108 protein-coding genes, 2 tRNA genes and 4 pseudogenes (2 of these 114 running past the window's edge) are annotated in these 113804 nt (G+C 61.1%); 58 read left to right on the forward strand and 56 right to left on the reverse strand.

The features are described from left to right. The 4 genes from D3D01_RS10405 to D3D01_RS10420 all read left to right on the forward strand — a co-directional run. Nucleotides 1-9: the 3' portion of an RNase P subunit p30 family protein gene (locus D3D01_RS10405; RefSeq protein WP_121512148.1), read on the forward strand. 711 nt of this gene lie to the left of the window's left edge; only the last 9 of its 720 coding nucleotides appear in the window; its start codon lies off the left edge, out of view; the stop codon is at nt 7-9. Nucleotides 10-78: 69 nt separating this feature from the next. Then, nucleotides 79-564 (forward strand): Rpp14/Pop5 family protein, encoded by a 486-nt coding sequence (locus D3D01_RS10410; RefSeq protein WP_101350263.1) that lies wholly within the window; start codon nt 79-81, stop codon nt 562-564. 2 nt (nt 565-566) lie between these two features. Next, nucleotides 567-1337 (forward strand): archaeal proteasome endopeptidase complex subunit alpha, encoded by a 771-nt coding sequence (gene psmA / locus D3D01_RS10415; protein ID WP_101350262.1) that lies wholly within the window; start codon nt 567-569, stop codon nt 1335-1337. Nucleotides 1338-1424: 87 nt separating this feature from the next. After that, the gene (locus tag D3D01_RS10420) at nt 1425-2150 is read left to right on the forward strand and encodes a ribosome assembly factor SBDS (RefSeq protein WP_101350261.1); all 726 of its coding nucleotides are present in this window, start codon (nt 1425-1427) and stop codon (nt 2148-2150) included. A gap of 15 nt (nt 2151-2165) precedes the next feature. On the opposite strand, the gene D3D01_RS10425 is transcribed toward D3D01_RS10420, so the two are convergent. Then, nucleotides 2166-2513, reverse strand: a complete 348-nt coding sequence (locus tag D3D01_RS10425) for an FUN14 domain-containing protein (protein WP_004960824.1) — start codon at nt 2511-2513, stop codon at nt 2166-2168. Between the two features lie 199 nt (nt 2514-2712). Between D3D01_RS10425 and katG the strand changes: the two genes are divergently transcribed. After that, nucleotides 2713-4908: a catalase/peroxidase HPI gene (gene katG, locus D3D01_RS10430; RefSeq protein ID WP_101350260.1), complete on the forward strand. Its 2196-nt coding sequence runs from the start codon at nt 2713-2715 to the stop codon at nt 4906-4908. A 174-nt stretch (nt 4909-5082) separates the two neighbouring features. Beyond that, nucleotides 5083-6393 (forward strand): GTPase HflX, encoded by a 1311-nt coding sequence (gene hflX / locus D3D01_RS10435; protein WP_121512149.1) that lies wholly within the window; start codon nt 5083-5085, stop codon nt 6391-6393. A gap of 9 nt (nt 6394-6402) precedes the next feature. Here hflX and D3D01_RS10440 read toward each other — a convergent pair whose 3' ends face one another. Genes D3D01_RS10440 through D3D01_RS10450 form a run of 3 tightly spaced genes read right to left on the reverse strand, consistent with a single transcriptional unit; the run spans nt 6403 to nt 9123 of the window. Further along, complete coding sequence (locus D3D01_RS10440) at nt 6403-7845, reverse strand: NAD(P)H-hydrate dehydratase (protein ID WP_101350258.1); 1443 nt, start codon at nt 7843-7845, stop codon at nt 6403-6405. A 40-nt stretch (nt 7846-7885) separates the two neighbouring features. After that, nucleotides 7886-8161 carry an acylphosphatase gene (locus tag D3D01_RS10445; RefSeq protein WP_121512150.1) on the reverse strand — a complete coding sequence of 92 codons (276 nt, stop codon included), beginning with the start codon at nt 8159-8161 and terminating at the stop codon, nt 7886-7888. Nucleotides 8162-8214: 53 nt separating this feature from the next. Continuing rightward, nucleotides 8215-9123, reverse strand: a complete 909-nt coding sequence (locus tag D3D01_RS10450) for a DNA-3-methyladenine glycosylase (RefSeq protein WP_101350256.1) — start codon at nt 9121-9123, stop codon at nt 8215-8217. A 249-nt stretch (nt 9124-9372) separates the two neighbouring features. Between D3D01_RS10450 and D3D01_RS10455 the strand changes: the two genes are divergently transcribed. Next, nucleotides 9373-9846 carry a DUF555 domain-containing protein gene (locus D3D01_RS10455; protein ID WP_101350255.1) on the forward strand — a complete coding sequence of 158 codons (474 nt, stop codon included), beginning with the start codon at nt 9373-9375 and terminating at the stop codon, nt 9844-9846. Between the two features lie 131 nt (nt 9847-9977). On the opposite strand, the gene D3D01_RS10460 is transcribed toward D3D01_RS10455, so the two are convergent. Beyond that, a complete protein-coding gene (locus tag D3D01_RS10460) occupies nt 9978-10214 on the reverse strand; it encodes a UPF0058 family protein (protein WP_004592453.1) in 237 nt (78 codons plus the stop codon). Between the two features lie 274 nt (nt 10215-10488). Here D3D01_RS10460 and D3D01_RS10465 point away from each other — a divergent pair, with 274 nt between their 5' ends. The 9 genes from D3D01_RS10465 to D3D01_RS10505 all read left to right on the forward strand — a co-directional run bounded on the left by D3D01_RS10465 (nt 10489) and on the right by D3D01_RS10505 (nt 20254). Next, the gene (locus D3D01_RS10465) at nt 10489-11322 is read left to right on the forward strand and encodes a VOC family protein (protein ID WP_121512151.1); all 834 of its coding nucleotides are present in this window, start codon (nt 10489-10491) and stop codon (nt 11320-11322) included. A gap of 166 nt (nt 11323-11488) precedes the next feature. Beyond that, a complete protein-coding gene (locus D3D01_RS10470) occupies nt 11489-12127 on the forward strand; it encodes an alpha/beta hydrolase (RefSeq protein WP_121512152.1) in 639 nt (212 codons plus the stop codon). 108 nt (nt 12128-12235) lie between these two features. Beyond that, nucleotides 12236-13351: a DUF3179 domain-containing protein gene (locus D3D01_RS10475; protein WP_199725387.1), complete on the forward strand. Its 1116-nt coding sequence runs from the start codon at nt 12236-12238 to the stop codon at nt 13349-13351. Then, entirely contained in the window at nt 13341-13943 is a 603-nt protein-coding gene (locus tag D3D01_RS10480; protein ID WP_121512153.1) for a hypothetical protein, read from the forward strand. The genes D3D01_RS10475 and D3D01_RS10480 overlap by 11 nt, the downstream gene beginning before the upstream one ends. Before the next feature lie 132 nt (nt 13944-14075). Next, the gene (locus tag D3D01_RS10485) at nt 14076-15260 is read left to right on the forward strand and encodes a VWA domain-containing protein (protein ID WP_101350251.1); all 1185 of its coding nucleotides are present in this window, start codon (nt 14076-14078) and stop codon (nt 15258-15260) included. A gap of 56 nt (nt 15261-15316) precedes the next feature. Then, nucleotides 15317-16555, forward strand: a complete 1239-nt coding sequence (locus tag D3D01_RS10490; RefSeq protein WP_121512154.1) for an FHA domain-containing serine/threonine-protein kinase — start codon at nt 15317-15319, stop codon at nt 16553-16555. Further along, nucleotides 16552-17760: a PP2C family serine/threonine-protein phosphatase gene (locus D3D01_RS10495; protein WP_101350249.1), complete on the forward strand. Its 1209-nt coding sequence runs from the start codon at nt 16552-16554 to the stop codon at nt 17758-17760. The genes D3D01_RS10490 and D3D01_RS10495 overlap by 4 nt, the downstream gene beginning before the upstream one ends. Before the next feature lie 60 nt (nt 17761-17820). After that, nucleotides 17821-18951, forward strand: a complete 1131-nt coding sequence (locus tag D3D01_RS10500) for a zinc ribbon domain-containing protein (RefSeq protein ID WP_101350248.1) — start codon at nt 17821-17823, stop codon at nt 18949-18951. A 40-nt stretch (nt 18952-18991) separates the two neighbouring features. Beyond that, nucleotides 18992-20254: a zinc ribbon domain-containing protein gene (locus D3D01_RS10505; protein ID WP_121512155.1), complete on the forward strand. Its 1263-nt coding sequence runs from the start codon at nt 18992-18994 to the stop codon at nt 20252-20254. A gap of 5 nt (nt 20255-20259) precedes the next feature. Here the strand turns inward: D3D01_RS10505 and D3D01_RS10510 are convergent, their stop codons facing one another. The 4 genes from D3D01_RS10510 to D3D01_RS10525 are packed head-to-tail and all read right to left on the reverse strand — an operon-like array spanning nt 20260 to nt 24326. Beyond that, nucleotides 20260-20808 carry a hypothetical protein gene (locus D3D01_RS10510; protein WP_121512156.1) on the reverse strand — a complete coding sequence of 183 codons (549 nt, stop codon included), beginning with the start codon at nt 20806-20808 and terminating at the stop codon, nt 20260-20262. A 23-nt stretch (nt 20809-20831) separates the two neighbouring features. Continuing rightward, nucleotides 20832-22520 (reverse strand): b(o/a)3-type cytochrome-c oxidase subunit 1, encoded by a 1689-nt coding sequence (locus D3D01_RS10515; protein WP_121512157.1) that lies wholly within the window; start codon nt 22518-22520, stop codon nt 20832-20834. After that, nucleotides 22520-23089, reverse strand: coding sequence for a cytochrome c oxidase subunit II (locus D3D01_RS10520; RefSeq protein ID WP_121512158.1), 570 nt, complete (start codon nt 23087-23089; stop codon nt 22520-22522). Before D3D01_RS10520 ends, D3D01_RS10515 begins: the two co-directional genes overlap by 1 nt. 4 nt (nt 23090-23093) lie before the next feature. Beyond that, nucleotides 23094-24326, reverse strand: coding sequence for a halocyanin domain-containing protein (locus tag D3D01_RS10525; RefSeq protein WP_121512159.1), 1233 nt, complete (start codon nt 24324-24326; stop codon nt 23094-23096). Between the two features lie 167 nt (nt 24327-24493). Between D3D01_RS10525 and D3D01_RS24070 the strand changes: the two genes are divergently transcribed. From D3D01_RS24070 to D3D01_RS10545, 5 genes are all read left to right on the forward strand, one after another. Next, nucleotides 24494-24670, forward strand: coding sequence for a hypothetical protein (locus D3D01_RS24070; protein ID WP_198560171.1), 177 nt, complete (start codon nt 24494-24496; stop codon nt 24668-24670). A gap of 1 nt (nt 24671) precedes the next feature. Beyond that, a complete protein-coding gene (locus D3D01_RS10530) occupies nt 24672-25445 on the forward strand; it encodes a sulfite exporter TauE/SafE family protein (RefSeq protein ID WP_121512160.1) in 774 nt (257 codons plus the stop codon). Then, nucleotides 25442-27823: a cation-translocating P-type ATPase gene (locus tag D3D01_RS10535; RefSeq protein WP_121512161.1), complete on the forward strand. Its 2382-nt coding sequence runs from the start codon at nt 25442-25444 to the stop codon at nt 27821-27823. The genes D3D01_RS10530 and D3D01_RS10535 overlap by 4 nt, the downstream gene beginning before the upstream one ends. A gap of 653 nt (nt 27824-28476) precedes the next feature. After that, the gene (locus tag D3D01_RS10540; protein ID WP_121512307.1) at nt 28477-28770 is read left to right on the forward strand and encodes a hypothetical protein; all 294 of its coding nucleotides are present in this window, start codon (nt 28477-28479) and stop codon (nt 28768-28770) included. 274 nt (nt 28771-29044) lie between these two features. Continuing rightward, nucleotides 29045-29500 (forward strand): SRPBCC family protein, encoded by a 456-nt coding sequence (locus D3D01_RS10545; RefSeq protein ID WP_121512162.1) that lies wholly within the window; start codon nt 29045-29047, stop codon nt 29498-29500. A gap of 2 nt (nt 29501-29502) precedes the next feature. Here D3D01_RS10545 and D3D01_RS10550 read toward each other — a convergent pair. Further along, a pseudogene (locus tag D3D01_RS10550) lies at nt 29503-31056 on the reverse strand (DNA mismatch repair protein); the annotation flags it as partial. A gap of 117 nt (nt 31057-31173) precedes the next feature. Between D3D01_RS10550 and D3D01_RS10555 the strand changes: the two are divergent. From D3D01_RS10555 to D3D01_RS10570, 5 genes are all read left to right on the forward strand, one after another. After that, the gene (locus D3D01_RS10555) at nt 31174-31704 is read left to right on the forward strand and encodes a hypothetical protein (protein WP_121512163.1); all 531 of its coding nucleotides are present in this window, start codon (nt 31174-31176) and stop codon (nt 31702-31704) included. Then, entirely contained in the window at nt 31705-32676 is a 972-nt protein-coding gene (locus D3D01_RS10560; protein ID WP_121512164.1) for a tyrosine-type recombinase/integrase, read from the forward strand. A gap of 465 nt (nt 32677-33141) precedes the next feature. After that, nucleotides 33142-33309 carry a hypothetical protein gene (locus tag D3D01_RS23685; protein WP_158600452.1) on the forward strand — a complete coding sequence of 56 codons (168 nt, stop codon included), beginning with the start codon at nt 33142-33144 and terminating at the stop codon, nt 33307-33309. A gap of 257 nt (nt 33310-33566) precedes the next feature. Beyond that, entirely contained in the window at nt 33567-33830 is a 264-nt protein-coding gene (locus tag D3D01_RS10565; protein ID WP_121512165.1) for a hypothetical protein, read from the forward strand. Continuing rightward, entirely contained in the window at nt 33827-34507 is a 681-nt protein-coding gene (locus D3D01_RS10570; protein ID WP_121512166.1) for a hypothetical protein, read from the forward strand. The genes D3D01_RS10565 and D3D01_RS10570 overlap by 4 nt, the downstream gene beginning before the upstream one ends. 1197 nt (nt 34508-35704) lie before the next feature. Here D3D01_RS10570 and D3D01_RS10575 read toward each other — a convergent pair. Together D3D01_RS10575 and D3D01_RS10580 are read right to left on the reverse strand one after the other, a co-directional pair. Next, a pseudogene (locus D3D01_RS10575) lies at nt 35705-35920 on the reverse strand (DNA mismatch repair protein); the annotation flags it as partial. Nucleotides 35921-35955: 35 nt separating this feature from the next. Beyond that, entirely contained in the window at nt 35956-36561 is a 606-nt protein-coding gene (locus D3D01_RS10580) for a zinc ribbon domain-containing protein (protein WP_101350238.1), read from the reverse strand. A 201-nt stretch (nt 36562-36762) separates the two neighbouring features. Here D3D01_RS10580 and D3D01_RS10585 point away from each other — a divergent pair, with 201 nt between their 5' ends. Both D3D01_RS10585 and D3D01_RS10590 read left to right on the forward strand, forming a co-directional pair. After that, complete coding sequence (locus D3D01_RS10585; RefSeq protein WP_121512167.1) at nt 36763-37899, forward strand: PAS domain-containing protein; 1137 nt, start codon at nt 36763-36765, stop codon at nt 37897-37899. A gap of 156 nt (nt 37900-38055) precedes the next feature. Continuing rightward, the gene (locus D3D01_RS10590) at nt 38056-38793 is read left to right on the forward strand and encodes a sporulation protein (RefSeq protein ID WP_121512168.1); all 738 of its coding nucleotides are present in this window, start codon (nt 38056-38058) and stop codon (nt 38791-38793) included. Nucleotides 38794-38814: 21 nt separating this feature from the next. Here D3D01_RS10590 and D3D01_RS10595 read toward each other — a convergent pair whose 3' ends face one another. After that, the gene (locus D3D01_RS10595) at nt 38815-41649 is read right to left on the reverse strand and encodes a DEAD/DEAH box helicase (RefSeq protein WP_121512169.1); all 2835 of its coding nucleotides are present in this window, start codon (nt 41647-41649) and stop codon (nt 38815-38817) included. A gap of 177 nt (nt 41650-41826) precedes the next feature. Between D3D01_RS10595 and D3D01_RS10600 the strand changes: the two genes are divergently transcribed. Continuing rightward, on the forward strand, nt 41827-42675 hold the full coding sequence (locus D3D01_RS10600) for a class 1 fructose-bisphosphatase (protein WP_121512170.1): 849 nt from the start codon (nt 41827-41829) through the stop codon (nt 42673-42675). Between the two features lie 19 nt (nt 42676-42694). Here the strand turns inward: D3D01_RS10600 and D3D01_RS10605 are convergent, their stop codons facing one another. The 3 genes from D3D01_RS10605 to D3D01_RS10615 all read right to left on the reverse strand — a co-directional run bounded on the left by D3D01_RS10605 (nt 42695) and on the right by D3D01_RS10615 (nt 46516). Continuing rightward, nucleotides 42695-43444, reverse strand: a complete 750-nt coding sequence (locus tag D3D01_RS10605; protein WP_121512171.1) for a metallophosphoesterase — start codon at nt 43442-43444, stop codon at nt 42695-42697. An 85-nt stretch (nt 43445-43529) separates the two neighbouring features. Continuing rightward, nucleotides 43530-45239 (reverse strand): hypothetical protein, encoded by a 1710-nt coding sequence (locus tag D3D01_RS10610; RefSeq protein WP_121512172.1) that lies wholly within the window; start codon nt 45237-45239, stop codon nt 43530-43532. Beyond that, nucleotides 45236-46516 carry a Single-stranded DNA binding protein gene (locus D3D01_RS10615; protein ID WP_121512173.1) on the reverse strand — a complete coding sequence of 427 codons (1281 nt, stop codon included), beginning with the start codon at nt 46514-46516 and terminating at the stop codon, nt 45236-45238. The genes D3D01_RS10610 and D3D01_RS10615 overlap by 4 nt, the downstream gene beginning before the upstream one ends. Nucleotides 46517-46759: 243 nt before the next feature. Between D3D01_RS10615 and D3D01_RS10620 the strand changes: the two genes are divergently transcribed. Both D3D01_RS10620 and D3D01_RS10625 read left to right on the forward strand, forming a co-directional pair. After that, nucleotides 46760-47218, forward strand: a complete 459-nt coding sequence (locus tag D3D01_RS10620) for a hypothetical protein (protein WP_121512174.1) — start codon at nt 46760-46762, stop codon at nt 47216-47218. 44 nt (nt 47219-47262) lie between these two features. Further along, nucleotides 47263-47922 (forward strand): 2,5-diamino-6-(ribosylamino)-4(3H)-pyrimidinone 5'-phosphate reductase, encoded by a 660-nt coding sequence (locus tag D3D01_RS10625; RefSeq protein ID WP_121512175.1) that lies wholly within the window; start codon nt 47263-47265, stop codon nt 47920-47922. Nucleotides 47923-47940: 18 nt separating this feature from the next. On the opposite strand, the gene D3D01_RS10630 is transcribed toward D3D01_RS10625, so the two are convergent. Next, nucleotides 47941-48228: a hypothetical protein gene (locus D3D01_RS10630; protein WP_101350228.1), complete on the reverse strand. Its 288-nt coding sequence runs from the start codon at nt 48226-48228 to the stop codon at nt 47941-47943. Between the two features lie 65 nt (nt 48229-48293). Then, nucleotides 48294-49343: an NAD(P)/FAD-dependent oxidoreductase gene (locus tag D3D01_RS10635; RefSeq protein ID WP_101350227.1), complete on the reverse strand. Its 1050-nt coding sequence runs from the start codon at nt 49341-49343 to the stop codon at nt 48294-48296. A gap of 101 nt (nt 49344-49444) precedes the next feature. On the opposite strand from D3D01_RS10635, the gene D3D01_RS10640 reads away from it, so the two are divergent. The 6 genes from D3D01_RS10640 (at nt 49445) to D3D01_RS10665 (ending at nt 52860) form a co-directional block, all read left to right on the forward strand. Continuing rightward, nucleotides 49445-49729 carry a DUF357 domain-containing protein gene (locus tag D3D01_RS10640; protein ID WP_101350226.1) on the forward strand — a complete coding sequence of 95 codons (285 nt, stop codon included), beginning with the start codon at nt 49445-49447 and terminating at the stop codon, nt 49727-49729. 76 nt (nt 49730-49805) lie between these two features. Continuing rightward, a complete protein-coding gene (locus tag D3D01_RS10645) occupies nt 49806-50327 on the forward strand; it encodes a fasciclin domain-containing protein (RefSeq protein WP_121512176.1) in 522 nt (173 codons plus the stop codon). A 200-nt stretch (nt 50328-50527) separates the two neighbouring features. After that, a complete protein-coding gene (locus D3D01_RS10650) occupies nt 50528-50803 on the forward strand; it encodes a winged helix-turn-helix domain-containing protein (RefSeq protein ID WP_121512177.1) in 276 nt (91 codons plus the stop codon). Nucleotides 50804-50858: 55 nt separating this feature from the next. Continuing rightward, nucleotides 50859-51161: a hypothetical protein gene (locus D3D01_RS10655; RefSeq protein WP_101350224.1), complete on the forward strand. Its 303-nt coding sequence runs from the start codon at nt 50859-50861 to the stop codon at nt 51159-51161. Between the two features lie 477 nt (nt 51162-51638). Next, complete coding sequence (locus tag D3D01_RS10660) at nt 51639-52607, forward strand: transcription initiation factor IIB family protein (RefSeq protein ID WP_101350223.1); 969 nt, start codon at nt 51639-51641, stop codon at nt 52605-52607. 73 nt (nt 52608-52680) lie between these two features. Next, a complete protein-coding gene (locus D3D01_RS10665; RefSeq protein WP_004515550.1) occupies nt 52681-52860 on the forward strand; it encodes a hypothetical protein in 180 nt (59 codons plus the stop codon). On the opposite strand, the gene D3D01_RS10670 is transcribed toward D3D01_RS10665, so the two are convergent. The 5 genes from D3D01_RS10670 to D3D01_RS10685 all read right to left on the reverse strand — a co-directional run bounded on the left by D3D01_RS10670 (nt 52861) and on the right by D3D01_RS10685 (nt 55770). Further along, nucleotides 52861-53265, reverse strand: a complete 405-nt coding sequence (locus D3D01_RS10670) for a translation initiation factor IF-2 subunit beta (protein WP_101350222.1) — start codon at nt 53263-53265, stop codon at nt 52861-52863. A 52-nt stretch (nt 53266-53317) separates the two neighbouring features. Beyond that, complete coding sequence (locus tag D3D01_RS23690) at nt 53318-53491, reverse strand: hypothetical protein (protein ID WP_158600454.1); 174 nt, start codon at nt 53489-53491, stop codon at nt 53318-53320. A gap of 198 nt (nt 53492-53689) precedes the next feature. Next, complete coding sequence (thyX, locus tag D3D01_RS10675; RefSeq protein WP_101350221.1) at nt 53690-54433, reverse strand: FAD-dependent thymidylate synthase; 744 nt, start codon at nt 54431-54433, stop codon at nt 53690-53692. Nucleotides 54434-54515: 82 nt separating this feature from the next. Then, nucleotides 54516-55175, reverse strand: a complete 660-nt coding sequence (locus tag D3D01_RS10680) for an ATPase domain-containing protein (protein ID WP_121512308.1) — start codon at nt 55173-55175, stop codon at nt 54516-54518. Between the two features lie 10 nt (nt 55176-55185). After that, on the reverse strand, nt 55186-55770 hold the full coding sequence (locus tag D3D01_RS10685; RefSeq protein WP_121512178.1) for a response regulator transcription factor: 585 nt from the start codon (nt 55768-55770) through the stop codon (nt 55186-55188). 122 nt (nt 55771-55892) lie between these two features. Between D3D01_RS10685 and D3D01_RS10690 the strand changes: the two genes are divergently transcribed. After that, the gene (locus D3D01_RS10690) at nt 55893-56468 is read left to right on the forward strand and encodes an MBL fold metallo-hydrolase (RefSeq protein WP_101350219.1); all 576 of its coding nucleotides are present in this window, start codon (nt 55893-55895) and stop codon (nt 56466-56468) included. Between the two features lie 23 nt (nt 56469-56491). Here D3D01_RS10690 and D3D01_RS10695 read toward each other — a convergent pair whose 3' ends face one another. Both D3D01_RS10695 and D3D01_RS10700 read right to left on the reverse strand, forming a co-directional pair. Further along, nucleotides 56492-57316: an ATPase gene (locus tag D3D01_RS10695; RefSeq protein ID WP_101350218.1), complete on the reverse strand. Its 825-nt coding sequence runs from the start codon at nt 57314-57316 to the stop codon at nt 56492-56494. Continuing rightward, nucleotides 57313-57582 carry a DUF5827 family protein gene (locus D3D01_RS10700; RefSeq protein ID WP_121512179.1) on the reverse strand — a complete coding sequence of 90 codons (270 nt, stop codon included), beginning with the start codon at nt 57580-57582 and terminating at the stop codon, nt 57313-57315. The genes D3D01_RS10695 and D3D01_RS10700 overlap by 4 nt, the downstream gene beginning before the upstream one ends. An 80-nt stretch (nt 57583-57662) precedes the next feature. On the opposite strand from D3D01_RS10700, the gene D3D01_RS10705 reads away from it, so the two are divergent. From D3D01_RS10705 to D3D01_RS10715, 3 genes are all read left to right on the forward strand, one after another. After that, nucleotides 57663-59366: a histidine kinase N-terminal 7TM domain-containing protein gene (locus tag D3D01_RS10705; protein ID WP_121512180.1), complete on the forward strand. Its 1704-nt coding sequence runs from the start codon at nt 57663-57665 to the stop codon at nt 59364-59366. A gap of 41 nt (nt 59367-59407) precedes the next feature. Next, nucleotides 59408-61537 carry a glycoside hydrolase family 3 protein gene (locus D3D01_RS10710; protein ID WP_121512309.1) on the forward strand — a complete coding sequence of 710 codons (2130 nt, stop codon included), beginning with the start codon at nt 59408-59410 and terminating at the stop codon, nt 61535-61537. A 110-nt stretch (nt 61538-61647) separates the two neighbouring features. Beyond that, nucleotides 61648-62037: a thioredoxin family protein gene (locus D3D01_RS10715; protein ID WP_121512181.1), complete on the forward strand. Its 390-nt coding sequence runs from the start codon at nt 61648-61650 to the stop codon at nt 62035-62037. Nucleotides 62038-62040: 3 nt separating this feature from the next. Here the strand turns inward: D3D01_RS10715 and D3D01_RS10720 are convergent, their stop codons facing one another. Further along, nucleotides 62041-64194 carry a thioredoxin domain-containing protein gene (locus tag D3D01_RS10720; protein WP_121512182.1) on the reverse strand — a complete coding sequence of 718 codons (2154 nt, stop codon included), beginning with the start codon at nt 64192-64194 and terminating at the stop codon, nt 62041-62043. Between the two features lie 54 nt (nt 64195-64248). Then, nucleotides 64249-64470, reverse strand: a complete 222-nt coding sequence (locus tag D3D01_RS10725) for a hypothetical protein (RefSeq protein ID WP_121512183.1) — start codon at nt 64468-64470, stop codon at nt 64249-64251. A 191-nt stretch (nt 64471-64661) separates the two neighbouring features. Here D3D01_RS10725 and purD point away from each other — a divergent pair, with 191 nt between their 5' ends. Genes purD through D3D01_RS10740 form a run of 3 tightly spaced genes read left to right on the forward strand, consistent with a single transcriptional unit; the run spans nt 64662 to nt 68138 of the window. Next, nucleotides 64662-66014 (forward strand): phosphoribosylamine--glycine ligase, encoded by a 1353-nt coding sequence (gene purD, locus D3D01_RS10730; protein ID WP_121512184.1) that lies wholly within the window; start codon nt 64662-64664, stop codon nt 66012-66014. Between the two features lie 58 nt (nt 66015-66072). After that, entirely contained in the window at nt 66073-67569 is a 1497-nt protein-coding gene (locus D3D01_RS10735; RefSeq protein ID WP_121512185.1) for a TrkH family potassium uptake protein, read from the forward strand. 20 nt (nt 67570-67589) lie between these two features. Then, on the forward strand, nt 67590-68138 hold the full coding sequence (locus tag D3D01_RS10740) for a DapH/DapD/GlmU-related protein (protein ID WP_198560242.1): 549 nt from the start codon (nt 67590-67592) through the stop codon (nt 68136-68138). An 8-nt stretch (nt 68139-68146) separates the two neighbouring features. Here the strand turns inward: D3D01_RS10740 and D3D01_RS10745 are convergent, their stop codons facing one another. The 4 genes from D3D01_RS10745 to D3D01_RS10760 form a co-directional block, all read right to left on the reverse strand. Further along, nucleotides 68147-68941 carry a mechanosensitive ion channel domain-containing protein gene (locus tag D3D01_RS10745; RefSeq protein ID WP_101350210.1) on the reverse strand — a complete coding sequence of 265 codons (795 nt, stop codon included), beginning with the start codon at nt 68939-68941 and terminating at the stop codon, nt 68147-68149. Between the two features lie 2 nt (nt 68942-68943). Continuing rightward, a complete protein-coding gene (gene dacZ / locus D3D01_RS10750; protein ID WP_121512186.1) occupies nt 68944-69753 on the reverse strand; it encodes a diadenylate cyclase DacZ in 810 nt (269 codons plus the stop codon). Between the two features lie 72 nt (nt 69754-69825). Continuing rightward, on the reverse strand, nt 69826-71145 hold the full coding sequence (locus tag D3D01_RS10755) for a cobyrinic acid a,c-diamide synthase (protein ID WP_121512187.1): 1320 nt from the start codon (nt 71143-71145) through the stop codon (nt 69826-69828). A gap of 2 nt (nt 71146-71147) precedes the next feature. Continuing rightward, the gene (locus D3D01_RS10760) at nt 71148-72188 is read right to left on the reverse strand and encodes a nicotinate-nucleotide--dimethylbenzimidazole phosphoribosyltransferase (RefSeq protein ID WP_121512188.1); all 1041 of its coding nucleotides are present in this window, start codon (nt 72186-72188) and stop codon (nt 71148-71150) included. A gap of 86 nt (nt 72189-72274) precedes the next feature. Here D3D01_RS10760 and D3D01_RS10765 point away from each other — a divergent pair, with 86 nt between their 5' ends. Beyond that, nucleotides 72275-72499 (forward strand): hypothetical protein, encoded by a 225-nt coding sequence (locus D3D01_RS10765; protein WP_121512189.1) that lies wholly within the window; start codon nt 72275-72277, stop codon nt 72497-72499. 363 nt (nt 72500-72862) lie between these two features. On the opposite strand, the gene D3D01_RS10770 is transcribed toward D3D01_RS10765, so the two are convergent. Next, nucleotides 72863-72964, reverse strand: a tRNA-OTHER gene (locus D3D01_RS10770). 208 nt (nt 72965-73172) lie between these two features. On the opposite strand from D3D01_RS10770, the gene D3D01_RS10775 reads away from it, so the two are divergent. Further along, complete coding sequence (locus D3D01_RS10775) at nt 73173-73493, forward strand: cupin domain-containing protein (RefSeq protein ID WP_199725388.1); 321 nt, start codon at nt 73173-73175, stop codon at nt 73491-73493. Between the two features lie 39 nt (nt 73494-73532). On the opposite strand, the gene D3D01_RS10780 is transcribed toward D3D01_RS10775, so the two are convergent. Further along, a complete protein-coding gene (locus D3D01_RS10780; protein ID WP_101350206.1) occupies nt 73533-75359 on the reverse strand; it encodes an FAD-binding protein in 1827 nt (608 codons plus the stop codon). 248 nt (nt 75360-75607) lie between these two features. Here D3D01_RS10780 and D3D01_RS10785 point away from each other — a divergent pair, with 248 nt between their 5' ends. Further along, a complete protein-coding gene (locus tag D3D01_RS10785) occupies nt 75608-76957 on the forward strand; it encodes a PAS domain-containing sensor histidine kinase (RefSeq protein WP_101350205.1) in 1350 nt (449 codons plus the stop codon). A 156-nt stretch (nt 76958-77113) separates the two neighbouring features. Here D3D01_RS10785 and D3D01_RS10790 read toward each other — a convergent pair whose 3' ends face one another. The 4 genes from D3D01_RS10790 to D3D01_RS10805 all read right to left on the reverse strand — a co-directional run bounded on the left by D3D01_RS10790 (nt 77114) and on the right by D3D01_RS10805 (nt 79911). Then, entirely contained in the window at nt 77114-78001 is an 888-nt protein-coding gene (locus D3D01_RS10790; protein ID WP_101350204.1) for a succinate dehydrogenase/fumarate reductase iron-sulfur subunit, read from the reverse strand. Nucleotides 78002-78004: 3 nt separating this feature from the next. Beyond that, nucleotides 78005-78370: a succinate dehydrogenase hydrophobic membrane anchor subunit gene (locus D3D01_RS10795; protein ID WP_053969170.1), complete on the reverse strand. Its 366-nt coding sequence runs from the start codon at nt 78368-78370 to the stop codon at nt 78005-78007. Next, entirely contained in the window at nt 78370-78789 is a 420-nt protein-coding gene (gene sdhC, locus D3D01_RS10800; RefSeq protein ID WP_053969169.1) for a succinate dehydrogenase, cytochrome b556 subunit, read from the reverse strand. The genes D3D01_RS10795 and sdhC overlap by 1 nt, the downstream gene beginning before the upstream one ends. Before the next feature lie 99 nt (nt 78790-78888). Continuing rightward, on the reverse strand, nt 78889-79911 hold the full coding sequence (locus tag D3D01_RS10805; protein ID WP_121512191.1) for a succinylglutamate desuccinylase/aspartoacylase family protein: 1023 nt from the start codon (nt 79909-79911) through the stop codon (nt 78889-78891). A gap of 112 nt (nt 79912-80023) precedes the next feature. Between D3D01_RS10805 and D3D01_RS10810 the strand changes: the two genes are divergently transcribed. Then, entirely contained in the window at nt 80024-81376 is a 1353-nt protein-coding gene (locus D3D01_RS10810) for a RimK family alpha-L-glutamate ligase (RefSeq protein ID WP_121512192.1), read from the forward strand. Between the two features lie 26 nt (nt 81377-81402). Here the strand turns inward: D3D01_RS10810 and D3D01_RS10815 are convergent. Then, nucleotides 81403-81636: pseudogene (locus D3D01_RS10815) on the reverse strand (DNA-3-methyladenine glycosylase 2 family protein); the annotation flags it as partial. A 2439-nt stretch (nt 81637-84075) separates the two neighbouring features. On the opposite strand from D3D01_RS10815, the gene D3D01_RS23420 reads away from it, so the two are divergent. Beyond that, a complete protein-coding gene (locus D3D01_RS23420) occupies nt 84076-84375 on the forward strand; it encodes a hypothetical protein (RefSeq protein WP_147439903.1) in 300 nt (99 codons plus the stop codon). After that, nucleotides 84372-84689, forward strand: coding sequence for a hypothetical protein (locus D3D01_RS10820; RefSeq protein ID WP_121512193.1), 318 nt, complete (start codon nt 84372-84374; stop codon nt 84687-84689). The genes D3D01_RS23420 and D3D01_RS10820 overlap by 4 nt, the downstream gene beginning before the upstream one ends. A 202-nt stretch (nt 84690-84891) precedes the next feature. Here D3D01_RS10820 and D3D01_RS10830 read toward each other — a convergent pair whose 3' ends face one another. From D3D01_RS10830 to D3D01_RS10855, 5 genes and pseudogenes are all read right to left on the reverse strand, one after another. After that, complete coding sequence (locus D3D01_RS10830) at nt 84892-85806, reverse strand: tyrosine-type recombinase/integrase (protein ID WP_158600456.1); 915 nt, start codon at nt 85804-85806, stop codon at nt 84892-84894. Further along, nucleotides 85806-86243 (reverse strand): hypothetical protein, encoded by a 438-nt coding sequence (locus D3D01_RS10835; RefSeq protein ID WP_121512196.1) that lies wholly within the window; start codon nt 86241-86243, stop codon nt 85806-85808. Before D3D01_RS10835 ends, D3D01_RS10830 begins: the two co-directional genes overlap by 1 nt. 58 nt (nt 86244-86301) lie before the next feature. After that, nucleotides 86302-86706, reverse strand: a pseudogene (locus D3D01_RS10840) (DNA-3-methyladenine glycosylase family protein); the annotation flags it as partial. Between the two features lie 45 nt (nt 86707-86751). Next, on the reverse strand, nt 86752-87309 hold the full coding sequence (gene cysE / locus D3D01_RS10845; protein WP_121512198.1) for a serine O-acetyltransferase: 558 nt from the start codon (nt 87307-87309) through the stop codon (nt 86752-86754). A 223-nt stretch (nt 87310-87532) separates the two neighbouring features. Beyond that, a complete protein-coding gene (locus tag D3D01_RS10855; protein ID WP_101350199.1) occupies nt 87533-88690 on the reverse strand; it encodes an acyl-CoA dehydrogenase family protein in 1158 nt (385 codons plus the stop codon). A gap of 113 nt (nt 88691-88803) precedes the next feature. Between D3D01_RS10855 and D3D01_RS10860 the strand changes: the two genes are divergently transcribed. Beyond that, complete coding sequence (locus tag D3D01_RS10860) at nt 88804-90768, forward strand: 3-hydroxyacyl-CoA dehydrogenase/enoyl-CoA hydratase family protein (RefSeq protein WP_121512200.1); 1965 nt, start codon at nt 88804-88806, stop codon at nt 90766-90768. A gap of 30 nt (nt 90769-90798) precedes the next feature. On the opposite strand, the gene D3D01_RS10865 is transcribed toward D3D01_RS10860, so the two are convergent. Then, nucleotides 90799-91464 (reverse strand): DUF502 domain-containing protein, encoded by a 666-nt coding sequence (locus D3D01_RS10865; protein WP_121512201.1) that lies wholly within the window; start codon nt 91462-91464, stop codon nt 90799-90801. A 139-nt stretch (nt 91465-91603) separates the two neighbouring features. Between D3D01_RS10865 and D3D01_RS10870 the strand changes: the two genes are divergently transcribed. From D3D01_RS10870 to D3D01_RS10880, 3 genes are all read left to right on the forward strand, one after another. Next, nucleotides 91604-91678, forward strand: a tRNA-Glu gene (locus D3D01_RS10870). 100 nt (nt 91679-91778) lie between these two features. After that, complete coding sequence (glmU, locus tag D3D01_RS10875; protein WP_121512202.1) at nt 91779-92960, forward strand: bifunctional sugar-1-phosphate nucleotidylyltransferase/acetyltransferase; 1182 nt, start codon at nt 91779-91781, stop codon at nt 92958-92960. A gap of 139 nt (nt 92961-93099) precedes the next feature. Further along, nucleotides 93100-93279, forward strand: coding sequence for a hypothetical protein (locus tag D3D01_RS10880; RefSeq protein WP_101350194.1), 180 nt, complete (start codon nt 93100-93102; stop codon nt 93277-93279). 106 nt (nt 93280-93385) lie between these two features. On the opposite strand, the gene D3D01_RS10885 is transcribed toward D3D01_RS10880, so the two are convergent. After that, complete coding sequence (locus D3D01_RS10885) at nt 93386-93595, reverse strand: hypothetical protein (RefSeq protein ID WP_064288162.1); 210 nt, start codon at nt 93593-93595, stop codon at nt 93386-93388. 165 nt (nt 93596-93760) lie between these two features. On the opposite strand from D3D01_RS10885, the gene D3D01_RS10890 reads away from it, so the two are divergent. Continuing rightward, the gene (locus D3D01_RS10890; protein ID WP_121512203.1) at nt 93761-95743 is read left to right on the forward strand and encodes a long-chain fatty acid--CoA ligase; all 1983 of its coding nucleotides are present in this window, start codon (nt 93761-93763) and stop codon (nt 95741-95743) included. A 23-nt stretch (nt 95744-95766) separates the two neighbouring features. Here the strand turns inward: D3D01_RS10890 and D3D01_RS10895 are convergent, their stop codons facing one another. The 7 genes from D3D01_RS10895 to D3D01_RS10925 form a co-directional block, all read right to left on the reverse strand. Continuing rightward, nucleotides 95767-96159, reverse strand: coding sequence for a secondary thiamine-phosphate synthase enzyme YjbQ (locus D3D01_RS10895; protein ID WP_121512204.1), 393 nt, complete (start codon nt 96157-96159; stop codon nt 95767-95769). A 58-nt stretch (nt 96160-96217) separates the two neighbouring features. Then, nucleotides 96218-97543: a cytochrome P450 gene (locus D3D01_RS10900; RefSeq protein WP_121512205.1), complete on the reverse strand. Its 1326-nt coding sequence runs from the start codon at nt 97541-97543 to the stop codon at nt 96218-96220. Between the two features lie 94 nt (nt 97544-97637). Further along, nucleotides 97638-98024: a CBS domain-containing protein gene (locus D3D01_RS10905; RefSeq protein WP_121512206.1), complete on the reverse strand. Its 387-nt coding sequence runs from the start codon at nt 98022-98024 to the stop codon at nt 97638-97640. 109 nt (nt 98025-98133) lie between these two features. Further along, nucleotides 98134-100173: a SpoVR family protein gene (locus D3D01_RS10910; protein ID WP_121512207.1), complete on the reverse strand. Its 2040-nt coding sequence runs from the start codon at nt 100171-100173 to the stop codon at nt 98134-98136. Further along, the gene (locus tag D3D01_RS10915; RefSeq protein WP_101350190.1) at nt 100170-101486 is read right to left on the reverse strand and encodes a YeaH/YhbH family protein; all 1317 of its coding nucleotides are present in this window, start codon (nt 101484-101486) and stop codon (nt 100170-100172) included. Before D3D01_RS10915 ends, D3D01_RS10910 begins: the two co-directional genes overlap by 4 nt. Beyond that, entirely contained in the window at nt 101477-103759 is a 2283-nt protein-coding gene (locus D3D01_RS10920; RefSeq protein WP_121512208.1) for a PrkA family serine protein kinase, read from the reverse strand. Before D3D01_RS10920 ends, D3D01_RS10915 begins: the two co-directional genes overlap by 10 nt. Then, entirely contained in the window at nt 103759-105831 is a 2073-nt protein-coding gene (locus D3D01_RS10925; RefSeq protein WP_121512209.1) for a PrkA family serine protein kinase, read from the reverse strand. The genes D3D01_RS10920 and D3D01_RS10925 overlap by 1 nt, the downstream gene beginning before the upstream one ends. Before the next feature lie 610 nt (nt 105832-106441). Between D3D01_RS10925 and D3D01_RS10930 the strand changes: the two genes are divergently transcribed. Then, nucleotides 106442-106819 carry a DUF5820 family protein gene (locus D3D01_RS10930; protein ID WP_121512210.1) on the forward strand — a complete coding sequence of 126 codons (378 nt, stop codon included), beginning with the start codon at nt 106442-106444 and terminating at the stop codon, nt 106817-106819. Nucleotides 106820-106851: 32 nt separating this feature from the next. Next, nucleotides 106852-107304, forward strand: a complete 453-nt coding sequence (locus D3D01_RS10935) for a UPF0179 family protein (RefSeq protein ID WP_121512211.1) — start codon at nt 106852-106854, stop codon at nt 107302-107304. A gap of 79 nt (nt 107305-107383) precedes the next feature. On the opposite strand, the gene D3D01_RS10940 is transcribed toward D3D01_RS10935, so the two are convergent. Further along, nucleotides 107384-108895, reverse strand: a complete 1512-nt coding sequence (locus D3D01_RS10940; protein ID WP_121512212.1) for a flippase — start codon at nt 108893-108895, stop codon at nt 107384-107386. Nucleotides 108896-109154: 259 nt separating this feature from the next. Between D3D01_RS10940 and D3D01_RS10945 the strand changes: the two genes are divergently transcribed. Then, complete coding sequence (locus D3D01_RS10945; protein ID WP_121512213.1) at nt 109155-110282, forward strand: glycosyltransferase family 4 protein; 1128 nt, start codon at nt 109155-109157, stop codon at nt 110280-110282. Between the two features lie 83 nt (nt 110283-110365). Here the strand turns inward: D3D01_RS10945 and D3D01_RS10950 are convergent, their stop codons facing one another. The 3 genes from D3D01_RS10950 to D3D01_RS10960 all read right to left on the reverse strand — a co-directional run. Continuing rightward, nucleotides 110366-111943: a hypothetical protein gene (locus tag D3D01_RS10950; protein WP_121512214.1), complete on the reverse strand. Its 1578-nt coding sequence runs from the start codon at nt 111941-111943 to the stop codon at nt 110366-110368. Nucleotides 111944-112085: 142 nt separating this feature from the next. Continuing rightward, nucleotides 112086-113159 (reverse strand): glycosyltransferase family 1 protein, encoded by a 1074-nt coding sequence (locus tag D3D01_RS10955; protein WP_121512215.1) that lies wholly within the window; start codon nt 113157-113159, stop codon nt 112086-112088. A 4-nt stretch (nt 113160-113163) separates the two neighbouring features. After that, nucleotides 113164-113804: the 3' portion of a sulfatase gene (locus D3D01_RS10960; protein ID WP_121512310.1), read on the reverse strand. Its footprint extends 625 nt past the window's final position; the window shows 641 of its 1266 coding nt (coding positions 626-1266); its start codon lies beyond the right edge, outside the window; its stop codon occupies nt 113164-113166.

The following is a 113804-nucleotide window of genomic DNA, read 5'->3' on the forward strand; positions in this document are numbered from 1 at the left end:
GAGCAGTAGCTCTGCTACCGCCACCCTGACTGGTCAGCACACCGCACCGCTCATTGTGCTTCGTTCCAACGCTTGTGTATGAAACACCTCCCGAAACACCTCCGGCCCCGGTGGCGGTATCTCGCCGTTGCCATCGAGACCTGGCCGGATGCCGCCTTGGACCGCCGGGCGTTCCAGCGCGAGGTGTGGTACGCCGCCCAGAACCTGCTGGGCGACACCGGCAGCGCCGAGACGGATATGACCGTTCTCCAGTTCCACGACTACGACGGCACGGCCGAGGCCATCGTCCGGACCAGACGCGGCCAGACGGACCCGGCACGGGCCGCACTGACCTGCCTGAACACCGTCGACGACCACGAGGTTCGGGTCCGCATCCGGGGGATTAGCGGCACCGTCCGCGCCTGTGAAGAAAAGTATATACGCGGGCCGCCGGAAGCCACTGAACAGAGACACGTCGTGTTCGAGAACGCAGACCGGAGCGCTACCGTTCGGCCGCCACGCTACGACGTCGAAACGGCCTCCGATGGCGCGTTCGTCGGCGCGACAGCACTCGATTTCCGATAACTATGCAGGGACAAAACCAACAGCAGGCCTACGACCGCGGGATTACTATCTTCTCCCCGGACGGACGCCTCTACCAGGTCGAGTACGCCCGCGAAGCGGTCAAACGCGGCACAGCAAGCATCGGCGTCAGAACGAGCGACGGCGTCGTTCTCGCCGTGGACAAGCGCATCCGGTCGCCGCTGATGGAGCGCTCCTCGGTCGAGAAAATCCACAAGGCCGACGACCATATCGGCATCGCCTCGGCCGGCCACGTCGCCGACGCCCGACAGCTCATCGACTTCGCCCGCCGACAGGCGCAGGTGAACCAGCTGCGCTACGGCGAGCCGGTCGGCGTCGAAACCCTCACCAAGGAAATCACCGACTACATCCAGCAGTACACGCAGGTCGGCGGCGCGCGCCCGTTCGGTGTCGCGCTCATCATCGGCGGCATCGTCAACGGCGAGCCCCGCCTGTTCGAGACCGACCCCTCCGGCACGCCCTACGAGTGGAAGGCCCTCGCCGTCGGGGCCGACCGCGGCGACATCCGGGACTACCTCGAAGAGCACTACGACGAAGGGATGGACCTCGATGAGGGCGTCGACCTCGCACTGGCCGCGCTCGCGTCGGTCAATGACGACGAACTCACGCCGGAAGGCATCGGCGTCGCCACGGTCGACGTCGAAACGGAGACGTTCGGCCAGCTGACCGACGAGGAGAAGGAGACCCATCTTGCGGAGGCCGACTTGCTCGACACTGGCGACGACGAGGACGACGAAGACACCGAAGAAGAGTAACGCTTCCGACAGCCTTCGGGGCGGCTCGGCTCTTTTCTGTCCGACCACGCAGTAAGGCCTTTAAGTGGTCCACTGCTACCGATGGGTATGATATCGCTTGACGAGGCGGTGACGGCGCGCCTCGAATCCCACGGCCAGCGGTTCGAGGTACTGGTGGAACCGGACGCTGCGCTAGCGATAAAACGCGATGACTTCGACGGTGACCTCGAAGACGTTATCGCCGCGGAGGACGTGTTCGAGGACGCCTCTCGGGGTGACCGACCGCCCGAGAACATGCTCGAAGAGGTGTTCGACACCACGGACCCGATGGCCATCATCCCCGAGGTCATCAAGCGAGGGGAGATTCAGATCACGGCCGACCAGCGCCGCGAGATGCAGGAGCAAAAGCACAAACAGCTCATCCAGCGCATCACGCGCAACGCGGTCAACCCCCAGATGGACGACGCGCCACACCCGCCGGAACGCATCGAGTCGGCCCTCGAAGAGACCGACTTCAGGGTCGACCCGATGGAGCCCGTCGAGGCACAGGTTGACGACGCCCTCGATGCACTCCGGCCGGTCATTCCGATCCGGTTCGACGAGGTCACCGTCGCGGTGCAGGTCCCCGCAGACTACGCCGGGAGCGCACAGGCACAGATCCGGCAGTTCGGCGACCTCGAACGCGAGGAGTGGCAGTCAGACGGCTCGTGGGTCGGCGTGCTGACGTTCCCGGCCGGTCTCCAGAACGACTTCTACGACGTGGTAAACGAACACACAAGCGGCGAGGCGGAGACCCGAATCATCAAAGACGAAGACGACATCAGTACGCGCTAACGCCGCGGCGTCGCGTTACCCTTTCTTGAAGCCGACGAGAAAGCCGGCCGTGAAACCAGCGCTGACCGGCAGGGCCGAGAGCAGCGACGTGACCCAAGACGGCGGTTGTGTCGCTGCCGCGTTCCCGGCAGTCCCAGTCGCGTTCTGTGCGGCTCCGCCTATCGCGTTCCAGTTCACTTCGAGGATTCCGCGTGTCTCGAGGAACTTGAACAGCGCCAGTTCGATGCCGACGATGACGGCAATGAGCTTTGCGACCTTCTTGGCAGCGAACCCGATGATTCCGCCGATAAGGCCGCCGCCACCGAATTCGAGGCCCATCTGCTGGAGGCCCAACCCGTCTAGTTGGAGTACGAACTCACCCATACCGCGTACCTGACCGTCTGCTTTTAAATCCTTTGTGCTCGCCTCTGTCTCTGCTTATATCCGAGTGTGTCAGAAAGAAATAGTTTTTCTGCTGCCTGGGTTACCCGAAGAATTCAGGGAATTATTTTCGACACGGTACTATTTCTTTACTCATATCCAAAGATTTGTATCCGAGGGACGAATCCTTCTTACTGTTAAGATGGCAGAAACACCGAATTCCGATATGAGCGGTGCCGCAGGCGGACGTTCGAAGCGACCGAAATCTAACCAGGATTGGTGGCCAAACAAGCTCAATCTGGAGATCCTCGACCAGAACGCTCGGGATGTCGGCCCGATGGAAGACGACTTTGATTACGCCGAGGAGTTCCAGAAGCTCGACCTCGAAGCGGTGAAGTCGGATCTCGAAGAGCTGATGACCTCCTCACAGGACTGGTGGCCGGCCGACTACGGTCACTACGGCCCGCTGTTCATCCGGATGGCCTGGCACAGCGCGGGGACGTACCGGACTGCCGACGGTCGCGGCGGCGCGGCTGGCGGTCGACAGCGCTTCGCGCCCATCAACAGCTGGCCGGATAATGCGAACCTCGACAAGGCACGGCGGCTGCTCCTCCCAATCAAGCAAAAATACGGCAAAAAGATCTCGTGGGCTGACCTGATGATTCTCGCAGGGAACGTCGCCATCGAATCGATGGGATTCAAGACGTTCGGCTACGCTGGCGGCCGCGAAGACGCCTTCGAGGAGGACAAGGCTGTCAACTGGGGGCCAGAAGACGAGATGGAAACCCAGGAGCGCTTCGACGAGCCCGGTGAAATCGAGGAAGGGCTCGGCGCATCCGTGATGGGCCTCATCTACGTGAATCCGGAAGGGCCAAACGGTAACCCGGACCCGGAAGCGTCGGCGAAGAACATCCGCCAGACGTTCGACCGGATGGCGATGAACGACAAGGAGACAGCCGCACTCATCGCCGGTGGACACACGTTCGGCAAAGTCCACGGTGCTGACGATCCCGAAGAGAATCTCGGTCCCGAACCCGAAGCAGCCCCCATCGAGCAACAGGGTCTTGGCTGGCAAAACGAGAACGGGAACAGCAAGGGCGGCGAGATGATCACGAGCGGTATCGAAGGGCCGTGGACCCAGTCGCCGACCGAGTGGGATATGGGATACATCAACAACCTGCTCGACTACGAGTGGGAGCCGGAGAAGGGCCCCGGCGGCGCGTGGCAGTGGGCTCCGAAGAGCGAGGAGCTGAAAAACAGCGTCCCGGACGCCCACGACCCGGACGAGAAGCAGACGCCGATGATGCTCACGACGGACATCGCCCTGAAGCGAGATCCGGATTACCGGGAGATCATGGAAACCTTCCAGGAAAACCCGATGGAGTTCGGGATGAACTTCGCGAAGGCCTGGTACAAGCTTACCCACCGCGACATGGGCCCGCCCGAGCGGTTCCTCGGACCGGAGGTTCCGGACGAGGAGATGATCTGGCAGGACCCACTCCCGGACGCCGACTACGACCTCATCGGTGACGAAGAGGTCGCCGAGCTCAAAGCAGAAATCCTCGACTCGGACCTCTCTATCTCCCAGCTCGTCAAGACCGCGTGGGCATCGGCGTCGACCTACCGCGACAGCGACAAGCGCGGCGGGGCCAACGGCGCGCGAATCCGCCTCGAACCCCAGAAGAACTGGGAAGTCAACGAGCCCGAACAGTTGGAGACGGTCCTCACCACGCTCGAAGGCATCCAAGAGGAATTCAACGGCGCTCGGGACGACGACACGCGTGTCTCGCTGGCCGACCTCATCGTGCTGGGCGGTAATGCAGCCGTCGAACAGGCGGCAGCCGACGCCGGCTACAACGTCGAGGTTCCGTTCGAACCCGGGCGAGTGGATGCCGGGCCGGAACACACCGATGCCGCCTCCTTCGACGCTCTCAAACCGACGGTCGACGGGGCTCGAAACTACATCCAGGACGACATCACGCGACCGGCCGAAGAAGTGATGGTCGACAACGCGGACCTGCTGAACCTCACGGCGTCGGAACTGACGGCTCTGATCGGCGGGATGCGCTCCATCGGTGCGAACCACGGGGACACCGACCTCGGCGTCCTCACCAACGAGCCGGGGACGCTGACCAACGACTTCTTCGTGAACCTGCTCGACATGGGCACGGAGTGGGAGCCGGCAGCGGACTCCGAACATGTCTACAAGGGTCTCGACCGCGACACTGGCGAGGTCAAGTGGGAAGCTACACGCATTGACCTCATCTTCGGCTCGAATGACCGACTGCGAGCCATCTCGGAAGTTTACGGCTCTGCCGACGCGGAGGAGAAGCTCGTCCATGACTTCGTGGACACGTGGAGCAAGGTCATGAAGCTCGACCGCTTCGACCTCGAATAGGCCAGCGCAACGCCACTGCCGTGGTGGCTATCGCGAGCCGGGGGCTCCCATCTCAGCTACCGGTCGCTATTCACCCACGGAATCTGCCGTGTTACTGCCGAACTGCCGGCTCACTGGATGTTGCCGTGAACCGCCCGGGGGGTTAAATAATCGGACACCGTATCTTCACGACGAGTGACGGCGACACACACCACCGAACGAGCGGTCATCGCGAAACGCGTCGACAGTGGTACCGCTGATACGACGGAAATCCGGGACCTTGCCCGGGCGGCCGGGTACGATGTCGTCGGCGAGGTCACACAGACCAGAACGGAGGACCCGGCGTACCACCTCGGCGAGGGGAAAGTAACGCGGCTGAGCAACGTAGTCGCCCGCGAAGGGGCTGCCGTCGTCATCTTCGACAACCAGCTCGGGCCGTACCAGACATACAATATCGGGAACGAACTCCCCGAGCGGGTGCGTGTCATCGACCGCTTCCGGCTTATTCTCGAAATCTTCGGCCAGCGGGCCCAGACGCGGAAAGCACAGCTGCAGGTCGAACTCGCGGAGCTTCGGTACGAACTTCCGCGTGCCGAGGCCAAGGCCAGCCTCGCCAAACGCGACGAGCGTCCGGGATTTATGGGTCTCGGCGAGTACGACGAGTCCCGCGAAGAGGACATCAAAAAGCAGATCGCCAACATCCGGGATGAACTGGAATCCATCGAGGAGACCGAGCGACATCGCCGGGAACAGCGTCGGGAGTCCGGCTTCGACCTCGTCGCGCTGGCCGGCTACACCAATGCCGGGAAGTCGACGCTCCTGCGCCGCCTTGCCGACGACCTCGATGTCGACGAAAACGACGACCTCCACCCCGACCTCGACACGACGGCCGAGAGCGAAGACCGGCTGTTCACAACGCTCGGGACGACCACTCGCCGCGCCGAGGTCGGGAAGCGCGAGGTGCTGGTCACCGACACGGTGGGGTTCATTCAGGACCTCCCGCACTGGCTCGTCGAGTCGTTCAAGTCGACGCTGGGGTCGGTGTACCACGCTGACCTCGTCTTGCTTGTCGTCGACGTCTCGGAGTCTGTCGAGGAAATCCGGGAGAAACTGGTGACGAGCCACGATACGCTGTACGAGCGCAACGAGGCTCCCATCGTCACGGTCCTCAACAAGACCGACACGGTCGACGACGAAGAGGTCCGCCGCAAGAAGGACGCCCTTTCCTCGCTGGCCCCGAACCCCGTCGCCGTCAGCGCCAAACAGGGGCTCAACATCGATGACCTGGCCGAGCGCATCGACCACGAACTGCCGGACTACGAGCGCGAGCGGCTCGTGCTTCCGATGACCGATGATACGATGACCCTCGTCTCGTGGATTCACGACCACGCCAGCGTCGAGACAGTCGATTACGGCGACCAGGTGGTCATCGAGTTCGAGGCGCGGCCGGCGATCATCGAGCAATCGCGGGCAAAAGCGGGGGAACTGGTCGGTGCGTCGGCCTGACTGCGGACGCTACGCTTCTGCTTCTTGCTGCCACAGTACGCTCGGTATCTCGTCTAGCAGGTCCGTTGCGACCAGCCCGTAGCCACGGTCGTCGACGACCCGGTCACCGACGCTGCCGACAGTGTAGGCAGCGATAGCGGCCGCATCAAGTGGGTCCTGACCGCAGGCGAGTGCGCCCGTCACACCCGCAAGCACGTCGCCGGTTCCGCCGACCGTCATCCCCGGATTGCCCGTCCGGCCGACGCGGGTCCGCTCGCCGTTGGAGACGATGTCGTACGGACCTTTGACCAGCAGCGTGTGTCCGATTTCCGCTGCGAAAGACTCCACGAGGTCTGCCCGTTCCCGCCAGTCCTCGGCTGTTTCACCCCCCATCCCGAGAAGTTCGCCCTGGTGGGGCGTGCAGATGAGTTCTGCGTCCGTCTCGACGTCCGGGACCACTGACAGCGCGTCGGCGTCGACGACGGCCGTTCCCTCGAACCCGGACAGCAGGTCCGCGACAGCATCCAGCGTCGCGTCGGTGTCTCCGAGCCCTGGCCCGAGAATCAGCGTGTCGTGGTCCGCCGCCAGCTCAGCAAGGCGGTCGACGTGCGGCGGCGCGAGGTGGTCCCCGTCGAACGGCCGCACGATGAGGTTCTCGCTGTAGGACTGGATTTCGCGCGCGACGACAGCGGGGCAGGCGACCCGGACGAGGTCGGCCCCGCCTCTGAGCGCGGCCTGTGCGCTGAGTGCCGGTGCACCGGTGTACGGGCCGCCGCCGACGACCAGCACCTCGCCGTTGTCGCCCTTGTGGCTCGCGGGGTCCCGTTCGAGGCGAGAGAGGTCGCCCCGCTCGACGAACAGCTCCGCCGCCTCTGGGATGCCGATGTCGGCGACGGTGACCGGCACGTCGAGGGCGGGGAGGCCCGGCTTGGTGTCGTGGAACGTGACGACGTGGTCGGGGTCGACGGCGTTGTCGGCCAGCCGTCCCGTCTCGGCGTCGAGGCCGGACGGCACATCCACCGAAAGAACGGTCGCGTCGCTCTCGTTCATTGCCTCGGCGGCCGTCGCCGCTGGCTCCCGGAGATCACCGGCGATACCTGTGCCAAGCATCGCGTCGATGACGATGTCGGGAGTGCCGAGGTTCAGTGCCGAGGAATCCCTGACCGTCTCTGTCGGATACTCGGCGTGCTGGAGGGCATCCCAGTTCTCCCTGGCAATCGTCGTCGAGATAGCACCCGGTCGGCCCAACAGGAGGACTCGGAGGTCGTAGTCGTCGAGAAAGCGGGCGGCGACGAGCGCGTCTCCACCGTTGTTTCCCCGTCCAGCGACGATGACGACCTGTTCGCCGGGGTCAGCGATGGTACGGATCGCCTGCGCGACGGCGTGACCGGACGACTCCATCAGCTGCTTGCGCGGGACGCCGAGCGCGGCGGCATTCTCATCAACGACACCCATTTCGGAGCCGGTGAGCATACCCGCGGGTTCGCCCGCCAGCGAAGTAACTCTACGGGACTTACCACTTGACCTCGAAGCCCTCGATGCCCTCGGGGTCCCCGTACTCGACTTCGACGTCGGTGACGTTCGCGCGTTCGCTCCCTTCGTGACAGAACTCGACCATCGCTTCCACGTCAGCTTCGGGGCCTTCGAACACCGCTTCGACGCGCCCATCGTCGAGGTTTCGGACCCACCCGTCGACGCCCCGGTCCTGTGCGCGTTCCCGCGTGGTCGCTCTGTAATAGACACCCTGAACACGACCGGAGACGAACACATGTGCTCGCGTTCGAGCCATGGCAGAGAGTTTGCCGGCGGACTCCGTTATACTGTCGCCTTCCGCTACGCGTCTCACTCCTCGTTACTGCCCGTTCGGAGGTAATGGAACAGGTACGTCTGCGTGTAACCGGCGTACTCCCCACCCAGTGCGGCCCGGATTGCTCGCGACGTGTCAGCGTAGTTCCCCCGCTCACACTCCGGGTAATACTCCTCGATGGTCGTCCGAATCCAAGTGTCTAATGGGACTGCTTCGAGGTAATCAAGCGAGAACAGCAACACGCAGTCCGCGACCTTGTCACCGACGCCGACAAAGCGGGTAAGCGACTCTCTGGCGTCCTCGTAGCTTAGTCCGACGGCTTCTTCGGGATGGGCTTCGCCAGTGGCGACCATCTCCGCGGTGCGCTGGACGTACGGCGCGCGATAGCCCAGTCCGAGGTCCCGGAGCCGCTCCTCTGTTGTCTCTGCCAGCGCGGACGGCGTCGGATAGGCGTTGTACGTCCGCCCGCCGAACTCGATTTCCTCGCCGAACGCGTCGCGGAGCGCCTGCTGCATACTGTGAATCCTCGCCACGCGCATCTGGGCCGAGCAGATGAACGAGATGAGGGCGCCAAACGGGGGGTCCTGAACGAGTCGCATCCCCCAGAACGTCTCATAGGCTGACTGGACCACGTCGTCGTCCGGTGCCGTCGCCCGAATCGCGTCGAGGTCGTCGTCAAGTCGAAGGAGTCGCCTGAGCGCCGTCTCAGCGTCGACTGTCGATTCCCATTCGAGCACCCCGTCTCGCTGCCGGACGCGGATGACCGCTGGTGACCCGTCTCGCTGGATTGTCGTCCAGTACCACGCGCCGCCGCCGGTTGCCCCGTCGCGCTGGTACATTTCGCCATCCTCTCGGTTCCAGAGGTAAGACTGTCCGCTCTCGACAGTTGCCTGCAAATCGATACCGCCGGCAAGCGACCCGACATCGATGACGCCCTGCTCCATTGTCCGAGTATATGGCCCCGGAGGTAATGGCGTTACGAGTTCTGTCCGCGCTGTGTTGGCACACACTCGCAACTCGGAAACCGCGGGTTGCTCGCATATCCCTGCGTTTCGTCGTCGTGATGTTTTGGAGCAGCCGTCTGTGTACCGCTTGATCGTCCGTTCCGTCTTGCTGACTCCTGATATCCGTGGCGTGTGGTACTCTCTGGGTCAGGGCTAACCTTCATTATATTGGGAAACAAACATACTACCATGAATTGCCGAGTTGTTGTCGAGGCCGCAGTCCCAGTGTACGACGTGGCATCTGCGGATGAGGCAGTTCGCATCGCCATCTCGAAGACGGGCGAGATGTTGAATCCTGACCTCAACTACGTCGAAATCAACATGGGAGACCGGCACTGTCCGCACTGCGGTGAGACACTGGAACCTGCCTTTCTCGCAGCCGACGAGAGTCTCGTCGCACTCGAACTGGAGATGACTGTATTCAACGTCGAACGGGACGAACACGCCGCCCGGATCGCCCGCAAGGAGATCGGGCAGCGACTGGAGAACATCCCGCTCGACGTGCTGGAAATCGAGGAGATTCCAGAGGAGTCCGACGAGACGACTGAAGACGAGTCCTCGTCCGCGGAACCGGCAGCCGAATCCGGCGACCTGCCATCGGACCAGTCCGGAGACGAATCGGACGACGTGTTACCCGAGTTCGAGGAATTAATCGACGAGTAAGTCTGGCGCCCGAGCAGCGGAGTGCGCGACACTCTCGGCGTATTGTAACTCAAGCATATCTCTGATAGCGGTTATACAGTCACTAGCCGCAGTGCTCGTCGGGTAAATTGCGTAGAAGCTACGGAGAACCGTTAGTCCGCGGCGGCAGAAACAGGCTCTTTGGTTTCGTCAGCCATCTCGGAGGCAATACCGTCAGCAATCGCAAAGACAGCGGCCTTGTGGTCCGTTTTCGACTTGTGAATCGATGTCGGCTTGACGCCAAGTTCCTCGTATTCATCGTGGTCTACTTCTGTCCCGGATTCGGCTTCGTAGTGGTTCTGTACCTGTGCAAGCAGGCCGTGAAGGTGGATGAGCTCCTGCTTTTTCATAGTCAACCCAAGGTAACAACTCGAAGGTTATAGTACTACTCTGATGAAGGTTAACACACGGCTGTGCTAGTACTACGTAATAGTTTATGCATAATTCTTGCCACGGAGTATATTCTAGATATTTTGCTCTAAATTTTACCATTTCTAAAATCTCATGGAGGATTGGTAGCAAAATACACACTACTGTTGACGGACCGAGCCAGCCAGCTCAAACGTGTTGCAGGTGCCGACGACCGGCACCCAGAATTATGGACCGGCTACGCCTATTTTCAACATGGATAAAGCGACCCTTCCCTCGGACACCAAGATTGGTCGGGTGGCCCTGACTGTTGCTGAGTTATCACCGACTGTCGAGTTCTACCGTGCTGTTGTCGGCCTCAACGTTATAGACGCAGACGCCGACCGCGCGATACTCGGTGCGGGCGGACAGGCGCTCTTGATTCTAAATCACCGTCCAGACGCACCAGTGAGAGAGGATTCAGCGACCGGGCTGTATCACGTCGCGTTTCGCGTCCCATCGCGAGCGGCGCTGGGTGACGCACTCCAGCGTATCAACTCGGAGTGGACACTCGACGGCGCATCGGATCACGGTGTCAGCGAGGCGCTGTATCTGTCGGACCCGGCCGGGAACGGCGTCGAAATCTATCGGGACTTTCCGCGGGCGTCGTGGGAGGAGACACCGTCGGGTCACGTCGAAATGGTAACCGACCCCCTCGATACGCAGTCAGTCGCGGCCGCTGCGACCGGCGAACAGTCGATGCCCGCCGACTCCGATATCGGACACGTGCATCTGGAAGTCTCGTCAGTGGAGACGGCCCGGGCGTTCTACGCTGATGCACTCGGACTCCGCGTCAGGGCCACATACGACGGCGCGGTGTTCTTGGCGGCCGGTGACTACCATCATCATATCGGGACCAACGTCTGGAAACGGCGATCCAAGCCCCACGCCGGGCAGGGGCTGGCATGGTTCGAAATTCGGCTCCCCGACGAAGCGACCCTTGATGCGACACAGAAGCGCCTGCGTCAGTCCGACTACGCTGTCTCCGAAACCGGTACTGGCCTCACAGTACGCGACGGCGACGACATCGAACTCCGCCTGCGAACCTGAATACGGGACAGTTAGGCCGACTGACCGATGTGCCAAGTCAAGTGTCTCCGGGCGCTATCTGGAGTATGCACTCGACACTGTGGCCGACTTGGAACGCCGGGCGACCGAGAACAGAAACTGACTGGACGGGCGTGACAGGACGCGGCCGACGGCCGGGAAGAGAGCGATGACCGGCCCTCATCAGGGGCAGCAGCTCGTGACCGCGGGCACCGCGCTGTCGCAGGCGAGTGCAGCGGCGGTGCTGGTCCACGGTCGGGGTGCGACGGCTCGAAGCATCGTCCAGATGGGGGCGGAGTTCCAGCAGGACGGACTGGCTCTCCTTGCGCCACAGGCCGCGCGAAACACCTGGTATCCCAATTCGTTTCTTTCGCCGGTTGAGCAGAACGAACCCGGTCGGACCTCGGGACTGCAGGCTATCGAGGACGCCGTCACGGAGGCCGAGGAAGCCGGGATTCCGACCGAGCACGTGCTCGTGCTGGGCTTCTCTCAAGGAGCCTGTCTCGCGAGCGAGTTCGTTGCTCGTAACCCACAACGCTACGGCGGCCTTGTGGCCCTCAGTGGCGGTCTCATCGGCGAGTCTATCGACGAGCGTGAGTACGAGGGCGACCTTGAGGAGACGCCGGTGTTTCTGGGCTGTAGCAATGTTGACCCGCACATCCCCGAAGAGTGCGTTCACGTCACGGCCTCGGTCTTCGAGCAACTCAACGGCGACGTGGAGGAACGCATCTACGAGGGAATGGGTCACGGCGTGAACGAGGACGAGCTGGCGTACGTTTCGTCGCTGGTCGATACCCTCGTCAGTTAGGCGGCCCGACCGCTGGACCGTTCACCGAAATCTCTTGCATAAGTGGCTGAGCAGGGAGTTACCGGTCCCTCACCGCGAGACTTAGTGGTTGGGAAATGCATATATGATATGGAAATTTCCCGCCGACGGTTTCTCGCTACGGTTGGAGCCGGCGTGACACTCGGTAGCGCAGGCTGCGTTGGGAGTGACGGTTCTACTGCTGGACCCGACTCGGCACCCGGGTCTGGTACTGGAACCGGCGCGGCGTCGACGGCAACCGATCAGAACGACAGACCAGAACCACCGACAGCGGACAGCCGCCTGCATCTGGACTTCGAAATCGGGACACTCGAAGAGAACATCGTCAGCGGCGGTGTTCGTAAAGACGGTATTCCGGCCATCGACGACCCGACGTTCGCCGACACGCCCCCGGACGGACTGGCTGCGGACGACCCGGTATTCGGTCTGGTCCGGGATGGGGAGGCGAAAGCCTATCCGCAGTATATTCTTGTCCACCACGAAATCGTGAACGACACCATTGCCGGCGACGCCGTCGCTGTGACGTACTGCCCGCTGACGGGCACCGCACAGGGGTTCGAACGTGGCCCGGTGGAGTTCGGTGTCTCCGGGCGACTGGTAAACTCAAATCTGACGATGTACGACCGGGGCACGGATAGCTGGTGGCCACAGATGCTGGCAACAGCGATTACAGGCCCGCTAACTGGCGAGTCACTGCAGGAGTTCCGGGTCACTTGGACGACGTGGGATCGCTGGTCTAGAACCTACCCGGAGACGCGAATCCTCACCGAAGACACCGGTTTCCAGCGGCGCTACGGCGTTGACCCGTACGGCCAGTACAACGAGAAGCGCGGCTACTATTCGAGCACGCGGACGCTGTTCGAGCCGCTACACGACGACAGCCGCGCACATCCGAAGGCTGTCGTCATCGGAACCCGGACCGAAACAGGGGCGCTCGCATTCGACAAGGAAACACTGCTGCGCGAGCGGGTGCTGACCGGTCGTATCGACGACACGCCGTACGTCGCTGTCGCGGATACTGCCCTCGAAACCGGGTACGTGTACGCGAACCCGGAATCGCTGTCAGTTACGGCATCGGACGACGGCTACACGATTGCTGGGGCGGCGTATGATGCCGATTCACTCCCGCTGGACCGCACGCTGTCCTTCGACGCGATGTGGTTCGCCTGGGCCGGTTTCTATCCGGAGAGTGCGTATGTCAACTGACAATCCGACCGACCGGGCTGCTGTGGCTGCCAGCATCCAACGCTTGTTTCGGAACACCGTGGTTGCGGTCAGCGGAGCGCTTAGCCGCCGTGACGGACAAGTGGGCCTGGCTGTGTCTGGACTGACGTACTTCCTGCTGTACCTCGCTGGTCTCAGACACCTCGGTCTCGGCCCCGCCGGCTACGAGGTGTCTGTCGTCAGTAACCCGCTTACCCGTGCGTTCCGACAGGTCGGCCCGTTCCAGTGGGAACCGATTGCACTAGTGGTCGTCGGCCCGGTCGAACTGCTCGTGGCCCCGCTGAATATGCTTCTCGGGGCAGTCCTGGCATTGCTGGTCGGACTCAACCTCGCTGTCTCCGTCGTCGCGTGGCGCGGCCCAGCGGCCTGCCGTCTCGGCCCGGGTGCAGGGGCTGTGTCGGGACTCCCGGGACTACTCTCTGGGTTCGCCTGCTGTGGGCCCACTATCCTGCTCGCTGTCGGCGTGCAGGCAAGCGCTGGGCTGCTCTCACTGTTCCAGTGGCTCCTCCCGCTCACCATCGTGGCGCTGTTCGGAACCCTTCTCTGGGTGGGGAGTCGAGTTGAGACAGCGTGACGGGCACCGTAGATAGTTCCTACCGCCGCAGAACAGATAGTAGCAACAGGCTACCGAATCGGACGGTGCGTGAAACTTTTTTCCTCGATTTGAGGGAAACATATAATTACTCCGTACGACCCATCTACCAGTATGACCGCTACTGTCGTGAGCGAGGTCAACCGACCCTACGTGCCGACGGGCGGGGCGAAACTGACCGCTGAAATCGAAGTTGAGCCCGGACGGTTGGAGGAACCACCCACGCGACAGATCGCCCTCTGTATCGACGCCAGTGGGTCGATGGCCGGCGACGACATCGAGCAGGCACGCGCCGGCGCTGAATGGGTGTTCGGGCTTCTCGACGAAGACGACTACGTCTCGATCATCGCCTTCGACAATGAGGTCACGACGGTGCTTGCGCCGACGCGGTGGGGAACTATTTCGCGCGAAACGGCAGTGGACGCGGTCGCCGACATTTCCGCTGGCGGGGGCACTGATATGTACAGCGGCCTGCTGGAAGCGAAGGCGTCCCTGCAGGATTTACCGACCGACGACAACACGGCCCGGCGGGTCCTGCTCCTCTCTGACGGGAAGGACAACTCCCACGACCCGGAAGCGTTCGGGACGCTGGCCCGCGAAATCGACACTGAGGGCATCAGAATCAAGGCGGCCGGCATCGGGAGCGACTACCGCGAGGAGACGATTCGGACGCTTGGGACCGTTGCTCGCGGCGAGTGGACACATCTGGACGCCGCCGGTGACATCGAGTCGTTCTTTGGCGACGCAGTTGAAGAGGCCGGGACCGTTGTTGCTCCTGACGCCCGTCTCGAACTCGACGTGGCTGACGGTGTCGAAGTGAGCGAGGTGTACCGTTCGCTCCCACAGACGCAGTCCGTGAACCCCGACTGGGAGGACAACACGGCGGTCGTGCCGCTGCCCGACCTGCTTGAGCGGGAAACCCAGCGGGTCGTACTGAAAATACACGCCCCGGCCAATGACCCGCAAAACGCCGTGACTCTGGCGGATGTCACGCTGCACGCCGGCGGTGAGACGACGCGGGAATCAATCACCGTCGACTACACCGACGACGAGTCGAAACTTGCCGAGCACAACGAACAGGTCGACGTGGACCACCGCCAGACTGTAATCAAGACGGAACTCGGCAAGGGCAACGTCGCCGAAGCCCAGACGCAACTGGAGCGGATGACGCGCATCCACGGTGAGGACGCCGAAGCCGTCCAGACAGCCGAGCGGGAGACGCGCATCGTGATGGAAGGCGGGCGCAAAGAGCAGAACAAAGCGACGAAAATCGTCACTGACGAAGGTATCCAGAAGTGACTGTCCGGATCTGTGTTGTCAGCATGGCCGCCACTGGCCGGAGAAACAGGTGATTCATGAACTGGGAACCTGAGAGCGGTGATGTCATTGCCGGCCAGTACGAACTTAAGGAGTTCCTCGGCAAGGGGGGGTTCGCAAAGGCGTTCCGCGCCAGAGACATCGACAGCGGCGAGTCGGTCGCCGTGAAATACCCCAACTACACCGAATCCCAGAACGACCCCGACATCATCGAGGAATACTTCAAAAAGGAGGTCGGCTCGCTGGAACGCATTCGTCGGGCCGGCGGCCACGAGAACGTGATGGACTACTACGACCAAGTCACGGAGCGTAACGTTCCGTTCTTGGTCGTTCAGCTAATCGTCGACGGGATCGAACTTGACGAAGTCATCGACCAGCACGGCCCGATTGACGACAGCGAACAGGTCCGTCAGATCGGCATCGACCTCTGTGATGCGATGGGATTTCTGCACGAGAACGAAATCGTCTACCGGGACCTGAAACCGGAGAACGTGATGCTTACGCCCGACATCACGCCCACGCTGATCGATTTCAATACGGCGACGGGCTTCGATGCTACAGAGGATCCGTCCTCCGGGAACACCGGGACGACGATTCTGGGGCCGTTCAAGCCCCGGGAAGTTGCCGAGGCCAGCCGAACCGACGTTCGGCAAGGTCCCTGGTCGGACGTGTATTCGATCGGAAAGATACTCCTGTTCCTCCTGAAAGGGAGCGTCCCGAAAAAAGACGGGGTGAACCCGCAGGCCTTCGGGGCTGACTGCGACGATTATCTGGCTGAAATCGTCGAACGGGCCACGCAGTCACATTACCGCGACCGATACCGGAACGCGACGGTCCTCAAGGAGGTGCTTGAACGGCGCGATCCGACGCCGCCCGCGACAGCGTCGGTGACGTACATCCAGGCGGACAGGCAGTTCACCGTTGAACCGGGCGACACTATCGGGCGACAGGGCGCGAGCGGTCCCCCGGCATCGATAACAATCGAAGATCCGCAGGGAGAGTACATCTCCTCGGTGCAGGTACAGTTCGATATCGAGGACGGCGAGTGGGCCCTCCACGACCGGAGCCTCAACGGGACATTCGTCCAGAAAGGGGCTGGCTGGCAGCGAGTCCTCTCCGAACCCGGACGCAACCGCCTGCGTTCCGAAGGCGAGGACCCGACCGACAGACACGGCGACGTGCCCCCCGAATCGGTGACACTCAGTGACGGCGATCTGGTGTCGCTGGTCCATCCGACCTACGGGGTCACGTTCGAGTTCCACCCGGAGGAGTCATGAGATACAGTACGAACTATGACATCGGCGACAGGAAGCGAGGACAGGGCATCAACGAGGACAGCGTCTCTTTGACGGTGTTTGAGGAGGGCCATCGAGACGGCTACCGCGGGCAAGACAGACCACAGTCGAAGGAGCCGGTCACAGCAGGCGGCGACGAGACGGCGGATGTGACAGGCGAGACAGCCGGTACTGAGACGGCGGCCGATACCGCTGACGACACGGACGCAGCCGACACTGCCGACGCAGATACGTCTGACACCGATGGCGATGGGAAGCCGATGAACCGCTCGGCCGGCGTGTTCGTGGTCGCTGACGGCGCTGGCGGACACGATGCCGGCGATATCGCGTCGTACATCACGACGACTATTGTGGCTGAACAGCTTGCCCCCGTGGCGATCCGGACGGCCCGGAGCTATCCCGGAGGCTTCGATGTGGATGTGGCCCGTGACGTCCTTCCGGACCCGCCCGGTGAGCGCGAACTCGAAACTGCCGTGGCGGAGGCGATTACGGCGGCCCACCGCGAGATCATCCGGTACGCAAACGAGACCGGGACCCAATCCTACACGACGGTTGTCGCGGGGATCTACGCCGACGGCAAGCTCCATTACGGCTGGGTCGGTGATAGCCGGGCCTACGTCGTCAACAGTGTCCGTGAAACGATCTCGCCGTTGACCAGAGATCACGCCGTCGTTCAGGAATGGGTCGACAACGACGAAATCGACCCCGTCGAGGCACACGTCCACCCGAACGGGAACGAGATCACACGCGCGCTGGGCGGGTCCGGCTACGAGGACCCCGACGAGGCGACTGTCGGGGTGGACACGCGCACAGTCAGGCTGTACGCGGAAGACACGGTGTTGGCGACCAGCGACGGACTCATCGACGCCCAGACCGACGCACCGGAACTGTACGAGGAGTACGTCGATTCGGACCACGCCGATACGGTGGCCGAGCGTATCCGCGAAGCGGCTGTCACGGACGACGAGATCCGTGACGTTGTCCTCGACGCAGCGTCCCTCGACGCGGCGAGTCAGGAGTTCGTGTCACTGGCAAACAACCGCGGCGGGAAGGACAACATCTCCGTGCTCCTGTTTGCTGATAGTGCGCTCCCGAAAACGCCGGAAAGCGGCGGTATGCCAGTTCGAGATATCGATCCAGACCTCGATATTTCCGAACGTGACACAGTGATCATGACAGACGAGTAGAGAGAAAGTTTCGTGGGACAAGTATTTTATTTCTCGACTCTGTAGGGCCTAACGAAATCCATGCCTGAATCCGACCGCACGGTAAAATGCCCCATATGCGACGAGGATTTTGATCCGACAGTCGCGGGCGGATGGTGCACAAACCCGGACTGTGGTGAGTGGCAACACACTGACGAAAGCGCCGCCGATTTTGCTACCGATGATGGGGTACCGGACGACGCCGACCTGATACCGGAAGGCACGGACGAGACGGACCCAATGGATGGCCGGGCCGTAGAGGCTACCGACGAATCCGACACCCCTGATAGCCACACCGAAGACGAAGCATCGGCGGATGCGGCCTCGGATACTGGGGCAGCCGAGGTCGGTGACGAGACGGCGGAAACGGCAGAGACAGCGACGGAACACGAAACTGACGCCGACATCGAGGCCGAAAACGGAACCAGGCCGAACGGTACGACGGAACCCGACGAGGCCGATGGGACCTCGAAACAGCACAGCAGTGACTCTGATGAGGACGCCGAGACATCCGACGAAACCTCGGAGGCAGATGACGACGTGGCGACGATTAGCTGTCCGGACTGTGACCACGAACTTGACGCCGATGCGAATTTCTGTGTCGCCTGTGGTGCCGACGTACAGGACATCACACCGGAAGACGACGGTTCACTCGACGCGTGCCCGTCCTGTGACACCGCTGTTGACGACGACGCCAGTTTCTGTGTCAACTGTGGGGAAGATCTCGACGCGCATCGCGGCGACCGTGACACATCGACGGCTGATTCGACAGCTGAGTCGTCGACTGCCGACGAGACGGAGAGTGAGCCAGCAGCCACGGGCAACGCCGTCGACACACTCGCCTCACAGTCCACCGACGACGCGACGGTCCCGGACAAACTCGTCCTCGCGGTCGAAGGTCGAGACATCACCGTCGAAGACGGGGACCGCATCGGCCGGGAAATCCGGGCGGCGCTACTGGACGCCGGGCGACCGGAAGACGAAGCGGTCCGAATCCACCGCGAACACGTCCGGTTTGACCGACAGCCCGACGGGTACTATGTCGTCGATCTCGGGGACAACCCGACGCGGCTGAACGAGACCCAACTGCAGAAGGGCGACCGGGAACCAATCCAACCGGGCGACGAACTCGAACTGTCTGGTGTCGCCACGATGACAATTCGGGCGGCGTGACCACCCATAATTAAGCGGTCGGTCGGGAAACATCAGGCTGATGGAGCGTGGTCGACTGTTGCTGGAAGTCCGTGAGTCCGCCGCATTACTGCGAGTTGAAACCTGGCTGTTTGTTGGCATGGGCGTGGCATGGCTCGTCTACGGTGGCTGGGTACTCGCGACGGGGCTGCTGCTGGCGCAGTTCTCGGGGCTCGAACGACCTGTTCTCGCGACATTTGCTGGTCGAACCGTCTCGCTACGAACTGTACTTGCCACTGGTCTCTGGCTCGGCGGTCCGTCGCTGGCCACCGTCGTCCTCATCAACCGCCGGCTTCGGAACAGGCACGGCAACCTCGTCGACGCGTATCGGCTGGACCACCCGAGTCTGTTGCTCGCTATCCCCGGCAGTGTGCTCCTCGGCTGCCTGCTGGTGAGTCTGAGTCTCGGTCAGCGAGGGCCGCTCACGGTGGTTGCACTGTTCGGAACAGTGCATCTGGTCGTTCGGACCGTCGCTTACGGTCACCGTGTGTACACACTTTCGGTCCCCTCATTCCTGTCGCTGCTGGTGTTTGTAAGCGCAGTCTCGCTTAGTACTGGGTGGCTGGTCCAGATGGTCACCGCACCCGGCGTCCAGTCGGGGCTGTCACCGTGGCTGACTCAGGCCGGCGTTAGTCCCGTGGGTGAGGCGGCACTCCAACTGATGGGCGTCCAGCCAGCACAGGCCACACTCCTCTGCATTGCCGTCCCCGGTGTACTGGCGAGTGCGTACCTCCTCTTCCAGTTGCTCGCCGGGGCCGTCGTCAGAATCCGCGCACCGCTTTCGAACCCGCAGCGCCGTCCTGACCAGCGGTTCCCGGTTATGCCGCCGGTCGGGACGGCGCAAAACGGCGAGGGGAGCCCAGCTGCCGAACAGGCTGCCGACGCCGCACCGGAGTCCCGGGACCAGACTGGAGAGGAAACCGACACGGAAGCCGCTGGCAGTGACGTGGAGTCACCGGGGCACACCGGGACACGAGTGTTTTCACCCGACGAGGTTCCGGCGGCGGAACCGGCAGCTCACGAATCAGCACAGAACAACGCGCAGTCGTCAGACGACGACGCGGACCCTGAGGGCCCGGTCGACCACAGTGGTACAGACATGGACTCGGAGACGGCTGGACCGGGCGATACGAATGAGACAACCGACGAAGCGTGGATGGATGATACGTCTGTCTTCACGCCGGGCGGCCGCGACGCCGGCCAGTCGTACTGTAGCGAATGCGGCGAGTCGCTTCCGTCTGATGCCGACATCTGCCCGTCCTGTGACGACCCCGTCGACGGGTGAGGCGGTCAGCGGTTCGAAACGGGAATATCACCGAGTGCGACGGTGTATTGCGTCGACTGTACTCCGTCCCCGTCCGGATACACAAACACCGTTACAGAGACGCTTTCCGGGCGCTCGCCGGGAGGGAGGAGCCACGACTGCGTTACGTTATCAGTGTTTCCCACTGGTAGCTGTCCAGTGCTCGCGGTATCCGCAACCGTCTCCCCGCCGCGGGTAGTAACGCTGTCGAGACGAACCGCTGCGGGGTCTGCCCCGGTGTTCGTCACGTTGACCGTAAGCGTGAACCGCCACCCCTCGTCAGCGGTGACGACAGACGCCGCATCGATCCGGGCCGAGACATCCGCGGATTCCAGAATCGGGTCACCGACGCCGGCACCAGTCTCCGCCGCTGTCGGCGTTTCGGGGACCGCTTCAGCGCCGGTGTCTCCCAGCAAGTGATGCCCCATCATACTCCCGAAGGTAACGACTTCGATGAGGATGGGCAAACCGATTCCGACGATGATGAGGAGTCGTAGCAGCGTTTTCTGCTCCGGCCCGTCGACGTCTTCGAACATGATGAGAGAGTAGTGAAGTGGTGTTAGACTGGGATTGGCGGGCTACCGGGCGCGAATAGTCCGTCAGCAACCATGCTGGCGAGCGGCGGCCCGTAGGCGATGACGATGAGCAGCAGGGCAATCGCCGTCCAGAGCTTGTAGTTGTCGAGGATGCGCGGGCTGTGATCGGCGCCGGACAGCGGTTCCGGGATATTGCCGTTGACCGACAGCGTCCCGCCACGGCGAGCGAGCAGGGTGTCGGCCATGACGATGAGGAACATCGCCGCGCCGACGAACAGCAGGAAGCCGCCGATAGCGATCTGCAGGCGCATCTCGCCGACCGTTCCGGCGACACCCTCGAACGCGAACTCGTCGTAGGTCGGTTCGGCAGTCCGTCGCGGGATACCGGCGAGGCCCGCACGGTGCATTGCGTTCGACATCACTGCCATGCCCACGAACCAGACGTACGGCTGCACTGAAGCAAGGCTTCGCTGTCGGAGTTTCTTCCCGGTGATCTGTGGGACCAGCCAGTAGCTGATAGCCATCGCCGTCAGTGCGAACGCGGTCCCGACGGTGAGGTGGAAGTGGCCAGGCACCCAGATGGTGTTGTGGATGAGGTAGTTGATGTTCATCCCGGCGTTAATCATGCCGGAGAAGCCACCGGCGGCGAACATCAGCCCGGCGAGCATACAGCCGGCGAAGGCCGGCTTACCCCAGGGCAGATCCCGAAGCCAAGAGATGTAGCCCTTTGCACCCCGCTGGCGAGCCCCATGCTCAACCGAGGCAACCACGGTGAACGCGGTCAACAGCGAGGGCAACAGGAGGAACATCGTGTTCGTCATCGCGATGAACTTGTACCCTGACGGGATACCGGGGTCGGTGTACTGGTGGTGGAAGCCGACCGGGGTCGACAGCAGGAGGAAAGCGACGAAGACCACGCGAGCGAGCGGGTCACTGAACAGTCGCCCGCCGGCCAGTTTCGGCAGGATAGTGTACCAGACGAGGTACGCCGGCATGAGCCAGAAGTACACGACCGGGTGGCCGAAGTACCAGAACAGTGTCCGGGTCAGCAGCGGGTCGATGTTCTGGATAAGTCCGAGCGACCACGGGATGAGGAATACGACGACCTCGACGGCGACGCCGATGGTGGAGACGTACCACATCAGCATCGTCGTCAGGACCATGAACGTCTGCAGGGGAATGCGCTCATCCGGGTTCTCAGAGCGCCACTCCCACAGCGCCTTGAAGTACGCGAGGCCGGCGATCCACGAACCGACGATGATGAGCGCGGCACCGATGTAGAACGCCGGGTGCGCCTTCATCGGGGCGTAGAAGGTAAACAGCACGTCGGCTTCGAGGTCGTGACCCAGAACCGACGGCGCGCCGACGATACCACCGATGATGGACACGGCCGCGAGCACTGTCCCCGTGAGCATTATCCAGAAGGCCGACCAAGCGATGCGGTGTGGTAGCTCGCGTTCGAGGCTGTTAGCGACAGCCCATGTGAACAGCCCCGCGATGAAGAACGTGGTGAACACGAGCGCCAGCAGGACGCCGTGGCCCGTCAGAATCGTGTAGTAGTCCGCCGAACTGACGAACCCGCGGAATACGCCAGTGCGGTGAAGCGACTGGATGATGCCAAATAGCGCGCCGATTCCGAGGGCGGCAAATGCCACAATAAACTCGCTCCGGACGAGTTTCGACGTTTTCGGATAGGAGTCGACGAACACCATTACTGATCCGCCTCCTCCTGGGCCTGTGCATCATCTGCGGACTGACCGATGTTCTCCTGTTGCATATCGTACTCCTCCGGCGGGACGACTTCGACGGAGCCACCCATCGTGTGATGGGCCGCCCCGCAGTATTCGTGACAGATGAGCCCGTAGGTACCGGGTTCGTTGAACCGGGCCGAGACTTCGGAAACTTGGCCCGGGATGACCATCGTGTTGATGTTGGTTTCGACCACAGAGAAGCCGTGTACCACGTCTGCACTGGTTACTCTGAACGTTACGTTGGCACCTGCGGGCACCTGCACCGGATTGTCTCCGCTTCCCGGAACGAACTGGAACTGCCGGGCGACGACGTACACGACGTACTGCCCGTCCTCTTTGACGACACCGGGGTCGTCGAACTGGGTACCAGTGTTCCCGTTCTGTACCGCCTGTGCGCTGATCTGTCCGCCCGAATCATCGACCATCCCGACGCCAACGCCGACCGAACCGTACGCGATGGTCGCGATGAACCCGACGATGAGCAGTATCGCTGCACCGAGCCAAACTTTTTCGAATCTATGAACCTGCATGGTATCACCCGATTATGGAGACGCGGCCGAGGAACTCGACGAAGTACATGAACACCCACAGCAGGGCAATCAACACGAAGTAGAAGGCGACCAGCGCCGCCGTTCCCTTCGGGTCGTACTCGTCGTGGCCCAGCTCGACGGCCGGTTCAGTTTCGGCAGCCTCTTCAACCGGCTCCGGGCCGGTCGCCCGACGCAGCTCGCCACTGCCTCCCGTCTGTGGCGGCCGCCCGTTCTGGCGTCGTCGCATCGCGACTGCGAACAACAGCGGCGAGAAGAACGCAAGCAGGACCGAGCCCGAGAGGAGCCACTGCGGGCCGGAGAGTTCGATACCGCTACCTTCCTGTCCGCTTCCGCCGCCACTGCCGCCACCGCTGCCATCGAGCGGGCCACCGACAACGACAGCGCCCTTCATCCCGAGTGACGCGTGAGGCGTACAGACGTACTTGTACACGCCCATCTCTTCGAAGGTATGGCTGTAGGTGGTCCCCGATTCGCTGACTGGGTCACCGGAGTCCAGCGGGCCATCGCCATCCGAAACAACGTTGTGGCCGCCTCCCTCACCAGTCCACTTCCACGTCACTTCTGTCCCAGGCGTCACCCGCACTGCGGGCGGGTCGAAGGCGAACGCGCCGTTGTTCCCCTGTGCCCCGACCGATATCTCGACGCTGTCGTCGCCAGTTCTGTCGACGGTAGTGCCGTTGTAGTTCGAAACGTCATCGAACCAACCGCCGTAGTCTGGGTTCGCTGGCGGTCCTTGCTGTTGTTGGCCGCCGGAGCCGCTGCCCCCGCCCGAACTGCCGGGCCGAACGACGACCGCACCTTTCATCCCGAGCGCCTCGTGTGGGACGCAGACGTACTTGAAGATACCCTCCGATTCAAAGGTGTGGCTGTAGGTCGTGCCGGCTTCGCTGACCGCGCCCCCGGAGTCGAGCGGCCCGTCGCCGTCCGAGACGACGTTGTGGCCGCCGCCCTCGCCGGTCCATTCCCAGACGACCTCCGTGCCAGGACTGACCATCACCGCGGCCGGGTCGAAGGCGAACGCGCCGTTGTTCCCCTGCGCGCCGACAGTGATCGTAACGGTGTCTTGCCCGCGCTTGTCGACGGTCCCGTCGTAGTTCGAAACGTCATCGAACCAGCCGCCGTAGTCCGGTTCCTCCTGTGCTGTCGCCGTGCCGGTTGCGGCCAGTGCCGCTGTCCCGGCTGCGGCACCGACGAACTGTCGACGACTCAGCGCCATCGTCGCACCCCCACCGCGTCGTGCGAATCCGGCAGCTGACTGCCTCTAGCTTCGTGCCGTACCATATCTGGGAGAATAGCAGATTACCTAAAAAAACCCCTGATGGTGTTTTCAGCAGGCAGGAACGACCCATTTCTTTTTATAATCCCTCTAACGTACGGCCAGACATGTCTGCGTCAAGCCCCCGGCTGGTAACATTGCTGGTGTTGCTCGGACTCGCGCCGGTCGCATACTACATGCAGGGAACCGGCCGCTCCATCGTCGCGCTCTCGCTGGTTAGCGTCGTCATCATCGCCGGCAGTCTGTTCTGGATGACACAACCAACAGAGTCGAGTACCGTCTGACATGCAGTTCGGGACGGCGGGGCTGAGTTCCGGTGAAACGGCCGGGCTCGCGGCGTTCGTCGGGCTGGGACTCATTGGGAGTGTCCATTGCCTTGGGATGTGCGGGCCGTTAGTCACAACCTACGCCGACAGACTCGACGACGGCGGGCCGGTGTCAGGCCACGAGATACGCCAACACGCGTTGTTCAACGCTGGACGGACGGTGAGCTACGCGCTCGTCGGGACGGTACTTGGCGCTGCTGGCAGTGTACTGTACGACGTGGCCGGCCTGGCACGCTTCGGGACCGCCGTCCGTGGAACCGTCGGGGTTTTTGTTGGCCTCGCTATCATTGCCGTTGGACTGGGGTATCTCTCCCGTGGCCGCGCCGTCGACGTGGCCCGGTCGCTGCCGCTGGTCGGAGACCTGTTCCAGCGACTCTCCGCGTCGCTCGTCGCCAGGGTCGACCGGTGGGTCGACGGCCCCGGGATGGTCGCGCTGGGTGCGATGCACGGCCTGCTCCCCTGCCCGCTGCTGTACCCGGCGTTCCTGTACGCCTTCGCCACCGGCTCCGCGCTCACCGGCGGCCTCTCGCTGGCCGCGCTTGGTCTCGGGACGTTTCCGCTGGTGTTCGCCTACGGGACTGCCTTCGGAACACTGTCGCCGGGCCATCGCGCGACGTTGCACCGGACGCTCGGTGTCGTTTTCATCGCGCTCGCGCTCGTCCCGCTGTCGAACGGGCTTGCGGCGTTCGGTATCGCCATCCCGAAACCACCCCTGCCGATGCCCTGGACATGACCCACTGTACGCTCTGTGATCTGCCGGTCGACACGCCCGTCACCGACGATGCCGTGGAGGGGACGTTCTGCTGTCGCGGCTGTCTGGAAGTCGCGCGAACCCTTGACGACCCGGCGACGGAAACCCGCGACGCAGCCGACACTGGACCCGATCCGGACGACGCCGACGGTGAAACGGCTTTCCTCTCGGTCGACGGGATGCACTGTGCGACCTGCGAAACGTTCCTCGAAGCGCGGGCCACAGACCACGATGGCATCGTCGCCGCGGCCGCCAGCTATCCGACGGGGACGATGAAACTCACCTATGACGCCGACGCACTCACGGAATCGGACCTCACAGACGCGGTGGCCGGCACCGGCTACGGCGCCAGCCTGCAGGCCACGGAGACCGACGACGAGTACGAACTGGAGGGCCGGCTCATCGTCGGCGGCTTCTTCGGGATGATGACCATGCTCTGGTACATCCTCTTTCTCTACCCGGCGTATCTCGGCGTCGATTCGTCCCTGTTATTGTTCGACCCGTCGGGGCAGGCAGGAGCTTACCTGCTGTGGAACATGGCCGTGATGACCGGCGTCGTGGTCGGCTACACCGGGTGGCCGTTGCTTCGCGGGGCCTACGTCAGCCTCCGGGCCGGCCGGCCGAACATGGACCTGCTGGTGGCGATGGCTGCCGTGACCGCTTTCCTGTACAGCGTCGTCGCCGTCATTTTGGGACATACAGAGGTGTACTTCGACGTGGCGACGGTCATCGTCATGGCAGTCTCGGTCGGCGACTACTACCAGGACCGGGTCCGGCGGCGGGCGCTGGACCGCCTCACCGAGTTCACGACACAGCGGGCCGACAGCGCCCGGCGACGCGCCGACGGGGACCACGAGGAGGTCGCGGTCGGCGACCTCGACCCGGGCGACGAAGTCGTCGTCCGGTCCGGCGAGCGCGTCCCGGTCGACGGCACGGTCGTCGAGGGGACCGCGGCCGTCGACGAGTCCCTCGTCACCGGCGAGTCCCTGGCCGTCCGGAAGACCGCGGGCGACGAGGTCATCGGCGGGTCGCTGGTGACACAGGGCGGCGTCGTCGCCCGCGTCGGGTCCGACGCCGAGAGCACCGTCGACCGCCTGACGAACCTGCTGTGGGAGGTCCAGAGCACCCGCGGCGGCGTCCAGCGGCTGGTCGACCGAATCGCCGCCGTCTTCGTCCCGCTGGTGGTCGTTCTGGCTGTGCTCGCCACCGGCGGGCATCTCGTCACCGGCGCAACGCTGACGGACGCAATGCTGACCGGGCTGGCGGTGCTCGTGGTCTCCTGTCCCTGCGCGCTGGGGCTGGCGACGCCGCTTGCGACCGCGGCCGGCATCCGCCGGGCGCTGGACGGCGGCACCGTCGTCACCGGCGACGCGGTGTTCGAGACGGCGACCGACGCGGACGTGGTTGCCTTCGACAAGACGGGCACGCTGACGACCGGCGAGATGGAACTGCTGGAGCGGGCCGACGACCGGGCGATGGCCCGGGCGGCCGCCGTCGAGCAGTTCGCGGACCACCCCGTAGCCGAGGCGGTGACCGACGCCGTTCCGGTCCCCGACGCGGCCGTTTCGGCGTTCGAGCAACACCCGGGCCAGGGCGTCAGCGCGACGGTCGACGGAGACCGGGTCGTCGTCGGGACCCGGGCGCTGTTTGAGGACCTCGGGTTCGAGGTGCCAAGCGGGCTCCGGAGCCGGTGTGAGCGCGCGACCGAGAACGGGCGGGTCCCGGCGCTGGTCGGCTGGGACGGCGCGGCGCGGGACGTGCTCGTCGCGGGGGACAGGCTCCGCGCGAACTGGGAGTCGGTCGTCTCGACGCTCGCCCGGGACCGCGACGTGGTCGTCATCACCGGCGACCGCCCTGAGGCAGCCGCCCCCTTCGACCGCCACGACGGCGTCGACGAGGTGTTCGCCGGCGTCCCGCCGGAGGCGAAAGCCGAGGTCGTCGAGCGGCTGCAGTCCCGCGGGACCGTCGCCATGGTCGGCGACGGGAGCAACGACGCGCCGGCGCTCGCCGCCGCCGACGTGGGTATCGCCATGGCGTCGGGCACGTCGCTGGCCGCCGACGCGGCCGACGCGGTCGTGACGACCGACGACCTGCGGGCCGTCCCCGACGTGTTCGCGGTGACGGCCGCGACCCGCACCCGGGTCCGCCAGAACCTCGCGTGGGCGTTCTGTTACAACGCCGTTGCGCTCCCGCTCGCGCTGCTCGGCGTTCTCAATCCGCTGTTTGCGGCCCTGGCGATGACGGCGAGCAGTCTGCTCGTCGTGGGCAACTCCACGCGGACGCTGGCGGGGACAGCGTCACACGGCGAGGCGAATGCTGACGAACCGGCCGCACCGAAACAGCCAGCAGCGGCCGACTGACATCGTATTGTGGACTGCAGCCGTCTCAGTAACTGCAGCCGGTTGTCATCTGGTATCATGTCTGAAACAGATTTAATATATCACCGGTTCTGGTCGTATATACGTCGCTTTCACCGACGTGGTGACCCATGACCTACGCAATTCCCGTTCCCGCGCCAACGTCGTTCGCTCGCTGGCTGTACAGCGGGCGGTCGGCAATCGAACGTAGCCTTGATGCTACGATCGAGTATGCACCCCTTATTGGGGAACGGGCCGCCGCGGACACCTGTTCGGTGAAAATTCCGCACGTGGCACCATAGACTAGCTCGCCGCCGTGGGACCGGCCTCCCACTCACGGACGCCGCACTGCGGCGGCGATTTGATCTGGCTCACTGTCGAGCAGCGGGACTCTACCCACCGCTCGACTGTTCCGCCTGAGAGGCTTACGCCGGCCAGTGTGGCCTACCGGTGTGTCGCCACTCGCCCCTGAGCCTGTACTGCATCGCGTAGCTACCTCGCTGTCCAGCCTCGGGTTCCCCATCATCCCGGTGTGGGAATCCTGTACCGGCCGCTCCGGGCCGGACGTACATGCCCGCCACCCGTGCGGTTCCCGACCGACGCGACTCGACTGGTGAGTGCCCTCGTGGCCCGGTTCGACCCCGGCCGTCGGCGTTATGTCGCTGCAGGCGACCCCCCCGACCGAGGTATCGGCCGACGTATCACTGCGCGTTCCGCGTGGCGGGTCCGAGACCCTCGCAGCCGGTGTCGCCGACGTCCTCGCGGCCGTCGACGGCGTCGAAGACGTGGCCGTCGACCGCGTGACCAGCGTGCGGCCCACCTGGACCGATATCCGAGTCGACGCAGATGTGTCGCTGACGATGCAGGTCGACGGCGACCGCACTGAACTCCTGCAAGAAGGGTTCGGCGTGATGGCGGTCAACCGCGTCGACGTGGCCGGTGATGCGTAAGTCCCGCCTTCCTCCATTGTCGCTGTCTTCCCGAACATTCCAGACGGATCCGGGCCTCCGCCCGGTGCAGGTTCGATTCCTGCCGGGAAGTCCACACCCATGCATCGAATATACCTCGCCGCCGTCATCGGCAGGCGGCGACGCGACTCGAAGAACAGAACCCGGTCACGCCGCACTCGGCGGCTGTAGCCGCCGGGGCCGGTCACAACCGGTACCCTCGCTTGCGGTCACTGTGAGCCGAGCCTGTAAGATACTGGCGCACGAAGCGGTATGTATGACCGTCCATACGTCCGACGACCGGTGGCTTAATGCGCCAGTCGAGACGGTGTTTGCGTTCATGGACGAGCCGTCGAACCAGGCGGCCGTCACGCCGAGCCTGACCCGCGCCGAGCGCATCGAGCGGTTGCCGAACGCCGGGAACCGTGCCGCCTACGAGTACACCATGTTCGGACTCACGTTTACCGGCGAGGTGCAGGCGTCGACGTACGAACCGCCGGCGCGAATTGTCTACGAGATGCATGGTGACCTGACGGGACGCATCGCCTGGCGGTTCGAACCCGAGGACGGCGGCACGCGCCTCACTTACGCGGCCGATTACGAGGTTCCGGGCCCACTCCCAGAGGCGCTCCTCGCACCGCTTATCCGGTGGTACAACCGCCGGGAGGTGCGGCGGCTGCTGGACAACGTCGCCGAGGCAGTCGAAGGCAAAGCGCAGGCCACTACGGCGTAACCCTACTCGTCGGTCCAGAGGGCGTCTGAGAGCGTCCGCTGGACCGCTTCCTCGCCGACGGCCGTGGCGAGTGTCTCGAACCCGTTTCGCTCGACGGGGTCCTTGGCGTTCGCGACCAGTCGGGAGACGATGAACTCCGGTGTGGATTTTCCGACCGTGCCAAACCGAGGCTGGTAGTCGACCTGGAGGTCGAGGTCCTGATTCAGCCCTTCAGCGAAGATGCCGTCGACGCGGGCCTCTGTGGGCAGCGGTTCCAGGTCGTCCGCGAGGTGCGTGACGAACACGCCCAGCGCGTCGCGGTCGACAGTCAACGTCACGAGTCCGTGGAGGAGGTCGGCGGCGGAGCCGGGTTCGGTGATGGCCTCGAACTCGTCGACGAGCATCAGCGTCCGGTCGCTCTCGGTCAGCGGCGGCACGACAGAGCGCAGCGTCGATTCGAGGACGCCGGCGTTGAACGAGGCGTGCCGGCGGTGGAACACGACGGTGTCGACGACGCTCACCTCGGCGGCGTCGGCGGGCACGGGCAGCCCCATCTGGGCGAGCAACTGGACCTGACACAGCGTCTCCAGCAGGGTCGTCTTCCCGCCGGAGTTCGCGCCAGTGAGAACGGCCACCCGGTCGCCGCTGGGCGGTCGGTTCGCCCGGTCTAGCTCCAGCGTGTGGTCGCCGATGGCGTAGGTGACCGGCTGGACGCTCTCCACGTCGGCGATTGTGAGGTTGCGGGCCCGTTGCACCGCGATAGTCTTGCGGCCCTCGACGAAGGTGGGGCGGGTCAGGTCGAACGCGATGGCGAACCGGGCCAGCGACACCGAGAAGGCGATGTCGTCTACCGCCTCGACCGCGGCGTCGATCTCCGCACGCGCATCGGCGAGGTCGTCTTCCAACCGGTCGGCGACCGCCTGCTCACGTTCTTGCACGTCGCTTCGTAGCGCGGTCCGGAGTTCTCGGAGCGCCACGTCGACGAAATCACGGGCATCGGTTGCTTCCCGCGGCATCGCATCGCGCACCCTGGCGGCGTCGATGCCCGTCTCATCCGTGACGTGGCGAACGAGGGCGTCCTGGAACTCGTCGGGCCGCCGCGCACCTTCCTGCACGGCCTCGACGACCTCCATCGAGGCGGCCGCGAGGTCTTCGATTTGTCCCAGCTGGTCGCGCAGGCGGTCCAGTCCCTCGTCGGCTCCCTCGCCGACGGAGTTACCGTCGCCCGCGAGGCCGGCGAGAGCTGCCCGGCCGGCCGACAGGGACTCACCGTCGATTGCCGCCAGCGGCTCGAACACACCGCTCTCGATGCCGGTGTCACGGAGGGCGAGCGCCACGTCGACCGCGGCCAGTTCTCCTCCGTCCGCGTCGAAGGCATCGAAGGCGTCGAGGACGGCCCGCTGGTCCTCGTCGGCGAGGCCGGCCCACGTGTCCCGCGCTTCGAGCACGTCGTCCAGCCGCTCGTCCATCGCCTCGCGGGTCGGCAGCGGCGTCAGCACCCGGATGCTGTCGGCCGCAGCCGCCGTGACCGCGTATTCCTCGGCGAGGTCAAGCAGTTCCTTGTACACGTCGCGGGTGTAGCTTAGAACCCGAAATAGAATGAAACAGTACTACCGCTGATAGCCACGTATGGGGCCGTCAGTGGCTGTTAACAATGCATACAATTTATGGGGAAGTAGCCACTGTTTTCCAATATGGCGACTGAAACCATTGCGTTTCGAGTAGAGGAAGGCCGAAAGAAAGAGTGGCAAAATGCGGTCGAAGGCACCGATGAGTATGATAGTGTGACCCACCTTATCAAGAAGGCAGTCAGTCGTGAGCTATCAGATTCGTACGTGGGTGGCAGTGGCGGTGACGGTGGGTCGAATGTTGATGCAGAGGCCCTAACCGAGATAGTGGACCGTCTCGACTCAGTGGAATCGGAAATCAGCAACATGGACGAAACCGTCTCAAAGGCGACTGACGCCATGCTATCGGCAGAGTCAGCTATCAGTGAGGAAACTACCAGCGGTGTGTTTGAAGCCTTGCCACGCGGTCGAGATAACGCAGTGACGGCCAACGAGATAGCCAACAGAACAGGAATACCACCCGTGAAGGTCCGAACGGCCTTGCCTCAGTTGGCAGAATCCAGTGGGGCCGTGAAACGTGTCGATAGAGAAATGGTGGAAGGTTTCGGCCAAGATAGGCGGGCAGAGGAAGATATTCTCTGGTATCGGGAGGCATAGATGTCTGAAACAAACCTCTGTGACGACTGCGTAGCGGTGATGGAACGTATCGAACAAACCAGTGATTCAGCACGGCAATACAACTCAGCCATACGGGTATTTAGTCGGTGGTTTGATGACTGCCCACTGACTGCGGATAACGTCGATATAGACGCCTATCTGCGACACCTAACGGATGATAGAGGCTATGCGTATGATACTGTTACAACCCATCGCAGTGGGCTTGTGCGGCTATTCAAGGCGGGACAGTTCCTTGCTGACGCTGACCGCCTTGCAGTCGACCTACCCGCTGAAAATCCAGCACAAAAGGTCGACACCAAGGCAGTGACGGACGGCAGTGGGACGAAAAAGGAAAGAGAACTGGATAGGCGGAAAGACCGTCACGCCTTGCCAAAGGCTGACGTAGAAACCCTAATCGAAAATGTGCCAACTCCCACCGTTCGTAACGAATTACTCTGCCGTCTCAGCTACCAGTGTATGCTGCGGCGTGGTGAGGTAGTGTCTCTAAAACAGTCTGATATCGACGGAAACGACCTCACCGTCCGTGCTGAGGTATCAAAAACTGGTGAGAGTCGGACAGTTCGGTTCAATGGCAAGGTCAAACGGCTTTTCGATATGTGGGCCGTCGATAGAGAGGCCAAATTCGGGGAAACTGAGTACCTATTCCCGTCCGACCATAGAGACGGTCATATCACCCCAGAGCGGCTTAATACCGTCGTGAAAATGGCGGCAAAAGACGCTGAGATACAGGATACTCTCTATACTACGGCTCACGGCCACGAACGGCAGAAAATCACTGCTCACACCCTACGCCATAGTGGGGCAGTCAGAAGGTGGGAAAATGATGTCGACCTACGGACACTACAGAAGGCGTTAGGACACAGCAAGGTGACGACCACTGAGCGCTATCTCGACGTATCGGACGACTCTGTGGGCGAGAAAATGCTATCGGGGTGGACGGACGACGACTAACCGAATTGGTCACAGCTTGGTAATCAATCACACCCACCTGCCCCTCAGTGGCTGTGACGGTCACACAGCAAGGTTTCGTGCTATCGCACTCAGCGATAGACCGAACCCCGAATAGGGCTTCGCTCTAAAGGTTTCGAATGTATAGCTACAAATCGCCTTGATATAGATATAAATAAAACCTTCCTAATCGCAATTCTGGCCTATATTCACACCATTTAGAGATAAAATATACCTTTCAGTTATGTTTTTACTAACGCGCATACGTGTAAGACATGGCGGTCCCAGAATATTAGTTGGTAATACCACGCAGTAATAATTCTCTCACAAGATAGCCACCCCATTGAGTCGGTCACAGTTCCGTAAGTGAGAACTGCCGCCTTAGCAACCAACACGGCGCTCATTACCTGACAGTATGTTATATACAGAACCGTCCCGACGAAGTTGGGGACGTAGGAGAAAACATCAATGACTGAACACGAAGCCAGAGAAAGCGAACTCCGCATTAACGAACAGGACCGTGAAGCTATCAAAGAGGCCCGAGATAAGATATTCGACGCCGCGACACCCATGGGACTTGTGGCCCGTAAAGCGTGTCAAAAGCTTACTGAGGATACCAACGAGGTGCATTTTTAGATGTCTGTCCAATATTGCACGACGAACTGCCCTGTTGGCGTAACTCTCAATCTTCAATCTGACCTAAAAGATTCAGAAATTCATCAGGTGGGTAGTGACGTGATAGAGTTTAAGCACCGTCTTAGTGCTGATACGGCGGAATGGCGTCACAAGTATGAGAAGGATACACACGGTGGTCATGTTTGTGTCGACCTTCCAGAAAACTGCGTGATTATCGATTTCGATGGCAACGGTGTACACTACATGGAGAAAGCCGAATGACTGAAATTGCCACTCTCGACACTGAGTTAGGGCCGTTCGACGTGGTAGAGATTCCCGCTGATTCACGGCGAGAATTTGATGTCGAGAATCAACGACTGCGTGCCTATTTCCGTGCAAATGATGAGACGAAAGAATACGTCTATGGCGAACAGACTGCCGATGAAAGCGGAGTTGTGGATTTGACGGACGGCAGTATTGTGCTGGGAGTCGACGGTAAGACGGTTTTTGTGCTGACGCCACGAGAGGCTTACAACCAATGAATTTCAATGAATCAACAATTACAGACTGTAGAGAAAGAGACGGACAGGCAGCAGAGCGAGAGGCAGAGATTGACGAAATTATTCAGACTGCCGAACTGGGACGGGGTGAGGGAGAACCACTTGCCGCAGAATCCTATTCAGCTTATCCACAGCGGGAAGAGCTAACCGACCCTAAGAATCGAAGTTTCCTCACCGAACTACTGAGTCATGAACTGGTTAATTCCATTGAAGACGCAGCGGAAGAATGTGCTGAGAACCCCACGGTCAAACAGCGGTGGAATATTACTCTCCGCAAGGCTGTAGAAGTATTCGGAATTGACCTTAGCGATTATTTCGGCGACTATCCAGATGAAACGAACCGTCTCAAAGAACTGCTGGGATTCCAGCCACCTGATTCGATGATAGCACCGTCGAACGTCTTGGTGGTATCTGAGCTATACGTGGCTGGCCTCTCAGTCGGGGAGATAGTCGACGTATTGGCCGACCACACAGTCGCAGATACGCAGTCTGTGGAAGATACCCTTAAAAAGGCAGGACTTATCAGCGGGACAACAACTCAGGAACAAGCCTCTGCCTTCGAGGAAAACGACGGACGAATCGGTGGCACGTCGGTGGAAACTGAGACGGGTGAGACGGAGGAAACTCGCGGGCTAACCGTCTCTGCCAACGACTTCTAACTTTTTCCGACTCTTTATAGTTGAAACTAAACGAATAGTGTCAACAAAAGAGTAATGGTGAGATGTATATGGTGTAGCAACATCCCACCAAACGCAATGGAAGACCGAATGACAATGAACGACTGCCCACTTCGGATGAGTCCGACCACATGGACGGTGGAAACGATAAAGTTGCACAGCACAGAGAGAGGAGCTTTCCTTCTCCTTTCTCCGCAGTAGACCGTACTGACAGGCTATGTCTGTACACTTGTCGGGACGTAGAAAGTTGGGCCTATATCCTCTCACAAAATTTCTGAGGCTCAAAACGTGTCGGTGGGTCGCTATATATGGGATATCAAACTGACACAGAGCAGGCGTGTATCCACCCCGCACCCCGATTTCCGTAGGGACCCATACCGAACCTAATCTTGGTAGGTGGGGTGATTACTACTGAACATATCGACTCTAAGCCTGCTGTGACGACGCTCAATTAGTTTCTGAGCAGAGTAAGTGGTTTTGGTCATACGGACCTTCAAATCGATTCAGCGCCGTCTCAGAGGCTATGAGAGATAGGCGCGTTTACCTTGCGCAAAGGCGGTGGCTGTCCTTGGGCCTCCCGAGCGGTGGCTGTGTTGATAACTACTGAGCATATCGACTCTCCAAAGATGTGCAACCCCATCTAATTCGCTCATATTTGGCGCACAGTAGATTCTTTGAGAATGCAAGGGGTTTGCATCGTCTTAGTTTGTCCCCCACCTTCAGCGTCCATACAGAGCGTCTGAGAGGATAGCCACCTATTTGGAATAGTTCATGTTGATATATTGAAAACTATATCCCCGTCGCTCTGCTGTCACTGCTGGCGAGAAATACGGGGGGAGCGCTCCGGTATTACCAACGTATAGTAGTAACCCAAGTGGCTATGTATTATTTACACTGTAGTAGAACAGCAGTACTCACCCACCTATAATATATACATGTTGTTAATAATAACCGCCCAATGATATGCGCACACGTAATGCCCGCAAGGAAATCCGACTCCCGTCTTGCGATTAGCAATGCCGTCGAACTGTGGCCCGCGTCGTGCCACACTGCATGGGTAGATTTCCGTGCCTATTGCTGTGGAATAATGCCCAATGTTTGCAGAGTTAACAGCCACATACTACCGATAGCACCGACGTACTGCCTAAAACGTCGCTACAATTAGCAATAGGTGAACTACACGTCGCGGGTGTCTCTGGTGGCGAGCAGGCTCATCGATTCGGCCCCGGTCGCCCGCCGGAGGATGCGCGTTGCGCGCCCCCGAGAGAGGCCAGCCGTGGTTAGCGCTCGTGTATCCGCCGACTCGATTGCCTCGATGGCCCGCTCGACGCCCAGCTCCTCGGTGAGCAGTTCGGACGTCTTCGGGCCGATGCCCCAGTACTCCTCCAGTCGCATGCACGGGTGGAGAACGGCGGCCCGCTTAGGCGTTTTCAGTCGTCGGACTCGTCGTCGATACTGAATCGCTCGTGCAGCGGCCCCGGCTCTCCGCGGGCTTGCCGGTCAGCCCGTCGGGCGGCGCGACGCGCGATGAGCGCGCCCAGTGCCGCCGGAATCGCCAGACCGAGCGACACGAGCGCAGTCTGCTCGGAGACGACTGATGGGCCATTCGACAGGAAGACCTCATATCCCACTACGACCACGACGACGGCTACACCGGCGACGACGAGGTACAGCCCGCGGGCCAGCACCTCGCTGGGATTGCGAAGCCGAGAGAGATATGCGGCCGGGACGAGCCAGCCGGCCAGCAGGACGCCGACGGCCACGGGAAGCGAGAGATCGCCGACGAGGATGACGACCGCGTACAGCACGAGCGGCGCAATGGCGATTCCGAGCGAGAGGCCAGTGAGCGTGACTGCCCACGTCGGTGCACCCGAGTCCATCGACTCAAGCGTCTCGGTCAGGCGCTCGTCGAGCATCTCGGTCTGTTCGTCGGTGAGCAGCGTCGCGTCACAGTGTGGGCAGGTCATCGCGGTGGGTTCCAGTGACTCATCACACTCTGGACAGGTGGGAGCCGACGCGTCACGCCACTCGGTCATGCTCCCCTTTGTGCCCCGAGTGGTTTGAGTGACCCGGATAGTGTCAAAAGCACAGAACTTGGTCGTTAGATGCTATGATACTAAGCCACAGCATTGCACGACCAGTGGAGTAGAATGCGCTGTCTTTGCGGTGTGTTTCCTGGCCGTGGCTGTCAGGTAGATGAGGGAAAGAAATAATCCAGTACAGTCCAACCAAAGCATATGGGGGGCGTTGACATTCTACATGTCGATGACGATAAGGGGCTTGCTAGCCTGACTGCCGACCTCCTCGAACGCAATGACAGTCGGTTCAACGTGGAGACTGCTGCAAGCGCGACAGAGGGGCTACAGCTACTCGACGATTTCTCCCCTGACTGCATCGTTTCCGACTTTGAGATGCCCGGTATCGACGGACTTGAATTTTTACAAGCCGTCCGGGCGGAACACTCCAAACTCCCGTTCATTCTGTTTACTGGCCGAGGAAGCGAAGAGATCGCAAGCGATGCGATCTCTGCTGGCGCAACTGACTACCTACAGAAACAATCCGGAACTGATCAGTACGAACTACTGGCCAACCGTATTAACAACGCTGTCACCCGGTATCACTCGGAAAAACAGCTACGCGAGACCAAAGAGGAGTATGCCGCTGTTTTCGAGAACGCGTGGAACGGACTCCTGCTTGTTGATGTCGAGCAAGACGGGTTTCGCTTCCGTCGGTGTAACTCACGGGTTCAGGAGTTTACCGGACTTGCAGAGTCAGAACTTATCGATAAGACCCCACAGGAGGCACTCGGCGACGAGAATGCCAGAGCGGTCGCCGGCGCGTATCGGAAATGCGTCGACATGCGGGAAACAATTTCATATACGGTGACCCTTACTCATCCGGTCGGCGAAGTCGTCCATGAAGTCAATACCACGCCGATTATCAGAGACGGTGAGGTCGAGCAACTCGTCGTCGCGTTTACCGACATCACCGAACGGTACGCCCGTGAGCAGGAGTTACGCGAGGAGCGGGCGGTCATTCAACAAGCGCTCGACACGCTCGATGAGCCACTGTTCGTTACAGATACTCATGGCACCCTCAAACACTGTAACCGCCGCGCACTCGAGGCTACTGGCCACACCGAACAGACAGTCGTTGGAACGGCGATCAGTGGCTTGTTTCCTGACGACGAGCGGGAGATGATTACTGACGCGGTTGACAACGCACTCCGTACTGGCCGAACGACTGTCACGGCCAGCCTTCGACTCGACAGCGGTCAGCGACAGCCATACAAGTTCCGCGTCCACTCTCTGACTGATCTGGATAACAACATAGCGGGGCTGGTCATACTCGGTCAGGATGCCCCTGGCACCTGATCGATTGGGCAACTGTCGCAGATACCAGTCGGTATCGACGGCTCTATGTGCTGACGGGCCGCCACGCGCAGGCGCCCGTGTCCGTCGATACGCAATTTCTTCGCCCCGTATCGCCCTGAACTTTATACTATATGACGGTTGAATTGCACACTACCAATGAAAGACGTGCTTTCCAGAATCGGCATCGGGTCTGCTACGGTGGACACGGTCTTGCCGACAGATTCCGTCAGAGCCGGTGAGTCCGTCCGTGCAGAAGTTCACGTTGAGGGCGGCTCGACGGACCAGGATATCGACGCGATCTACTTCGCGCTGGAAACTGAGTACAGATCCGACGAGGGGTACAAGGACGCCATCATCGACCAGTGGCAACTCACCGAGCCGTTCACCATCGAGGCGGGTGAGGAACGTCGCTTCGAGACGACCGTCCATATTCCCCGGGTGACGCCTGTAACGACACGCTCGACGGCCGTCGAAATCGAGACCGGACTCGATATCTCGATGGCGGTCGACCCCGGTGACGAGGATTACATCGAGGTCGAACCGACACACCGCACGCAGGCAGTGTTCGACGCGCTTGATTCGCTTGGCTTCTCGCTCCATGCCTCTGCCTGTGAGGCCACAGCCGGGAGTCTGTTTACCACCTCGACGAACTTCGTTCAGGAGTTCGAGTTCCGGCCACAGCGCGGCGAGTTCGCGGAGCAGGTCGACGAGGTGGAAGTCGTCCCGGTGTTCGACGACAGCCATCTCACGGTGTATCTGGAGGTCGACCGCAGCGCCGGACTGCTCTCGGAGATGACCGACGCCGACGAGCGACACACGAAACTCACGATAGAAGCGCCTGAGCCTGCTGCTATCGAGCCGCGACTCGCGGAAGCGATCCGGGAATTGAGCTAGGCTGCTGGCGTACGCTGGCCCTCAACCCCAGAACGACTGGGTCCGCGCGTACTCTCGCTCCTGCCGAAGGATGTCCCGGTAAAACTCGTCTTCGTCCTCACGCAGATGATTGATGATGCGGGCGGCGTTGTGTGGCCCGACGCCGCGGGCGGCAAGTGCGACTACCGCCCGCTTCCCGTGGCTCTGGACCAGCGAGGCCGAGCGGTAGGCCCGCTCGGTCATCTTCTCCTGCTCGTCGTCCTTGTCGTCGGTCCGGACGGCCGAAACGACCTCCTCTGCCCAGGGATTCAGCGCGGCGATACGGGTGGACCCACACTGCGGACACGACGGCTGCTCCCGCACGCGCTTGACCTGCTGTTTGCGGTCCCACTCCTTGCAGTGCAGACACGCGAGGATGACGCGGTCACTCTGGATGCGCTCCTTGACGGTTTTGATGACGCTCGCGTCGGCGTTCTCCGGTGAGAGGAGTTCCCGCCCGGAGGAACTGCCGCCAGTCCCGATTGGCGTGTGTTCGCCCACCGTTTCCAGCGCCACGTCGCCGCGCCGGATATCCCGGAGGAGGTCGGCTGTCGCTTCGATAGCGAGGTCCTCGTGGCGCACCTCGCGCAGGGCTTCGTCGTACATCGGCGTGTCCTCCAGCGCGGCCAGCAGGCGGTCACGGCCGAAGTCAGTCGACCCCCGGCCCCGCCAGCGCTTGAGCGAGCCGAACTTCGTCGCCACCTGCGCGAGCTTGAACTTCAGCGCGTCGGCGTTTTTCAGGCTGAGTTCGATAAGCGCCGGGAGGTGGTCGGGGTCGGTGTCCTCGATGACTTCGATGACGTCGCCGGCGGTGATTCGTCGCGGGACTTCCAGCGTAATCCGGTAGGGGTCGACCTCCATCGCGACTGATTCGCCCGCTCGCTGGCCGAGCAGCGCCGAGAGGATCCGTCCCAGCGTCTCGTTGATTTTGTGCCCATAGCAGGCATTGATGATAACTTCCCGGCCGTGGAACTCCACCAGAATGGTCGTGTCGTCCGGAATCGGGCCCTCGTGTTTCTCGACCTGCGAGAGGCCGTCCGCGACGGTTTCCGGGCCGGCGGCATAGCGAGTCGCTACGTCTCTGGCGACGGCGTCAGTCTCGGCCCCATCCTGTAACTGCCGACCGGCCACGCGGCGGAGTTCACCGACCTCCGCAGCGACGGCCCTCGGAACGGGAATCTCCTGACCGACCCACGATGGCACCTCACCGGCGGGGTCCTCGATGGGCGAGACGGTCACGCTCTCCTCCTCCTCGTCGATGTTCGTGATGCGCCACATCTCCCCGCGCTGGACGAACACCTCGCCGGGCGTGGCGAAGTTGACGACGAACTTCTCATCGAGGGTCCCGACCTGCTGGCCCGAGGCTACGTCTTCCACGTCGTAGGTGGCCTCGTCAGGGATCATCGAGAGGTTCTGATAGAAGTACTGCCAGGTCCCGCGGCGTTTCTCTAAGGTGTCCCGGTCCTCGTCGAGCCAGATGACGTTGTTCGCTGCGAGTTCTTCGACGACCTGCTTGAACTGGGCCTCGCCGAGATCACGGAACGGGTACGCGCGGGTCAGTATCTCGTAGGCCCGCATCGCCCGGATTTCGCCGGTGTCCATCACTAGCCCGGTGACCTGGTTAGCAACGGTATCGAGGCTGCCATCGTGTATTTCGGCCGGTTCAACGTCGCCAGCTTCGGCCTGTCTCGCAATCGCCAGCGCCTCCAGCGTGTCGTCGGTGTCGGTGGTGACAACCGTGCCCGAGGAGACGAGGTCACGCCGGTGGCCGGCCCGGCCGACCCGCTGGACGAGACGGGACACCTGCCGGGGACTGCCGTACTGGACGACGTGATCGACGTGGCCCACGTCGATGCCCAGTTCCATCGAGGAGGTACACAGCAGGGCGTCGAGGTCGCCGGCCTTGAACCGGTCCTCCACGTCGATACGGGCCTCCTTCGAGAGCGAGCCGTGGTGGACGCCGAGATCGGTTCCCAACTCTTTGAACCGCGAGCCCAGCGCCTCGGCTGTCTGTCGGGTGTTGACAAACAGCAAGACGGACTCGTGGTCATCGATGAGGTCCGCGATGTAGCGGACGTGACTGGCCGTTCCAGCGTCGGTGACGAGCGTGCTCGACAGTTCTTCGTCACGGTCGGTAATCTGGGGCCGGACCACCTCGATGTCCAGTCGACTGCCGATGTCCACTTCCACGATGGCACACGTCCGGCCGCCGGTGAGAAACCGGCCGACCTCGTGTGGGTCGCCGACAGTCGCCGAGAGTCCGATGCGCTGGAACTGCCCGGACAGCTCTCGGAGCCGTTCGAGTCCGATGGTCAGCTGCGCGCCGCGCTTGGCCGCGGCGAGTTCGTGCACCTCATCGATGACGATATGTTCGACATCTGCCAGCGCAGTCCGGAGCTTCGACCCGGTAAGCATCGCCTGGAGCGTCTCGGGCGTAGTTACGAGCACGTCCGGCGGGTCGTCGGCCTGCTTCTGGCGCTGGTAGTCCGTCGTGTCGCCGTGGCGAACATCCACTTCGAGGCCGAGCGTTTCGCCCCACCAATCCAGACGCTGGCGCATGTCGCGGTTAAGAGCCCGAAGCGGCGTGATATACAGCGCGCCGATGCCGAATCGGTCTTCGGATTCGGCCAGTGCATCGAAGACCGGCAACATCGCCGTCTCCGTCTTCCCGGTACCGGTCGGTGCGACCACCAGCGCGTCCCGCCCGTCAGCCAGGGTCGGAATTGCTTTTCGCTGTGGGTCGGTCGGCGTCGTGAAGCCGCGCTCTGAGAGCGCACTGCGGACGGCTGGACCGAGTGCGGTAAAGGCGTCATCGCCGCGAGCGACCCCGTCAGTCATCGCCCCTTTCTAGCGACTACACCGGGTTAAACACGTTGTGTCACATCGTCTCGTCCGCTGTCGGTAACCGAAGGACTGCGGGCGTTGCAGGGGAATGGCGGGTACAGCCTTATGTCGTTGCACAGAGACATGTGAAACCATGACTGACGCCTGTGCAACTGCGACCGGTGATGGCCCGTGAACACGCTCGATGAAATCGAACGAGCGGTGAAGGATACGGCGCATTACGTCAGCGGGAACCTGGCGAACTACGCCAACAGAGCTGCCGGCGAGAACCCGAGCGGGGAGCAACAGGTCGGTGGCGACGTGTGGGCCGACGACCTGTTTTTCGACGCGCTCGCACACATCGACGGTATCGGCGCGTACGCGAGCGAGGAGCGCAGCGACGTGGTCGACTGCGGCGAGGGCTACAGTATCGCTATCGACCCGCTCGATGGCTCCTCGAACCTCGCCTCGAACAACTCTGTGGGGACGATAATTGGGGTCTACGACGCCGAACTGCCGGCGAGCGGGCGCTCGATGGTCGCCTCACTGATGGTGCTGTACGGCCCGTACACGACGCTAACTATCGCCCGGTCCGACCGCGATGTCGTCCAGGAGCACCTCCTCCGGGACGGGCACAGCGAGCGCTGGGGCCAGTTCGAACTGCCGGCGGAGGCGACAGTTGTCGGTCTCGCGGGCAAGACCGGTGAGCGCACCGACGAGTTCAACGCCATCGCGCAGTCCTTCGAGCGGGACCTGAAGCTCCGCTACGGTGGGGCGACTGTCGCCGATCTGGCGCAGGTCCTCGAGTACGGCGGACTGTTCGGCTATCCGGCGACGACGGGGTATCCGGACGGTAAACTCCGGGTCCACTTCGAATCGGCCCCGCTCGCATATCTCGTCGAAGCGGCCGGCGGCGCTTCCAGCGATGGGTCGCAGTCGTTACTCGCCGTTGAACCGGATGGTATCCACGACCGGACGCCGACGTTCCTCGGCAACACCGAACTTGTCGACGAACTCGAAGCGGCGCTCTCGGAAACATAGGCGGGTACAGAACGCTGGCTCAGACCTGTCGGTAGGCCCCCAACCGCGTGCCATCGAGGAGGAACGCCTCGGCGTCGGCCAGCCCCTCGGGCAGGAACGGAGCGAGGAACTCCTGCCCGTCGACGTTGACCCACGTCCCGCCGGAGCGGTCGTTAAACGCTGGGAAGACAACGACATCAGGCGCGGCATCGACCGGCTGGCCGAACTGCTCGGCAAAGGGGTCGGCCACTAGCGAGCCGCGGAGCCAGGCGCGCTCCTTCTGTGTGCCGCCGACGCTGTCTTCGAGTCGGACGACGGGGTGTTCGTGGCCGACACAGACGACGTCGGCTTCGAGTACGTTCGGCGCAGGCCAGGTGTGGCCGTGGGCGAACCCGACCGAACCAACGCGGGTGCCATGTCCCGGCGTCACTTCCACGTCGGCATCAAAGGCGGCCAGAGTGGACTCCAGCCCGCCGTCGTGATTTCCTTTCACCAGCGTTACGGGTACATCGAGGGCGGCGAACAGAGCTTCGAGCTCCTCCCGTTCGTCATCGAACGGGTCGCCGATAGCGTGGCCCAGATCGCCGACGACCACGAGCCGGTCGGCGCGGGCGCGGTCCAGACACGTCAGCAACCGCTCCCGACGGTCCGCGGCGGCCGACTTGAGTTCGACGCCCTCGTATCTGAGCCCCGCTTCGATGCCAGCGTGGTAATCAGCCACCGCCAGCAACCGCTCTCCGTCGGTATCGACTGTGGCCGCTGGAACGTCAGGAAGCGGTTCGACGCGCATCGCTCCTGTGTTAGCTGTCGGGCGAAAAAAGCACCGCGGCTCGATCCCAGAGCGCTCCCGGAACCGGCTATGAGCCGTCGTTCGGTTATATTGGCTTGAGCTTGCCGTCCTCGGGCTCGTAGCAGCGACCGCCCATCAGCGCGTCCTGGATGGCGTCTTCGACGGCGTCAGCGTCCGTGCCGTAGCGGCCCGCGACCGTCGAGCGGAGTTCTTCGCGGTCGGCCCCGCTGCCGTCGTCGAGTTCGTCCATGACTTCCATAGCGGCGTCTTCGAGGTCCACATCCTCTGTGGCGTCCTCGCTTGCGGAGTCGCCGGCAGTGGTCTCGTCGGCCACCGCGTCGGTCGCAGTCTCGGGGGTTTCGGCGGGAGCGTCGCTGGTGGCGGCGTCGGCGGCGTCTGCGGGTGCCCCTTCTTCGGCCGCATCGGCCAGTTCCTCGGGGTCCGGCGTCTCGATGTCGGCCTCGCCGGGCTCGTCGACCTCGGTCCCGCTCTGGAAGTCCGTGCCGTACTCCTGTTCTATCTCCTCGCGCTCGTCCTCGTCCAGTTCGAACTCGGTGTCGAAGTCGCCGAGGTCCTCGTCCGCCCCGGGTTCCGACGACGATTCAGGCTCGTCCTCCACCGTCGAATCGGCGTCGGTCGCCGGCTCGCTCGGTGCCGGAGATCCGTTCACGGACTCACTCGGTGTGGGCGTCGTGGGCGCGTCCTCACCCGCGGAGTCGCCGGCGGTCGTCTCGTCGGGTCCGGCGTCGGTCGCTGTCTCGGGTGTTTCGGCGGGTGCGTCGCTCGTAGCCGCGTCGGCGTCCGGTTCGGGCGATTCGTCGCCGGCCGGGGCCCCGGCCGACTCTGGGGCCGGCTCGGCGTCGGCGGCGTCTGCGGGCGCACCGCTCTCGGCCGCGTCGGCCTCGTCGGCCGTCGATGATTCGATATCTGACGCTTCGGCCGTCTGTGCGCTCGGCCCGGTCGCTTCCCCGTCGTCAGTCGCTGCCTCCGATGGCGACCCCGATTCGGCCGTCGCGGCGATGTCTTCGTCAGTCGTCTCCGGGGTGGAAGGGTAAGTACCGAGGTCGAGGGAGGCAAGCAGCGGAATCGGGTCGTCAGTCCCGTCGCCCGGTGACAGCGACAGCCCCTCCGCCTCGTCCGTGTCACCGGCGACGACGCGGGCGGCGTCGAGCGCCGTCGTCCGGAGCGCGTCGAGGTAGTCGCCGGTTGTGCCGTAGTGGTCCAGCGCGAGCGTGATGCCGGCCGCGGCGCTCTCGTCGATGCCCTGGTCCAGCAGCGCGAGTCTGAGTTCGTCGCCGGTCAGGCCGGCCTGCTTCGCGCTGGCCAGCTGGCCGATGCGCGAGACGGTCTGCTCGGCAGCCTGCACGACCCAGCGGTCCCGCGTGTCCCCGTCGACCTCGCTGATACTCTCGGGCCGAACCGAGGTGAACACCCGGTCGCTGTCGTCGGGCTGGAAGGTCCGGGCCTTCCCCGTGACGGCGACGAACATCGGCGGGTCGGCGGCTTCGAGGAAGGCCAGTTCGTCGGGCTGGTACTGGCCGGCGTAGACGACGAAGGGGCCGGTCGGGTCCACGACACGGGCGCGCAACACGTCGTCGTTGACCTGTTCGAGCTCGGTGAGGACGCCGACGAGGAACAGGCGGTTGACCCGCGCGCCGGTCGGCGTGACGACGTAGTTCGGCGCGCGCTCCTCGTCGGATTCAGAATACGAGAAGTCGGCGTCGTCGAACTCCGCGGCGAACAGTCGATGGGCGACTTCACGGCGGCCGGGGCCGCTGTCTCCGGATTCGCTCATGACTCCGCCTCCTGTAGCAGGGTCCGCGCACGCGTCGCCGGGTCGTCGTCGGCCTCGGCGAACGTCGATGCGGTGAGGTTCGCGCCGTACTCGTCGACCGACAGCGACCCGCGGACGACGAACTCGTGGCCGACGATGCGGTCGGCGATGCGGTCGGCGACGACCTCCTTGTCCATCGCGTCCCGGGCGTGCTCGCGTGCGTCGTCGAGGTCGCCCCCGTACACCCTGGCGGTCAGTTCGTCGTCCAGCACTGCGGTGACGGTGGCGGTCCCGTCGTCGAGAATCGCCTTCGTCCGCAGGTCGTCCTCGCCCTCAACCGCGCCGTGGGAGCGACACTGCCCGTTCTGGATGACACGGCCACACTCCGGACAACGCTCGATGAGGCCTGAGCCGTCCCGCACCTCGATGACGTTGCCGGCCAGTTCCACGTCGAACAGGCCGCCGCTCTCGACGGCCTCGCGGATGGACAGCCGCGGGGCGTCTTCGGCTACCTCGACCGTGCGGTCCAGCGCGGTCACGGTCGAGAACTCCGAGACGTTCACCGACGGCGCGCCGCGGAACTCGCGGACGAACGTCTCTTCGAGGCGTACGGACGCCCCTTCCTCGATCTCCGCGTGGGGTTCCCAGTCAGTAAAGGGGAGCCGGCCGCTCTCGTCGCCGAGGACGCCGCTGAGAATCGTCGTCTCGCCGTCGCGGCCGTCGATGACCTTCTGCTCGCACTCCAGCACCTGCACCTCCACAGTGATGCCGCGGTCGCCCGGCGCGAGGTCCTGTAGGGCGGCGCGGCCGCCGACCTCGTAGTCGATGTCCAGCGTCTCGTCGACGACCTCGGGGTCGGTGCTGTCGCCGAGGTTCAGCTCGGGCTGGCCGTCCCACTCCCGGACGCCGGCGTTGCCGAGCCGGACGGTCTGGCCGGGCTGGAGGTCGCCCGAGAAGCCGTCCCAGGCGGTGTAGGATATCTTCCCCGTCTCGTCGGCGAGTTCGCCCTCGCGGATGACGTGCTGTTCCCCGTTGTACTGGATGGACCGGCGACCCGACGTGAGCACCACGGCGGTGACTGTCACGTTCGAGTCGTCGGTCGAAACCTCGTTGATGGCCTTGCTCGACGGCGCGCTGTCGCCGCCTGAGCCGCCATCACCGTACTTCCGTCTGAGGCTCTGTTTGGCCTCGTCCATCGGGACGGAGTAGTTCACGAGGTTTTTCAGGTCGCGTGTGACCTCCTCTTTGTCAACACCGAGGTCGGAGGCGAGCTCCTCGGCATGGTCTTCGAGAGACATCGACTGACGGTTCGACGGGAGCACTCAAAAGCGTTTTCGGCCAGCCTTTGCGGGCATGGCCGTCGACACCTGTTTGAAATCGCCCAAAATTCTTATTTGTGATACTGCAATCTCTCAGTGTATGCTCTCTGACCGAGTTAGTGTGTTTCAGACGGCCGAAGGTCCCGTTACCGAATCTGTCAAGCTAACCGGGCAGGAAAATATCGGAGCTGATACTGGGCGCGGATATCGGGGGGCCTGACTATGGGAAGTCTGTTCGGGTCGAAACCATCCGAGGCCCACGTCATCTGGCGGAGCGCTCGGAACAACGGTGGCACGAAGAAGTTCGATTTCGAGTATCTGGAACTGTGGGCCGCACATTTCGGCGTCGACTTCGAGCAGTGGACCCGCGTCGATTACGATCGCGGTGACGAGCCCCGCGAGCAGTTCGCCTGCGTGTTCCGCTGGGCGAAAAGCGGCGGACAAGAACTCTCCGTCGGCGACGAGGAGTGGACGATGGGCACCCAGCGCAAGCCGCGGACGTTCCTTGAAATCGACGAGGAAGGGATGGTCAGACTCCGGGGCTGGACCAGCGAGACGACGCTTGATGCCGACGAACTGGTTCTGAACAAGACGGTGCTAAAACTGAAAACCGCGGACGGGAGGGTGCGGAAACTCGATGTCCGGAAGCTCTCGAAGCGCCCCGAGACGACCTCCACCTGAGCGTAACCCAAAAGCCGTTTGACGTGTCACCGGCACGAACGAGTATGCACGTCGTCGTCAACGCCGCGATGAGTGTCGACGGGAAGCTCTCTTCCCGCCGCCGCGAACAAATCGCTATCTCCGGACCGGAGGATTTCGACCGGGTCGACCAGCTCCGAGCCGACAGCGACGCCGTGATGGTCGGTGTCGGCACGATTCTCGCCGACGACCCCTCACTGACTATCGATGACCCCGACCGCCGCGCCGCCCGGACTGACCGCGGCGAGCCGGAAAACCCCGCACGCGTCGTCGCTGACTCCCGCATCCGAACGCCACCGGACGCCACGGTACTGGACGACCGCGCCCAGACCTACCTCCTCGTCAGCGAAGCCGCGCCGCCGGACTTCGTTGAGGAGATGGAAGACGCCGGGGCGTACGTCATCGCTGCCGGCCAGGACCGGGTCGACCTCACGACGACGCTCGCGAAGCTGGAAGGCGACGGCATCGACCAGCTCATGGTCGAAGGTGGCGGCGAACTCATCTTCGGCCTGCTAGAGGAGGCGCTGGTCGACGACCTGTTCGTCTACATCGGTCCGAAGGTCATCGGCGGCCGGGACGCGCCGACGCTGTCCGACGGCGACGGCTTCATCGAGGACTTCCCGGAGCCGGAACTGGCCGACGTCGACCGGGTTGACGACGGCGTGGTGTTGCACTGGACGTTTTAGGAACTCGGCCGTCGGAAATCAGTGGTCGTGGCCGGTCAGCTCGGCGAAGGACTGTCCGAACCGCTCCTCGAACAGCTCGCTGGTCTCCGCTTCGAGCGCGACGATCTGTTCGTCCGGCTCGCCCTGAGCGTGGTGGACGGCGCTGTGAATCCGCTGGGTCATGCCGAACATCGCGATGTCGCCGACGACCTGCGGGTCCGTCTCCTCGGGCGATTCCCGGAGGATGTCCACGAGTTCGCTCGGGACTGTGAGTTCGTCGGTCTCCTCGCCGTCGTCGATAGTCAGCGTGACAGTGTCGGTTGCCATGCCACCGACTCAGGGGGCTATCCTAAAGGGTCTGTGGATGTAGCGACGACAGCGAAACAGAACCGCTAGTCGTCGGCTTCTGCCGCAGCCTCGGACTCCGCCTCGGCGGCGGCCTCGGCCCGGGATTCGAGGTACTCGTCGGCGTCGATGGCGGCCTTACAGCCCATCCCGGCGGCGGTGACGGCCTGCTGGTAGTGGTAGTCGACCACGTCGCCGGCACCGAAGATACCGTCCACGTCGGTCGCGGTCTGGTCGCCGCCGGTGCCGCCGTGGGTCTGGATGTAGCCAGTGTCGTCCAGTTCGACGCCGGTGTCTTCGAGATAGTCGGTGTTCGGCGTATGGCCGATAGCGATGAAGACCGCACCCACGTCGAAGTCGAAGCTCTCGGTCCCGTCGTCGTCGAGCTTCTCGCTGGGATGGCCCTCGTCGTTCTGTGCGAGGGTGACGTGGTCGACCCCGTCCTCGGGGGAGCCGTGCATCTCCAGCAGTTCGGTGTTCCGCATGATCTCGATTTCGCCCTCGTCGACCTTCTGCTGAACGCGGTCGATCCAGTAGTCCTCGGCGCGGAACTCCTCGCGGCGGTGCGCGATGTAGACGGTGTCGGCGAACTTCGTAAGGAAGTGGGCCTCCTCCATGGCTGCGTCGCCGCCGCCGACGACGAGCATGTCCTCGCCGCGGAAGAACGCGCCGTCACAGGTCGCACACGTCGAGACGCCATAGCCCATCAGCTCGTCCTCGCCGGGGACGCCCAGCGTGCGGGCGCTGGCCCCGGAAGCGGCGATGAACGCGTCGCAGGTGTAGACATCGCCGTTCGACAGTTCCACGCGGAACGGCCGTTCGCTGTCGTCGATGTCGGCGACGATACCGTGTTCGAGTTCAGCGCCGAAGCGCTGGGCCTGTTCTTTCATGTTATTGATGAGGTCCGGACCGGAGAGGCCCTCCGGGAAGCCGGGGAAGTTCTCGACTTCGCTGGTCAGCGTGAGCTGCCCGCCGGGTTCGTCGCCTTCCAGAACGAGTGGGTCATTGTTGCTTCTGGCGGCGTAGATAGCCGCTGTCAGTCCCGCTGCGCCCGTTCCAGCGACGATGAGTCGTCGGTGTTCGACCGATTCTGTCATTAGCCAAGTTAGACTACCAGGCCGTATTTAGCTTGTGTTGTCGTGCGCCGAACTCGAACCGTGACGACACGCTTAGGCCGCTGCCGCCGCTCGCTGGGGGTATGGCCGCCGACCTCGAAGAGAAAACCGACCGGTACGAGGGACTGCTTGCCGAAGCACTTGACGCGGCATCAGTCGCTCCTCCAGATGGAACGCCGATGCACGACGCCGCTCTGGAGTGCGAGGAGATGGCGTCGTCGTATCTTGAAGATGGGCGTCACTTTAGAGACGACGACGACCTCGTGAACGCGCTGGCGTCATTTTCGTACGGGCACGCGTGGCTGGACGCGGGCGCACGTATCGGGCTCTTTGACGTCCCGACCGAAGGACATCTGTTTACGGTCTGAAACTATGGTCTAATTTGGGTCTCAGTTCGGCAATCGGTTAAGTGTCAACAGTCCTCCGAATCTCCCGGGTCACATCATGAAACAGACCAGGCGCAGTGTCCTGCGGAGTATCGGTGCCGGAACAGCAGTCGCAGTCGGGTGCGTCGGTGCCGCGAGCGCCGCACCGCCGAGAGACGGCGAGACAATTGCCGACATTGCCTCGAATGACGACCGATTCACGATCTTGGTTGAGGCACTGGGCGAAGCAGGCCTTGTGGCGACACTCGACGGAAACAGACAACTGACCGTGTTTGCGCCCACTAATACGGCGTTCGAAAACTTGCTGCGCGTCTTAGGTATTAGCAAGGACGAACTCTTGGAACGAGACGACCTCGCCGAAATCCTCACGTACCACGTGGCACCGGGTCGTCGCGACGCCGAGTCGGTCACTACCTCCGATCAGGTGCCGACACTCAACGGAGCGAAAATAGATGTGGACGGGACCGTCCTCAACAGCGGCCAGGCCACCATCGTCGACACGAACATCGAAGCCTCAAACGGGTACATTCACGCCATCAACGGCGACAACGTCGATGGCACTGGTGTCTTGCTTCCATAGCCCGGCGCACACCACAGTTTGCGTGGGTATGACAGCAAACCAGAACGGCCATCCTCCGACGACCACCTCCTTTTTGTCCAGCCGGGTCGACCCGGGTCCCGCTGCGTCCGCTGATGCATAGCCGCCCTGGTTTCGGTCGTAGGCAGCTATCATGGAGTTGGCCAGAGGATATACGTGTGCCCGGAGAGTTGAGTCCGCTGATGGAGGGTGTCCTCTGGTATGTTCTTTCAGGGACCCGTGGGGGGCCAAACAGAGCCCGTATCCTCAAGGCCCTCAAGCGACGGCCCCGGAATGCTAACCAACTCGCGGCGGACCTCGACCTCGACTACAAAACTGTCCGGCATCACCTCGACGTGTTGTTGGACAATGGCGTTGTCGACAACACCGGCGGCGACTACGGGTCCGTCTACACGCTGACGGACAGGACTGAACAGTACTGGGACACCATCGAAGAAATCATTGCGGAGATAGAGTGACAATGGCTGAAATCGAGCATGGAGTTTTACCACGAGCCGGCATAGGAGGGGACAGATGGCAGTCTGGATGACCGCGGCAAGTGTCGCGTCTGCGCTCAACGTCGTGGTGCTGCTTGCGTTGCTATCTGTCTGGGCCCGCAACTACCTGTCGGTGGGCTCGAAACACGCACTCGGACTGACGGTTTTCGGGTTCCTGTTACTCGCCGAGAACTGCCTGTCCGTCTACTACTACGTGCTTGACCCAGAGGTCGCCGTGTTGTTACGAAACGCCGCCCCTGTCGCCGGCCGCGCGATGACGTTTGTCGCGATACTGGAACTGGGTGGGCTGCTGTTTCTGGCGTGGATCTCACTCGATTGAGCGGTCGCAGCGATACTTCCCAAACAGGATGTCACCGTCATTGCTGTACGTATCTGGAATGTATATGCAACTAAAATGTGGTGACTGGTAACATCGTTCTTTACACCTCATCACCCCTCCACGATGTGCGGAACCACACTGTGACTCCCACTGGCCCGATAATTTCGGGGCCCATTCGCTGTCTCCGACTGAATCGGGGTGACTGTAGCAGCAAGGCGGCGGTTGTTCTGCAGTACACCGACAGAGTCACACGATGTTGCGGCCCCCCGATTTGTGCGCTACACACGGGAGTCGGAGACGACCGCCAAAATTATATACCCTTACAGTGAGCCATGGTGAACCCTATCATGCCGTTGTATTGCGGTTCGAGCGAAAAATCGGCGAAAGGTTTATATACTTTACGAACTAACTATAGGGTAAGACAGTTCCCCAACCAATATTAAAATTTCTGCACCCGGCAGAACAGGACTCCCAATCATGAGTGAATCAACAACGCGGACAAACACACGAGAGCGAGACGAGAAAATAACCGAACCGACGGAACAGGAGGCTGTAGAGACCTGTCCCGAATGTAGTGGCAACGTCGTTACCGACGCCGAGCATGGTGAAACAGTCTGTGAAGACTGTGGACTGGTCATCGAAGAGGACGAGATTGACCGCGGCCCGGAATGGCGTGCATTCAATTCCGCCGAGAAGGACCGCAAGTCCCGCGTCGGCGCGCCGACGACAAACATGATGCACGACAAGGGCCTCTCGACGAACATCGGCTGGCAGAACAAGGACGCCTACGGGCGCTCCCTCTCCAGCGAGCAGCGCCAGAAGATGCAGCGGCTCCGGACCTGGAACGAGCGGTTCCGGACCCGCGACTCCAAGGAGCGTAACCTCAAGCAGGCGCTTGGCGAAATCGACCGCATGGCCTCTGCGCTGGGCCTGCCCCAGAACGTCCGTGAGACGGCCAGCGTCATCTATCGCCGCGCACTCGGTGACGACCTGCTCCCGGGCCGTTCCATCGAGGGCGTCGCCACGTCCGCCCTGTACGCGGCTGCCCGCATGGCTGGCAACCCCCGGTCGCTCGACGAGATGGCCCGCGTCTCCCGCGTCGAAAAGATGGAGCTCACACGGACCTACCGCTATATCGTCCGGGAACTCAGCCTCGAAGTCCAGCCCGCTGACCCGGAACACTACCTCCCGCGGTTCATCTCCGACCTTGACCTCAGCGAGGAGACTCAGCGACAGGCCCGCGACCTCGTCGAAGGCGCTCGTCAGTCCGGGATGCTCTCCGGCAAGTCGCCGGTCGGCATCGCCGCTGCAGCCGTCTACGCCGCCGCGTTGCTGACAAACGAGAAAGTCACGCAGAGTCAGGTCAGCGACGTCGCTGACATCTCCGAAGTGACAATCCGAAACCGGTACAAGGAACTCCTCGAAGCCGAGGACCTCCCGGCCTGACGCCCGGGTGAAGGCAGACTTATGGGGAGACGCCAAGGCTTTTAATCATCGGGTATGTGTGTGAGTAACATACATGGAAGAAGCGTACGTCCGATTGCTCTGTCCCGAGTGTAAGAAAGACTGGGAGTCGACGCCGACAGATTTGCCGCGACACGACACGACGTTCCACTGTCCGAACTGTCACGCGAGCCATCGGCTCGCTGTTTTCACCCGCACCGAAAACGACTTACAGACGCTGAAAGGGCTGCAGTAACTACTCGCTTGTTGCCGAGCGTGCGCCGCATGCCTCACAGCGGAGCAACAGCGCACCCTGTTCCCGTTCCAGTTGCGTGTCCGGCAGTCCACACTCCGAGCAGAGCACGAACTCCTCGACGTACTCGTCGATGGACGCCTCGATACGGTCGGCGTCGAACTCGCCGGTCAACCGCGCCCGCCCGCTCTCGTCGATGTGGCCACTCGTCCCGAGGTCGTTCTGCAGGAACTTCATCACGTGGTCGTCCTCGCGTCCGAGTCGGGAACACGTCGACTGGAAGTTCTCGTAGACGGTGACGTTCCCCTCCTGTCGGACATCCGGGTCCGGGACCTCGAACCGTTCACCTGTGCCGTCGATATCAGGCGTTTCCTCCATCGCCCGGTCGAGCATATCGTCGTATTCCATACTCCAACGTCACAGAGCAGCCACCAAAAACTTTTCAGCCAGTGGTCGTCCGCTATCGCCAGGCTGTAAGTGTACAGGTCTCGTCCGCTACCATCGAAATCCAGGTGTCATCGTGGGCAATATCGGCGATGACGAACCGCTGCTGACCGTCGACATCGTCGACAGCACACATCACATCAGACGCAGTTCCCGACCGATGGGTGGGACGTTCAACCTCGTAAGACACAATTGTTCATCTAGGATGTGCGGTAATGAATGTGTCGTACTCGTTTCGTCTTTTGATACTCTGAAATCCGACCGTATACGCAAGAAAACGACTTACGTCTTGCCATTACCGTTGTGAGTATCAAGGCCGATTCAACAATCGTCGATGCCAACGGCCGGAGACAGCCGCGCTGAATCGCCGTGCGGGGTCCCAGATACGTCAGGGCGCGAGCCGGTTCTTGCGTCCCTTCATCTCCCGTTCGTAGTACTCGAAGGTCTTGGGACACCAGTCGGCCGCCAGGTCGAGCATCTCCTCGGTCATCTCCCGGATTTCCCACTGTGCGTCTGCCGCCGCTCGCATATCCGCGACGTGCATCAGCATCCGGGCGTTCATCGACATCACAATGTTCACCCTGGTGCCAATCGGCAGCACGAACCGGGCGTCCTCCGGCGGCATTCCGAGTTCGAGCAGTTCCTGATACGACTCGACCGCCTGCTCGATGGTGTCTTTGAATACCTCCGTGCGCTTCTCGAACTCCTCGTCGGAGACGCTCGCTTTCTGTTGGTTCCGGCCGATCCAGTCCGGGTCTGTCGCGGACGGCGGTGTCACGACCAGTTCGCCCTCGCGGACGGCTTCTGGGTCCACGTCGTCGAAGGAGACGTACCGCATCGACTGCACGTCGAAGGAGACGTGGCGGTGGCGGGTGATCTGTGCCATACAGGAGCGGGAGACGCCTTCGACGGCGAAGGTGGCCTGCGCGTGTTCGAAGGGGCCGAAGTGGCCGTGGTCGAGCAGATGCCCGATGAGCGTCTCCTTTTTGTCGTCAAGTGTGTCGCCGTCGACCTCGGCCATCGTCGCTTCGAACGACTGGCTGCCGACGGAGGTGTCGCTGTAGTCGTTGCGTGCTGCCTTGCAGATGAGATCCTCGGGGTCGTCCGTCGCTTCGAGCAGCTTTACGTCCATATCGGGTGGGTGTCCCGGAGCGGCAAAATACTTCCTTCCCGGGCCGGCAGGGCGTTCGGACCTCCCGCGGATGACTCCGAACTCAGATATCCTGCCAGTCTGTCGGCTCGCCGGCGAGGCCAAGCACGCGGGCCTCTCGGCCGCCGCCCTCCGCGTCGCGCACGTCGATCATCCCGTCGAACGCCTGCTTGATTACCTGCAGGGTCTGGTCGTCGTGGGCGCCCGAGTCGATGGTGAACACGCCGATGTAGCCCGCGGAATCCAGCCGCGAGGACAGCACGTGACAGAACTTGAAGACAGTCTTCTTGTCCGTGTAGGTCAGCATCGTCGACAGCGAGACGAGGGCCAGCCGGCCCTGCTCGTTACCGGCGTTGTGCAGCCCCTCCAGCGCCTTCGTGATGCCGATACCGATGCCGGTGAGGTCCCCGGGCGAAGAGACGTGGTGCGCGTGGGCGTTGCCGATTACCTCCTCGTCCGTGCCACCCTCGCCGCGACAGTCGATGACACCGAGCTGGGAGTCGTCGAGGTCGGGAACGAGCGACCGGAACTCCTCGACGACGCTGCCTGCGCCGTCACCGGTCGTCACGACCACCGCGCCGTCCCCCTCGCGTAGACCGTCGGCAAGAATATCGTATGCAAGCCGGTCCTTCCCGCTCATTGCCGGGCCGGAGATCAGGATGCTGGACCCTGGCCGGACCTCACTGAGCGCATCGAACTCTAGTACTGAGGTGAGATCATACATTGTTTGTCGCTCAGTTGTCTTCATCGTTGCTCAGTCCGCGAAGCGTCGCGATGAAATCGGAGTCGTCTTCGATGCCACCGAGTGTGTCCGAGAGATCGTCTCGCATCTCCGCGACTCTCTGGGTCAGTTCGTCGTACTGGTCGCTCTCCGCCAGCTCTGCGCTCGATTTCGTCGCTTCGAGCGTTGCCTGCTTCTCGACGAGTGCGTAGTACTCCTGTAGCAGGGAGTCGTACTCGGAGCGGTCCAGCAGATTGTCGACCGTTTCGTGGAGCTGTTCGCTCCGGATCGGCTTCGAGAGATATGCATCAAAGCCCATCTCCAGAATGTCGAAGTCCGGCTCGACGGCGGTGACCATCGCCACCCGACAGCCCAGATTACGCTCTCGAATGCGTTCCAGCACTTCGTCCCCGGAGAGTCCGGGCATCATCCGGTCGAGCAAGACGACGTCGACATCCGCGTCTAGTTCCTCCAGACCCTCGTCGCCGTTCTGTGCCATGCGGACCTCGTACTCCTGTTGGAGCCACAGTTTGTACGTCTCGGCAACGTCTGGTTCGTCTTCGACGATAAGCACTACAGGTAGGTCCGAATCTGACATGATGTTCTACTATCCCCCGTTTGCATATCCACGTACATAGCCCTGTGGGTGCGGGCGTGCAGCGCGTCTCGACCGGTGACAGAACGACACCCACATCCGGCATGACGGCAAATAGGCGGGTAATGATTCGAAATCTCGCCCGCGGGCAGCAAGCCTTCACGAGCAACGTGTTTCTCGTCACCGGGGACCGAACTGTGCTGGTCGACGTCGGCAACGAGTTCGACGTGGTGTCGGCTGTCAAAGAGCACGTCGACGATATCGACGCCATCGCTGTCACCCACACCCACTACGACCACGTCGAGAACCTCGACAGCGTCGTCGACGCTTTCGACGTGCCGGTGTACGGCTACGACACGGAGCAGGACGGCATCGAGAACGCTATCGCCGACGACGAGACGATACAGCTGGGCGACCACGGCTACCGGGCGCTGCACACGCCCGGCCACAAGAACGACCATCTCTGCTTCTACTCTGCGGACGCCGGCGTCCTGTTCGCCGGCGACCTCGTGTTCGCCAACGGGAGCTTCGGCCGGACCGACCTCGACGAAGGGAATCGTGACCTGCTCGTCGAGAGCATCGACCGAATGCTGTCGGTTGTCGACGAGGACCTACAGGAGATGCACACCGGTCACGGACCGAGCGTTACCGATGCGCCGTATCAGGACATCGAACTGGCGCTGCAAGCCGCAAAGTTCTGAGAGCGCGGCCGAGCGCACAGGTTTCAGTCGAACGCACAGGCCAGCAACGCGTCGTAGGCGTGGTCGTAGGCATCGGCGACAGCCGCCGGGTCACTGCGCTGTTCGCTGTCGAGCGCGGGGAGCCGTACTGCCGCGACCTGCTCGATGAGGTCGACGACGTTGGGCACCCGTTCCTCCAGCTGGCCGTCGCCGGGGCCGCCCGTGGCAATCTGACAGGCCTTGGCGTACCGGTCGCCGTCGTAGATACGCGCTCGGCCCGGTTCGACGACGGCCACGGCGTCGGGTTCGATACCCGACAGCGGCCGGGCCACGTCGCCGTAGGACTCGACGACCGCCCGGTCGGCCGACTCGATGTCAGCGGCGAGTGACTCCAGGGCCTCGACGTGCATCACGCGCATCAGGTCGTTGAAGTCGGCGACCGAGGTGACCCGCGGCGCGTCGGCGAGCGGGAGACGCTCGGCGACGGAGTCGGGCACGTCGACGGTCCCGTTGACGACGTACTCGACGCCGGTTTCGGCACTCGGGCGGCCGACCCGGTCGACGACGAACTGCTGGTTCTCCTTGCCGAGCAGGCCCGTCTCCGCGCCCGGCGAGGGATGCCACAGCCGGTGAATCGGGTTGATTTCCTCGGGGACTACGTCGCCCGGGGACGCGGCCGCGAGGCGCTTGGCGTCCTTGCCGTACAGCCGCCCCTCGCTTGTTGCCCGCTGATAGTCGTCGTGGTCGAACCAGTAGTTGTTGCCCGCTCTGGGCTTGAATCCCTGGGCGCTGGTCCGTTTGAGCAGGCCGACGCTGAACGTGGTCTTGCCCGCGTCGACGCGGTCATTGCCGGCGACGAGGAGCTTCATGACTCGGCAAAACCGTACAGTCCGACGACATCATCGTCCTGCGGGTCGGCGATGACGAGGTCGTCCTGATTGAATATCATCCACGGGATGGCCCAGTCGATGAACACCGACTCATTGGCCTCGCTGAGTTCGGCGTCCGCCGGGAGCCCCTGCAGGAGGCGGGCGATTTCCGGGATAGTGTACAGTTTGTCGGCGTCGAGAATGTCCGCAGGTTCGTGGAGCTCGAACGACAGTATCTCGTCGAACTCCTGCTTGTCGACAGGCATACCTGCCGGTATGCCGAGCGAGTGGGTAAATCCCTCGAACCGGCGGAACCCATTTACTCGCTGGGCAGGAGTGTTCAGTAATGGCAACGCTGCTTGTTGCGTACGCCTTTCTTTTGCTCGTCGTGGCCGTTGTTCTCGGGACGCTGTCGGCGTACGCGTGGGGGCGGCGCGACTACACCGGCGGGACCGCACTCGCGGTCCTGCTTGCCGGGCTCTCGGTCTGGGACCTCTGTGTCGCGGCCGGTGTCTTGACGCGCGGGACCGACGTGGCTCTTCTCTTCGCATATGGCCTGTACGTCGGCGTAATGCCCGCGATAGCCGGACTGTTCGTGTTCTCTCTGGCATACACCAACCGCGACCGGTATCTCAATCGGTGGACTTACGCGCTCCTGAGCATCGAGCCAATCGTGTTCTTTACTGCGCTGCTCGCCGGCTCTGACGGGCTGGTATACACTGTATCCGGCCCGACGGACACCGGCATGTACGGCTGGACGATCACAGCCGGGCCTGTTTTCTGGGGACATCTCGTGTACTCCTACGCACTCATCGCCGCGTCGAGTGCGCTCATCATCCACTACGGGCTCGGCTCCGGTGAACTGTACCGAAAGCAGGTGTACGCCGTTCTGCTGGCTATCGGCCTCCCGTGGTTCGGGAGCGTTCTCAGCATCTTCGGCGACACCAGCATCGAACTCACACCGTTGTTGCTGGCAGGAACCGGAATCACGCTCTCGTGGGCGTTCTTCAGGGGGCGACTGCTGGACATCTCGCCGGTCGCCCACCGTGAGGTCGTCGAGTCGCTCAACAGCGCTGTGTTCGTCGTCGACACGAACGACAGGATACTCGAAGCCAACGACGCTGGCCGCCGCCTCCTCGGAGACGAAGCTCTCGTCGGCCAGCCCGTCGCGGCTGCGCTCGAAACGTCGCCTGAGCTTCTCGAAAAGTACCGCAGTCTGAACGACGACGCCGAAGAAACAGCAGCCGTCGTCGAGCAACGCGACCGATTTTTCGACATCCGGCTCACACCGCTGCACGACGCCCGCGACGCGCTGGTCGGGCGTGTCTTTCTCGTCCACGAAATCACCGCACAAAAGCAGCGGGAGCGAGAACTGGAACGCCGGAACCAGCAGCTCGACCAGTTCGCCGCCGTCCTCTCACACGACCTGCGGAACCCGCTGAACGTGGCTTCGGGCCGACTGGCGCTGGCCCGGGAACGCAACGACCCCGAGGAGTTCGACCGTGTGGAGAAAGCCCACGAACGGATGAGTAGCCTCATCGACGAGGTGCTCGCCTTCGCCCGCGACGAGCAGACGACCGACCGGGTCGAGCTACGGCTTTCGGCGCTGGCGAAGGCGGCCTGGGGTCACGTCGACACCGGCGAGGCGACGCTGCAGATCGACGGCGACAGAGAGATTATCGGCGACCGTGACCAGCTCCTGCAACTGTTCGAGAACGTGGTTCGGAACAGTGTGGAGCACGGAGCCGCAGGCGGGCGGTCGGACGACGCCGCGGACAGGGCAGTGACGATACGCGTCGACGCCACCCCCGAAGGGTTCGCAATCGGCGACAACGGGCCCGGCGTCCCACCCGAGAAACGAGCGGAGATATTCACACACGGCGTCAGCAGTTCCGAGTCGGGGACCGGCCTCGGACTGGCAATCGTCCAGCACGTCGTCGAGTCCCACGGGTGGGATGTCGAGATGACGGAAAGCCGGTCAGGCGGCGCGAAACTCGTCGTCTCGGGACTCGGAGCGGAATCAACGCAACGGTCCGAGTCGGTGTCATAGCCAGTCGACAGCCTAAGGCCCGCCCGGTCGTGAACTTCGGTATGGCTGATGAGGACCACATCGAAGCGCTGCTCGCCCGGCTGTCTCGCGCACAGAAACTCGCGCTTGTTCGCGGCGCAACCGACCCAGAGGGCACAGCGACGGGGTACCTCCCGAGCATCGAAGAGGCCGGGATTCCGCCGTTTCGTCTCGTCGACGGGCCGCTCGGCATCCGTGCAGAGGGCCATCGCGCGACCGCCTTTCCCGCGTCGATTGCGACGGCAGCGACGTTTGACACCGATCTGGCCCGGCGACAGGGCGCGGCGATGGGACGCGAAGCGACGGCACTCGGACAGGACGCGCTGCTCGCGCCCGGTGTGAACGTCATCCGGGTCCCGCAGTGTGGCCGCAATTTCGAATATCTCTCCGAAGACCCCGTCCACGCCGGCGCTGTCGGAGCCGGCCTTATCGACGGCATTCAGTCCGCTGACGTCGTCGCCACGGTGAAACACTTCGTCGCTAACAACCAGGAGACCCACCGAACGACCGTCAGCGCGGAAGCGGACGAGCGGACGCTCCGGGAGCTGTACCTCCCGCCGTTCCGTTCGGCCGTTGACGCCGGCGTCGGCTCGGTGATGACGGCGTACAACCGAGTGAACGGCACGCACATGAGCGACCACGAGCGCCTCGTCGGTGACGTGCTCAAAGGTGCGTGGGGGTTCGACGGCTACGTCGTCTCGGACTGGTACGGGCTGGAGAGCACCGTCGGCGCGGCCAACGCAGGTCTTGACATGGAGATGCCCGGCGTGGCGGAAGTCCCCGACGACGGAACCGGGAGCTACGAGTGGCCCGACGGCATCCCGGACGCGACACGCGCGGGCCTGTTCGGTGACCCGCTGGCAGCGGCCATCGACAGCGGCGAGGTTCCAGCCGACCGACTGGTGGACATGGCGCGGCGGGTGCTCGGGCAGATGGACCGGTTCGGGCGACTGGACGGCGGCCGGACTGCTGCCGACGACGGTGAAAACGACGATGAGGTGGGTGAAATCGACAGTCAGCGCCACCGTGACATTGCGGCGGACGTGGCGGCCCGCGGGACGGTCCTGCTCGACAACGACGGCGTCCTGCCGCTGGCCGATGGGGCGGACGTGGCTGTTATCGGGCCGAATGTCGATGAGCCGAAACTTGGCGGTGGTGGCTCCTCCGAGACGTCGCCGGTCCACTCGGTCACACCAGTCGAAGGAATCGAATCTCGCGCCGTGGGCGCTGTCACGACCGCGTTTGGCATCCCACAGATCGAGTCCGTCTCGCTGTTCGACCTTCTACCGTTCGTCGGTGACGACGATGCTGACGGTACGGCTGAGGACGACACCCGACGGGAGCCGTCGCTTGACGACGCTGTCGACGCAGCCGCGGCAGCCGATGTCGCCGTCGTGTTCGTCCGTGATGCAACGACGGAGGCCCGGGACCGCGAGTCGCTCGAACTGCCGGGCCGACAGGACGCACTCGTCTCGGCTGTCGCCGCCGCCAACGAGAACACCGTCGTCGTCGTCAGGTCTGGCGGCCCAGTGGAACTCCCCTGGCGGGAGGACGTGGCCGCGATCATCGAACAGTGGTACCCCGGACAGGCGGACGGCGACGCGGCGGCGGCAGTCCTCTACGGCGACCGCGACCCCAGCGGCCGGCTCCCGGTGACGTTCGCCCCGGAAAGCCAGTACCCGACTGCAGGACCCGAGCGCCGCTACCCCGGCGTTGACGATCAAGTCCACTACGATGAAGGCGTCTTTATCGGCTACCGACACTTCGACGACGAAGACGCGAACCTGACCTACCCCTTCGGGCACGGCCACTCGTATGCGACATTCGCATACGGCGATGCCGAAATTACGGCGGAGCAGACCGTCACAGTTTCTGTCGAGAACGTCGCCGACAGGCCGGGCCGGGAGGTCGTTCAGGCCTACGTCCGACCGCCGTCCGTCGAGGACGCTGACCGCCCCGTGCGTGAACTCGCCGGATTCGAAGCTGTGCAGTTGGACGCCGGTGAACGACAGACGGTGACACTGACGCTGGATGACCTCGCGTTCTCGCGGTACGTCCCCGACTCCGGGTGGACGGTCGACAGCGGAACGTACACCGTTGAAATCGGGCGGTCGTCGCGGGACGTTCGGACGACTGTGGCGGTCGACCGGTAGCGTGTCCGGTCGTTACCTCGGCTGAAACGCGGCGTTTTCCGCAGAAGCCCGTCTGAACCGGGGGGTCCGTGGCCGGGGATTTCAAGCCCCCCGAATACATATAGCCGGTCATGAGTCAGACGCTCGAAACCATGGAGCCGAATCCGGTGTGGGTCGAAGACGCCTACTCCGACACTGTCGACGTTCTCACGCGCTACGCCGACGAGTTCGAGTACAAGATCTGGGGCGGCGACTGGTGCAAGGACTGCCGGGCACAGCTCCCCGACTTCGGGGCGGCGTTGAAAGCCGCCGGTGTCCCCGACGCACTGGTCCACCACTACCCCGTTGAGAAGGAGGAGGACGACTCGAAGACAGGACCGGAGGTCGAGGCATACGACATCGAACTCATCCCGACAGTCGTCGTCGAACACAATGGCGAGGAGATTGCCCGATTCGTCGAGGAGGAGCCGGTCCCTATCGCGGTGTACCTCGCCGACAAAATCGAAGCCGAGATGGCCTGATTCTCACGCCGCGTCGTCAGTTCCCGCGCCCCAGTCTAACGCCGTCTTGAGGTCGTGTTTCGGTGGCGAACAGGCGAAGTTCCGGCAGGCGTACACCGTCGGCCGCTCATCGACCTGCTCGCGGCCGGCCCAGATTGGCGGCGAATCGTCCAGTCCCAGCGTTCCGAGCCACTGCTCGAAACGACTCTCGTCGGCCGGTCGGTGGGCCAGTAGACGGCGCGGAATGTACCGGTCGGAAAGTGTCTCCGTCCACTCGTCGGGGTACTCCGACCGGTCGCCGACGAAGGTGAGTTCCAGCGCGCCCTGCTCGTAGGTGTCCGTCGCCAGCGTGAGCGAGGCGTGCTGGAGCGGGTTCGAGGAGACGCGATCGGCGTGGGTCCGGATGACCCGCTCGGCCACGTCCTCGAAGCGGTCGTCGTCGCTGAAATGCGACAGCGACAGCAGGAGGTCGACGGCGACGCCGGTGCTGGACGGCGTCGACTGGTCGGTCAGTTCCTGGGGCCGTGCGACCAGCGATTCGCCGCCGGTCGGCGTGAAAAACAGCGTCTCCTGTTTGTCGTCCCAGAACGCCTCTGTGATGGCCTGTCCGAGGTCCATAGCGAACGCGAGGTGCTCGATGTCGCCGGTCGCCTCGAACAGCGTCAGCGCGCCGCGACCGAGGAACGCGTAGTCCTCCAGGTAGCCGTCGATGGCCACGTCGCCGTCCTTGTACCGGCGGTTGAGTCGCCCCGCGTCGGCGTCCCACAGGTGCTCCCGGACGAACGAGAGGGCGTCGGCAGCCACGTCGGCGTAGGCGTCGTCCAGCACGAGAGCGCCCTCGGCGAGCGCCCGAATCATCAGGCCGTTCCAGCCGGCCAGCACCTTCTCGTCGCGGGCCGGTCGCGGTCGGCTCTTTCTGGCCTCGAAGGTCTGGTTCAGGGCCCGCTGGAGGCTCGCCGTGATTTCGTCCTCGCTTCGTTCGTACTCCTCGGCGAGCGCCGGGACGGGCTTTCGAACCGCAAGGACCGTCCCGCCTTCGAAGTTCCCCCGCTCCGTGACGCCGAAGTAGTCACAGAAGATGTCCGCGTCGGTCTCGTCGTCGACGGCCTCGCGGACCTGCTCGGGCGTCCAGACGTAGAACAGCCCCTCTTCCGTCTCGCCCTCGGGGTCATCGACGGGCGCGCTCTCGGCGTCCAGCGTGCTGAAAAAGCCGCCGTCTGGATGCTGGAGTTCGCGCTGGACGAACTCGAAGGTCTCCCGGACGACCGCGGCGTAGCGTTCGGAGCCGATGGCCTGGTAGCCCGCGAGGAAGGCACGGGGAATCTCGGCGTTGTCGTACAGCATCTTCTCGAAGTGCGGGACCGCCCACTGCTGGTCGGTCGCGTAACGGTGGAAGCCGCCGCCGACGTGGTCGTACAGTCCCCGGTCGGCCATCACATCCAGCGTCTCCTCGACGACGGTCAGGTAGTCTTCCTGACCGCCGTCCGCGTGGGCTCGCAGAAGTGCATGGAGCCGCCCGTTCTGGGGGAACTTCGGCCCGCCGGAGCCCCAGCCGCCGTCCTGACGGTCCGCCCCGCGATGGGCAATCGTGCCGGCAGTCTGGATGATGTCCTCAGCGGGGTCTTCGGGAGCGGCGGGCGTCGCTTCGAGGTCGCTCTCGATTGCCTCGGTCCACTGCTGGGCACGGTTTTCCATCTCCTCGCGCTGTTCGGGGTCCGACCACGAGTCTGAAAGGCGCTGGAGCAGGTCGCCAAAGCCCGGCTGGCCGCGCTTCTCCTCCGGCGGGAAGTAGGTCCCGACGTAGAACGGCTCGCCCTCTGGCGTGAGCCAGGCCGACAGCGGCCAGCCACCGCCACCGGTCACCTGCTGACAGATACTCATGTACACCGAGTCGAGGTCCGGGCGTTCCTCGCGGTCGACCTTTATCGGAACGAAGTGTTCGTTGAGTTGCTCGGCGATGGCCTCGTCCTCGAAGCTCTCCTCCTCCATGACGTGACACCAGTGACACGCCGCGTAGCCAATAGAGAGGAAGATTGGCACGTCCCGCTCTTTGGCGGCTTCCAGGGCCGTTTCGTCCCAGGGCTGCCAGTTGACGGGGTTGTCAGCATGCTGGCGGAGATACGGGCTCTCCGCCTCGTCGAGTCGGTTTCGGGCCGTCGGGTCCGTGGCGTCGCTCATACCCGTGGCTGGGAGCGCCGCGGTGAAAAGGAACGCGACGCCGGCAGCGAGGACTTACTCGCCGGCCAGCCGGATTCCACGGGCGATGACGTACATAAGGACGACACCGGCTCCGACGGCGACGATGAAATCACCGAGCAGGGCCAGTAATGCACCCAGTGCGGAGTTCTCCGCGCCGAAGAACGCGATGGCATAGAGAGGGAGGCTTCCGGCAACGAACACGCCGATGAGCTTCGCGAGCGGAACGGCTTCCGAGAGTATCTGGGCCGTGTCCAGCTCTCCTGTTGGGGGGTCGACAAATGGGCGGGGGGGACATGTACCCGTGTGTCAGACGGTCGGGTAAAGTAGCTCCCGGTCTCCATCCAGCGACCTGTACACGAGCGCACTCGAAACAGAAACGACCGCCACAGTCAGCGAAAACCGGCGAAAAGACAATACTTACGTGAGAGCCAATCCGGCCTTCGGGTATGTCAGAGACAGTGCTGCTCGTGGGTGGCGGTGGCCGGGAACACGCGATTGCGCGCTCGCTCGCGGACTCGCCGGGGGAGCTGTACGCCTGTGCTAGCAACCGGAACCCGGGCATCGTCGCTCTTGCCGACGGCTTCGAGGCACTCGACACGACCAACCCGAAGGCCGTGACGACCTACGCCCGGGAGGTCGACGCCACGCTGGCGGTTATCGGACCCGAGGCAGCCCTCGCCGCTGGAGTCGCCGACGCGCTGGACGACGCCGGCATCTACACCTTCGGGCCACAGGAGCAGGAGGCCCGTATCGAGACAGACAAGGCGTTCCAGCGCCGGTTCATGCGGGAACACGACATCCCCGGCTGTCCGGACTTCGAGACGTTCGAGGACATGGACGCCGCCTGCGAGTACATCGACGAGTACGACGGTGACCTCGCGGTCAAGCCCGCCGGCCTCACCGGCGGCAAGGGGGTCCGCGTCATCGGCGACCAGTGCACCGCCGAGGAGGCCAAGGAGTACCTCCGGAACGCCGACTACGACCGCGTCGTCCTCGAAGAGCGACTCGTCGGCGAGGAGTTCACCGTCCAGGCGTTCGTCGCCAACGGGCAACTGCGCGTCACGCCCGCCGTCCAGGACCACAAGCGCGCCTACGAGGGCGACGAGGGGCCGAACACCGGCGGGATGGGGAGCTACTCCGACGCCAGCCTCCACCTGCCGTTCATGGACGAGGACGACTACATGGACGCCGTCGATGTGCTCCGTGCGACCGTCGACGCCCTCGACGGCTACAAGGGCGTGTTGTACGGCCAGTTCATGCTCACAGAGACGGGACCGCGCGTCGTGGAGTTCAACGCCCGCTTCGGCGACCCCGAGGCGATGAACACCCTGCCGGTCCTCAACACAGACTTCCTCGACGTGCTGACCGCCGCTCGCGACGACAACCCGCTCCCGCAACTGTCCTTCCGCCCGCTGGCGACCGTCTGTAAGTACGCCGTTCCGGACGGCTACCCGACCGACCCTGACGCCGGGGCGAAGGTGACTATCGACGACGGTGTCATCGCGAGCGTCGTCGAAGAGCACGCCGACCAGTCCGGTGACGCGGCCGACACCGCTCCCGAGGCGCTGTTGTTCTACGCGAGCGTCGACGACCGCGAGGACGGTATCTACACCACCACCTCCCGTTCCTACGCCGTCGTCGGCCTCGCGGAGACCATCGCGGATGCGGAAGCCATCGCCGAGGAGTCGCTGGAGCGCGCCGGCACCGAAGGCCTTCGGGTCCGCCACGATATCGGCAAAGACGACCTCGTTCAGCAGCGCATCGACCATATGGACGACATCCGCGGCGGTGCGGACTGAGCGCGTGGTTGCAGCGTCAGCGGTCACGTGGTGGCGGCCCGCCGGACGGTGAGTTGCGGTGGCACTGACAACCGTCGATATCCGGTCCGCGCTGAACGTCCTCGGGGCTATCATGCAGTGGCTAGCCGTTCCGCTGGCGATTCCGGTGGTCGTGGCCCTGCTCTACGCCGAGTCGCCGTGGCCGTATCTGGTCACGATAGCAGTCACTCTCGGCGTCGGCAAAGCGCTGGCCTGGTTCCAGCGCGAACACATTCGCGACCGTGAGGCGTTTCTCACGGTGTCCCTGGCGTGGTTGACTATCGCTGTCGTCGGTGCGATGCCGCTGTACATCGAGGGCACAGGAGTGTTTGCCAGCCCAGTCAACGCCCTGTTCGAGGGGATGAGCGGCATCACGACCACCGGCGCGACGGTCATCAGGGACTTCGACGCTCACTCGCAGGCGCTGCTCATGTGGCGGCAGGTCCTCCAGTGGCTCGGCGGGCTGGGCGTCCTGTTGCTTGCGACGGCCGTGCTGTCGCGGCTCTCGGTCGCGGGCGCACAGCTCATGGAGACCGAAGCGCGGACCGAGAACGTCACGAAGCTCACTCCCGGTATCGAGCAGACGGCGCGCATCCTCGGACTGCTGTACCTGGGACTGACCGCAGGGGCAGCGCTAATTCTCGCTGCGCTCGGTGCCAGCGGTCTCGCGCCCGGGATGACGCTTTTTGACGCAGTCGCACACGCGTTCACCGCCATCGCAACCGCCGGATTCTCTCCGCGAGCCGAGAGCATCGGCGCGTTCTCGCCGGCCGTCCAGTGGGCGGTCACGCTGTTTATGATCGTCGGCGCGACGAACTTCGTCTTGCTGTATGCGCTGCTCCGTGGCGACACCCACAGACTGCGCAATAGCGAGGAGTTCCGCTTTTATCTCGGAATCCTTGCTGTCGGCTCAATGCTTGTTGGTGGCTTGCTGGTACTTGACCAGGGCGTCACTGGCGGTGTCGGGGACACTGTCCGACACGCTGTCTTCCAGGTCGCCGCTATCGTCACAACGACCGGGTTCGCCTCGACGGATTTCAATACCTGGTCTGCCGGGGCCAAGAACGTCCTCTTCGTCATGATGTTCATCGGCGGGATGGCCGGCAGCACCACCTGCTCTATCAAAACGCTCCGCTGGCTCGTCGTCACCAAGTCCTTCTGGCGGGACCTGAACGTCGCGGCCCATCCACGGAGCATCCGCCCAGTACGGCTCAGTAACGAGGCTATCAGTGAAGACACTGTCCGCGACGTGTACGCCTACACGTTAGTGGCAATGGTGTTTTTCGTCATCGGAACTGTTCTCCTCGTCGTCGATGGGGAGCGCTCTGGGGCGCCGATAACCGAGTTCGAGGCCCTCAGTGCCGCCGCGTCGATGTTTTTCAACATCGGCCCCGCGTTCGGACAGGCCGGCCCGTACGGGACCTACGAGGGCTTCGCCCGGTCGAGCAAGGTATTGATGATACTGCTGATGTGGGTCGGCCGAATCGAAATTGTCCCCGTGCTGGTGATGCTGACGCCGACGTTCTGGACGCGGTGACCGCCGGCGAGCCGACGGGTTTGATTATCGCGGCCCCGTACACGACGGACGTGAGTGGTCCACGACACGACCGGCTGCGCCAGCACCCGACGCCCGGCCCGTACAACTCCTTATTCCCGTGGCCGGACGGTAAACACCCGCTCCGGGTGATGGTCAACTACGTCGTCATCCTCGTCTGTCGCATCTCGCCGAGCCTTCGGCTCAAGAACTGGCTGCTGTCCCGGCTGGGCGTCACCGTCGGCGACGGCGTCGCGTGGGGCCTGGAATCGACGCCCGACGTGTTCTGGCCCGAACTCATCACTGTCGAGGACCACGCCATCATCGGCTACGACGCGACGCTGCTGTGTCACGAGTTCCTGCAGGACGAGTACCGAACCGGCGAGGTCGTCGTCGGTGAGCGGGCGATGGTCGGTGCGGGCGCGGTTGTCCTTCCCGGCGTCGAAATCGGTCCGGGCGCACAGGTCGCGGCGAACTCGCTCGTGGCTGACGACGTGCCGCCGGAAACGACCGTCGCCGGTGTTCCGGCCGAGCCGCTGGGCTCGGACGACACAGCGACCGAAGAACCGTAACACAGCGCTTAGCTCCGGATACGGACGATACCCGTATTGAACACCCGCTTGTTCGGGATTATGTACTCCTCACCGTCGCTTTCGATACGCGTGACGAGAATGTCCACCTCCTGAACGATGCCGCTCTGGTCGCCGATGACGATCTCGTCCCCGATGCTGTATGGCTCTGTCAACAGGAGGTAGAGACCGGCCGCACCGGCCTGCAGGATGTCTTTCAGCGCCAGCCCGCAGACGAACACGAGCCCGAACGCGTACGCCCCGAGGAGAATGAGCAGGGCGAGGGTCTCGACGCCCAGTTGACCGAGCGCGATGAGTACTGCCAGATAAAAGATACTGTACTTGACGACTTCTGGCAACACCGTCGCCTCGGGCATCTTGACGCTGCGCAGTCGCTCGGAGACGATGAGCTTGGCTTTATCGCCCGCAATGAGACCGATGATGACGGCAAAGAGGGCGATAAACAGATCGGGCAGGAACGACGTGAAACGGGCCCAGTACAGTTCCGGGTCGGTCAGTTGTGCGATGTTGAGGACGGCAGTGACCGTCGTGATGTAGATGAACAGCGCCGCCAGATTCGAGACGATGCCGACGGTCGATGTGCCGAGCCCCCGTGCCGTCCGCTCGAATGGGGTTCCCTCTACTGCCTCTGGGACGCCGAGTTCGCGCATAAACCGCCGGGAGGAGCGCCAGACGAGATAGCCGAGGACGATACCGACAGCCAGTACCACGAGCGAAAGGATGAACGTTCCCTGCGGTGAGAACACCTGCCGGATGATCGTCGCCCAGTCGAAGCCGAGTTGCATCCTCAGTACTCCTCGGGGTCGATTTCGAGGACTAGCTCCCCGCCTTTGAACGCCCGTACGAGCCCGTCGCTCTCAGAGAGAACGATAGCCGTCGCGGTGGTGTCACGGGTGATCGCGCCCGCCGCCATGTGCCGCGCACCGAGTCCTTTGGGGATGTCGACCCCCTCCGCGGAGGGTTCGAGATACCGATACGCGGAGACGATTTTGCCGGCGTCTGAAATGACGAACGCCCCGTCGAGCCGCGAGAACTCCTTGAGCATCACGTTGACGATGGGGTCGCCGACGTGGACGTGGGACTTCTCGAAGGGGTTGTACGACAGCGGCCGGGACTTGTTCATCACCTTACCGGCGTCGCCAACGACGAACAGTGCACCGACCGGCTTGCCTTTCTGCCCCTTCTTTCCGAGTTCGATAGCGACCTCGAAGACGTCGCGGACGACGCTTGCGTCTGCCCGCGAGTTGACGAACATGTCGTACACACCAGAGGGCGAGAAGTCGTTCGTCTGAACCCGAACGAGCGTGTTCTCGGAACCGTCCAGCACTTCGGTCACGCAGAGGACCTCGTCGCCCTCGTCGACGATGCCCTGCTCCAGTGCGCCTTCGATACCGAAGCGGAGGCGGCCTTCGAGGTCGGTGAAATCGATGGGTAGCTCGACGAACGGCTCCGCATCGAGGGTGTTCTCCGGGCCGACAACGACGATTTCTTCATCGACGTCGGCGAACTCCTCGAAGAACGACGCGTTCGGGGAAAACAGGAACACGGCGTCGACGTCTGCGACCAGGTCTCCGAGCAGGTCGCGCAACTCGTTCATTATCAGAACGATGCTGTCTGTCGAAAAAAAGGTTGCGGGCAGTCAGCCGCGCGTCCGACGGCAGGCCCGCCGTCAGATGTCCGTCGAGGGCACTGCCAGTAGACGGTCGAACGCACCGCTTTCTCCGTGGCAGTGGCAGTACGTGCCGACGGTGTTGTACTCTGTGAGGCCGTCGTGTTCGCCGTCGATACCGTCGCCTCGAACCATTTCGAAGGCGAACGACGCGTCACTGTCGAGGGTCGCAGCTGAGTAGTGGAACTCGTGGCCGCGGCGGTGTGTCCCGGACCCAGCCACGACAGAGTCTGACTGCGCCGCTAGCTCTACGTGGTCGAGCGCCTGATACCGGTCTTGCATCTCGATGTCCGCGGGGAGGACCCCGGCCATCTCGTGGGTGTCGCCGCCGGTCGTCGTCAGCGACTCCGACAGCGCCATCAGGCCGCCGCACTCGCCGTAGATGGGGACACCGTCGGCGGCACGACTGGCTAGCTCGTCGAGTGTGCCGCCGGCTTCGAGCGATTCGCCGTGGAGTTCCGGATAGCCACCGGGCAGATATATCGCGTCGGCGTCGGGGACTGGGTCGCCGGCGACCGGCGAGAACGGCTCGACGGTCGCCTCGGCACGGAGCCGTTCGAGTACCGAGGGGTAGGTGAAACAGAACGCGCTGTCCCGTGCGACGGCGACCCGACGGTCGGCCAGTGAGCCGTCAGTAGTCGTCCTCGCCGTCTCGACTGCCGGCGGTGTCCGGGCCACGTCGACAAGCCGTTCGACATCGATAGTCTCCGCCGCTGTCGAGAGCGCGTCGCGGTCTAAGCCGGCCTCTGCGCCCATGTGCAGTCCGAGATGCCGGTCGGGAATCTCCAGGTCCGACATCGGCGGAATCCGGCCGAAGTAGGTGAGGTCCTCGGGGAGCGCGTCCCTGATACCGTCGGCATGCCGGCCGCCGTGGGCGCGCTGTGCGAGGATGCCGACCACGTCGATGTCAGCGCCGATGCGGTCGGCGTACCGTGCGAACCCCAGCGCCGTTGCGGCGACGCTCTCCATCCCGGCTTTTGCATCCACGACCAGAACGACCGGGAGGTCAAGCCCCTCGGCAACGGCTGCCGTCGACGTCTTCGTCCCGTCGTAGAGCCCCATCACGCCCTCTACGATGCAGATATCCCCTGTGCCGCGCCAGTAGGTGCGACACATACCAGCCTCGCCAGCGAGCCAGGGGTCGAGCGTCCGCGAGGGCGTGTCCACGAGCGCCTCGTGGTGGCTCGGGTCGATGAAATCCGGGCCAGCCTTGGCCGGCTGGGGCTGATACCCGGCGTCTTCGAGCGCTGTCAGAGTCGCCAGCGTGGCAACGGTTTTGCCGACGCCGGAGCTTGTGCCGGCGAGGACGACCCCGTCCATCCTCACGTCCTCTCCTCGGCTGTCGCTGAGGGCGCGTCGCCGATCAGGTCGTCGTAGAGAGCCCCAAACCGGTCCCGTACCTCTGCCATCGGGATACCGGCGCGGTCGGCTAGCGCCAGCGCGCCGCCCATTCCGACCCCTTCCTTGGCCTCGCCGGCGACGAACCGCTCCATCGCGACGTGGTCGCTCTGGTCGAATCCGGGGTCCGTTACCGTCAGGTCGAGATCGAGCCGAGCAGCGGAGGCTCGCACGTCGGCACTCTCGTCGTCAGCTACGTAGCTCGTCGTCGCCAGTCCGAGCGGTCCCTCGTAGCCGCCGTGGCGGACCAGCGCAGCGACGGCGATGCACTGGCTGCCGCCAGCGAGTGTCACAGCTGTATCGCTCTCGACGGCTCCCGCGGTCAGACCAGCGAGCGTTGCCAGAACGGGGTCACCCATCCGGCGGACCGCCCGTTTCGGTTCGTTTGCGGCGTCACCCGGTGACAACGAACTGGCTTGGAGTCCCTCGGCGACCAGTTTCTCTTTCTGTTCTGTGGGATTCTCTGGAAGCGACGATGAGACCATCCCGTCCTCACCCAATGCCCGGAGGACGCCGAGGGCCGTCGTTGTCCCGCCGGGAATAGTCTCGCCAAGATACAACTCGTCGGCCGGGAGCGCCTGCCCGAGCTGTCGGGCGGCCGCGAATGCCCCGTGGGCCGTCGACACCGGGTCTTGCTCTGCGATGTCTTTTCCCGGACGTGCGCCGACAGCGACCGTTGGCGCTCCCGTTCGCTCCGCCAGTCCGCCGTCAATAACTGTGGTATCAAACCCCAGGACTTCTCGGACAGCCCGTGTCACCAGTGCCGGCGTCGGACAGCCGCTTGGACTGACTGGTGTCACGTCCGTCCGGACCGGACTGCCGTATGTCACCAACTCTGCATCCGCCGCGGGCGTTACTGACATGAGCTCGGGATCGGCTCCAGCGGCGCTGATACCCGCCCGACTTGCGGTTTCCGTGGTTCCTGCGACGAGTGCAAAGCGCGTTCCGACACCGGGTGAAGTCATTGTGGTTGTATTACCACAAATAAACTTTAATACCTTGGTGACGGGGTGGCGCATGATTTATGACGCACGCCCGCGGTTGCCCGAACATGGACGACTTCGACGAACTCCGCTCGTCGTTGACGCCGCGCGAGGATAACGAGGCGATCGTTTCGTACCAGAACACGACGGCTGTAGCCTGTCCGTCCTGTGAAGAGCCGTTCGACGATATGGTCGTCTGCAAGCAGGAGTTCACGTCGCTCAATCTCGATTTCGAGATGGACCTCTGTACGACCATCAACGACGGGAACGTCGTGCTATTCACCCACAAGTAACTGGTCGAAACCGGGACACGTCGCTGTTGTTTCTCTCTTTGTTATCTACGGCGATGGCGTGGTGCCCGGTACTGACGGCCTGACGAAAAATCAGATCTGATAATCTCGGCGGTGATTTTTTATACATCTCCCCGCTTTGTTCCAGATAGGCACCGTACTGGTGCCGCACCACCCCCACCCCCCACCCCCACATTCCTTACCTTTCCACTTCCTGTGAGCCGCTAGCTCCCACGCCAACAGTTCGTAGCTCCCAGCCGCCCCTCCGGTGTGTGCAGTAATTCTGGCCAGCCCAACTATCAGGGCTGAGCTTCCGGTGTGGCACATCGAAGCCGGTCGCATCCGCTCACGATGAATGACGGAAAATGGAAGGGGCGGGAGTCGAACCACGCGGAGCCCTTTGCGGGGTAACCACCAACCGATTCTGGCATGTTGGCTGGTAGCGCTCTACCACTGAGCCACCCTTCCAAGCTACCCAATATACGTTCCTGACAACCAAGTAAGTGATGATTCCGGGTGTTTCCGCGCGCAACGCTCCCGGCAGTCGAGTGATGTTTAGCCGGGCGTTTGCTGGACCATTGTGGTACCGTTTATCGTCGGAGCGGTATCTGTCCCTTGCCTATTCCTATCGGATCCACAACAGCTTATTTCATGCTGGCCGACGACAGTATTGGACGTGAGATACACGAAAGTCAACTACACCGACGTGGAACCGGTCGCAGATGCGATGCACTTCCTCCGGGACCCGCTGGACTGTGAGCAGGTTGGCGTCACTGTGCTGGACTGTGAGGCTGGCTGGACCGGCAAACCGCACGACCACGCCGACGAAGGTCACGAAGAGGTGTACGTCCTCGTCGAGGGAACAGCGACTGTCGAGGTTGACGGCGACGAGGTGTCCCTCGAAGCCGGCGACGCAATCAGGCTTCCGCCGGAGGCGGAGCGAGCGATCCACAACGGCGATACTGAGAGCACGTTTATCCTCGTCGGCGCGCCCTGAAACTCGCACAAACAGATAACCCAGGCGGTGGGCAGGTCGTCAGTACGACCGGACCTTCGGTTCGTAGGTCTCTTCGTCGCCTTCGAGGATAACGGGCTTGTAGTACAGTTCCGGCTGGCCCTCGTTCCATGCCAGCATCGTGTGCTTGATCCACTCGTCGTCCTTGCGTTCCTGGTGCTCCGCACGCCAGTGTGCGCCGCGGAACTCCTCGCGGGCAAGTGCGCCGAGCGTGATGGCCTCGGCCACGTCGAGGATGTTGCGCGTCTCGATGGTGTGGATGAGGTCCGTGTTGTAGGTCCGGGAGGGGTCCTCGACAGCGACGTTCTCGTACTCCTTGCGGGCTTCCCGAAGGTCCCGCAGGGCCTTCTCCAGGCCCTCCTCTGTCCGGAACACGTTGACGTTCTCGGTCATCGTCTCCTGGACATCCGCGCGAACTTCAGCGTGGTTGATGCCGTCGGACTCGATGAGGGTTTCGACGCGCTGGCGTTCCTGCTCGACGGTGCTTTCGAGTACCGCCGTCGGTTCGACAGCGGCCCCGTCTGCGGCAACGTCGCCGCTACTGGCGTCGATTGCGCCGGGTTCGACCGGTGGCTCCACGTCGCCAGGCTCGCTTTTGGCGGAGGGACCAGTCTCGATTTCGGCGGTTTTCATGTCCTTGCCGGCGGCGTGGTGGCCGGCGCGAGCGCCGAACACGAGTAGTTCCGGCAGGGCGTTGCCCCCGAGTCGGTTCGCGCCGTGTAGCGACACGCAGGCGGTCTCACCGGCCGCGTAGAGGCCGTCAATGCACGTCTCGCCGTTCTCGTCGGTCTCGACGCCGCCCATGGCGTAGTGCTGGCCGGGCTTGACCGGCATCGGCTCCTCAAGGCCGTCGACGCCCTCGAAGTCCTCCGCGAGGTGGAGGATGTTCTCAAGACGGTCGAGAATGCGCTCCTCGCCGAGGTGGCGCATGTCGAGGTCGACGTACTCGTCCTCGACGCCGCGGCCCTCGTTGACTTCCGTCAGTTCGGCCCGGGCGACCACGTCGCGGGAGGCCAGTTCCCCCTCGTTGTTGGCGTAGCCGTGCTCGAACATGAACCGCTCCTCGTCGTCGTTGTAGAGGATGCCGCCCTCGCCGCGGACCCCTTCGGAGATGAGCACGCCTGTCGACGGGAGCGTGGTCGGGTGGAACTGGATCATCTCCATGTCCTCCATCGGGACGCCGGCGCGGTAGGCCATCGCACAGCCGTCCCCGGTGTTGGCGACGGCGTTCGTGGTGTGGTCGAAGGCCTGCCCCAGACCGCCGGTCGCCAGGATGACGCCGTTGTTCGCCCGGAAGCCCTGAATCTCCCCGGACTTGATGTCGTAGGCGACACAGCCGTGACAGACGCGGTCCTCGGGGTCGTCGTGGTCAGTGACCGCAAGCTGGGTCACGTACCACTCGTCGTACACTTCGATGCCGCGCTTGACCGCCTGCTCGTACATCGTGTGCAGGAGGTGGTGACCGGTTTCGGCACCCGCGTAGGTCGTCCGCGGGTAGGAGAGACCGCCGAAGGGTCGCTGGGAGACGCGCCCGTCGTCCTCACGCGAGAAGGGCATTCCCCAGTGTTCGAGCTGGATGACCTCTTCCGGGGCGTCCTTGGCGAAGGTGTCGATAGCAGGGGCATCGCCAAGGTAGTCGGACCCCTTCATCGTGTCGTACGCGTGGAGGTCCCAGGAGTCCCCTTCCTGCAGCGCGGCGTTGATTCCCCCCTCCGCGGCACCTGTGTGGCTCCGAACCGGATGGAGCTTGGTCACGAGGGCAACGTCTGCACCCTCTTCGTCCGCTGCAATAGCCGCCCTGAGGCCAGCGCCACCCGCGCCGACCACGATGACATCGTGTTCGTACATTGTGAGAGTGTCTCTTGGCGTGGTTTCGGCTTAGGATTAGCCAAACTTAAGCCTCCCTGTTGCGTTACCGAGCGTGACGCTTCTAGTGAGCTGTATCCCATTTCTGACACCGGCACGTACTGTCAGTAAAAGTGAATTTTTGACCTATCCGATGGAATTATATCACACGCTGTGAATACTTAGGAACCAACTACTGATACTAGAGCAACCGGATAGTCCCAGTACGGCCCCGGCCCGTTTCAACGCTGATGCCAGACCAGTACCTCACGTCAACTGATGATTTCGAAGCGGTGTTAGCAGAAGCACCATCAGTTCTGACAGTTACCGACACCGAACTGGTGATACGGTTCGTGAGTCCGGCTATCGAACGTATATTAGGGTATGATATGGAGTCGCTCGTCGGCACGAACTGGCTGGATCTCGTCCACCCAGAAGATACAGACCGCGTCCGCGCCACACTCGTGGGCGAACGAGAGGACGACGGGACCGAGTACCGGTTCCGAAACGCCGACGGCGACTGGCTCTGGCTCGAAACCATCGTCTCAACGGCCACTGAGACGGACCGCGATTGCCGAGTATTCACCTCCCGCGATGTCAGCGACCGGCCGCGCTTTGAGGCCCAGTTTCACCAGTTCGTCACACACACCTCCGACGTACTCACTGTGTTCGACGAGCAGGGCAGCGTCGAGTACATCAGCCCGTCTGTGGAACGCGTCCTCGGCTACGAGCAAGAGGAAATGCAAGACTCGGACCTCTTCGAGTACGTACACCCGGACGACCTCTCGACCGCGCTCACCGAGTTCGGCCGGATGATAGACGACCCGGGGTACGTCGCTGTCATCGAACACCGATATCGCCACGCCGATGGTGACTGGATCTGGGCGGAATCCCGTGGCCAGCAGGTCGCGAGCGGCCCGCTGGAAGACCACGTTGTCGTTACGACCCGCGATATCTCCGAACGGAAACAGCGCGAACAGGAACTCAAACGACAGAACCAGCGCCTTGAGCGTTTCTCGGACGCTATCAGTCACGACCTCCGGAACCCGCTGGATGTCCTCGACGGCTCGCTCGAACTCGCGCGTGAGACCGGCGAAGAAGCACACTTCGAGCGAGCCGAGCGGAGCATTGACCGAATGTACACGCTCATCGACGACTTGCTCGTACTCGCCAAACAGGGCGTCGACCCGACGGAGATCGAAACAGTCGACCTCGACGCCCTTTCTCAGCGGGCCTGGTCGATGGTCGACACCCAGAACGCGACGCTTGAAACTGTTGCTGACGACAGCATCAAGGCCGACGAAGGCGCGATGCTGGAATTACTTGAGAACCTCTTTCGGAACGCTATCGAACACGGTGGCGACGACGTGACCGTCACCGTCGGAACAGAGCCGTGGGGATTCTACGTCACGGACGACGGCGCGGGCTTTCAGGACGGCACCGCGGACCTGTTCGAACCCGGCTACTCGACGGCCGATGAGGGAACCGGGTTCGGGCTCTGCATCGTCGAACAAATCGTCGACGCACACAACTGGGAGGTCATCGCCACCGACAGCGAAAGCGGCGGTGCGCGCTTCGAGTTTATCTGTTCCGATAGCTGAACTGAGCTCTGCGCTCGTGCCTGTGATCCCCTCCAAAACCCATCTCACACAGTTCAGTGCGTGGATCTAGATCACGACCGCTGTGGCTATTCGGCTCGGGCCACCGTCGCTGTCGGACTCCGAACGCGAACCGGAAAACTAGCCAGTCGAACCGCGTTACCAGAACTTGAGGTTGTTCTTGACCGCTTCCCGCTTCAGTTCCTGGATGTGCTCTGTCAGCGGGATGTCCTTCGGACACACTTCGGTACAGGAGAACTGGGTCTGGCAGCGCCAGACGCCGTGTTCCTGTTCGATGATACGCAGGCGCTCCTGCTTGCGGTTCTCGCCTTCGCGTTCGTCCATCGCGAACCGGTAGGCCTTGTTGATGGCGGCGGGGCCGAGGTACTCGTTGTCGCCGGCGGCGATGTTACACGAGGACATGCACGCGCCACACCAGATACACCGCGTGGACATCTTGACCTTTTCGCGGTTCTCCCGGGTCTGGCGTTGCTCTTCGAGTTCGTCCTCAGGGAGCTCGTCGGCGTCGAAGTACGGCTCGACGGCCTCCATCTGGTCGTAGAAGTGCTCCATGTCGACGACGAGGTCCTTCACGACCTCCTGATGGGGCAGTGGCTCGATACGGATGGGGTCCTCGAGCTCGGATATCTGCGTCTTGCAGCCGAGTCGCTGTCTCCCGTTGACAAACAGCGCATCGGATCCACAGACGGCCTGCCGGCAGGAGTGTCGGAAGGTCAGCGAGGAGTCGTAGTGGTCGCGTGCGTAGATGAGGGCATCGAGGATGGTCATGCCCTTGTGGAACGGAACGCGGAAGTCGTCGAAGCGTGGTTCCTGCTTCCCTTCGACTTCGGGGTCGTAGCGGAATACTTTCAGCGTGATCGTGTCTTCGTCGTCGAGCGTCTCCTCTTCGACTTCTCGCTGGGCCTGCTCCTGTGCCTGTCGTTCGTCTCGCTGTGCGCGCCGACGGTCACCCGGGGATTCGACCTCGGGCTCTGTCTCCTCGTCGGCCTCCGTCTCGGTCTCCTGTTGTTCGATTTGCGTGCTCATAGTTCAGACGAGGGTCGTCATGGCCAGCGACACGCGGGTCCCCTGCACGACGAGCAGGAGGCCGGCGATGCCGAGCATATATTTGACTGCGTTTTTCTGGGAACCGGTGAGTCCCTGGTTGACCAGCGCGTTGTACACGCCGTTGACGCCGTGGAACGTCGCGGTCACGAGGAACAGCCACATCGTCGCGAAGTAGCTGACCTGACTCATTCGGGCCTGCGTGCCTAGGAACGTGATATCTGCGGCGTGGTTCACGAAGTGCAACAGCATGAAGTGGAACGCGAGCACGCCGATCAGGAACACCGCTGTCAGGCGCTGGAACAGCCAGCGACGGCCGCCGCGGTCAAAGGAGGAGTAGTGCTGTGCCATTAGAGTAGTTTCCCCCCGAGGAACGTCGGCACGCTTGCGACGACGATGGCGCCCGTCAGCACGAGCGAGGCGTAGAAGCTCTTGTCCTGCGATTCCAGCCCAACGCCGAGGTCAACCATCAGCAGTCGAATCCCGTTGAGGATGTGGAAAACGGCGACGGCCAGGAGCCCGACTTCGAGGAACCGGACGATCAGCAGCGATTCGAGGCCGCTGAGCGTGCTGGTGTAGAGGTCGGTGCCTGCCTGCGCGCTCGCCGGATCGACGCCGACCGAAGTGCTCAGCACCGCGATGTGGGTGAACAGGTAGCCCACGAGAACCCAGCCGGTGAACTTGTGGAAGATCCAGGCCCACATCCCGGCCGTGAACTCCCGCCACCGTCCGAAGTCCTCGACGGTGCCGCGATTGTAAGACTGACTCATACACTGGGGGGTTAGTCCGGGGACAGATAGTAGTTTCTACAACGGACGCGTATCGCCGGAATCCTGCCCGAAGACGTTCGTCAATTGACTACTCCGCAGTTACCAATCGTCGTCGTCCGTCCGACGGTTCCACTCGATTGCGCGCTGTGTCCGGTCATCAAGTCTGACAAGGTGACAGAGGGGGTTCCCGGGATACACCAGTGGATTCTCGAGGATGCCGACCAGCAGGCCGGTAAACGGCGCACGCATCAGCGTGTTCTCCGTCTTGAACGGGTTCGCGATCGTACAGATCACGTCGTCTTCATACACCAGGTCGCCGCGGTCGTAGTGCATGTCCACTAAACCGCCCGAGTCCGCCCGTATCCAGGTTTTCTCGCCACTGTCGTCGATGACTGTCCGCCAGCCCGGCCACCGGACCGTATCGGAGTCACGGAGGCCAAACTCCGCGAGCACCGACCGGACGCTCTCCAGTGCCGAGTCGATAAGCGGTCGCTGGAACCGGTGGGCTTCGCCCATCTCTATCGTGATCGTCGGGACGCCCGAATCGCTCAGTTCCCGCCGGAGCGACCCTGACGGGCCGTCAGAGGAGATGATGACGTTCGACGCGAAGGCGTTCGCGACCCGCACGACTGACTGGTCGTCCATGTCTGCCCGGACATGGAGCATGTTAGTTCGCCCGCGTGTTGACGTGTGGAAATCGAGGCCGACGTCACACGGGGCCAGGAAGTTCCGGAAAATCTTGTGAGCCATCCGTTTGGCGCTCGTCGAGTCGGGGTCACCGGGGAACGAGCGGTTCAGGTCTCTGTCGTAGATGGGCAGGTATCGCTCCTGTGCCAGAAACGCCGGGACGTTCAGCACTGGCAGACAGATCAGTGTTCCAGCCAGCCCCTCGTGGTTCCATTCGTGGGCTACCTCCCGGACGACCTCGATGCCGTTGAGTTCGTCGCCGTGTGCCGCTGCGGTGAGAAACACTGTCGGACCGGGCCGTTCCCCGTTGACGATGGTAACTGGCATTCGGACGGCATCCCCCAGATACGTCTCGCTGACCGTATAGCGAATGTTGCGGGTCTCCCCCGGCGACACAATTCCCCCGTCGTAGGTGAACGGCTCGGCCTTGCCCATGCACTCACAACACGAGGCGGCTGATAAAACCCCTCCGGCGAGGCAGGTCCGGACTGGCCGTGCCGCATCCCGCATCCGTACACCTATACTGGGGCCGGCAGAAGGCGACAACATGAGCGACCAAGACCTCACGGTGGGTGTTCTCAGTCTCCACTCAAGCAAAGAATCGAAGGCGATTCTGAACGCGGTCGACGAGATGGGCTACGGAACGGAGTGGCTTCGCGCGGAAAACACTGCGGTCAGCGTTGCTGACGGCGAGATGACACTCAACCCAAGTGTCGACGTCGTTGCGAACCGACTGCTGCTGTCAAGCAGCGAACACCCTGCCGAAGGGATCGGACTGGGGATGACCATCAGCCGGCTCGCGCCGATGTTGAACGAGCCAATGGCGGCGACGACGGCCCTACACAAGTTTGCGAGCGCTGCCGCATTGGCTGACGCCGGCGTCCCGGTCCCGGACGCGTTGCTCGCGCTGTCGAGCGATATGTTAAACGAGGAGCGGGACCGCTTCGGTGACCGCGCGGTGTACAAGACGGCCATCGGCACTCACGGCGGCGGAACGTGGATGGTCGACATCGAAAACCAGGTCAACGCACAGGTCGGGGGCCGCTACGCGTTCTTACAGGAGTACATGGAACACGACGAGAAACGCCACCACGACCTCCGCGTGTACGTCGTCGGCGACCAGATCGTCGGCGCGATGAACCGCTACGCGCCCGAGGGCGAGTGGCGGACCAACGTCGCGCTGGGCGGCGAGGTCGAGGACATGACGGGCGGACTCCCCGAGCGTGTCAGAGAAATCGCGCTCGATTCAGTCGAGGCAATCGGCCTGGACTACGCCGGCGTCGACATTGTGCAAAGCGACGACGGGTACTACGTGCTCGAAGTCAACCCCACCGCCGGATTCCGCGGCCTGTTCAAGGCAAGTGGTGTCAGCCCCGCCCCCTATATCGCTCAGCTCGCCATCGAGCGAGCCGGCGGAAGTGTCGATGACGAAACTGTCGAACGACTCTCGGACCGACTTGACGACTCCAAGCCCGCGTGTACGCCGAAGAAGCCACAGCCGCAGGCGCAGGAGAACGTCGTCGTGGGCTACATCGAGGAGGTCGTCGTCACCGGGACCCAGGGGACCAAGTCCGTCCTCGCGAAGTCCGACACGGGTGCGACCAGAACTAGTATCGACGCCAAACTCGCCGCGGAAATCGGAACGGGGCCGATTCTCGACATCGTGAAAATCAAGTCCGGGAGCCTCAAGTCCGGTCGGTCGCGCCCGGTCGTCGACCTTGTCGTCGGTGTTGGCGGGACCCAGCACACCGTCACTGCCAGCGTCGAAGACCGCGGGCACATGGACTACCCGTTGTTGCTGGGACGGGACATCCTCAAGCACTATCAGGTCGACGTGACCCGCCGTGCCGACGACGAGTCAGACGTGGAGACCGAAGAAGAGGAACAGAGCGAGGAGTAACCGTTCGCACCAGATTCCGAGCCGGCTCAGTCCTCGCGCACTTCGGCGACGCTCTCGGCGATATCCTCGCTGGCCCGCCACAGATACAGGCTCGCGTAGCTCCGATACGGCGACCACCGCTCGGCGTACTCGCGCATCTCTGCGCGGCTGTACCCCTCTCCGACGACGGCTTCGAACCCCTTGCGGATGCCGAGGTCGCCGACCGGAAACACGTCTTCGCGGCCGAACGCGAACAGGAGTTGCATGTTCAACAACCAGTCAGTACAGGTGTCGTACTTTCGAGTACCGCGTACTCGTACAGTGTAGGAGAACTTGTTCTCCAAACATAGGGAAACGCCTGTTTGGATGTATGCCCACCATCGGTTTTTCGGGAGAAAGTTGGGCTGAGTGATTAGTTCAACAGGGGTAGTACGGTTAACTCGGTAAACTGGGGTACAATGTACCCCAATTAAGTACGTGGGTGTATTACTACCGATTGGGTTGAGTGAGGTCCCGACTAAGTAGGTCGGAACCCCACCAATGTTACAACGTACTGATTAGCCGTGCGACCAGTGCGATAATCTCCAATACCAGTCGCACAATTTTCAAGCTACTCAGGACGTTGTTCGATTCATCATTAGGCTCCCGTTCGTTTTCTTTGGTGGGAGTGGTTTCGTTGGTCATGGGCGTTGCTAACGGTGTAGCCCTATCGAGAACCTGAGTGGGTTGAGTGAGGCCCCGACGGGTCTACGACTCATACATGGCCCCCGTCCATTAAAAAGTCCCTCATTGAAGGGTGCGTGCGTGTCAAGCCTGTCTGTGTGCCAAGCCTATCCTCCGCCAACGTGTCAACGAGGTAACCTTTATTCAATTCTAATTTTGACGGGGTGGGTTAAAGGGCATCAACACGGTATAGCTGAACAGATATACTCATCAATTAACTGACGAGACAGGAGCATCAGCAAGGTGTCAGTGTCCGCCCTTACACCACAGTCGATTCTAAGGCCGCTCCTGTCCGTTCTGACGCCGTCCACACAAAGATAAGTGGTGGACACCACATTTAGATGGAACCCATCAGAACGCACACACGGGCCTACGAATAGAAATGCCATCCGTATGGCCCCACACTCACGGATATATCTCTTTATTTGGGCCTGTGTACCCACTCACTTGAACAGCCTGTTCATTCAAGGTCAACTACACTGCTACAGTGCAACCACAGGCCGCAGTTTGCCACGAGAGACGTTTGTTTGCCGACCGAGAGGGATAGTACCTGTTTAGAAAGAATGGCCCCAGTAGCCATACAAGAGCGATTTGGGCATAGTATATAAAGAAAGCTAATATCCGCAATCAGTTGTCTATATGGATAGCATAAAACTATATAGAATACTAATAATCTATAGTATAACAGAAGAAACTATATGTTATGGTATATAAGTATAACTGTTACTACAAACGTAGACGGAGTCGAAGTGGCAGGGAGTGTACCACTCTGTGAATGAGTAGTAGTAAGAATCGCTTGCCTTCACCCACTCTACGAGCGGGATTCAGGAACAAAGCGGTTCAAACAAGACGAGTGATACAGGAATACGAGTAAGATAATCCTCGTATAGATTGTGAGAGTTAATGCCACGGCTTTGTCTCTATCATTTGTTGTAGTGGTTTGATAGGCGGAATTTAGTGTGGGCGGAACTACATACAGTCTGACAGTTGTACGGGCGAAATCTGCTACCCCCTGTCCTAATAATAATTAAAGCGGTCCCTGTCCCTGTTGGTGTCCTGCTGTTATACGTTGAATCATTCTAACGGACATTGCTTCTAATCGTTGGGTACAGGCTGTCTACGGCGGACATACTTCCATTTCTACATATGTCTAATTCATACATATCTCGGGTAGATACATCTACATTGTAGGGTAGTGTACCGCTCAACTTACTCCACCTGTTCCTACCTGTAGACGCCGTCTATTCCTCCAAACCGATATTGTGTATGGGAGCGTGACATATCCAAACGATTCCTACCCGACTTGTCGTCTGAAATAGTGCATCGACACTGAGTCATATATTTCTATACAACCACTATTACATACACAAGTAGCGGGGAAAGGTGACTCAAGCACCTCCCTGCTCTGTAGTAAATCGTTCCAAGTGTAGTCATTGCTACACACATTTTGAGTGACGCTATCCCCGATTTAAGATAGCTCGAAACCGATATTATGAGCGACTATACCACTATCCGAGTACGAAAGTCCGACGTACAGAGGCTTCAGGAGTACAGTTTTGAACAGTTTGGTACTACCAGTGTTCCAAATCATGTACTTCTCTCTGAGCTATTGGACTGAGATTCTATAAACGAAACCACGGCCGAGCCACGATATATTTACTCGACTTGGAGTTAAAATATTAGGACGGCAGTAATGTACTCGGATTAGACGATTATCCAGATAGACACTCAAGTACGGAATATAGGCACGTCACGCCTTGTAACAAGCAGATAAACCCAAAAATGAAACAATATCAAACAACCGACAGTAACCGAATCCCCGAAGATGCTGAGAATATCCGAAAAGACCCAACGACAGACAAGATTACCTTCATGTCAGAAACAGGGCCTGTCAAAGAAGATGAAGATACGCCATGCTGTGACCAGTGTGCCGCCGAACAGGATGCTACCCCTGACGAGTTAGCTCCCCGACGTAGCAATCCTATGGAGGGATTCTAATGACCAACGTATTCTCACAGCAAGTCGGCAACGGAAGTGTTGTCAGCCTGCCGAACAATCTGGATAACCTGACTATCTCGACAAACAAGCCATACAAACACGTCCTTGTGTACGTCCTTGGTACATACCAGACTGACAAGCGGGTGGGGACAACTGATTATGAAGTGTCAGTTACCCGTGTCTCACACCGTCATGACGGCATGGACGTACTGGATGGAAATTACGATTATATCCATCTCTTACCTGTCGGCAGTAAGGGCAGTTGTGACGTAGTTACCCTGACTGAGGTGTCAGCATGAAGTGGCGTGTAGCTGACCACGACCGTCCTAACTCCAACGAGATTCTCGAACAGCTACGGAATGACGAGTGGGATTATTCTCGTGATGATTTAATGTGCAAGGAAGTAATGTATTTCCTTTCAGTTGAGAAAGGTATGAATACAAAGCAGGTATTCCAGTTCTTGATTGAGAACACAGACGAGGATGAACTGTTTACCAAGTCTGACGTAACCATGTCTCTCCGCTGGTACGGCCTTATTCCGTCTCACGGCGCACCTCTACAGGAACGAGCTACCAGTATTCTCGACGTGTTATCCTTCGGGTGGAAATACTGATGGCATACGATTCCAAGGAACAGGCCCGCTCAGACGGTCGGTGTGGTTATGAATTTGAAAGGGGGAAGTACTGCGGACAATACGGCGTAGGTGTGTTCCTCGAAGGTGGTAGTTCGTATTGCCGTCACCATGTGTTCATGGACGGTGAGGAAGCCGTTGAACAGTATGAACAGGCCCGACGTGAGCGGCTTGAACGTGAAGATTAGTACTGCGGTCCCCAACGGCGGTATGACTTCTCTACGTCCGTATCAAGAGCATTTAGGTACACCTCTGTAGTTTCCATTCTGTCGTGTCCCATTAGCTCCTGAAGGAACTTGATGGGCATACCGTTGTTGAGGCAGGCCATAGCGAAACTGTGCCGTATAGTGTGGGGTGTGACGCGCTTACGTCCCCTGCCCGACTTGTCTACATACAGTGTCTCCTGTATCCCTGCTTTCTCGGCCCCCTTGTTAATCACATCAGCTAATCGCCGTTGACTGATGTGTTCTGAGCGGTTTGTTGGGAACAGGTACGGCGTGTTGTCGTAGTACTTCCCCTGTCTGTCAACAAGCCATATCTCAAGCAGTGTGTCTAACGTCTCGTCATAGTAGACAGTCCTGTCCTTGTTGCCCTTGCCACCGATTACGTCAATACGGCGACTGTCTGTGTCCAAGTCCTCTACTTTCAGGGTACACAACTCGGTCGCTCGAAGGCCCGTCTCGAACATGAGCCTCACAATTAGCTCATTCCGCAGTACAGGGGCAGGCAGGTTCTCAATCAGTTTATTAATTTCATCCTTTTCGAGATAGATAATTTCCTTCTTTTCGGTCTTACGTGTCTTGCCTGTGTACTGATACCAACTCCAAATATCCAGCTTATCACTGTCGGTAGGGTCGTCGTCACGGTCCAACTGTCCAAAGAACTTGATTAGTCCTGTACGGGCGGCGTCAACGGTCTTATCGGCATACCCGTCATTCAGCATATCCTCCAAGTACTGCGCTATCTCGTCCGTGGTAACCTCATACACGTCAGGGTGGTGTTTGATGAACCGACGTACCACCGTCTTGTAGTTCTCAATTGAGGCAGGAGACTCTGTCCGCATACCGTCAAAGACCGACAGTGCCTCACTTTCGTTCATCATTTGCTCCCTTGATAGAAACCACCGTCGTCTGTCTCCCTGATGTTCTTAATGTTCTCGGAGACTTCCCGTAGCTTACGCCGAACAGTCGCCTTGTCGGGATAGTATGCCTCATCAGGGTCGTCTGGCAGTTGTGACATGTCGAAGGATGACAGTCCCTCAATGTCGTTGTCGTCAGCCATTATCGGGGAACCTGCAAACGCTTTCGTCATCACTGCCATCTGTGCCATCAGTTCGTCAATGTCACTGTTCATACTCTCAATCTTCCGTGCCGTCTCGTCGTCCATGCCCCCACCCGTTTGCCAGCCACCGTTTATCTCACGGGTAACTGCCGTTCTCACAAGGTCGGCAGTAGTTCGGTATTCAGGACTGTTCTCTGCGTATTCGTCCCACAGTTCTTTCTGTTCGTCTGACACCCGTACCTGTATTCGTGCCATGCATTACTGCTGTCAGCAGATAGCATAAGTGTGACGCCTGTACTCACTGACGCTATAACAGGAGTTGCATATTTGCGGTCCAGTCGCCGACGCCCGTAATCGCCGTCAGCGCTTCGCGGATCTCCTCGTCACTGGCGTCCGCGAACGTCTCCAGCGAGTAGCCATGGTCCAGAAACGTGTCGGCGACCTCGTTGACGTAACGAGTCTTCTGCCTCGAGAGACCAGCATCCCGGAGCACCTCGTCATCTGCCTCTCTGATGCCCGCCGGCGTCACGGTGACGGCGTCGAACAGCCGCTCTCGCGTTGCGGCGGCCGACGCCATCGACACTTGCTGGCGGAGAATCGAAACGACGAGTCGCTCAAAGAGGTCTGATGCGGGGTCAAGCGTGAGTTCGCCGTGTGCCGCGACCAGCGGCCCGATGTCGGGGTCTGCGCGTAACGCCTCGTGTGGCGAGTCACTCATGCTGCTGTGGTACTAGCTCGACCGAAAAGAACGTGTCTGTCCCTGTTACCCGTCGGCGATGATAGGGTCTGGATTCGGTGAAGTGACACCGTCCGCACCGACTGGTTCCGCCGGATTACCCACAACTGTCGTTTCCGGGGCCACGTCGTCGACGACGACAGCGCCAGCGCCGACGGAGGCGTTCTCTCCGACGGTAATCGGTCCCATTATCGAGGCGTCAGCACCGACGGTCGCGCCGTCCTCGACGGTCGGGTGGCGCTTCTCCCGGCGCATGGACGTGCCGCCGAGCGTCACGCCGTGGTACAAGAGCACGTCGTCGCCGATTTCGGCCGTCTCACCGATGACGATACCCATCCCGTGGTCGATGAATACGCGGTCGCCGACCTCCGCGGCGGGATGAATCTCGACGCCTGTCAGGAACCGCGTGACGTGGGAGATGAGTCTGGCGAGCAGCGTCCAGTCGTTGGTCCAGAGCCAGTGCGCGACCCGGTAGGCCCAGATCGCGTGCAGGCCGGGATAGGTGAGCGCGACCTCTATGGCACTGGTCGCCGCCGGGTCCTTCGCGAGTGCTGTACGGATATCCGCTTTCAGTCGGTCGAACATTGGTGTGTAGTGTGGTGGTGTCGTCTGTAGACAGGACGGCTGGCCGGTCTGAAGTAATGGACGTTAGAATCGACAACAGCGACAGGAGAAGCGGTGACTGCCTGTGGTTCGAGGCGGGCGAGCAACGCGGCGTGGAGTTCGGTCGCCCATGGTTGGTAGCATTACGCCGTTCCGTGCGGTAAAAAGCAGCGGTTCGACCGGTCGCCGTCGGGCCGCCCTCCGCTTAGGTCATGCCCTTTCCGAGCAGTTCCCGGGCGATGATGTTCTTCTGGATCTCGGTCGTTCCCTCGTAGATCTGGGTAATCTTTGCGTCGCGGTAGAACCGCTCGACGTCGAAGTCGTTGACGTAGCCAGCGCCACCGTGGATCTGGACGGCCTCGTCGGCCGTCTCGACGGCGACGCGGGAGGCCTTTTCTTTGGCCATCGACGCCAACTCGGTGAGCCGGTCGGCGTCGTTGTCGACGCTCCAGGCGGATTTATGCGTGAGCTGCCGTGCCGCCTCGATTTCGGTGAACATCTCGGCAAGCTTGTGCTGGATGGCCTGAAACTCCGAGATGGACTGGCCGAACTGCTCACGGTCCTGTGCGTACTCCAAGGCACGCTCGGCGGCCCCGCGGGCGATACCGACACCCTGTGCGGCCACGCCGGTCCGGGTCTCGTCGAAGAACTGCATTATCTGGAGGAAGCCGGCCCCGCGCGTACCGACAAGATTGTCCTCGGGGACGCGCACGTCGTTGAGGATGAGCTCTGCCGTGTCCGACGCGCGAATGCCGAGCTTCCCCGTAATCTTCTCTGCCTCGAACCCGTCGCGGTCGGACTCGACGAGAATCTGTGAGAAGCCGTTGTACCGCCCCTCTGCGTCGGGGTCGGTCTCACAGAGCACGACGAAGTAGTCACCGACCGAGCCATTGGTAATCCACATCTTGTTGCCGTTGATGACCCACTCGTCGCCCTCCTTGCGCGCCTGTGTCGACACCGACGACACATCTGAACCGGTGTCGGGTTCGGAGATGGCCGCGCCCATGATGGCGTCGCCGGTCGCCACCGGCTCCAAGTACTCCTCTTTCTGGGCCTCCGAGCCAAATCCAATGAGTGCGTCCGCGCCGAAGGCGGCCGACTGGATGCTCAGACCGATGCCGGGATCGGCCGCGAACAGCTCCTCGGCGATGATGGCGTTCGTCAGCGTATCGTAGCCTGCGCCGCCGTACTCCATCGGGATGTTCGCACCTGTCAGCCCCATCTCAGCGGCCTTCTCGACGATCTCTCGGGGGAACTTCTCTTCCGTGTCGTACTCGGTCGCGACGGGCTTGATTTCGTTTTCCGCGAACCGGGCAATCTCGTCTTTTATTTGTCGCTGCTCTTTCGTTAGTTGGAAGTCCATATGTGGTGTGTTGACGTGAAATGCATTAATGGTTCGTAATCCGAAATAAACTCGAAAGTGGTTTTCTAATGAGAGAAACGTTGAAGCCTCGGCCGGCAGTGGAACGATATGTCATGGATTTCGAGGATGTTGACACTATCGCCGTGCTCGGTGCCGGGAATATGGGCCATGGAATCACCGAAGTGGCCGCACTCGCAGGCTACGACGTGCGGATGCGAGACATCAAAGACGAGTTTGTCGAGGACGGCTACGACAACATCGAATGGTCGCTGAACAAGCTGGCCGAGCGGGACCAGCTCACGCAGGACGAGGCTGACGCGGCGCTGGACCGCGTGACGCCGCTTGTCGATGTCGAGGAAGCAGTCAGCGACGTCGACGTGGTCATCGAGGCCGTGCCGGAGAAGATGGAGATCAAGAAGGACGTGTACACAGAGGTCGAAGAACACGCCCCCGAAGACGCCATCTTCGCCACGAACACGTCCAGCCTCTCCATCACGGAACTGTCGGAAGTCACCGAACGGCCCGAGCAGTTCTGCGGGATGCACTTCTTCAACCCGCCGGTGCGAATGCAACTGGTGGAAGTAATCTCCGGTGCACACTCCGGCGACGACACGCTGGACGCTATCGAGGCGCTTGCGGAGGACTTCGGTAAAACACCGGTCCGCGTCCGCAAGGACTCGCCGGGGTTCATCGTCAACCGCATCCTCGTCCCGCTGATGAACGAGGCCGCGTGGCTCGTCCACAGCGATGAGGCGACCATCGCCGAGGTCGACTCGACGACGAAGTTCGACATGGGCCTGCCGATGGGGTCGTTCGAACTCTCCGATCAGGTGGGGAACGACGTCGGCCTCCACGTCCTCGAATATATGCACGAAGTGCTGGGCGAGCCCTACGCCCCGTGTCCGCTACTCGAACAGAAAGTCGAGAACGAGGAACTCGGGAAGAAGACCGGGAAAGGCTTCTACGACTACGAGAACGGCGGCGTCGACATTCCGACGGATGCCGGCCGCGAAGATGTAGAGCACCGTCTCGTCGCTGTGATGGCAAACGAAGTCGGGAAGCTCGTCGAGAACGACGTGGCCCCCGTCGCGGACATCGACCAGGCTGTCCAGCTCGGCGGTGGCTTCCCGGACGGTCCCGCGAAGATTGCTGACAAGGCCGGCCTGGAGACGCTCGTCGACACGCTTGAGGAAACCCACGAGGAGACCGGCGCGGAGCGCTACGCGGTCTCTGACGGCCTCCGAGAGGCCGCAGAGGACGGTGGCTTCTACGGCAGCGAAGACGAGGGCGACGCCGAGTTCGATAATGTCACCGTCGAATACCCCGGTGACATGGTCGGTCACATCGAACTCGACCGCCCACACCGGATGAACACTGTCAGCCCGGAACTGATGGACGACCTCGCCGACGCCGTCGACCTGCTCGAAGAAGACGACGAGGTGCGTGCTATCCTGCTGACCGGGGCCGGCGACAAGGCGTTCTCCGCCGGAGCCGACGTGCAGGCGATGGCTTCGAACGCGACGCCGCTGGACGCCATTGAACTCTCCCGCAAGGGCCAGCAAACCTTCGGGAAGCTTGAGGAATGCTCGATGCCGGTCGTCGCCGGGATCGACGGCTACGCGCTGGGCGGCGGGATGGAACTGGCGACCTGTGCCGACCTCCGCGTGGCCTCGGAGCGCTCCGAACTGGGCCAGCCCGAACACAACCTCGGCCTCCTGCCGGGGTGGGGCGGCACACAGCGCCTCGCCCGCATCGTCGGCGAAGGCCGCGCAAAGGAGATCATCTTCACCGGCGACCGCTACGACGCCGACGAGATGGCCGAGTACGGCTTCATCAACGAGGTCGTCGACAACGACGCCCTCCACGAGCACGCGCTCGAACTGGCGAAGGACATGGCCGCCGGCCCGCCGGTCGCACAGAAACTCACCAAGCGCGCGATGCTCGCCGGCCGCGACGACATCGACGCCGGCCTCGAAGTCGAATCACAGGCTTTCGGTCATCTCATCGGCACCGACGACGTGATGGAGGGCATCAACGCGTTCATGGGCGACGGAGAACCGGACTTCGAAGGGAAGTAAGCTGCTGGGACCAGCAGCGCCGTCGCCGCCCTACCCGGCGTCGGTCACTCCGCTGCTGACCTCGGGGTCGTCGAGTGGAATGGCGTCGTTGGACTGTGCCATGCCGGTCGTCATCAGCAGGCGGATGGCTGCCCGAACGCTGAGGTCGGACTCGTAGGTCTGGCTTTCGGGAACCATCACGAGCATCCCCTGGGTCGGGTTAGGGCTTCCGGGAATGAACACGCTCGATGCGCGTTCATCGGCTGCCTCGGAGACATCTGCGGGGCTTGTCCCTGTTTTCAGCCCAAGCTGGTAGACACCCTCCCGAGGGTATTCCACGTACACGACGGACTCGAAGTCCGACTGCCGATTAACCACGGAGGTGGTCATCTGCCGAATACTGCCGTAGATGGTCCGAACAACAGGGACGAACGTGACCAGTTGGCCCGTCTTCCCGAAGAGCTGTTGGCCGATACTTCGCTGGGCGAGATAGCCCAGAACGGTAACGAGCGCGACGAGAACCGAGAGCGTCAGCAGCTGTGCGAGCAGAACGTTGTTCGCCGTCACCGTTGCCAGCCGCGTCCCGCGGATGAACGGGTCGAGGAATCCACCGACCCACCCCAGGATGATACGGACGATGGCGATGGTTGCCACGAGCGGCCCGACGAGAACGAGCCCAGCCAGAAAGTTGCTTTTGATGAACGAATTGAGGGTCATATCAGGGGAACAGTCGGTCGGCCGAATAAAGTGTGATGCCACCTGTCACCACACCGGGGTGTCTCTGTGCATGGTACGCATCCTCAGGTAGCGACAATTTCGATGGGGTTAAATTGGTCCACCCGGAACGAGTGAGTACGCTCGGTTGGTGTAGTCCGGCCAATCATCTTGGCCTTTCGAGCCGAGGACCAGGGTTCAAATCCCTGACCGAGCACATTACTGTCGAAGACAAACCCGTGAGCAACGGCGCTCGCAGTCTCTTTTATCGCGTCAACAGCGGTAGGTATTTTTTGGGGCCGGACGACGGGCAGACCATGCAAGCAGTCGTACTCGCGGCGGGGCAGGGGACGCGCATGCGGCCGTTGACAGACCACACACCGAAGCCGATGCTTCCGGTTGCGGACCGACCGTTGGTGGCACACACCGCCGACACCGCGATCCGGGCGGGGGCCGATGAACTCATCTTCGTCGTCGGCTACGAGGCCGAGGCGGTCCGCTCGTACTTCGGCGACGAGTACAGCGGCGTCCCGGTCAGCTTCGCCGTTCAGGAGGAGCAACTGGGGACCGCCGACGCCGTCGCCGCTGCGAGGGAGCACCTCGACGACCCCTTCGCAGTCCTCAACGGCGACAACCTCTACGACGCCGAGAGCCTGAACGCCCTCTTTGACGCCGCACCGTCGGTCGCCGCGTACCGCGTCGACGACCCGACCAGTTACGGCGTGCTGTCGGCCGATGGTGACACTGTCACCGGCATTGTCGAGAAGCCCGACGACCCGCCGACGGACCTGGCGAACGCCGGGGCGTACGTCTTCCCGGCGGAAGCGCGGGACTGGCTGGACGTGCCGCTCAGCGACCGCGGGGAGCGCGAAATCACAGATGTCCTTGCGAGAGTCATTGAGGAGTCGACGGTCACTGCCGTCGAAGTCGACCGCTGGCTGGACGTGGGCCGGCCCTGGGAGCTACTGGAGGCCAACGAGTGGAAACTTGGGGAGCTGGACCGGCGACTCGACGGGGAGGTGCGTGGCGATGCTGACCTGCGCGGCGAAGTCGTCGTCGAGACCGGCGCGGTCATCGAACCCGGCGTCGTCATCGAGGGACCGGCGCTGGTCCGCTCGGGCGCACACGTCGGTCCGAACGCATACGTCCGTGGGGCGACCCTTCTGGGGGAGGATACCCACGTCGGCCACGGCGTCGAGCTCAAGAACACCGTTCTGATGGCGGACTCGAACGTTCCCCACGTCTCCTATGTGGGTGACAGCGTCATCGGTCGCGAGGTCAACTTCGGCGCGGGAACGCAGGTGGCGAACCTCCGCCACGACGGCGACCCGGTACAGATGATGGTGAAGGGCGACCGCGTCTCGACGGGCCGACGGAAGTTCGGTGTCGTCGCGGGCGACGGTGCGAAGACGGCCATCAACACCAGTCTGAACGCCGGTGTCGTCCTTTCGACGGGCGCGACGACGACCCCCGGAGAGTCCGTTACCCGGGACCGATAGCGTGCATCTTCTATCGAGCGTCTGTCTGCGGTAACTACGTGTCGCTAGCCTTCTGTTACCAGTTCGACATTCGTGTATGTTCGTGATGTTCAGTGTAAGTATGTGAGATTAAGTGGCGTGAAAGACACTCTCAAATAAGATGGTCGACCCAACATCAGATCACCACGAAGATATCGACGAGGACGAGGCACCGGAGTGTGCTACCTGCGGTGACGCTATCGCCAACGAAGTGACTCACCGCGTCATCACATGGATAGAGGACGGCGGCGTCGAAACCGCCCACTTTTGCAACGAGGACTGCCGGCTAGAGTGGCAATAAGGCGTCTGCTCTAGCTGTCTTCTGGGCAGTGACCACCAATCGATGAGTTCGCTCGCGCGGTAGGTCTGTGGACTTCCCTCGCCAACAACACCTTACTCAGTTCCTTTCAGCCGCTCTGCGTATCGATGTGGTGGACAGCGTCTGGCGAGAGGAGTCGCCCCGTTGGTAGTTCGACCCAGCCGTTTGCGAGGACGCGAACCGCTCCCTCGTGCAGGACTGTCTCTTGCTCGATATCGGCGTACACGATCGCGCTCTTGTGCTCTTTGACGAACTGCTCCACGGCCTCACCCCAGGCTGGTTCCGTCGAGATGACCATAGGTCAACTATGCTGTGGCCGCGATAAAATCTTGGTGCGACACCTTGCCCCCCCCACTCGTCGCCTCCTCGTCTAAAACCGTTGACGGAATCAACTCCGACAAACCAATTGAGTGTTAACACCCTGCACATATTTGGGATGGCCTAGTGAACACTGCGGTATGACATGACCGCAGGCAATCACTCTGACTGGCGTCAGGCCGAGGAAGCGTATACTGACGAAGTCATCGGCGACGACACGCTGGGCGAAATGTTTGCCGCAAGCGCGGCCCGGAACGCTGACACGACCGCCCAACTGTACAAGGGTGGCGTCTACGACCGGGCACTGACTGACGACGTGATACCGGCGGCTCCCGACGGCGACTACGCCGAACTCAGCTACGAGCGGATGCATCACCTGGTCAAACACTTGGCTGCAGGGTTCCGCGACCTCGGTGTCGGCCCGGACACCCGCGTCGGTATCCTGGCAAACACGCGGATGGAGTGGGCGCTGAGCGACTTTGCCGTTCTCTCTGCGGGCGGGGTGGTGACGACAGTGTATACGGATTCCTCACCGAACCAGGTCCAGTATCTGCTGTCGGACCCGGAGGCGAGCGCTGTCGTCGTGGAGAACGCTGCGATGCTGGACCGCGTTCTGGCTGTCGAGGACGCTCTCTCGCTCTCGTTCATCGTCGTCATGGACGATATCGACGTGGACCGCGAAGACGTGTACACACTCAATACAGTGTACAAGCGCGGCGAGGAGACGTTCAGCGAGTCGGCGTACCAGTCCTGGCTTGACGAGCGCGACCCCGACGACCTTGCGAGCCTCATCTACACCTCCGGAACGACGGGCCAACCGAAAGGGGTCCGGCTCACTCACCGCAACTTCCGGTCGAACGTCAACCAGACGCGCAGGCGAATCGGGCCACGACCGGACAAGTCGTCGGACCTGCCGACCGTTACCGCCGAGACGCGTTCGATAGCGTTCCTCCCGCTGGCACACGTATTCGAGCGCCTCGCGGGTCATTTCTTCATGTACGCCTCCGGCGCGGCTGTGAGCTACGCCGAAAGCCCGGATACGCTGGCCGACGACCTCCAGACCGTCCAACCGATGACCGGATTGAGTGTCCCCAGAGTCTACGAGCGTATTTTCGACAACATGCGAACGCAGGCCAGCGAGTCCCCGCTGAAAAAGCGGATTTTCGACTGGGCGATGGACGTAGCCCGCGACTACGCCCGAACCGACGACCCTGGACCGATACTCACAGCGAAGCACTCGCTCGCGGACCGCCTCGTCTACAGCACGGTCAAAGAACGGCTCGGCGGGAACATCGAGTTCATGGTCAGCGGCGGCGGCAGCCTCTCGAAAACGCTCTGTGAGACGTTCCTTGGGATGGGGCTGACGATACTCGAAGGATACGGGCTTACGGAGACGTCGCCGGTTTTGACGGTGAATCCTCCGGAAGACATCCGTCCCGGAACGCTGGGAGCCCCGTTACATGCTGTCGACATTCACATCGATACCGGTGTCGTCGACGCCAGCGAATTCGACGACGTCACTGGCGACGTGGGCGAACTGCTCGTCGACGGCCCGAACGTCACGCAGGGGTACTGGAACGCGCCCGATGCGACGACGCGGGCCTTCACGGAGATCGACGGCACCCAGTGGTTCCGAACCGGCGACATCGTCGAACGGACCGACGACGACTTCCTCATCTATCACGACCGCCTCAAGGAACTGCTCGTCCTCTCGACCGGAAAGAACGTCGCGCCACAGCCCATCGAAGACCAGTTCGCGACGAGCGACCGAGTCGACCAGGTCATGGTCGTCGGCGACGACCAGAAGTTCGTCGGCGCGATAATCGTTCCGAACTTCGAGGAACTCCGCCGGTGGGCCGACAGCGAGGGCGTCGACCTTCCCGCCGATCCCGAAGCACTGGTCGATGACGAACGCGTCCACGCGTGGGTCCAGACCGCCGTCGACGCGGTTAACGAGGAACTCGAACGCGTCGAGCGTATCAAGTCCTTTGCGCTTGTCTCCCGGGAGTGGACCGCGGAGAACGACTTGCTTACGCCGTCCATGAAAAAGAAGCGCCGCAACATCCGCAGCGCGTACCGTGAAAAACTCGCCGAAATATACAGCGAGCAGCAGGTCGAGGCGGCCTGACTGGCGGTCACCGGAACTCCGACTCAGTCGGTGACGACTACGTCAACCGCTCGTTCGCGCGGCCCGTCACAGTCAACGAACAGCACGGACTGCCACGTCCCCATATCGAGGTCCCCGTCGCGGACGGGAATCGTCTCGCTTGGCCCGACGAACATCGCCCGGACGTGTGAATCCGCGTTGCCGTCCAGTTCGTCGTGGTCCCACCCGCTGTCCGGAATAAGGTCCCCGAGGGCGTCGCTGAGGTCACCCAGCAATCGCGGCTCGGCCTCGTTGACTGTGATGCCCGCCGTTGTGTGACGGACGAAAACGGTGCAGGTCCCTTTGGCGTCTTCGGGAATCACGTCCCGAACCCGGTCGGTGATATCAATCACGTCTGTATGCGTGTCGCTTTTGACGGTGAACCGAGTTGCGTTCATGTTGAATGCCACTCCCCGGACCTATGTGAAGATAGGCCATTTTCACCCCATGACCACGCTACTCAAGGGCTGATATCTCGGCTTCCATCGGTCCCGACGGGCGCAGTGTCACACTCGGCTGTAAATCGAGTTCATCGGCAGTCACCTGTACGTCGTAGTGCTGCAGCACGTGCGCAAGGGCGAACTGTGCCTCGGTCAAGGCGACCTGGCGACCGATACACACCCGTGGCCCGCTGCCGAAGGGGTAGTACGCGCTATCGCCGCGGGAGGCTGAACCGGCCCACCGGTCCGGGTCGAACGTCAAGGGGTCCGACCACACGCGACTGTCCCGGTGATGAGCGTATATGGGGAGCATGACAAACTCGCCTGCGTCTAGGTCGGTTCCTGCAAGCGTGACCGGCTCCCGGGCCTCGCGAGACACGCTCCAGACCGCCGGTGTCAGCCGCAGCGTCTCCCTGACAACACGCTCCGTGTAGGTGAGGTCGGACAGGTCGGCCCATCCCGGCTGTCCCCCGTCCAGCACATCCTGTGCCTCCGCTCTGACACGCTCCTTTGCAGCCGGGTTCTGAGACAACCAGTAGAACGCATAGGCAATCGTCAGTGCTGTCGTCTCTTGGCCACCAGTCATGAACAGCACGGTCTGGTCGATGAGTTCGTTTTCGGAGAGCTCGATGTCCGGGTCTGCCTTTGCGTCGATAAGCGCAGTAATCACATCCCGGGGCGGGTCCTCGTGGTTGAGATGCCAGTCCACGAACTCCGTTGCCACAGAGTCAAGTACTGCATCGGCTTCCTCGAACTCCGCGGAGACGCCGGACTGTAACTGCTCGGGCAGGACCAAATCGAACACGGAGGCGTCGAACTCATCATTAAGCGCGGCCAGCGCTTCATGGACGGTTTCCCCGCGTTCGCGGTCGGTGTCCTGGCTGAACAGCGACCGTGTGATGACGCGCATCGTCAGTATCGACAGCTCTTCGAACAGGTCTACGCGCCCCGACTCAGGCCACGCTGTCAGCGTCTCCTCTAGAGTGTCGCCGGCAATCTCGGCGTAGTCCGCCAGCCGACCGCCGACGAACTCCGGGTCCAGCACTGACCGCTGTTGCTCCCAGAGCGCGCCGTCACTCGATACCAGCCCCTGTCGCCGTTGCTCCTGAGCCCCGACGTTTGGGCGGCGGAACCGGTCACGGTCCGCGAGGACCTCATGGGCGATGTCCGGGTCGAGCACGAGCGTGACCGACTGCCCGACCTGTGGGTCGACCCGAACGAGCGGGTACTGGTTTGCGTAGGCGTCCTGCATCCCGGTGAGAAAACGCAATGGGTCCCTCGCCAGTCGTGGCAGATTCCCCACAACCGGCAGTCCCGGTGGCGTGTGTGCCGTTCGCTCCATGGCCCCGGGTTAGCCCAGAAAATAAAAAATCTTTGGCAGAGACTGTCACGCAACCGTCTCCGGTGCGACGGCGGTTCTCCTCCAACCGCCTCATTCAGTCGTCAGCGAGATAGACGGTGAGGTCCGTGGCCGAGAGGATACCCGTCACCTGGTTCTCGTCGTCGACGACCGGCACGTGGCTGATATTGTTGTCCCACATTGTGCTTGTGACCGCCGAAAGCGCCGTCTCGGGCGACGTGGTGACGATATCGGTCGTCATGTGCTCCCCCACAGTCGCTTCAGTGGGGTCGACGCCGTCGGCGGTCATCCGGACGTAGTCCGTCGAGGTGAGAATGCCCGCCGGCTGACACGCCTCGTCGACGATGACGACTGACTTTATCGACTGGTCATCCATCGCCGCTGCAACGTCGAGCGCCGGTTCGTCAGCAGTCACTGTCAGCACCGGTTGGGTCATGCAGTCGGCGACGGTCGCGCCACTCATGTTCCGGGGTTAGGACCGATTTCACATACGATTTGGGTCGGTACTGCGAGAAATACCCGACGGCGTGGCGGAGTTGGTTTCCGCTCGAATCGGGGGTGCCACACAGTGCTCAGGCCAGCCATTCGTCCGGCTTGGTGTTGTAATCGATATCGGTCGCGGTAAGGTGTTCGACCTCGGCCCAGTCCACGTCGGTGACGGTCACCTCGTCGCCGTCGTAGCGGATACGCTTGCCGACTTCTTCGGGTTCGGGTTCGCGGTCGCGGCGCTTGGCGACCTCCACGTCGTGGTCGTCGAACTCCTTGACGATGGTCAGGAGGTTCACCGGGCGGCCCCAGAGTTCGAAGGTGCGCTTGAGCACTTCCTTGGCCTGCCCGATGTCGAGCATCACGCCGTTGTACTGGTGGGCCAGCAGCAGTTCGTTCCGGTTCTGGTAGTTGCCGTCCTCGACGACGACGGTGGGCTTCCCGAAGTTAGTGAACTGCAGCATGAGCTTCTTTTTGACGTCCTCGTGGTCCGTCGAAGTCACCCGGTAGTCGCCCGAGGCCTGGGTGTACTCGTAGGTGAAGTAGTCGTTGTCGTCGACGAACTCCTGAGTGAGGAACTCATCGAGGAAGGTCACGTCGTTGTGGCTCTCTCGGATTTCCCGCATCCGCTCCCAGCCGCGGGTGTAGTCCACGTCCGAAAGCGCCTCCGCAACGCTGTCGTAGCGCGAATTGTCGAACATGTAGCGGGCGGTCCGCTCCAGTTCCTCCTGCCCAACCCGGGAGACGAAGCCGCGGTACTGGGGCTTGACCAGCGAGTAGTGGCGCTGGGCCAGCCCCTCGTAGGTCAGCACCTTCCAGGGGTACTGTTCCACGTCGAACTCGCCCTCGCGTGCTGCCGCCAGCCCCTCGCTATCGACGCGGGGGTCCTCGGGGTCGAGGTCGTCGAGGTGACTTGGCACGTCAGTGAGCCACTCGGGCGGCTCCAGGTGGTCCTGGACCATCTCGTAATCGACGCTCTCGTCGAAGTTCCGCCAGGTGATGCCCTCGACGCGGAGCAGGCGCTCGATGACCTCGCGGCGGTTCTCCGTGTTCTCGACGTACTCCCAGATCTCCAGCCCGAGGCTGTAGGGGTTCAGCCCGCCCGACCCCAGCACCTTCGACATGTGGTCGGAGTAGAGGATGAACTCGTCGTCGCCGGCGAACTGCTCGCCGGTCATCATCAGGGATTCCCAGTAGGAGGCCCAGCCCTCGTTCATCACCTTCGTCATCTTCTGGGGGGCGAAGTAGTAGGCCTCGCGGCGGAGCAGCTCCAGCAGTTCTTTCTGCCAGTCCGCCATCTCCATGGCGCGTTCGGCGTCCCCGTCGTACTGCATGCCGTGTTTCCGGAGGAAGCCGAGCACGTCCTTCTCGGGCTCGGCGGGGAACGTGACGTTCTCGTCGTCGTCGCGCTGGGCGTCCAGCCACTCCTCGTCGAACACCTGCCGTTTGACCTCCTCGGAGAGATCGAGGTCATCCAGCTGGTCGGTCACGTCGGCCCCTTCGATGTCCTCGAACTCCTCGGGCACTGTCTCGACGGGGCTGTAGGGGACGTGCTGGTCGATGTTGTCCTCCAGACAGAGGACGTGGTCGATGAACCGCTCGACCTCGGCCCGCTCGATGTCGGGGTCCTGCATGTACTCCTGGATGGTGTCGCCGTGGCGGGCTAACATTCCGGCGGCGTCGGGGCCGCGGCGGCGGTCCTCGCCGGAGGCGTCGGTCGTCGTCCGCGAGGAGCCGTCGGTGAACATGCGGAACCACTCGTTGTTGGCGAAGAAGTCCGCGTGGGCCTCGACGTGGGTGATGACGGCCTTCTGGTCGGCCAGGGTGTTCGACTCCTGGAGGAAGGCGTGAGCAGGGTCGTCGTTGTTGACGATTTCGAAGGCCTTCCCGCCGAGGAACTGGCCCTGTTTTTGCTGGCGGTCGTACTGCATTCCCCACCGCCAGTGGGGGTATCGCTGCTGGAACCCACCGTAGGCGATGAGTTCGTTCATCTCGTCGTAGTCGACGATCCAGTAGTTCACCGGGTACGGCTTCAGGCCGAGCTTTCTGGCGAGATTGCCGGCCTCCTCGACGGGCTCGTCGAGGTCGTCGGCCACGCGCTGTTTCGCGAATCTGTCGTTGTTCATTGGTCCTCCGTGCTGAGTATGTCGTAGATGGCGTCCACCACGTCTTCCGGTGAGGAGACGTACGCGACCGCGACGTTGTCGGCGTCGCGGAAGGAGCGTTCGACCTCCTCGGCGTGGGTGGCGTTGATGGCGTTGCCGCTCGGCTGGGTTTCCACGTACGCGTGGAGGTTCGCCGGAATCTGTTCCATCAGCGGGATGACTTTCTCCTCGGTGTCGTTCGAGGAGTTCTCGCTGTCGCCCGCCGCGAACACGTAGCGGTTCCACTCGCTCCAGGGGTACTCCTCTTCGAGGACCTCCGCGGCGAGTTCGTACGCGCTGGAGATGCGCGTGCCCCCGCCCGAGCGGATGCCGAAGAACTCCTCGCGTTCGACCTCCCAGGCGTCGGCGTCGTGGGCGATGTAGACGAACTCGGCGTTGTCGTACTTACCGGTGAGATACCAATCAAGCGGCGTGAACGTCCGCTCGACGAGTTCGCGTTTCTTCTGGCGCATCGACCCCGACACGTCCCGGATGTTGACGACGACGACGTTTTTCTCCCGCTCTTCGACGATTTCGGGGTAGCGGTAGCGTTCGTCCTCGCGGCGGAATGGAATCTGGTCGACGCCCTCCCGGCGGATGCGCTGGGAGGTCTCGACGCGCTCGACGTTGTCCTCCATCTCCTCGATGGAGTCCCAGACGGCCCGCTCGTCGGCGGGCAGTTCCTCGTAGGCGTCGTCTATCCACGCCTTCGAGACGGGCATGTTCTGCTCGCGGGTCCACTCGTAGACGGTGGCCGGCCCCCAGCCGTCGACTTTCAGCGCCTCGCGGACGTAGTCCTCGTCGAAGTCCATCGCGAGCTTGCGCTTGAGTCCTTTCTTGAACAGTCGCTCGAAGTCCAGCGTCGAGGAGGGGCCGGTCCGGGTGATGTCCGTGAAGTCGCCCTCCTTCTCCTCGATGACCTTCTTGCCCTTGGGTTCGAGGTCGAGCCCGAGTTGCTCATCGAGTTCCTCGGCGAATTCCTCGGGGTCCATCTCGTAGTACTCGTGTTCGCCGCCTTCCTCGCCGGGGTCGCCGTCCTCCCCGTCGTCGCCGTCGCCGGGCTGGGGCTGTGGCTGGCCGACCGGGTCGCCCTCTTCGGCCCCCTCGCCCTGGCCGACGCCGCCCTGATCGCGCTGGTCGTACTCGAACTCCGGCAGGTCGACAATCTTGATCGGGATGCGGACGGAGTCGCCCCGCGACTGGCCGAGGTCGCCGTACTGGATGAACTCGGCGAGGTCCTGACGGCGCTCCTCGCCCACGTCGCGGTACCGTTCGAGGTCGTCTTTCAGTCCCATCTGTAACTCACCTGGCTCATGACGTGCCTGCTCGTCAGTTCGGCCGACGCCTCGGTGTAGTCGAACATCTCGACCATGTTCGAGAGCGTCTTTGTCTTGAGGCGGGCCGTCTCGGTCCCGGACGGCGGGTTGTCCCACTGCCCGGGCTCGAAGTCCTCGTAGGTCCGCTTGATATCGTCCCAGTCGTAGCTCCCGAGGACCGTGTTGATGACCGGAATCTCCTTGGGGTTGACGTCGCCGACGCGGAACTCCTCGTCGCGGCGCTGCCACGCGTGGCGGTTCAGCGCCGTGATTATCTTGTCGGTGCGGAACTGCTCGACGGCGTGGTCGGGCTCGTTGCCGTCGTAGTTCTTCTCGTCGAACCGGCCCAGATGCTCGATCTCGAACACCTTCATCTTCAGTGGGTCCGGGTCGACGAGTTCGCCTCGCTCGTTCTCTATCTGGTCGTCCGATTCCCAGGCGTAGACGTGCTCGATGTACTCCTCGACGGTCGCCTCGTCGACGCGCTTGTCCCGCATCATCGCGTCGAGCACGTCCTGTTCCTGCTGGCTGAAGATGTAATTCTTGACAGTCACAACGCGTTCCTCGTACTCCGTGGCCTCACCGGTCGAGAACACGGGGGCGTCTTCGAGCCCCTCGGCGACGGCGTTGAGCACGTCCCGTGGCATCAGCACGTGCTCGACCGGAAGGTCGGAGTGATGTCGGTCCTGTGGCTCGTGGAGCAGGTCGGCGATGATATCACGGACGTAGGTGACCGGGATGCCGTGGTCGCCGTCCTCGGCGGTAGTCTCCAGGTCGTAGTCGTCGATGTCGACGCGCTCGTCGCCCTCCATCAGGTAGCCGCGGTCGAACAGCAGGGCCTTGTCCACAAGGTCCAGCCCGGTGGGAATCTCGGCGCTGTCGAGCCGCGAGACGACGGCGTACAGCGCGGCGGACTCGACGGTGTGTGGAGCCAGCTCCTTCTCGGTGGCCGAGGCCACCTCGTCTCTGACCGAGATGGTCAGTGGCTCCTGAATCCACGTCTCCAGTTCGTCCCAGGACTCGGGGTCCCAGACCTGCGTCTCGTTGGTCAGCTCACGGCGCAGGAGCTGGGCCTCCAGCGAGAGGTTCGTCAGGTACGTGAACTCGTGCTTGTCCAGCCGGCGTTTCAGCGCCTTCAGCGGGTCCTGGCCCTCGCGGTCGGCGTGCTTGTTCAGTTGGGCTTCGAGGTCCGGGTTCGAGATGATGACCAGCTGGGTGTCCACGTCCATTCCGATGCCTTTGTCGAGTTTGACGTGGCTCTCGTCGGGGACGTTCAGCAGTTTCTGCAGCAAGTCCGCGTGCTGGGCGGCGTCCTCGACGACGGTTAGCAGGCCGTTGCCCTGCGAGAGGACGCCGTCGTAGCTAAAGGCCTGCGGGTTCTTCCGGCCCCGCGAGTCCAGTTCCCGGAGCATGCCGTGCATCCACGAGCCGACGAGCCGCTCCTTGGGCGTGCCCTCGTCCTCGGAGTGGAGGATGCCGATGCCCCGTCCCACGTCCACGACGAAGTTCTTCACCCGGAGGTGGGCGGGCTGGGTGACAGCGGAGAACAGGTCCGTCTCGCCCTGCCGTCGGTACTGCTCTTCGAGGAAGTCGTAGGCCTCCCGCGAGAACGGGTCGAGTTCGCCGTCGACACGGATCGGGATGTGGTCGTTGAGGCGCTCGTTGACCTCGGCGAGCAGATCGGTGCGCACGTCGTCGGGGAACACCGTCAGCGGGTGGGCCTGCACGGGGCTCTCGTACCAGTCGTCCTCGTCCTCGACGGGGGTGTTCCCGTAGGTCATGCTGGTGGCGTCGCTGCCGGCCCCGGCGACGTTCCATTCGACGGTGTAGCGTCGGCCCTCGGGCGTCTTCGAGTACTCCCGGAGGCCGTTGATGAGACAGCGCTTCAGTTCGGACTTGCCAGTCGCCGTCGGCCCCTCCAGCCAGATGATCTTCTCGTCTTTCCCGCGACCCGCGGCGATCGAGCGGAGGTCGTCGACGAAGGCATTCAGCACCTCAGTGTTGCCGAGGATGGCGTGCTCGCCGTCGTTGTACGGGTCGTCGAAGAAGCGGTAGCGCTCCTTCTCGTCGCCTTCCTCGATGACCATCCGGGTCCCCGCGTCCTCGATGGCGTCGAGCAGGTACTTTGAGGCATGCGCCGCGACCTGGGGCGTTTCGAGGACGGTGTCGACGTACTCCGCGAGGCTCATCGGGGCCTCGTAGGCGGCGTCGAGAGACTCGTCCGCGCGGTCGATGTACTCCTGGCCTGTCATTACTCTTCCATCTCGCTTTTGGCGACCTCCGCACCGGCGAACTCGAGCACTTCCTTGGCCCCCTCCTCGGAGTAGCCCTGCTCGATGAGGGCGTCTATCCACTGGTTGCGCTCCTCGTCGTCCATCTCCGAACTGGAGACCAGCGCGGAGAAATTGATGTTGTGCTTCTTGTCCTCCCAGAGCTTTCGTTCCAGCGCCCGGCGCAGGCGGTCGTTGTCCTGTGGGTTGAACGTATCACCCTCGCGGGCGCGCCGGGACACCCAGTTCGACACTTCCTGCCGGAAGTCGTCCTTGCGGTCCTCGGGGAGATTGAGCTTCTCCTCGACGGACCGGAGGAACTGCTCGTCGGGCTCTTGCTCGCGGCCGGTGAGTTCGTCCTCGACGGTCGCGTCGTCGATGTAGGCCATGACGTGGTCCATGTACTTCTCGCCCTGGCGCTGAATCTCGTCCATGTCGTAGGCCAGCGCGTGGCGCACGTCCTCGATGGCCCGCTCCTTGTACTCCTCGCGGACGAGTTCGAGGAAGCGGTAGTACTTGCTGAACGACTCCTCGTCGATGGAGCCGTGGTTTTCGAGGTTGCCTTCGAGGTGGTTGAACGTCGTCAGCGGCGAGAGGAAATCGCGGCTGCGGTGCATCGAGTCCATGATGGCCTCGGCGATCTCGTCGCCGATGAACCGCGGGGAGACGCCGTCCATCCCCTCGCCGATGTCGGCCATCTTCTCGGCCTCCTCGCGGAGTTTCTTCACGTCCACGTCGTCGGCCTCGTCGATTTCGCCGTTGTAGGCTTTCGCCTTCTGGATGAGGTCGATGGACTCGTTGTCCGGCTCTTCGATGCGGGTCAGCACGCCGAACAGGCCCGCCATCTCCAGGGTGTGAGGCTCGACCTGAATATCCGGCAGGTCGGCGTTGCGCAGCATCTTCTGGTAAATCTGGGCCTCGGCCTCGTACTGGAGGACGTAGGGGAAGTCGATGCGCTTGGTCCGGTCATTGAACGCCTCCATCTTCTCGTCGCCCTTCTTGTCCCGGTACTCGGGCATGTTCGTCCGGCCGACGATGACCTGGTCGATGTCGATGCGGGGGTTGTTCTTGGGCTTGATTGTCTGTTCTTGACTCGCATGGAGGAAGTCATAGAGGAACTCCCGCTGGAGTTTCAGTAGCTCCTCCCCCGAGAAGATGCCGCGGTTGGCGTTACAGAACGCCCCGGAGTAATCGAAGGCTCGCGGGTCGCTCTCGCCGTAGATGGCTATCTTCGAGTAGTTGACATCGCCGGTCAGTTCCGTCTCGTCCTGATTTTTCTTGTCCTTGGGCTCGAAGGTCTCGATACCGCGCCGCTGGTTCTCGTCGGCGACGAAGCGGACAACCTCGACGTGGTTTTCGAGGACGGCCTGCAGGTCGTCGTCGTACTCGGCCAGCAGGCGGTCCATGTAGAACTCCGAGGCCGGGTCCAGCGACTGCTCGTTCCGGATGGTGTAGGGCGCATCGAGGTCCTCGTTGATGTCCTCGATGACCTTGTCCCGCTGTGCCTGCGGAAGGAGCACGAGCGGGTCCTGGTTCATCGGCGACCGGACCACGTCGTCGGCCGGGTCCTGGTCGTGAATCACGTCACAGAGGTTCGTCCACCGGAACGTGTACATCCGCCCCTCGTCCCGGCTGGTGTAGTCCTCGAAGTACCGCCGGACCTGCCGGTCGAAGTCGGACTTACCCGACCCGACTGGTCCCAGCAGCAGTTTGATGCGTTTCTCGGGGCCGAGCCCGCGAGCGCCGGATTTGACCTTGTTGACGAACTCGTGGATCGCCTCATGGATGACCCGGCCGTAGAAGGTGTTCTCGCCGTCGTTCAGCGGGTCCTCGCTCGCCAGTTCGTACTCGACCACGCCGGCCTCCTCGTCGTAGGACTTGCCGTAGTAGTCGAACATATCCGCCACGCGCTGGTGGGCGTTGCGGGCGATCTTCGGTTCGTCGTACAACTGTTGCAGATACCAGTCGAACGTGTTCGTCTTCCGGAGGTCCGCCGGTATCGTGTCACGGTACTCCTTGCTCAGCGCTTCAAGTGTCTCTTTGTTCTTGCTCATGCTATCTCAGTAATCCGTCGTGGCTGCAGGCGACTGCCGGCCGTTGCGGGCTGGCCTCTGGGCTGTGTGTCCGCTCGTCGTCGGGGCTGCCCGCTACAGATGTGACCGCATACAGCCGCTGAATACCCCTTCACTGCAGGGTGGCACGTGTACTCTTCCATGGCTGACCTGCCGGGCGGAACACGGGGACTGTTCCGACCTGGTTTGGTAACGGGAAGCAGTGTCGAACTGTTTCCGATACTATTTATCGTACGATTTCTGTTCATATAAGAACTTTGCCCTCTTGTGGGCATACCGCCGATAAATTTCGGTGTGCTGGTCGGCCGAACTCGGGGATGGCAGGCCACACGTATGTTAGCACATCTCATTACTTTTTCGCTGGTTTATATACTGTGTCGGTTGTCAACTGTTCTCTTCGGTGTGTCGGCCATTGTTTAGCGCTGGATTGATGTGAATCTGTTGCCGGATTGATTGGCGGCTGAGAACGTGACACGTAGTAGTGCAACGTGACGCTTTGACGTTCCGCCGCGTCACTGATTGTCGGTATCCAGAGCTGGCGAACTCTGGGACGGACCAGCGGATTCTTGGCGGTCCGCGCTAATTCGACGATATGGACCTGTCGGGCCTTCCTGACGACTGGACGGTATGGAACGAGACCGACGACAAACTCATCCTCGCATATCGTCCGGACGTCTTTGACTCCGAGCAGTTCCCGGCCCCGTGCCTCCCGACCATCTACCTCACGCGCGGGAAGCGGACCCGCCGCCCCGGCGCTGACCGGACCGGGGAGCGCTGGTATGTCACCTTCTATCTGGAACCCGACGTTGAGCGCGACGCCGACTCCTACGAACGCCGCGACGCTGCCGTCGAGGGAGCGGTGGAGCTGGCGACCCAGTTCGCCGACGGCGATCTGGACCACCGCTCGCTGTATCAGGTGCCCCGTGACGCGTATCTGGACAAACTGGACGAACTGACCGGGCGGTCATGATACTTTACCGTGGCGACGTTCTATAGCTCGGTATGACTACTGTCACGCTCGTCGGGACGCGCCTCGCCGAGGCCGGCGAGGAGTTCGTCTACCGCGGCGAAGCCAGCGGCTGTGAGGAATGTCCGTATCGGGATCAATGTCTCAATTTGACGACCGGCAACCGCTACCGGATTACCAACGTCAGACAGAGCGGCCAAACGCTAGACTGTGCGATGCATCAAGACGGTGTTCGAGCCGTTGAGGTCGAGCCCGCACCGATTCGAGCCAACGTTCCGTCGAAGGGTGCGTACGCTGGGAGTAAGGCGTCGCTGCCGGGCCCCTGTCCACACACTGAATGTCCCAGCCATCCCTACTGTGAGCCTGCCGGTGCTGATTTTGATGAGGAGTATCGGATTGACGAGATTATCGGCGACCCGCCGCATGACTACTGTATGCTAGACCGGGATTTGACGCTGGTTGAGTTGGAGGGTAATGGCGATTTTTAATATATCCTATCTTAGTATGCTAACGTTGAAGTAACATTCATAGGATATGCCTACCGGTAAATTATGACCACGCTTTTGATTATTTTCCAGAAAATCTTGCAACCTGGCTCTTGACCATTGAATACCTCTTTAAGATCTCATTTTGAATCATACCAACCTCTGCATCGGTTAGGACCTCCAATTTGACACCGGTATAAGCATATATAACAAAACCTAACGGTGGAATAAAGAGTAGAGAAGCTACGGATGAGTGGATAGCGAGGTCGGCAATATATATGATTATAAAGCTAATAATCCCTGTAGCTGTGATCCTGCTTAATTTTAAATCTAAGAAGGGATTAAATCCAACAACTTTAGCAATGTAACCATGGATCAAGATCATCATACCATAACCGACTGACGTGGAAATAGCCGCTCCATTAATCCCCCATATTGGGATTAATACAAGATTGAGGATAATATTCACTGCAACTGGTATAATAGTTCCAAGAACGATTATACGTAGCTCTCCTTTACCTTGAACAATTGAAAAGACCGGTCGAGCGATTGCAAACCCAAAAGCGCCAGGCAGTAATATAATAAGTGCATTGATCGATTCTGTAAAAGAGTCTCCAAAGTAAATTAATACGAACGGCTCCGCGAGAATTACTATCCCTATTAAGAATAGTAGCGAAATGAGTATATTATACCGAGTGATGTCTGATGAAATATTAGTTATCTGTTTAGTTTTGTCCTTCGACCAGAGCTCCGAAGCAGAGTGTAAGAGAAGTGTCTGTAATGCATTCGGTACAAACCAAAGAAATTCTGCAATTAGAAGACTTGCCCGATAAAACGCTGTTTTTTCGGAATCTAGGAAGTATTGTACCAGAATTATATCAATGTTGTATAATGAGGAAGTCATCGCTATGAAAATTGCACTATATATATTAAATGTCATTAACTCCTTTATTGGTAGCTTAGATCTCAATGATATTTCAGTTAGTGTTAGCTCAACTTTTGGATATAAGTAAAGTAGGCCGACTGCTGAGGCTATAACGGACCCAAAAACCCGTCCAGCTAGAATACCCTCTGCACCGAGTCCAATATAGACTAATCCTATTGAAAAAAGGACAAACACAACACTTCGAATAAATAGGAGAAGTTCGCTGTGAAATTCATCCCCTAGTCCCATGTGTGCGCCACGCAGAATAAAGACACCTTGTTCAGCAAGGAGCAGGATTGCAACTAAGTAAAATAGATTAATCACTGACTGATCAAAGTATTCTGAAAGGTAACCTAGATAAGTGGACAGCGAAAGAAGGATTGCGACTGCAAAGGCCAACACACTCCCAAAGCTGAAATAGAAAACAAGCACATTTTCATGCCAGCTCTGGTCATCTTTTTCCTCAGACAAATATTTTCTAATTCCATCAAAAATACCGGGGGTAGTAAATATTAATAACATTGAAAAAACGGACATCGCGAATGTAAAACCGCCATACTCGGAATTTCCTGCTAACCGAATAACAATGGGAGTCACTAAAACCATTGACAGCATTGTCGACACTTTTCCACCTAATACCGAAATGAAACCCTTAGCTAAGCTAGACATCTCTTCCTATTTTCATCCTGAACTAGTAGACAACTTAGACACGAGCAATCGCGCAAAAAGACAATAAGACGAAACAACTATAATGTCTATCATCCACCTGTTATATAATGATACAACAGAGGAAAAATACACTTTCGATATCATCTTCTTCATCGAGAAAAATGCGCTTTTATGCTTCACAAATATTCTTCAGACCGTCAAATATACTCCAATCGAATGATTTGAATAACTTCGCTGTAGATATTTCATCTGGTAAATAATGCATATTGGCTTCATTTCACCCCGATATCCTCCATCCGTTGTCGGTGGTGGTGAAATAAGTCTCCAATTGCTTGCAGAAAATCTAGCTAAACAAAACTGGGTTGATAGCGTTCAAGTTTTCACTATTGACGGGAACGCAGTAGAACACAGGAACGGAGTCAAAATCTATCGAGTTGCTGAAATAGATAGTGGGATTAAAGAGATCACGAACATAAGGGCTCTCTACAACTTCTCGTCGTATCTTAACGATATCAAACAACTAGATATTTTACATTCGTATAATATGAAACTTCATCCGGTGGCTGGATATCTTTCGAAAAGGTATGACATACCTTCCGTAGCAACGCTAAATTCGTATGAGTATATAACTGAAAAACTCAGTGCCCAATATGACAACCCAATCAAACTTGCATACCGGTATGTGTCTCTATCACTATTGAAAGCTCTGACATTATCATGGCGTGATGACATAGACCAACTTGTTGCACTGAGTGAATCAGTCAAATCAATATATGCCGATAGTGGATTCCCGATGGAAAAAATTGTAGTAATTCCGAATATGATCGATCCTGATATAGCCGCTGAACATTCTACAGAGCACGGAGATGGTACTACTCTTCTTTATGCTGGGGCAATTAAAAAACCGAAAGGCGTAGACTACCTAATCAAGGCATTGACTTTTCTTCCAGAGGACGTATCGCTGCGAGTTGCCGGCACTGGTGATCAATTAGAAGAAATAAAGAAACTGGTTGCAGCACTTAACCTCAAGAACAGAGTGGAATTCACAGGATGGCTGGATCATGATGAAATGCCAGATTTCTACGCTAGTGGAGATATATTTGTCCATCCAAGTGTTTGGCCAGAACCATTCGGACGTACTTTGCTTGAAGCTATGCAGCATAGTCTTCCAGTAGTTGCAACCCGAACGGGTGGTTCGCCTGAGGTTATACCACAAACAGAATTATTATGTCGATCTGAGTCGCCGGCGGCTCTGGCGATCGCGATACAAAACGCCATAATGAACGAAACGAAGTATAGAAAGGAAAATAATGAGTATGTTAACAAATTATATCATCCAAAAAAGGTAATTCCAAAATATAAGTCCCTATACGAGCAGATAATGTAAATATGTCAAGCAAATATAGTTTGGGTTACTATGCTATTCCAATTAATGATGTTGAATATCTGAAACTGGTATTATAGTAGTACCTAACCTGTTTTGACACCGCATAGAACAAGTCCGCCAGTCGTTCCTACTTTGGAGTCTGATCCGCAGTTCTTTGCGAGATACACTGCTCCTGATTTGAAATAGGGGGAGAAACTATTGTGAACCTGCTCGAGACGGTGGGGTATCTGAGTCTCTCCCCTAGTCCAAGAATCCATAGCATTCCTCTCAGCTATGTCTGTCTTGGTCACAGTCCACGATGAACCGCCAAATTTTGGGTCAATATTATTGCCTAATGGTGAAAGTGGACCTCCAATGGCAGTAAGTAGTATGAAAATAATAACAGAAACGAAAATACAACGACGCACTGATGCAAATTGAATATTTATCATGTGAGCAAACAATATGGATGTGAAAATAATCGCAAAAATGCCAGCGAAATAGTACATCCTGAAACCGAGATTATAGTCTAACTGTACTGTGACCACAGCGAATGTGGATCCGCCGATGACCAATGCGAATAAGATCAGAGAATAATAGCGCCTTCGTTCCGCAATAATAGCATATATGCCCCCCAGTCCACCAGCACCAAACACGGCGACCAGCGGGAAGAACTTAGCTAAGGTAACAATATGCGACCCAGAGTCTCCCCCAGCTGAAGTCCCAGTTCCTTGTGCCGATGCACCTGTGGAAGGAATAAATATCTGGGCTACACTGTCGTATGCGGGGATTGAAAACGCCGATAATAATGTAACTGCTGCTGTATGAGAATATGTTGACCAGAGCATCCATACAGGGGTAATCACTAATCCAACTGCAATGGCCGCTCCGATTGCGTTTATATTCCCTGGTAATTGATTCGCGCCTGCATACCAAGAAAAAATATGGATAATGTAAACACTCAAAAGCAATAGCAAAATCACTACCGAATAAAAAAAGTGAAGCATCACTGCTGTTCCAACAATCACAGTTAACAGGGTGTAGTATCGTTTATCATCAACTCTAAGCGATCGGATAAAGAGGAAAACTGCTAGAGCGAACCATGGGAGTGCCATTGATTCGGCTTCCATTAACGTGGCAGTCCGTATGTAGAGTACAAACGGAACAGTGAGTAGCAGAGCGAACACGCTTACGCGAATATCATAGGATCCGGTATAAGCCACAAGAAACAAAATTAGAGGGAAAAGTGAGCCAATAAGAAGCGTGACAAATCGAACGGAATAGACAGGACCTCCAAGAATTTGATTTGAGATCGCCATCTCGATTATGTAGACTGGTGAAGCGGCATACATATCGCTCCCAGCAACGGAGCCGGTGTTGATTACAGAGGAGGTACGGGATAGCCACCTGCCGTGATCCAAACCACTTGAAACTACTGTCAGAAAAGCTGAAGCCCGAAGAAAAAACCCATTGAGCATGCCAATGGCTGCGATTAGAGTATAGTCCACACGTGACTCTGCAAAAAAGACGGCTCCCGAAAGAAGTGAGAGTGAGAATCCTAAGAGAACAAAAATCGGAATTGGCCGTGGGATCGGAAATCCAATAAGAGTGTACCAGGATGCACAGCAAAAAATAGAAAGAAGTGAAATAGTGCAGAGCAGCTTCAGACGCCGGTCTGTCATTATAACTTCATCATTTCGACGGGCCTAAGTTAATTTCCTTTTCAAAATTGCTATATGGTATATTTATTATAAGCGTGTGAGGCCAATGTCCTATTTGTATCCAGAATCAGAGTTATGTATTAGTCTACAGATGGGGATAAAACTATGTTGATTTCAATGCTTCATACAAGCTTTCTGACGCACTTTGCCACGTAAATTCTTTAGAGTACGCCATACCCTCTGTACCGAGTTTATCCGAAAGACAATTATCTCTTAAAAGGCGCAGAATGGCCAAGCTTATCTCTTCAATACTTTTCGGGTTAACCTGAATACACCCTTTCTTCATGATTTCCCCAAGTGAGGTCGTTGTAGATGTAACGGCTGGCGTCCCACAGGCTAGCGCTTCAAGTGGCGGCAATCCAAATCCTTCATACAGTGATGGAAAAACGAATGCGTCTGCTTGTTCGTATGCATACTTAAGTTCAGCTTTTGATACAAAACCGGGCGTAATAATATCTTCAGCTTCACTGATATTCATGTTTTTGAATATACTCTTATTATCTGGGCCAATGATGACTAAGTTGTAATTCTGTTCAATGCTTTGCTGAACCTTCGCGAAAGACTTTATTACCCTCTTAATATTCTTTCGGGGATTTAATGAACCAACAAACAAGATGTAGTTTTCGGATAATTCCGGTAAATATTTGGACTCGCCAGAAAAGAAGAAATCATCAATTCCATTATATACTACTTCAATTTTTGACATGGGTACGCCGAGATGGGTATTAATTTCTTCCGCAGAAAACTCTGATACTGTAATAATCGTATCGACAACTTCTGCGCTACGTGGAACCGCTATTTTCCGATATATCTGATGAGCCCCACTTGACCACCCTTTCATAGCATTGACATCATGCAGGCACATCGCCACCCGAAACGACGTTTCTGTAACAGGCGCGTTACCATTTGGACAATATAATACATCTATATCGTATCTATTGCCTAACTGGGGTAGAACGGTTCTTTCCCACAACAGTCCATATAGTTGTGAGGATGTCGGATATCCAGTGCTTACAATTGTAGTATCTGGAAACATCGAAGAAATTGATTCATGCCCAAATAAAATAACATCTGTATTTCCATGATTTATAAGTCCTTTAGTATGATTTATTGCAGATTGGACAGCGCCTCCTGGTTCGTCAACGCCAAATGTACGAGCGTTTACACCAACCCTCATCGAATCACTCCTTGTAACCCAGCGCACTCAACCGCCGCTCGATTTCTTCGTCTACCTCATCTTCGTCGGCTGCATCCCCGTCACTTTCCAGTTGAACACGTTCGGTAACGTGCGCTTCCAGATCCTCACGGAGTGAGCGGTTGGAACACTCCCCGAACTCAATCGAACCGCTCTCACGATCGCGCTCACAGAAGCAGGACCCTTCCTGTGTCCGAAGCGCGTATCGGCGGATGTGGCTGTGTTCGTCCTCACCACGGGCTTGGAGAAATACCGTACGGCCACCGTCAAATTGGTCTAGCAACGAGACTCGCTCGGAATCAATATCCTGTCCGACGATCTGTTTGAATGTACTCACGATATCTAACGTACTTACCGGTGTCTCTACCGTTCTATCAGTCCCTTCAGGTTCTCGAACGAACAGGGGGACCTTCGTAATCTCATCGTGTAGATACCGTGGGTGCTCGTAATACCTGTGTTCGCCGAATGCATCCCCGTGGTCGGCTGTGACCACCAGTAGCGACTCCGCCAGCAAATCGCGACTTCGGAGTTCCTTCAAGAACTCTCCAATATGCTCGTCGTTATACCGGATTTCAGCGTCGTAGAGATCAATCAACAACTGACGTTCTTCCTCGGAAATCGATTCCG

The organism is Haloarcula sp. Atlit-7R, from assembly GCF_003666065.1.
Taxonomy (GTDB): domain Archaea; phylum Halobacteriota; class Halobacteria; order Halobacteriales; family Haloarculaceae; genus Haloarcula; species Haloarcula taiwanensis.

Coding starts and splice junctions, on each gene's coding strand:
- D3D01_RS10925 (WP_121512209.1), bottom strand. CDS start 105,831: ATGAGCAAGAACAAAGAGACACTTGAAGCGCTGAGCAAGGAGTACCGT.
- D3D01_RS10715 (WP_121512181.1), top strand. CDS start 61,648: ATGAGTCAGACGCTCGAAACCATGGAGCCGAATCCGGTGTGGGTCGAA.
- D3D01_RS10915 (WP_101350190.1), bottom strand. CDS start 101,486: ATGGGACTGAAAGACGACCTCGAACGGTACCGCGACGTGGGCGAGGAG.
- D3D01_RS10420 (WP_101350261.1), top strand. CDS start 1,425: ATGATATCGCTTGACGAGGCGGTGACGGCGCGCCTCGAATCCCACGGC.
- D3D01_RS10865 (WP_121512201.1), bottom strand. CDS start 91,464: ATGACCCTCAATTCGTTCATCAAAAGCAACTTTCTGGCTGGGCTCGTT.
- D3D01_RS10410 (WP_101350263.1), top strand. CDS start 79: ATGAAACACCTCCCGAAACACCTCCGGCCCCGGTGGCGGTATCTCGCC.
- D3D01_RS10910 (WP_121512207.1), bottom strand. CDS start 100,173: ATGAACAACGACAGATTCGCGAAACAGCGCGTGGCCGACGACCTCGAC.
- D3D01_RS10940 (WP_121512212.1), bottom strand. CDS start 108,895: ATGTCTAGCTTAGCTAAGGGTTTCATTTCGGTATTAGGTGGAAAAGTG.
- D3D01_RS10540 (WP_121512307.1), top strand. CDS start 28,477: ATGTCGCTGCAGGCGACCCCCCCGACCGAGGTATCGGCCGACGTATCA.
- D3D01_RS10425 (WP_004960824.1), bottom strand. CDS start 2,513: ATGGGTGAGTTCGTACTCCAACTAGACGGGTTGGGCCTCCAGCAGATG.
- D3D01_RS10720 (WP_121512182.1), bottom strand. CDS start 64,194: ATGAGCGACGCCACGGACCCGACGGCCCGAAACCGACTCGACGAGGCG.
- D3D01_RS10855 (WP_101350199.1), bottom strand. CDS start 88,690: ATGGACTTCCAACTAACGAAAGAGCAGCGACAAATAAAAGACGAGATT.
- D3D01_RS10605 (WP_121512171.1), bottom strand. CDS start 43,444: ATGCGCGTCGAACCGCTTCCTGACGTTCCAGCGGCCACAGTCGATACC.
- D3D01_RS10470 (WP_121512152.1), top strand. CDS start 11,489: ATGACCGGCCCTCATCAGGGGCAGCAGCTCGTGACCGCGGGCACCGCG.
- purD (WP_121512184.1), top strand. CDS start 64,662: ATGTCAGAGACAGTGCTGCTCGTGGGTGGCGGTGGCCGGGAACACGCG.
- D3D01_RS10900 (WP_121512205.1), bottom strand. CDS start 97,543: ATGGAGCGAACGGCACACACGCCACCGGGACTGCCGGTTGTGGGGAAT.
- D3D01_RS10635 (WP_101350227.1), bottom strand. CDS start 49,343: ATGACAGAATCGGTCGAACACCGACGACTCATCGTCGCTGGAACGGGC.
- D3D01_RS10700 (WP_121512179.1), bottom strand. CDS start 57,582: ATGCCTGTCGACAAGCAGGAGTTCGACGAGATACTGTCGTTCGAGCTC.
- D3D01_RS10805 (WP_121512191.1), bottom strand. CDS start 79,911: ATGGGCAAGGCCGAGCCGTTCACCTACGACGGGGGAATTGTGTCGCCG.
- dacZ (WP_121512186.1), bottom strand. CDS start 69,753: ATGAACGAGTTGCGCGACCTGCTCGGAGACCTGGTCGCAGACGTCGAC.
- D3D01_RS10760 (WP_121512188.1), bottom strand. CDS start 72,188: ATGACTTCACCCGGTGTCGGAACGCGCTTTGCACTCGTCGCAGGAACC.
- D3D01_RS10535 (WP_121512161.1), top strand. CDS start 25,442: ATGACCCACTGTACGCTCTGTGATCTGCCGGTCGACACGCCCGTCACC.
- D3D01_RS10445 (WP_121512150.1), bottom strand. CDS start 8,161: ATGGCTCGAACGCGAGCACATGTGTTCGTCTCCGGTCGTGTTCAGGGT.
- D3D01_RS10890 (WP_121512203.1), top strand. CDS start 93,761: ATGACCGCAGGCAATCACTCTGACTGGCGTCAGGCCGAGGAAGCGTAT.
- D3D01_RS10505 (WP_121512155.1), top strand. CDS start 18,992: ATGGAGCGTGGTCGACTGTTGCTGGAAGTCCGTGAGTCCGCCGCATTA.
- D3D01_RS10565 (WP_121512165.1), top strand. CDS start 33,567: ATGACTGAAATTGCCACTCTCGACACTGAGTTAGGGCCGTTCGACGTG.
- D3D01_RS10440 (WP_101350258.1), bottom strand. CDS start 7,845: ATGCTCACCGGCTCCGAAATGGGTGTCGTTGATGAGAATGCCGCCGCG.
- D3D01_RS10945 (WP_121512213.1), top strand. CDS start 109,155: ATGCATATTGGCTTCATTTCACCCCGATATCCTCCATCCGTTGTCGGT.
- D3D01_RS10670 (WP_101350222.1), bottom strand. CDS start 53,265: ATGGAATACGACGATATGCTCGACCGGGCGATGGAGGAAACGCCTGAT.
- D3D01_RS10660 (WP_101350223.1), top strand. CDS start 51,639: ATGAGTGAATCAACAACGCGGACAAACACACGAGAGCGAGACGAGAAA.
- D3D01_RS10585 (WP_121512167.1), top strand. CDS start 36,763: ATGGGGGGCGTTGACATTCTACATGTCGATGACGATAAGGGGCTTGCT.
- D3D01_RS10520 (WP_121512158.1), bottom strand. CDS start 23,089: ATGCAGGTTCATAGATTCGAAAAAGTTTGGCTCGGTGCAGCGATACTG.
- D3D01_RS10495 (WP_101350249.1), top strand. CDS start 16,552: ATGAGATACAGTACGAACTATGACATCGGCGACAGGAAGCGAGGACAG.
- D3D01_RS10500 (WP_101350248.1), top strand. CDS start 17,821: ATGCCTGAATCCGACCGCACGGTAAAATGCCCCATATGCGACGAGGAT.
- D3D01_RS10895 (WP_121512204.1), bottom strand. CDS start 96,159: ATGAACGCAACTCGGTTCACCGTCAAAAGCGACACGCATACAGACGTG.
- D3D01_RS10480 (WP_121512153.1), top strand. CDS start 13,341: ATGTCAACTGACAATCCGACCGACCGGGCTGCTGTGGCTGCCAGCATC.
- D3D01_RS10830 (WP_158600456.1), bottom strand. CDS start 85,806: ATGAACGAAAGTGAGGCACTGTCGGTCTTTGACGGTATGCGGACAGAG.
- D3D01_RS10920 (WP_121512208.1), bottom strand. CDS start 103,759: ATGACAGGCCAGGAGTACATCGACCGCGCGGACGAGTCTCTCGACGCC.
- cysE (WP_121512198.1), bottom strand. CDS start 87,309: ATGTTCGACCGACTGAAAGCGGATATCCGTACAGCACTCGCGAAGGAC.
- glmU (WP_121512202.1), top strand. CDS start 91,779: ATGCAAGCAGTCGTACTCGCGGCGGGGCAGGGGACGCGCATGCGGCCG.
- D3D01_RS10510 (WP_121512156.1), bottom strand. CDS start 20,808: ATGTTCGAAGACGTCGACGGGCCGGAGCAGAAAACGCTGCTACGACTC.
- D3D01_RS10555 (WP_121512163.1), top strand. CDS start 31,174: ATGGCGACTGAAACCATTGCGTTTCGAGTAGAGGAAGGCCGAAAGAAA.
- D3D01_RS23420 (WP_147439903.1), top strand. CDS start 84,076: ATGACCAACGTATTCTCACAGCAAGTCGGCAACGGAAGTGTTGTCAGC.
- D3D01_RS10705 (WP_121512180.1), top strand. CDS start 57,663: ATGGCAACGCTGCTTGTTGCGTACGCCTTTCTTTTGCTCGTCGTGGCC.
- D3D01_RS10630 (WP_101350228.1), bottom strand. CDS start 48,228: ATGGCAACCGACACTGTCACGCTGACTATCGACGACGGCGAGGAGACC.
- D3D01_RS10485 (WP_101350251.1), top strand. CDS start 14,076: ATGACCGCTACTGTCGTGAGCGAGGTCAACCGACCCTACGTGCCGACG.
- D3D01_RS10930 (WP_121512210.1), top strand. CDS start 106,442: ATGGACCTGTCGGGCCTTCCTGACGACTGGACGGTATGGAACGAGACC.
- D3D01_RS10710 (WP_121512309.1), top strand. CDS start 59,408: ATGGCTGATGAGGACCACATCGAAGCGCTGCTCGCCCGGCTGTCTCGC.
- D3D01_RS10460 (WP_004592453.1), bottom strand. CDS start 10,214: ATGAAAAAGCAGGAGCTCATCCACCTTCACGGCCTGCTTGCACAGGTA.
- D3D01_RS10450 (WP_101350256.1), bottom strand. CDS start 9,123: ATGGAGCAGGGCGTCATCGATGTCGGGTCGCTTGCCGGCGGTATCGAT.
- D3D01_RS10905 (WP_121512206.1), bottom strand. CDS start 98,024: ATGAGTGGCGCGACCGTCGCCGACTGCATGACCCAACCGGTGCTGACA.
- D3D01_RS10695 (WP_101350218.1), bottom strand. CDS start 57,316: ATGAAGCTCCTCGTCGCCGGCAATGACCGCGTCGACGCGGGCAAGACC.
- D3D01_RS10515 (WP_121512157.1), bottom strand. CDS start 22,520: ATGGTGTTCGTCGACTCCTATCCGAAAACGTCGAAACTCGTCCGGAGC.
- D3D01_RS10950 (WP_121512214.1), bottom strand. CDS start 111,943: ATGACAGACCGGCGTCTGAAGCTGCTCTGCACTATTTCACTTCTTTCT.
- D3D01_RS10595 (WP_121512169.1), bottom strand. CDS start 41,649: ATGACTGACGGGGTCGCTCGCGGCGATGACGCCTTTACCGCACTCGGT.
- D3D01_RS10765 (WP_121512189.1), top strand. CDS start 72,275: ATGGACGACTTCGACGAACTCCGCTCGTCGTTGACGCCGCGCGAGGAT.
- D3D01_RS10615 (WP_121512173.1), bottom strand. CDS start 46,516: ATGTCTCTCGAAGACCATGCCGAGGAGCTCGCCTCCGACCTCGGTGTT.
- D3D01_RS10525 (WP_121512159.1), bottom strand. CDS start 24,326: ATGGCGCTGAGTCGTCGACAGTTCGTCGGTGCCGCAGCCGGGACAGCG.
- katG (WP_101350260.1), top strand. CDS start 2,713: ATGGCAGAAACACCGAATTCCGATATGAGCGGTGCCGCAGGCGGACGT.
- D3D01_RS10625 (WP_121512175.1), top strand. CDS start 47,263: ATGCACGTCGTCGTCAACGCCGCGATGAGTGTCGACGGGAAGCTCTCT.
- psmA (WP_101350262.1), top strand. CDS start 567: ATGCAGGGACAAAACCAACAGCAGGCCTACGACCGCGGGATTACTATC.
- D3D01_RS10490 (WP_121512154.1), top strand. CDS start 15,317: ATGAACTGGGAACCTGAGAGCGGTGATGTCATTGCCGGCCAGTACGAA.
- D3D01_RS10560 (WP_121512164.1), top strand. CDS start 31,705: ATGTCTGAAACAAACCTCTGTGACGACTGCGTAGCGGTGATGGAACGT.
- D3D01_RS10475 (WP_199725387.1), top strand. CDS start 12,236: ATGGAAATTTCCCGCCGACGGTTTCTCGCTACGGTTGGAGCCGGCGTG.
- D3D01_RS10640 (WP_101350226.1), top strand. CDS start 49,445: ATGGCCGCCGACCTCGAAGAGAAAACCGACCGGTACGAGGGACTGCTT.
- D3D01_RS10655 (WP_101350224.1), top strand. CDS start 50,859: ATGGCAGTCTGGATGACCGCGGCAAGTGTCGCGTCTGCGCTCAACGTC.
- D3D01_RS10935 (WP_121512211.1), top strand. CDS start 106,852: ATGACTACTGTCACGCTCGTCGGGACGCGCCTCGCCGAGGCCGGCGAG.
- D3D01_RS10780 (WP_101350206.1), bottom strand. CDS start 75,359: ATGTACGAACACGATGTCATCGTGGTCGGCGCGGGTGGCGCTGGCCTC.
- D3D01_RS10810 (WP_121512192.1), top strand. CDS start 80,024: ATGAGCGACCAAGACCTCACGGTGGGTGTTCTCAGTCTCCACTCAAGC.
- D3D01_RS10790 (WP_101350204.1), bottom strand. CDS start 78,001: ATGAGCACGCAAATCGAACAACAGGAGACCGAGACGGAGGCCGACGAG.
- D3D01_RS10860 (WP_121512200.1), top strand. CDS start 88,804: ATGGATTTCGAGGATGTTGACACTATCGCCGTGCTCGGTGCCGGGAAT.
- D3D01_RS10820 (WP_121512193.1), top strand. CDS start 84,372: ATGAAGTGGCGTGTAGCTGACCACGACCGTCCTAACTCCAACGAGATT.
- D3D01_RS10745 (WP_101350210.1), bottom strand. CDS start 68,941: ATGCAACTCGGCTTCGACTGGGCGACGATCATCCGGCAGGTGTTCTCA.
- D3D01_RS10665 (WP_004515550.1), top strand. CDS start 52,681: ATGGAAGAAGCGTACGTCCGATTGCTCTGTCCCGAGTGTAAGAAAGAC.
- D3D01_RS10580 (WP_101350238.1), bottom strand. CDS start 36,561: ATGACCGAGTGGCGTGACGCGTCGGCTCCCACCTGTCCAGAGTGTGAT.
- thyX (WP_101350221.1), bottom strand. CDS start 54,433: ATGGACGTAAAGCTGCTCGAAGCGACGGACGACCCCGAGGATCTCATC.
- sdhC (WP_053969169.1), bottom strand. CDS start 78,789: ATGAGTCAGTCTTACAATCGCGGCACCGTCGAGGACTTCGGACGGTGG.
- D3D01_RS10685 (WP_121512178.1), bottom strand. CDS start 55,770: ATGTCAGATTCGGACCTACCTGTAGTGCTTATCGTCGAAGACGAACCA.
- D3D01_RS10570 (WP_121512166.1), top strand. CDS start 33,827: ATGAATTTCAATGAATCAACAATTACAGACTGTAGAGAAAGAGACGGA.
- D3D01_RS10755 (WP_121512187.1), bottom strand. CDS start 71,145: ATGGACGGGGTCGTCCTCGCCGGCACAAGCTCCGGCGTCGGCAAAACC.
- D3D01_RS10680 (WP_121512308.1), bottom strand. CDS start 55,175: ATGTATGATCTCACCTCAGTACTAGAGTTCGATGCGCTCAGTGAGGTC.
- D3D01_RS10645 (WP_121512176.1), top strand. CDS start 49,806: ATGAAACAGACCAGGCGCAGTGTCCTGCGGAGTATCGGTGCCGGAACA.
- D3D01_RS10590 (WP_121512168.1), top strand. CDS start 38,056: ATGAAAGACGTGCTTTCCAGAATCGGCATCGGGTCTGCTACGGTGGAC.
- D3D01_RS10465 (WP_121512151.1), top strand. CDS start 10,489: ATGGATAAAGCGACCCTTCCCTCGGACACCAAGATTGGTCGGGTGGCC.
- D3D01_RS10795 (WP_053969170.1), bottom strand. CDS start 78,370: ATGGCACAGCACTACTCCTCCTTTGACCGCGGCGGCCGTCGCTGGCTG.
- D3D01_RS10545 (WP_121512162.1), top strand. CDS start 29,045: ATGACCGTCCATACGTCCGACGACCGGTGGCTTAATGCGCCAGTCGAG.
- D3D01_RS10610 (WP_121512172.1), bottom strand. CDS start 45,239: ATGAGCGAATCCGGAGACAGCGGCCCCGGCCGCCGTGAAGTCGCCCAT.
- D3D01_RS10530 (WP_121512160.1), top strand. CDS start 24,672: ATGCAGTTCGGGACGGCGGGGCTGAGTTCCGGTGAAACGGCCGGGCTC.
- D3D01_RS10885 (WP_064288162.1), bottom strand. CDS start 93,595: ATGGTCATCTCGACGGAACCAGCCTGGGGTGAGGCCGTGGAGCAGTTC.
- D3D01_RS10955 (WP_121512215.1), bottom strand. CDS start 113,159: ATGAGGGTTGGTGTAAACGCTCGTACATTTGGCGTTGACGAACCAGGA.
- D3D01_RS10690 (WP_101350219.1), top strand. CDS start 55,893: ATGATTCGAAATCTCGCCCGCGGGCAGCAAGCCTTCACGAGCAACGTG.
- D3D01_RS24070 (WP_198560171.1), top strand. CDS start 24,494: ATGTCTGCGTCAAGCCCCCGGCTGGTAACATTGCTGGTGTTGCTCGGA.
- D3D01_RS10620 (WP_121512174.1), top strand. CDS start 46,760: ATGGGAAGTCTGTTCGGGTCGAAACCATCCGAGGCCCACGTCATCTGG.
- D3D01_RS10785 (WP_101350205.1), top strand. CDS start 75,608: ATGCCAGACCAGTACCTCACGTCAACTGATGATTTCGAAGCGGTGTTA.
- D3D01_RS10835 (WP_121512196.1), bottom strand. CDS start 86,243: ATGGCACGAATACAGGTACGGGTGTCAGACGAACAGAAAGAACTGTGG.
- D3D01_RS10650 (WP_121512177.1), top strand. CDS start 50,528: ATGGAGGGTGTCCTCTGGTATGTTCTTTCAGGGACCCGTGGGGGGCCA.
- D3D01_RS10880 (WP_101350194.1), top strand. CDS start 93,100: ATGGTCGACCCAACATCAGATCACCACGAAGATATCGACGAGGACGAG.
- D3D01_RS23685 (WP_158600452.1), top strand. CDS start 33,142: ATGACTGAACACGAAGCCAGAGAAAGCGAACTCCGCATTAACGAACAG.
- D3D01_RS10455 (WP_101350255.1), top strand. CDS start 9,373: ATGAATTGCCGAGTTGTTGTCGAGGCCGCAGTCCCAGTGTACGACGTG.